Origin of the sequence: Chryseobacterium tongliaonense (genome assembly GCF_041224435.1) — a bacterium.
In the GTDB taxonomy this organism is placed as follows: domain Bacteria; phylum Bacteroidota; class Bacteroidia; order Flavobacteriales; family Weeksellaceae; genus Chryseobacterium; species Chryseobacterium tongliaoense.
On sequence record NZ_JBGFFD010000007.1, the window covers coordinates 173,015 to 261,814 of the forward strand.

Annotated in this window: 75 protein-coding genes and 1 pseudogene (1 of these 76 running past the window's edge); 37 read left to right on the top strand and 39 right to left on the bottom strand. The window is 37.1% G+C overall.

What is annotated here, in order from left to right:
- The 8 genes from AB8P06_RS15400 to AB8P06_RS15435 form a co-directional block, all read right to left on the bottom strand.
- Positions 1 to 692 carry the 5' portion of a recombinase zinc beta ribbon domain-containing protein gene (locus tag AB8P06_RS15400; protein WP_369843077.1) on the bottom strand. 1 nt of this gene lie to the left of the window's left edge, so the window shows 692 of its 693 coding nt (coding positions 1–692); the start codon lies at positions 690 to 692; its stop codon straddles the left edge of the window (only 2 of its three bases are visible, at positions 1 to 2).
- Positions 693 to 1,249: 557 nt separating this feature from the next.
- Entirely contained in the window at positions 1,250 to 2,074 is an 825-nt protein-coding gene (locus AB8P06_RS15405) for a helix-turn-helix domain-containing protein (RefSeq protein ID WP_369843079.1), read from the bottom strand.
- Positions 2,075 to 2,144: 70 nt separating this feature from the next.
- The gene (locus tag AB8P06_RS15410) at positions 2,145 to 3,188 is read right to left on the bottom strand and encodes an SDR family oxidoreductase (protein WP_369843081.1); all 1,044 of its coding nucleotides are present in this window, start codon (positions 3,186 to 3,188) and stop codon (positions 2,145 to 2,147) included.
- A gap of 422 nt (positions 3,189 to 3,610) precedes the next feature.
- Positions 3,611 to 4,714, bottom strand: coding sequence for a calcium:cation antiporter (locus AB8P06_RS15415; protein WP_369843083.1), 1,104 nt, complete (start codon positions 4,712 to 4,714; stop codon positions 3,611 to 3,613).
- A gap of 43 nt (positions 4,715 to 4,757) precedes the next feature.
- Complete coding sequence (locus AB8P06_RS15420; RefSeq protein WP_369843085.1) at positions 4,758 to 5,027, bottom strand: heme oxygenase; 270 nt, start codon at positions 5,025 to 5,027, stop codon at positions 4,758 to 4,760.
- Entirely contained in the window at positions 5,024 to 5,242 is a 219-nt protein-coding gene (locus tag AB8P06_RS15425) for a hypothetical protein (protein ID WP_089859432.1), read from the bottom strand. Before AB8P06_RS15425 ends, AB8P06_RS15420 begins: the two co-directional genes overlap by 4 nt.
- Positions 5,243 to 5,379: 137 nt before the next feature.
- Positions 5,380 to 5,598: a CsbD family protein gene (locus AB8P06_RS15430; protein WP_233111410.1), complete on the bottom strand. Its 219-nt coding sequence runs from the start codon at positions 5,596 to 5,598 to the stop codon at positions 5,380 to 5,382.
- A 103-nt stretch (positions 5,599 to 5,701) separates the two neighbouring features.
- Positions 5,702 to 6,262 carry a helix-turn-helix domain-containing protein gene (locus tag AB8P06_RS15435; protein WP_369843087.1) on the bottom strand — a complete coding sequence of 187 codons (561 nt, stop codon included), beginning with the start codon at positions 6,260 to 6,262 and terminating at the stop codon, positions 5,702 to 5,704.
- A gap of 166 nt (positions 6,263 to 6,428) precedes the next feature.
- Here AB8P06_RS15435 and AB8P06_RS15440 point away from each other — a divergent pair, with 166 nt between their 5' ends.
- From AB8P06_RS15440 to AB8P06_RS15455, 4 genes are read left to right on the top strand one after another with little or no spacing between them, the layout of a single operon-like run.
- Entirely contained in the window at positions 6,429 to 6,560 is a 132-nt protein-coding gene (locus AB8P06_RS15440) for a hypothetical protein (protein WP_369843089.1), read from the top strand.
- Complete coding sequence (locus AB8P06_RS15445; RefSeq protein WP_369843091.1) at positions 6,561 to 7,589, top strand: glycoside hydrolase family 130 protein; 1,029 nt, start codon at positions 6,561 to 6,563, stop codon at positions 7,587 to 7,589. It abuts the gene before it with no gap.
- A gap of 37 nt (positions 7,590 to 7,626) precedes the next feature.
- Positions 7,627 to 9,897, top strand: coding sequence for a glycosyltransferase (locus AB8P06_RS15450; RefSeq protein ID WP_369843093.1), 2,271 nt, complete (start codon positions 7,627 to 7,629; stop codon positions 9,895 to 9,897).
- 27 nt (positions 9,898 to 9,924) lie between these two features.
- Positions 9,925 to 10,728, top strand: a complete 804-nt coding sequence (locus AB8P06_RS15455) for a hypothetical protein (protein WP_369843095.1) — start codon at positions 9,925 to 9,927, stop codon at positions 10,726 to 10,728.
- A 695-nt stretch (positions 10,729 to 11,423) separates the two neighbouring features.
- Here AB8P06_RS15455 and AB8P06_RS15460 read toward each other — a convergent pair.
- The 3 genes from AB8P06_RS15460 to AB8P06_RS15470 form a co-directional block, all read right to left on the bottom strand.
- Positions 11,424 to 11,732, bottom strand: coding sequence for a hypothetical protein (locus tag AB8P06_RS15460; protein ID WP_369843097.1), 309 nt, complete (start codon positions 11,730 to 11,732; stop codon positions 11,424 to 11,426).
- A 599-nt stretch (positions 11,733 to 12,331) separates the two neighbouring features.
- Positions 12,332 to 12,613, bottom strand: coding sequence for a hypothetical protein (locus tag AB8P06_RS15465; RefSeq protein WP_369843099.1), 282 nt, complete (start codon positions 12,611 to 12,613; stop codon positions 12,332 to 12,334).
- A 42-nt stretch (positions 12,614 to 12,655) separates the two neighbouring features.
- A complete protein-coding gene (locus AB8P06_RS15470; RefSeq protein WP_369843101.1) occupies positions 12,656 to 13,744 on the bottom strand; it encodes a fatty acid desaturase family protein in 1,089 nt (362 codons plus the stop codon).
- Positions 13,745 to 14,058: 314 nt separating this feature from the next.
- Between AB8P06_RS15470 and AB8P06_RS15475 the strand changes: the two are divergent.
- Positions 14,059 to 14,400: pseudogene (locus AB8P06_RS15475) on the top strand (hypothetical protein); the annotation flags it as partial.
- Here AB8P06_RS15475 and AB8P06_RS15480 read toward each other — a convergent pair.
- Positions 14,351 to 14,653: a hypothetical protein gene (locus tag AB8P06_RS15480; protein WP_369843075.1), complete on the bottom strand. Its 303-nt coding sequence runs from the start codon at positions 14,651 to 14,653 to the stop codon at positions 14,351 to 14,353. The pseudogene AB8P06_RS15475 and the gene AB8P06_RS15480 overlap by 50 nt on opposite strands.
- A 12-nt stretch (positions 14,654 to 14,665) precedes the next feature.
- Entirely contained in the window at positions 14,666 to 15,928 is a 1,263-nt protein-coding gene (locus AB8P06_RS15485) for a recombinase family protein (RefSeq protein ID WP_369843102.1), read from the bottom strand.
- A gap of 339 nt (positions 15,929 to 16,267) precedes the next feature.
- On the opposite strand from AB8P06_RS15485, the gene AB8P06_RS15490 reads away from it, so the two are divergent.
- The 10 genes from AB8P06_RS15490 (at position 16,268) to AB8P06_RS15530 (ending at position 25,014) form a co-directional block, all read left to right on the top strand.
- Positions 16,268 to 16,858: a TetR/AcrR family transcriptional regulator gene (locus AB8P06_RS15490; protein ID WP_369843104.1), complete on the top strand. Its 591-nt coding sequence runs from the start codon at positions 16,268 to 16,270 to the stop codon at positions 16,856 to 16,858.
- A gap of 84 nt (positions 16,859 to 16,942) precedes the next feature.
- A complete protein-coding gene (locus AB8P06_RS15495) occupies positions 16,943 to 17,779 on the top strand; it encodes an alpha/beta fold hydrolase (protein ID WP_369843106.1) in 837 nt (278 codons plus the stop codon).
- A 24-nt stretch (positions 17,780 to 17,803) separates the two neighbouring features.
- Entirely contained in the window at positions 17,804 to 18,901 is a 1,098-nt protein-coding gene (locus AB8P06_RS15500) for an alkene reductase (RefSeq protein ID WP_369843107.1), read from the top strand.
- A 5-nt stretch (positions 18,902 to 18,906) separates the two neighbouring features.
- A complete protein-coding gene (locus AB8P06_RS15505; protein WP_369843108.1) occupies positions 18,907 to 19,872 on the top strand; it encodes an alpha/beta fold hydrolase in 966 nt (321 codons plus the stop codon).
- 41 nt (positions 19,873 to 19,913) lie between these two features.
- Complete coding sequence (locus AB8P06_RS15510) at positions 19,914 to 20,648, top strand: SDR family NAD(P)-dependent oxidoreductase (protein ID WP_369843109.1); 735 nt, start codon at positions 19,914 to 19,916, stop codon at positions 20,646 to 20,648.
- Between the two features lie 39 nt (positions 20,649 to 20,687).
- Complete coding sequence (locus AB8P06_RS15515) at positions 20,688 to 21,482, top strand: SDR family oxidoreductase (RefSeq protein ID WP_369843111.1); 795 nt, start codon at positions 20,688 to 20,690, stop codon at positions 21,480 to 21,482.
- 262 nt (positions 21,483 to 21,744) lie between these two features.
- On the top strand, positions 21,745 to 22,623 hold the full coding sequence (locus tag AB8P06_RS15520; protein ID WP_369843113.1) for a hypothetical protein: 879 nt from the start codon (positions 21,745 to 21,747) through the stop codon (positions 22,621 to 22,623).
- 192 nt (positions 22,624 to 22,815) lie between these two features.
- On the top strand, positions 22,816 to 23,817 hold the full coding sequence (locus tag AB8P06_RS15525) for an NADP-dependent oxidoreductase (RefSeq protein ID WP_369843114.1): 1,002 nt from the start codon (positions 22,816 to 22,818) through the stop codon (positions 23,815 to 23,817).
- Positions 23,818 to 23,890: 73 nt separating this feature from the next.
- On the top strand, positions 23,891 to 24,019 hold the full coding sequence (locus tag AB8P06_RS20695) for an RteC domain-containing protein (protein ID WP_502064276.1): 129 nt from the start codon (positions 23,891 to 23,893) through the stop codon (positions 24,017 to 24,019).
- Entirely contained in the window at positions 24,019 to 25,014 is a 996-nt protein-coding gene (locus AB8P06_RS15530) for a hypothetical protein (RefSeq protein ID WP_369843116.1), read from the top strand. The genes AB8P06_RS20695 and AB8P06_RS15530 overlap by 1 nt, the downstream gene beginning before the upstream one ends.
- Positions 25,015 to 25,918: 904 nt before the next feature.
- Here the strand turns inward: AB8P06_RS15530 and AB8P06_RS15535 are convergent.
- The 9 genes from AB8P06_RS15535 to AB8P06_RS15575 all read right to left on the bottom strand — a co-directional run bounded on the left by AB8P06_RS15535 (position 25,919) and on the right by AB8P06_RS15575 (position 39,875).
- Positions 25,919 to 26,602, bottom strand: a complete 684-nt coding sequence (locus AB8P06_RS15535; protein WP_369843117.1) for an MBL fold metallo-hydrolase — start codon at positions 26,600 to 26,602, stop codon at positions 25,919 to 25,921.
- A gap of 64 nt (positions 26,603 to 26,666) precedes the next feature.
- Positions 26,667 to 27,248, bottom strand: a complete 582-nt coding sequence (locus AB8P06_RS15540) for a Crp/Fnr family transcriptional regulator (RefSeq protein ID WP_369843118.1) — start codon at positions 27,246 to 27,248, stop codon at positions 26,667 to 26,669.
- A 55-nt stretch (positions 27,249 to 27,303) separates the two neighbouring features.
- Entirely contained in the window at positions 27,304 to 28,131 is an 828-nt protein-coding gene (gene prmA / locus AB8P06_RS15545; protein ID WP_369843120.1) for a 50S ribosomal protein L11 methyltransferase, read from the bottom strand.
- A 478-nt stretch (positions 28,132 to 28,609) separates the two neighbouring features.
- Positions 28,610 to 29,323 (bottom strand): 3-ketoacyl-ACP reductase, encoded by a 714-nt coding sequence (locus tag AB8P06_RS15550; RefSeq protein WP_369843121.1) that lies wholly within the window; start codon positions 29,321 to 29,323, stop codon positions 28,610 to 28,612.
- 290 nt (positions 29,324 to 29,613) lie between these two features.
- Positions 29,614 to 31,179 (bottom strand): calcineurin-like phosphoesterase C-terminal domain-containing protein, encoded by a 1,566-nt coding sequence (locus AB8P06_RS15555; RefSeq protein WP_369843123.1) that lies wholly within the window; start codon positions 31,177 to 31,179, stop codon positions 29,614 to 29,616.
- A 51-nt stretch (positions 31,180 to 31,230) separates the two neighbouring features.
- Positions 31,231 to 32,682 carry a SusD/RagB family nutrient-binding outer membrane lipoprotein gene (locus AB8P06_RS15560; RefSeq protein ID WP_369843124.1) on the bottom strand — a complete coding sequence of 484 codons (1,452 nt, stop codon included), beginning with the start codon at positions 32,680 to 32,682 and terminating at the stop codon, positions 31,231 to 31,233.
- A gap of 11 nt (positions 32,683 to 32,693) precedes the next feature.
- Positions 32,694 to 35,666 (bottom strand): SusC/RagA family TonB-linked outer membrane protein, encoded by a 2,973-nt coding sequence (locus tag AB8P06_RS15565; RefSeq protein WP_369843126.1) that lies wholly within the window; start codon positions 35,664 to 35,666, stop codon positions 32,694 to 32,696.
- A gap of 314 nt (positions 35,667 to 35,980) precedes the next feature.
- On the bottom strand, positions 35,981 to 36,724 hold the full coding sequence (locus AB8P06_RS15570; protein ID WP_369843128.1) for a glycerophosphodiester phosphodiesterase family protein: 744 nt from the start codon (positions 36,722 to 36,724) through the stop codon (positions 35,981 to 35,983).
- Positions 36,725 to 36,791: 67 nt separating this feature from the next.
- Positions 36,792 to 39,875, bottom strand: coding sequence for a TonB-dependent receptor (locus AB8P06_RS15575; protein ID WP_369843130.1), 3,084 nt, complete (start codon positions 39,873 to 39,875; stop codon positions 36,792 to 36,794).
- Positions 39,876 to 40,119: 244 nt separating this feature from the next.
- Here AB8P06_RS15575 and ligA point away from each other — a divergent pair, with 244 nt between their 5' ends.
- The 3 genes from ligA (at position 40,120) to AB8P06_RS15590 (ending at position 45,280) form a co-directional block, all read left to right on the top strand.
- Positions 40,120 to 42,123 (top strand): NAD-dependent DNA ligase LigA, encoded by a 2,004-nt coding sequence (gene ligA, locus AB8P06_RS15580; protein WP_369843132.1) that lies wholly within the window; start codon positions 40,120 to 40,122, stop codon positions 42,121 to 42,123.
- 107 nt (positions 42,124 to 42,230) lie between these two features.
- Positions 42,231 to 44,516: a DUF7619 domain-containing protein gene (locus AB8P06_RS15585; protein ID WP_369843134.1), complete on the top strand. Its 2,286-nt coding sequence runs from the start codon at positions 42,231 to 42,233 to the stop codon at positions 44,514 to 44,516.
- A 119-nt stretch (positions 44,517 to 44,635) separates the two neighbouring features.
- On the top strand, positions 44,636 to 45,280 hold the full coding sequence (locus AB8P06_RS15590) for an MgtC/SapB family protein (protein ID WP_369843136.1): 645 nt from the start codon (positions 44,636 to 44,638) through the stop codon (positions 45,278 to 45,280).
- A 30-nt stretch (positions 45,281 to 45,310) separates the two neighbouring features.
- Here AB8P06_RS15590 and AB8P06_RS15595 read toward each other — a convergent pair whose 3' ends face one another.
- A complete protein-coding gene (locus AB8P06_RS15595; protein WP_369843137.1) occupies positions 45,311 to 45,793 on the bottom strand; it encodes a copper resistance protein NlpE in 483 nt (160 codons plus the stop codon).
- Between the two features lie 260 nt (positions 45,794 to 46,053).
- Here AB8P06_RS15595 and AB8P06_RS15600 point away from each other — a divergent pair, with 260 nt between their 5' ends.
- The 3 genes from AB8P06_RS15600 to AB8P06_RS15610 all read left to right on the top strand — a co-directional run bounded on the left by AB8P06_RS15600 (position 46,054) and on the right by AB8P06_RS15610 (position 50,345).
- The gene (locus AB8P06_RS15600) at positions 46,054 to 48,192 is read left to right on the top strand and encodes a S46 family peptidase (RefSeq protein ID WP_369843138.1); all 2,139 of its coding nucleotides are present in this window, start codon (positions 46,054 to 46,056) and stop codon (positions 48,190 to 48,192) included.
- A gap of 78 nt (positions 48,193 to 48,270) precedes the next feature.
- A complete protein-coding gene (locus AB8P06_RS15605) occupies positions 48,271 to 49,269 on the top strand; it encodes a polysaccharide deacetylase family protein (RefSeq protein WP_369843139.1) in 999 nt (332 codons plus the stop codon).
- Between the two features lie 14 nt (positions 49,270 to 49,283).
- Positions 49,284 to 50,345 (top strand): GNAT family N-acetyltransferase, encoded by a 1,062-nt coding sequence (locus AB8P06_RS15610; protein WP_369843141.1) that lies wholly within the window; start codon positions 49,284 to 49,286, stop codon positions 50,343 to 50,345.
- A 47-nt stretch (positions 50,346 to 50,392) separates the two neighbouring features.
- Here AB8P06_RS15610 and AB8P06_RS15615 read toward each other — a convergent pair whose 3' ends face one another.
- The 3 genes from AB8P06_RS15615 to AB8P06_RS15625 form a co-directional block, all read right to left on the bottom strand.
- The gene (locus AB8P06_RS15615) at positions 50,393 to 50,548 is read right to left on the bottom strand and encodes a hypothetical protein (protein WP_007841243.1); all 156 of its coding nucleotides are present in this window, start codon (positions 50,546 to 50,548) and stop codon (positions 50,393 to 50,395) included.
- 69 nt (positions 50,549 to 50,617) lie between these two features.
- Positions 50,618 to 53,485 carry a M16 family metallopeptidase gene (locus AB8P06_RS15620; RefSeq protein ID WP_369843143.1) on the bottom strand — a complete coding sequence of 956 codons (2,868 nt, stop codon included), beginning with the start codon at positions 53,483 to 53,485 and terminating at the stop codon, positions 50,618 to 50,620.
- Positions 53,486 to 53,601: 116 nt separating this feature from the next.
- Positions 53,602 to 54,054, bottom strand: a complete 453-nt coding sequence (locus AB8P06_RS15625; RefSeq protein ID WP_369843144.1) for a carboxymuconolactone decarboxylase family protein — start codon at positions 54,052 to 54,054, stop codon at positions 53,602 to 53,604.
- Between the two features lie 114 nt (positions 54,055 to 54,168).
- On the opposite strand from AB8P06_RS15625, the gene AB8P06_RS15630 reads away from it, so the two are divergent.
- From AB8P06_RS15630 to AB8P06_RS15690, 13 genes are all read left to right on the top strand, one after another.
- Positions 54,169 to 54,618, top strand: coding sequence for an Lrp/AsnC family transcriptional regulator (locus AB8P06_RS15630; protein WP_369843145.1), 450 nt, complete (start codon positions 54,169 to 54,171; stop codon positions 54,616 to 54,618).
- Positions 54,619 to 55,077: 459 nt separating this feature from the next.
- On the top strand, positions 55,078 to 56,403 hold the full coding sequence (locus tag AB8P06_RS15635) for a sigma-54-dependent transcriptional regulator (protein ID WP_369843146.1): 1,326 nt from the start codon (positions 55,078 to 55,080) through the stop codon (positions 56,401 to 56,403).
- 644 nt (positions 56,404 to 57,047) lie between these two features.
- A complete protein-coding gene (kdpA, locus tag AB8P06_RS15640) occupies positions 57,048 to 58,742 on the top strand; it encodes a potassium-transporting ATPase subunit KdpA (RefSeq protein ID WP_369843148.1) in 1,695 nt (564 codons plus the stop codon).
- Between the two features lie 42 nt (positions 58,743 to 58,784).
- A complete protein-coding gene (kdpB, locus tag AB8P06_RS15645) occupies positions 58,785 to 60,824 on the top strand; it encodes a potassium-transporting ATPase subunit KdpB (protein ID WP_369843149.1) in 2,040 nt (679 codons plus the stop codon).
- 9 nt (positions 60,825 to 60,833) lie between these two features.
- Positions 60,834 to 61,391, top strand: coding sequence for a potassium-transporting ATPase subunit KdpC (gene kdpC / locus AB8P06_RS15650; protein WP_369843151.1), 558 nt, complete (start codon positions 60,834 to 60,836; stop codon positions 61,389 to 61,391).
- 13 nt (positions 61,392 to 61,404) lie between these two features.
- Positions 61,405 to 62,490, top strand: a complete 1,086-nt coding sequence (locus AB8P06_RS15655) for a porin (RefSeq protein ID WP_369843153.1) — start codon at positions 61,405 to 61,407, stop codon at positions 62,488 to 62,490.
- 73 nt (positions 62,491 to 62,563) lie between these two features.
- On the top strand, positions 62,564 to 63,673 hold the full coding sequence (locus AB8P06_RS15660) for a sensor protein KdpD (protein WP_369843155.1): 1,110 nt from the start codon (positions 62,564 to 62,566) through the stop codon (positions 63,671 to 63,673).
- Positions 63,674 to 63,678: 5 nt separating this feature from the next.
- A complete protein-coding gene (locus tag AB8P06_RS15665; RefSeq protein WP_369843157.1) occupies positions 63,679 to 65,394 on the top strand; it encodes an ATP-binding protein in 1,716 nt (571 codons plus the stop codon).
- 47 nt (positions 65,395 to 65,441) lie between these two features.
- On the top strand, positions 65,442 to 65,678 hold the full coding sequence (locus tag AB8P06_RS15670; protein ID WP_369843159.1) for a hypothetical protein: 237 nt from the start codon (positions 65,442 to 65,444) through the stop codon (positions 65,676 to 65,678).
- Positions 65,660 to 65,977 carry a type II toxin-antitoxin system RelE/ParE family toxin gene (locus AB8P06_RS15675; RefSeq protein WP_369843160.1) on the top strand — a complete coding sequence of 106 codons (318 nt, stop codon included), beginning with the start codon at positions 65,660 to 65,662 and terminating at the stop codon, positions 65,975 to 65,977. Before AB8P06_RS15670 ends, AB8P06_RS15675 begins: the two co-directional genes overlap by 19 nt.
- Positions 65,978 to 66,080: 103 nt before the next feature.
- Complete coding sequence (locus AB8P06_RS15680) at positions 66,081 to 66,929, top strand: hypothetical protein (RefSeq protein ID WP_369843162.1); 849 nt, start codon at positions 66,081 to 66,083, stop codon at positions 66,927 to 66,929.
- Positions 66,930 to 66,938: 9 nt separating this feature from the next.
- A complete protein-coding gene (locus tag AB8P06_RS15685) occupies positions 66,939 to 67,496 on the top strand; it encodes a YdeI/OmpD-associated family protein (protein WP_369843164.1) in 558 nt (185 codons plus the stop codon).
- A 51-nt stretch (positions 67,497 to 67,547) separates the two neighbouring features.
- Entirely contained in the window at positions 67,548 to 67,889 is a 342-nt protein-coding gene (locus tag AB8P06_RS15690; RefSeq protein WP_369843166.1) for a hypothetical protein, read from the top strand.
- A 66-nt stretch (positions 67,890 to 67,955) separates the two neighbouring features.
- Here AB8P06_RS15690 and AB8P06_RS15695 read toward each other — a convergent pair whose 3' ends face one another.
- The 3 genes from AB8P06_RS15695 to AB8P06_RS15705 all read right to left on the bottom strand — a co-directional run bounded on the left by AB8P06_RS15695 (position 67,956) and on the right by AB8P06_RS15705 (position 70,750).
- Positions 67,956 to 68,525, bottom strand: a complete 570-nt coding sequence (locus tag AB8P06_RS15695) for a cysteine hydrolase family protein (RefSeq protein ID WP_369843167.1) — start codon at positions 68,523 to 68,525, stop codon at positions 67,956 to 67,958.
- Positions 68,526 to 68,787: 262 nt separating this feature from the next.
- The gene (locus tag AB8P06_RS15700; RefSeq protein WP_369843168.1) at positions 68,788 to 70,053 is read right to left on the bottom strand and encodes an MFS transporter; all 1,266 of its coding nucleotides are present in this window, start codon (positions 70,051 to 70,053) and stop codon (positions 68,788 to 68,790) included.
- An 82-nt stretch (positions 70,054 to 70,135) separates the two neighbouring features.
- Positions 70,136 to 70,750 carry a TetR/AcrR family transcriptional regulator gene (locus AB8P06_RS15705; protein ID WP_369843169.1) on the bottom strand — a complete coding sequence of 205 codons (615 nt, stop codon included), beginning with the start codon at positions 70,748 to 70,750 and terminating at the stop codon, positions 70,136 to 70,138.
- A gap of 145 nt (positions 70,751 to 70,895) precedes the next feature.
- On the opposite strand from AB8P06_RS15705, the gene AB8P06_RS15710 reads away from it, so the two are divergent.
- The 3 genes from AB8P06_RS15710 (at position 70,896) to AB8P06_RS15720 (ending at position 72,342) form a co-directional block, all read left to right on the top strand.
- Positions 70,896 to 71,303 (top strand): hypothetical protein, encoded by a 408-nt coding sequence (locus tag AB8P06_RS15710; protein ID WP_369843170.1) that lies wholly within the window; start codon positions 70,896 to 70,898, stop codon positions 71,301 to 71,303.
- Positions 71,303 to 71,626: a hypothetical protein gene (locus AB8P06_RS15715; RefSeq protein WP_369843171.1), complete on the top strand. Its 324-nt coding sequence runs from the start codon at positions 71,303 to 71,305 to the stop codon at positions 71,624 to 71,626. Before AB8P06_RS15710 ends, AB8P06_RS15715 begins: the two co-directional genes overlap by 1 nt.
- A gap of 80 nt (positions 71,627 to 71,706) precedes the next feature.
- Positions 71,707 to 72,342 (top strand): LysE family translocator, encoded by a 636-nt coding sequence (locus tag AB8P06_RS15720; protein ID WP_369843172.1) that lies wholly within the window; start codon positions 71,707 to 71,709, stop codon positions 72,340 to 72,342.
- Positions 72,343 to 72,381: 39 nt separating this feature from the next.
- Here AB8P06_RS15720 and AB8P06_RS15725 read toward each other — a convergent pair whose 3' ends face one another.
- The 10 genes from AB8P06_RS15725 to AB8P06_RS15770 form a co-directional block, all read right to left on the bottom strand.
- Positions 72,382 to 73,128 (bottom strand): hypothetical protein, encoded by a 747-nt coding sequence (locus AB8P06_RS15725; protein WP_369843173.1) that lies wholly within the window; start codon positions 73,126 to 73,128, stop codon positions 72,382 to 72,384.
- A 49-nt stretch (positions 73,129 to 73,177) separates the two neighbouring features.
- Positions 73,178 to 76,003, bottom strand: a complete 2,826-nt coding sequence (polA, locus tag AB8P06_RS15730; RefSeq protein ID WP_369843174.1) for a DNA polymerase I — start codon at positions 76,001 to 76,003, stop codon at positions 73,178 to 73,180.
- Between the two features lie 136 nt (positions 76,004 to 76,139).
- Positions 76,140 to 76,490, bottom strand: a complete 351-nt coding sequence (locus AB8P06_RS15735; RefSeq protein ID WP_369843175.1) for an immunity 51 family protein — start codon at positions 76,488 to 76,490, stop codon at positions 76,140 to 76,142.
- Between the two features lie 180 nt (positions 76,491 to 76,670).
- Positions 76,671 to 77,273 carry a DUF8184 family protein gene (locus AB8P06_RS15740; protein ID WP_369843177.1) on the bottom strand — a complete coding sequence of 201 codons (603 nt, stop codon included), beginning with the start codon at positions 77,271 to 77,273 and terminating at the stop codon, positions 76,671 to 76,673.
- A 14-nt stretch (positions 77,274 to 77,287) separates the two neighbouring features.
- On the bottom strand, positions 77,288 to 82,078 hold the full coding sequence (locus AB8P06_RS15745) for an RHS repeat-associated core domain-containing protein (RefSeq protein WP_369843179.1): 4,791 nt from the start codon (positions 82,076 to 82,078) through the stop codon (positions 77,288 to 77,290).
- A gap of 195 nt (positions 82,079 to 82,273) precedes the next feature.
- A complete protein-coding gene (locus tag AB8P06_RS15750; protein ID WP_369843181.1) occupies positions 82,274 to 83,533 on the bottom strand; it encodes a tetratricopeptide repeat protein in 1,260 nt (419 codons plus the stop codon).
- A 5-nt stretch (positions 83,534 to 83,538) separates the two neighbouring features.
- On the bottom strand, positions 83,539 to 85,701 hold the full coding sequence (locus tag AB8P06_RS15755; protein ID WP_369843183.1) for a type VI secretion system Vgr family protein: 2,163 nt from the start codon (positions 85,699 to 85,701) through the stop codon (positions 83,539 to 83,541).
- A 230-nt stretch (positions 85,702 to 85,931) separates the two neighbouring features.
- A complete protein-coding gene (tssD, locus tag AB8P06_RS15760; protein ID WP_369843185.1) occupies positions 85,932 to 86,351 on the bottom strand; it encodes a type VI secretion system tube protein TssD in 420 nt (139 codons plus the stop codon).
- Between the two features lie 397 nt (positions 86,352 to 86,748).
- Positions 86,749 to 87,084, bottom strand: coding sequence for a hypothetical protein (locus tag AB8P06_RS15765; protein WP_369843187.1), 336 nt, complete (start codon positions 87,082 to 87,084; stop codon positions 86,749 to 86,751).
- Positions 87,085 to 87,087: 3 nt separating this feature from the next.
- Positions 87,088 to 88,776 carry a lipase family protein gene (locus AB8P06_RS15770; protein WP_369843189.1) on the bottom strand — a complete coding sequence of 563 codons (1,689 nt, stop codon included), beginning with the start codon at positions 88,774 to 88,776 and terminating at the stop codon, positions 87,088 to 87,090.
- Between the last annotated feature and the right edge of the window lie 24 nt (positions 88,777 to 88,800).

The following is an 88,800-nucleotide window of genomic DNA, read 5'->3' on the forward strand; positions in this document are numbered from 1 at the left end:
TACTGTCTCAATTTATCAGTATTATCTTTTAAAGATTCCTGACAACGACTTCTTATTAGTATATAATCATCATAGTCAATATTCCCATTTGAAAATAGCTTTTGTGCATTGAATCCCCTATCAATCAATTTTTCCATTTCTTTCTTTATCTCCTCTTTTTTCTGAACATAATCATGATGTTCTTCACCGTAAATTTCCTTTGAGATACTATTGGCAAGTTCTAAAAATGGTTCTACCACTCTATTATTCTTAAGAAATGAGAGAAAACTCAAATTGATAACGTCAGCTCTTACCCGGTATGAACAACGTCCCATACAATGGTAATAATAATATTTTTTAGTATGTCCCTGCGATCCACTTCCTGTAAGCGTATTTCCACAATTAGGACATTGTAGGACACCTCTAAAAATTAAATTTTCATTGACTATCCTTTTTGAAGTTAGTTTCTTAGGATGGTTTAAATCTGCGTCTTTTATTATTCTTTGAACATGATCAAATAAAACTACAGGTATAAGACGCTCATGAGTACTCTCAACAATTCTTTCAGCTTTATCTTCGAATGCCGGAATTTTTATTTTACCACAATAAATAGGATTTCTTACCAGCCGGTAAAAAGCACTTCTACTGCAATTAAGCCCATTTGATACCGCATCCTTGTATATTTCAGTTAAACAATATTTATTTTGTCTCACTATAGCTGTAAAAGCCTTACTGAACTCCTTGCGGTACCGAGAAGTAAGTTCGAGACAATCCTAGAGATCCCCGCTTTTAAGGAAATGTTCTGGCATATTAATCAGAACCATCATATTGCCGCACAAAGGCGCAGGGCTCATGCTATACATCTCAGTGCACAAAACGGTATGAAATCTTTTCGTTTTTGTATCCTCAGCTTGTTGAAAGATTTCCCACTAGCCAAATTGCCTCATACCTTGGCATCACCCGCGAAACATTGACCCGGGTGCGGAAAGGATTGTGAACTTAATATAAACCTGTTAATGAATCGACATTAAACCGCGTCCTCCTCTCGTCTGGGAAGTGAGGGTTGGTGTTAAATTAATGTTTTTTTTAAAATTTCTTTCTTGTCTGTCGGTAATCTAATCGTTTTCTGATTTAATCAACTATTTACATAAAGGGAAAAATTCTTGTTAAGATCGATGCCTTTCCGTAAATCAAGTTTTACAACGGATACCTAACTCTACCCCTCTTTCGTCGCTTTTGTTTTGACTAAATTATTATATAAACATCAGAATTAAGCTTCATCTTTTTTGGATTCTTCATGTATTTTCCTTCTTCCGATCAATTGGGTTGGCGGATGTCCAAACAGTTTTTTAAATGCAAAGGAGAAATGGGAGAAATTTTCAAAACCAAGATCGAGATAAATCTCAGAAGGTTTTTTGCCATTTTTATCGATAAGATGATACGCTTCTTCCAATCGTTTCTGTACAAGCCAATGCCTTGGAGTAGTATGGAATATCTTTTCAAAATCACGTTTGAAAGCGGATAGGCTTCTGTCTGTCAGATAGGCAAAACGCTCGATACTCACATTGAACCGGTAATTGCGGTTCATAAACTCCTCAAGATTTATTTTCTCAGGACTGGTAAAGTCAAAAAAAACATTGGCAAGTTCAGGATTTACCTTGAGGAGCACCAGTAAAAGTTCGGTCCTCTTGATATCCAAAAACTGTTCTTCCATAACTCCGTCCTCATTAAAATAGGGAATTATCGATTCCATAAAATTTTTGACCAGCCTATCTTTACCTAAGGGAATAATCGCACCTACTGTTTTACTACCTTCAGCTGTGAATCCATAGGTATCCTTAAAAGTCTTTAAAAAATCCTGTTGGAATAAAATGAATATCTTTTTGAAGGCTCCATCCTCCGGCTGTTTAATATATTTTGCCAGATGGTTCCTTCTAGCTATACCATAATCACCGGACTGGATTTTATATTCCTTATGTCCATCATAAACAAGCATCGAGCCCGAAACCAGGTACATAAAACAATGGTCCGGGATAAACTGCTCTGCACCGAGAGAAGGACTCATATAACAGGAAGCAATACTTGATTCTTTCATAGTATAAATTTAACAATTATTGCTTTACCTGTGGTCCCTTCAAAATAAGATTACCGCGATGCATAACTTTTTATTTTTTTATCAGACCTAGCTCCAACATAGAATTTGCCGTGGCCATTACCGCTTCCTCACTGGAGCGAGGCGACCAGTTTAGTAATTGCTTTGCTTTGTCACCGCTCGTTTCCGCATATTTACCAAGTAATGTGGCCAGCATCCTTAACGATGGATTGAATATTGCCGCTGTTCTGACAATCCAATTGGGCATTTCTTTGGTAGGAACCTTTGCTGCTACCTCCCCTAGATTTCTCTTCAATATTTTAGCAATATCAAGCATTGAAAGTGCATTACCCGTGGTAGCAAGATACCTCTCCCCTGCTGCTTTCGGATGGGTCATGGCAAGGAGATGCAGATCAGCAACATCACGCACATCCACATGGCAGCAATATACTTTTGGACATGCTTTTATCTCACCTTCCAGCATTTTCTTCACTACCTGATTGGAATGGGAGTAATCTGTACCGAGAACAGGTCCCATTACTGCCACCGGATTGACCGTTGAAAGTTCAAGACCGCCTCCTTCATTACTGATAAATTCCCACGCGGTTTTTTCTGCAATTGTTTTTGATTTTTGATAAGGATGAAGATTTGCCTTAAGATTCGACCAGTCTTTTTCAGTGTACGGCGTTGTACGGTTTATATTTCCCATAGCTACTGCTCCATAGGCCGATGTTAGCACTACCCGTTTAACACGGGCTGCCCTCGCTGCTTTCAGTACCCTTAACACGCCTTCTTTTGCCGGGATGATCATTTCATTCTCATGGTTAAAGTTAACAATTGGTGTCGGGGATGCTATATGCAGCACATAGGTGCAGCCTTGTACAGCCTCATTCCAGTTGCTATCCTTCGAAAGGTCAGCCTCAATAAAAGTAAGCTCTTCAAAAGAGCTTATACCCCCTTTTTTCAGCATATCCTTCACTTCATTCTGCCTGTTAAGCGAACGCAGTGTTGTTCTGACTTTATACCCTTGTTCAAGTAATTTTATTATACAATGAACAGCAATGAAACCGGAGCCGCCTGTTACTAGCACTCGTACTCCACGATTTGTATCTGACATCTTCTTTGAATTTATAATACAAAGATCGCCCGTAAAACCCCTAACCAGTTTTGCTGTAAAGTCCAAATTTATTGTGCTAGGAAGTCCAATTTAATAATTCCGTGGTTTGTCTAAATAAATGTGGATTTATAACTAAAGGCCTGACAAGGATTTACCGGCAGTAGCTTCTTAACTAATTTTAATCTTTCATACTTACATTTTTTGTCAGAATCCTGGCAGGAAATTTCACATGGCTAAAAAAAGAGTCTAACGGTAAATTTAAATATGGCAGTTCGAGAAAAAGTAGATATCAACACCTAAGAAAAATTTAGCCGCATTAATGACCGTACTAAAATATAAGCTCCTTCTCACATTGATTTTAAAATAATAACCACTTGCATTTTTTTTATTTGACACATCAAAAAATATAGTTATCTAAATTTTTAAGGAACAAGTGTCGTAAAAAGATAAAGGAGAAAAATCGAAATCAAAACTAATCCCTGCATAATATTTGTACGTCCTGTTGCCAGCGAAATCGTAATGATAAATAAAGATAATCCTAACAAAAGCATCGATTTTAAATCTATACCTAGTGTCATCCTGAAATCACCAATTACTGAAGCTAAAGCTACAGCCGGAATACTGAGACCAATACTTGCCAATGCAGATCCAAAAGCCAGATTAAGGCTCGTTTGTAGGCGATTATTATATGCAGCACGGATTGCGGCAACTCCTTCCGGTAATAAAACAATTCCGGCTATAATAATTCCAACGATAGATTTTGGAGCTCCGACTTTGAATACAAGATTATCAACATCTTTTGAAAGATATTTAGCTAAGAGAACGACAATTCCCAGACATAAAATCAAAAATATAATGCTGTAAAACATCATCTTTCGAGTGGGTTTTTCAGGAAGGATCTCATTCTCTTCATTCTCTTCATCATTATTTTTAGGAATGGGCGCAATGAAAAAAGCACGGTGTCTGATGGTCTGAACCATTGTAAAACCTATATATAATAGCAGACAGATAACAGAAATAAAGATTAACTGCAATGAAGTATATTCTCCTTCACTGTGACTTGTCGTGTAATTTGGAAGAATAAGTATAAATACAACAATCACAACAAGTGTAATCATTGCAGTACTTACACCCTGCAGCGTAAAAACCTGTTGTTTATAACGGATTGATCCAACAACAATACACATACCGATAATCCCTGTAAGAATAATCATCACAGCGGCAAATACCGTATCTCTCGCAAGGCTGATTGTTTCCAAACCTTTTGCACTCAGCATTATCGAAATAATAAGAGAAACTTCTATCACGGTTATCGCAAAAGCCAAAAGTAAAGTTCCATAAGGCTCACCTACCCGATAAGCAATGATTTCCGAATGATAAACCGCTGCTAAAACGGCTCCTATAAGAAAGAAAGTGAGGATTAAAGAATATAAATGTCCCGTTAGCGAATAATGCAGCAAATAAGCAATCCAAGCCAATATGGGAGCAATTATCGTCCAGCCTAAAAGGTAGATCTTTTTTTTCATATAATTTTAATTATCTGATGATTGAAAACTTCGATTCGTAAAATCAGATGACATCATAGTCGTTCAAAGTTGTTACAAAATGATAATCAATAAAACTTTTAGAAGTCTTGCATAATTCTAACAATTCTTCATCGGTTTGGTATTCAAAATTAAAATCGTCAGGAACATCCATTGTATATTCCGTTATTATTTCTGTATCCAGAAGCTCAATTGCCATCAGATCATTAAGTGAACTAAGCAGACTTTTTTCTTTCAGAAGAGGCATTTTCTGCATAACAGAGTTTTTAAATTTATATAATATAATTGTTTTCATTTTTTTATTTTTTCTTTCTCAAAGGTAACAAGCTGCATTCTAATAGACGAAAGATATTGCTTTAGATCCTGAACCGTAATATCTTCCTGATTTATAGACATAAACAGAGGCGTTTCATTCAACAGGAAATACAATTCTGGATGTGAAGACTGAATTTTACCCGTCACTTTAAAAATCTTTCTTGTAAGATTCTGCAAATTATCCGGTGGTCTCATATTTTTTTATTTAAATGGAGCATAACATAGTAGGATATTTTCAAATAAAAAAGGACAGGGGCTTTAAAAGCACCTGCCCCTTTTTCTATTAAATCCATCAAAACATATGTACTATTTCTCTGGATTTAATATGCTTATTATGAAAGTTGAGTATTATTAAGAATCTTAATAACCTCTTCACGGCTTTTGCTTAGTTTATTTTCTAATCTTCCCAGCAATTCATTTTCTTTTCCTTTTTCAAGCACTAAATCTGAATCTTTAAGCTGTGAAAATTTTTCTTTTAATTGTTTCGATTGTTCTTTCCAATCTCCTGTAATTTTAAAAGCCTCATGAGCTTTATTGTGACTTGTATTCATAATTCGAATTTATATGTAACAGAATTATTACAATCCAAAGGTGATCTATTTTAGTCTTATCCTATTATACATTTTGAAAGTAGATTTGCATATATCACACTTTTTATAAGTCTTCTAAATTTTTCAGCCGTTTTTGCTTCAGCTGTTTGTAGAAAGAAGGAGAAAGTCCTGTTATTTTTTTAAACTGATTGGAAAGATGCGCAACACTGCTGTAATTGAGTTTATAAGAGATTTCAGTAAAATTGAGTTCATCATACAAAAGGAGCTCTTTTACCCTTTCCACTTTATTGATAATGATAAAGTGCTGCAAAGTCATACCTTTTACTTCAGAAAATGTATTGGCAAGGTAAGTGTAATCGTAGCCAAGCTTTTCACTGATATAATCTGAGAAATTTTCTTTAGGAAGAGATTCGGAATAATGGATCATTTCTGTGACTGCATTTTTTATTTTTTCGATCAGAATGCTTTTTTTATTATCCAATAACTCAAGTCCGGTTTTAAGGAGATTTTCTTTTAACAGCTGTCGCTGCTCATCCGTAATATCATCCAATATTTCTACAAATCCTAGATCTACTACGGCATTTCTTATATTCAGTTTTTCAAGCTCCTGATGAACCACCATTTTGCAGCGCAGGCTTACCATATATTTTATATATAACTTCATAATCCTTACCGTATTTCGAGTTTGTCAATCTATATGTTGACAGCCACTCTTTCAAAGTTAGTCCTTTAAATTTTAATATCTATGATTTATGTAACAAATTGAAAGACTATTACAAACCTTTCCTTTTTTAATAGATGACCTTTACATAGAATAAAAATATTTTGAAATGTCAAAAGAAAAGGATACAAAGAAAAAAACAGATAAAACACCTGCTGCCAAATCACTAAAAGAGAAGCGGGAAGACAAACAAAACAAAAGGAAAGATAAAGAAAGCGAAAGTCGCAACGCAACAACCTAAATGGTAGAAATAAAAAAAGAAGGAATTATACTCAGAAAAACCGACTTAAATTTTGAAAACGAAGGAGTTCTGAATCCTGCTGTTATTAAGGAAAATGGCAAAATACATTTATTTTACAGAGCTGTTGCCAAAGGTAATTTTTCAACTGTCGGGCATTGTGTATTATCAGATCCGCTTACGGTAGAAAAACGGTCAGATTCACCCATCATTGTTCCTGAATCTGAATATGAAAAACACGGTGTAGAAGATCCCCGAATTGTAAAAATAGATGATGTATTTTATCTGACCTATACAAGTTATGACGGCATCAATGCCTTAGGAACATTAACGACTTCAAACGATCTTAAATACTTTAAAAACAAAAAAATTATTGTTCCGAAAATTTCTTATAAAGAGTTTAAGCTTTTATCGGAATCAGAGGGTTTAATCCCGGATAAGTATAGAAGATACAATGAATTTCAAATCAATCATCCTGACAGTGACCCCATCTTTTTATGGGATAAAAATCTGATTTTCTTCCCCAGAAAAATAAACGATAAATTTTATTTCATTCACAGGATAAGACCTGAAATTCAGATCGTCAGCGTAAAAAATATCGAAGATCTGAATTCTGATTTCTGGCAGGATTACTTTTCACATTTTAAAGCTCACATTCTTTTATCTCCGAAATATGATCACGAATCAAGTTATATCGGAGGCGGATGTCCGCCAATAGAAACAGAATACGGCTGGCTAATGATTTATCACGGTGTTTATGATACCATTAACGGTTATGTTTACAACGCCTGTGCAGCTTTATTGGATCTTGAAAACCCGGAAAAAGAAATTTCCCGACTTCCCTATCCGCTTTTCAAACCCGAAGAAGAATGGGAACTGAAGGGTGAAGTCAACAATGTGTGTTTCCCGACAGGAACCATTGTAGAGAATGACAGACTGTATATCTATTATGGAGCTGCAGACGAAAGGATAGCTGTTGCATCACTCAATATTTCAAAACTATTGAAAGAGTTAATGATGTACGCTGTATAAAGATGATTAGGCAGAATACGGTTAAAAGAAATTAAAAATGAATAAAAATATTAATTCAGACGTGGAGGATAAAGCAATTAGACAAACTTATAATGACAAAAAACACGAAATCTATAATAAAACCAACATTGTCTTTGTAAGCACTTTTCCTCCAAAGGTATGCGGAATTGCCACTTATACACAGGATCTTATAAAATCTCTTCATTCGAAATTCGGAGAATCTTTCAATGCGATGATTTGCCCGATAGAAACAGAAGAGGAAAACTATGAGTATAACCAATATACCGAGTATAAATTAAATATCTCAGATGCCGTTTCTTATTTGGAATTGGCTGCAAAGATCAATAAAAACGACACAATTGAGTTGGTAATGCTCCAGCACGAATTCGGCTTTTTTAATGAAACCCGAAATGGTTTGTTTCTTTTTCTTAAGAACTTAAAAAAAGATGTTATCATCACTTTTCACACTGTTTTGCCAAAACCTGATAAAGAGCTAAAGGAAAAGGTGAAAGAAATTGCCGATTTTGCAAAATCTCTTGTTGTAATGACTAGTATTTCTGCAGACATTCTCTCGAATGATTATGAAATTCCTTCCGATAAAATTACGGTAATCCCTCACGGAACGCATCTTCTGCCATTCACAGACAAAATTGCGTTGAAAGAAAAGTATAATCTTAAAAATAAAAAAGTTCTTTCTACTTTCGGATTATTAGGTTCCGGAAAAAATATTGAAACTACACTGAAAGCCTTGCCGGAAATCATTGCTAAAAATCCTGATGTTATTTTTTTAATTCTGGGCAAAACACATCCTGCAATAGTAAGGCACGAAGGCGAAAAATACCGTGATTTTTTAGAAGATCTCACTTGTAAACTTCATCTGGAAAACAACATCCGCTTTATCAATGATTATCTGCCACTCCCGGAATTACTAGAATATCTTCAGCTTACCGATGTTTATCTTTTCACGTCAAAAGACAGAAATCAGGCAGTGAGCGGCACATTTTCCTATGCAATCAGCTGCGGATGCGCCATTGTTTCCACTCCAATTCCACATGCTTTGGAAGTTTTAAAGGAAGATACCGGAATTATTATTGATTTTGAAGCTCCGGAGCAGTTGTCTGTTGCAGTAAACACATTATTAGAAAATGAAAGCAAACGGGAGGATTTACGTTCAAAATCATTGGAAAAAATGGCTCCGACAGCTTGGGAAAATTCATCAATTCTGCACGCTTTATTATTTCAGGAGTTTGGAAGTAATAAAACAGAACTCAATTATACTCTACCGGAAATCAATCTTGGGCACATTCAAAATATGACAACCGATTTCGGGATGATTCAGTTTTCAAAGATCAGTAAACCAGATATCAATTCAGGATATACGCTGGATGATAATGCAAGGGCGATGATTGCTATTTGCAAGCATTTTCAAAGCAGTAAAGACAAAGCAGATCTGCAATTGATTTCAATTTATTTAAACTTTATTAAATTTTGCCAGCATAATGACGGAAGTTTCTTGAATTACGTTGACGAGCACAAACAGTTTACACAGCAGAACTACGAAACTAATCTGGATGATTCCAACGGAAGAGCAATCTGGGCTTTAGGTTATTTAATTTCATTAAAACAAATTTTACCACAGGAGTTTTCTGAAACTGCAGAGAAAATCATTCAAAAAAATCTTATTTGGGCAGAAAAAATCCATTCTACAAGAGCAATGGCTTTTATTATTAAAGGATTGCATTATCAAAACTCAGAAAAAAACCTTCCATTGTTAAAACAATTTGCGAATCGTTTAGTGAAGATGTATCAACACGAAGCAAAAGACGATTGGCATTGGTTTGAGAATTATCTGACTTACGGAAACAGCGTATTACCGGAAGCTTTACTCTGTGCGTGGATTTCAACCAAAGACGAGCTTTACAAACAAATTGCGGAAGAATCTTTCCAGTTTTTGTTATCTAAAATTATGATTGACAATAATATAAAAGTAATATCAAACAAAGGCTGGATGCAAAAAGAAAACACTGAAAATAACACTCCAATTGGTGGAGAACAGCCTATTGATGTCGCCTATACGGTTTTGGCATTATCTGCATTTTACAAAGTTTTCTATGATGAAAAATATTTACAAATGATGAATAACTCATTCAATTGGTTTTTAGGAAAAAATCATTTGAATCAAATCGTTTATAACCCTGCAACAGGAGGTTGCTATGATGGGCTTGAGGAAAAAAATGTAAATCTCAATCAGGGTGCAGAATCTACCGTCAGTTATCTGATGGCAAGGCTTAGTCTGGAATTTCAATAGAATAAATAACTTCCTTTGATGATTAAAATGAAACATACACTTAATAAAAGAAAAACTAAATTCCGTCTACTCAATAAAAAAAACAGCTTGAATAAAACCTCTCACGCTGAATTTGCCTCATTGCTTTATATCAGAAATACTAATATTGCCTTAAATAAAGACCTGGAAGAAATTCTTCGCATACTAAAAGAACTGCAAAAAATAAATAAAAAATCCCGATTGGTTTTTAAGACCAACTGTACATTGACTCAACATATTCTTTGGGAAACCATTATCAATGAGATAAATCAAAATCTTATGTATATCAAACTCCAAATTGAATACATAAAGGAAAATACTGTACAAGCAAACCACTTTAATTTTTCTTTGTTTTGGCAGCAGAATAAAATTTTCGTAAAAACCATTGAAGACAATTACGAAAAACTGGAGCTATTAGGACATCAAATTCTCCCCAACGAAGAATTACTATATTGGAGAGCAAACATTTGTAATATGTATGATGAGTTTTTTCATATTATGATTTCACTTTTAAATATTTGCAAAATAGAGCTAAACTTTATCAAAACCCATTCTCCTCATAGTCTATCAGAGATCATGCAGAACATTATTATAAACATTCCAAAAATCAAAAATAGTGATAAACTTAAAAGGTATGAACGAATATATATTGAGGCTTTAAAAAACTATAAAGAGGAATTCAGCGAAAGACTTAGTTTTTGGAATGTAGTATTAAAAGCTTTGAGCATGAATAAAGATAAATCTCCCTCAGAACAAATAATGCTAGGAAGATGGATTGATGGTAAGGATAGAAGAAAGATTAATAGCATTTAAAAACAATTTTAACCTCATAAATTAATAGCATGAAACTGTTCACCCGGGAGTGTAACACCAACTGTGTCATAGGATTAAAACTTAAAAACCTCTTTCGAGTTTGAGCCTATCCCCAAATCTAATATAAAGTTGGGATATGGTCAAGCCCCAGTTATGCATTGGCATCGTGCATTTTTTTGCGATATCCTTTTCTGAATGAACTTAAAAATGTCTTGTGTATCGATAGAATCATCTACAAGCTTGTTGCCAAGACTATCACACCATTGGCAGAAATCGGGAATACTTTTCACCAATTTAGTCCAAACTCTACCCTTCGAAGAGCAACCAATTGTGACTTTATCTCCATTCTCATAACCGACTCCGAAAAGATTTGAACTGGATTTAGTATCCTTGTTTAATTCATCAAGACCACTCACTATAGAATTCCCTGTATACATAGTGAAACTGATGGGACCATCTAAAGTAGATTTTAAACCTAAATTAAATAACTCTAACTGGAAATACTCCATCCAGACACTTAGAAATACCAGCCTCATTAAACAAACTTTTATTGGCGCCTACAATGGCTTCGGCAAGTTTATCATGTGTTGTTCCATTATTTGTACTGTTTATATAGAGTAGTTTCTGTTCTTCGTTCAGATATATTATATAGAGATCATATTGACAGTTTAGCAAATCGTCTATTTTCCCCCATTTTACAGGATCAACTTTTTTTGCAACAATGGAGCATCAATTAAAGTATACCTGTTCAAATTAGCTGCGGTGGTAACTATATGCATCTTAGTGGTAGGAACAGTAATACCTACACCTAAGGATCCAGTGTTGGTTACAACTATATCATTAGCCTGTTGCGTAACTGAAAGGAATCCCACAGCAGGGTTATCCTTAGCTCCATCAATATGGAAGGTACCTTGTGGGTTTGAAGTACTTACGCCAACCTGAGCATTGCCAAATGATAAGAAACCTGACAGTACAAGTATCAGTGGCGAAACATTTTTCTTCATAATCTTTTGCTTTTTTTATTATTTTATTGTGTTTAATCATTAAAATCGCCTATACATTAAAAGCATCTTTTGATTTTCACCCCTCAAATGGCTGCTTAGTCTGTGACTCGTTCTCTTCTTCTGTTGAGAAGAAGAGCCCAAAGTCAAGGAAACTAATCAGAATTTTGTGCTTTTAGAAGCGATATAAAAATTCTATTAACGTAGGGAATCCGAGAATAAAACTCTAAGACAAAGATATTTTATTTATGTAACTAGCTGATATATAATACGTACGATTTACTCTTGCCTGTTGTAGAAGTAATTCTATACTTCTGCTGTTATATATATTATTCTACTTTAAAAAGTCATTGACCGCCTTATAGAATACTTGAATATTCCCAATAAAATAAAACATTATAAATCAACAAAATACCCGTGAAATCCAATTAAGATCAGCAGCCAAAGAGTTCGGGGATAATCCTATCAAGGCACTAAAAGAGACAACTATTTGATAGTTGTCTCTTTTTTATACCCATAAAAATCTGTGGCCCAAACTTTTACTATGGGGACATTGGGTGTTCGATTTTTGAAGCTAGAATTCTTCTATTACTGATTTGAAATCATATAGAAACGCTCAATATATTTCCTACAGGCCTTTCTCGCAAATTCGAAATCTCCCGGATGTCTTTTTTTTGTAATTTTTGAGATGGATAAAGCAAATCCAATATAGCTGTGATTTCCTCATCATCTACCTTAATACCATTTTTGCTAATATAGCAATTGCCTTCTGAACTGATATTTTTATTAATGAAATTCATTTTTCTTATTTTCTTTCTTTTTTTTGATAACACCTTTAATAATTCAGCAATATTTAGGCGTAAGTAGTTGAATACTAAATACATTCAATTTGCCAGGGATAAAACATCATTATAGGCATAGCTTGGTTAATTGACAGCCGCCTCTTTGCCAAATTTTTTCAGTGTTAGAAAATGCGAACGCAGCGCAGATAAAAAACTCTTATTTTCAATGTAAGGCAAATTAAACTCAATTGCCGCCTGCTTCACAATGACGGAGATCTCCCCATAATGTATGTGGCAGACTTTAGGAAACAGGTGATGTTCGATCTGCCTGTTAAGTCCACCAAGGAAAAACGCCGCGAGCCTATTGTGCGTTGCAAAGTTAGCTGTTGTACGCATCTGATGCTCTGCCCAGGCTTCTTCCATCTGCCCCGTTTCATTAGGAACCGGGAAATTAGTGCCTTCAACAACGTGAGCCAACTGAAACACCAGTCCCATCGTCAAGCCTTCGGCAATATGTAAAAGCAGAAAGCCGATCAGAAACTGCCACCAGCTTACATCTAGTACCAATAGCGGCAATACAATAAACAGGAAGTAATAGAGTGCTTTATAGAAAAATAAATTGAAATACTCCAGTTTAGGGTGTCTGCTCTGATGTGTCCCAATTCTTTTCTGGAAAAATTTCACAAAATCCTTACGGAACACCCATGACAGGGAAGCCAGGCTGTAGAGGGGAAATGCATACCAATGCTGGTATCGCTGAATACGATTCACTTTATCTTCTTCAGCAATCCGGATCAATCCCGGTGCTACCTCAATGTCTTCATCGTGCCCAGGGATATTCGTATAGGTGTGGTGAACCACATTGTGAGTGATGCTCCAAATGTATGGATTGGCACCGATCAGATTAAAAATAAACCCAAACAGTTTATTCACTTTTTTATTATCAGAGAGCGCACCATGTATAGCATCGTGGCATACATTGAAGCCTACAAAGGCACTAAACATACCTAAAACCACTGCAAGTGGCAAGAGCACCCAGGTAGACAACAGGCCCGAAATGATTACAAGGTAAATTCCGATGAACCCTGCAAGGAAAAACACAGTCTTGCCCCACATGTGGGCATTGGCATGCTGACTTAATTGATGCTGACTGAAAAACTGATCTACTCTGTTTCTGATGGTTGCATAAAAACGAGAACCAGAAGATGTTGAGAATTTTACTTTTTGTGACATGAGATATCTTGTTTGATCTACCTAACGCGAACAAACAGATGTGCTAAAATCGGGTGTTGGAATAAGGAGGGTATTGAGTTTTTCCGGCACATTACCGGATTGTATACTTATATAACGCATTAATTGTTAATTTATTATATTGTATCATTACAATCTTTACATTATATTCCCCAGAAAAAGACCCATTTTCCTTCTACTCCGTCAAAAGTGGTTTGTTGTTGCATAGTTTTTGATACATCAAGCCATATTATTATCAATTAATATTTACCATATGTCCGACACCACTATATTATCTGAAGGAGTAGAATTTGATCATGTTATACAAGAGGTTTCAAAGTATATACATCTTATTCCATATGGATGCTGATGTAATTATCATAGAATGTTCCCGTTCATAAATGGAACTTTTGAATGCTTTTGCAGATTTTAAATATCCGAACGAGATTGGTCCGGGTGTTTAGGATATTCATTCACCAAGAGCTCCATCAAAAGAAGAAATGGTTGAACTCTCACGAAAGGCTCCAAATGTAATTCCGGCTAATCAATATAAATACAATTTAAAATATCAGCTTTACTCTGAAAAATCAAAAACTAATCAATCAATTTTTAGATATTTTTTAAGTTTTGTTCATACCCTAAAAAATATAATTCTTTAAAAAATTCAACTATTGCTTGCTCTGTCTGCTGACCATGGATTTCTTTTATTCTAGAAAATGAAGGAGTTAATCCAAATATGTTCTTAACACTTTCTGATAACATTTTTTCAATATTCCCTTTTATTACTTTTACTTTCTCCGGAAAAAACAACCTGATAATTCTCTGTTTGGTTATAGTATCTGAATTTTCATAAAACTCCCCTAAGTGGTTAATTATGTAATCAGTCCCCTTTTCTATATGTTTTTCAGCCACTATTTTTAAAGCCTACTGTCTCAATTTATCAGTATTATCTTTTAAAGATTCCTGACAACGACTTCTTATTAGTATATAATCATCATAGTCAATATTCCCATTTGAAAATAGCTTTTGTGCATTGAATCCCCTATCAATCAATTTTTCCATTTCTTTCTTTATCTCCTCTTTTTTCTGAACATAATCATGATGTTCTTCACCGTAAATTTCCTTTGAGATACTATTGGCAAGTTCTAAAAATGGTTCTACCACTCTATTATTCTTAAGAAATGAGAGAAAACTCAAATTGATAACGTCAGCTCTTACCCGGTATGAACAACGTCCCATACAATGGTAATAATAATATTTTTTAGTATGTCCCTGCGATCCACTTCCTGTAAGCGTATTTCCACAATTAGGACATTGTAGGACACCTCTAAAAATTAAATTTTCATTGACTATCCTTTTTGAAGTTAGTTTCTTAGGATGGTTTAAATCTGCGTCTTTTATTATTCTTTGAACATGATCAAATAAAACTACAGGTATAAGACGCTCATGAGTACTCTCAACAATTCTTTCAGCTTTATCTTCGAATGCCGGAATTTTTATTTTACCACAATAAATAGGATTTCTTACCAGCCGGTAAAAAGCACTTCTACTGCAATTAAGCCCATTTGATACCGCATCCTTGTATATTTCAGTTAAACAATATTTATTTTGTCTCACTATAGCTGTAAAAGCCTCACGGATAATATATGCTTCCGGTTCGTAGATGGCTATATATTTTTTTCCATCAGATGTGATTTTATTTCTATATCCTAGAGGAGCTTTGTTGATCCATCTTCCTTCCAGTCTTGCTTTTTGCATTCCCAAACGTACATTACGGCTTCTTTTATCGTTTTCTACTTCAGAAGTAGCCCAGTACATTGCCAACATAATTTTGCTTTCCGGGATTGAGAAGTCTATCTGCTGTTCAATTGCCTGAATGGAGACTTTAATATTCTGCAATCTTTCTAACATCTTGTAAGCGTCCATAATATTGCGGCTGAATCGATCCCAATAAGTAAAGAGAATAAGTGAAGATTGGTTCTTAGTGAGCTTAAGTTCAGCGAACAGCTTGTTCCACTCCGGTCGGTTAAATGTTTTTGCAGAATAGTCTTCGAAAATAGTTTTGGCAACAATGAGATTGTGATCTTTACAATAGTGCACAAGTCGATCCAACTGGCTGCGTTGGGAATATCCTTTTACAGCCTGTTCATCAGTACTGACTCGTATATACAGATAAACGGCTTGCATGGCGTGGTATTAATTAAAGTCCTTTAGTTAAAACTCCTATATATTAAACGAAAAACAGAACAACTTATTTGAATAATTTATATACAAGTTTTTACAAAATGGCTTTTATGCTTCGGTCATATTCTGTTTTACTGGATAATAGCATGATTTATATTTATTGCAGAATCATGGCAGTAATTTGAAAAGGATTAAAATAGTGGAATTTTATGCTATTCTGAAGAGGATGGTTCGGATCTGTGTAGATATTTATTCAATTCCAATAATTATGTCAGAAAAATACTAAAAAGTATATTTTTAAAAATACTTTTTAGTATATTTGCAACGTTATAGAGAAAGATCATGTTGACGAAAGCAGAAAAAACAAAGCAATTTATACTTCATACAGCGGCGCCGATATACAATCAGAAAGGTATTTCCGGAGTCAGCATTGATGATGTCCTTGCAGCTACAAAGCTCACAAAAGGCTGTCTTTATAGTCATTTTGAAAACAAGGAGGATCTTACAAACCAGGTGGTCGATCTGTTGCTAAAAAAGATATCAGACCAGATGAGACTGGAAGTTGCTAAGGGAAAAACAGTAAAAGGAAAACTGTTCAATTTTTTAGATTTTTACAAAGATCCCATCCAGACATTTGTCCCGGGAGGCTGTCCCATCATTAATACTGCAGCTGAAGTGGACGATAATTTCCCACTGATCAAAGAGAAGGTAGCATCCGTATTCCGTGCAGGGCAGGAAGATCTTACGAACCTGTTGAAACAAGGCATAGAAGATGGAGAGTTTTCAAAAGAACTTGAACCTTCTGTCATTGCATTTAAGATTGTGGCTGCTGTGGAAGGAGGCATTGTCATGTGTAGGGTAATGAATTCTGCAAAGCCTATGGTCTCTCTGATAAAAAACCTGAAAGCCGAACTCGATCAGTATAGCAACTAATTTTTTTGGACTAAAATAGACCAAAAAGTATATTATTCTTTTAAAATAGACTAAAAAGTATAATACATAACACATACATTCATTATGGGTAAAACAGCGTTAACATCAGAAACCAAATTTGTAGGCATCGAAAACAGGAATATAGCCTATCGTCAGATCGGAAACGGATCTCCGATCATACTTGCCAATCGCTTCAGGGGAACCCTGGATACCTGGGACCCATTATTTCTGGATCTATTAGCGGAAAAGAACACCGTGATCACTTTTGATTACCCTGGTATCGGTTATTCAGAGGGAGAACTGCCAACCGATATTAAGGAAGTTGCCAGTGAGATCATTAAGTTGGCCGACAGCCTGGGTATTGATAAATTCCATGTCTTGGGATGGTCTTACGGTACGTTTGTAACCCAATATGCTACGTGGTTGGCACAGGACCGTATATTGAGCAATACCGTAATCGGAGGAAATCCAATAGGGAAAAACGAAGTTCCGCTTGAGCCTCTTTTTCTAGAGCTGGCCCCTAAGCCTGCTTACGATTTTGAAGATTGGGTCACTCTATTCTTCGAACCTACATCGGAAAAAAGCAGATCAGCAGCCAAAGCTTCAACAGACAGAATCCATGAACGTCTGGACTGGAGTAAAGTACCTTCTACTGAAGAATTGATCGGTCGGTACATTGCCGGCATTGCGAGTGCAACCGAGGATGCCCTCAATGTTAGGGAAGGTTATAAAACCTTACAGGTACCTGTTTTTGCTATTTCGGGAGACCACGACATATCTCTTGCAGTAGAGAATTGGTTCCCATTGTTAAAAAATGCACCTACCCTACAGCATTTTATCCTTAATGACGCAGACCACGCTCCCCATTACCAAAGTCCTGAACTTATTGTGGGTTATATTCATAATTTCCTTTTAAAATAAAAATCATTTACCAAAATAAAAAAAATGAGTACAGAAAACATTTTCAAACCCTACACTCTAGGGAGTGTAGAATTGTCGAATAAGATCGTTATGGCTCCAATGACCAGAAGCCGATCGGATAATGCAGATAATGCCCCAACATTATTAAATGCTGAATATTACGGACAAAGAGCGTCTGCTGGTCTTATTATTACAGAAGGCACTGTTATTAGTAGAGATGGCGTGGGTGTTCCGAATGTGCCAGGCATTTATTCTGAAAAGCAAATAGAAGGATGGAAACTAACTACAAATGCTGTGCATGAAAAAGGTGGGAAAATTTTTGTCCAGCTTTGGCATACAGGAGCATATTCGCATCCTGACCATCACAATGGAAACGCACCGCTAGCTCCATCAAGCTATAATCCAGATCTGGATATATTCACGCCTACCGGTTTCAAGAAAAGTGAAACTTCCAGAGCAATGAGCCTGGAGGATATCAAGCAAACCATAGCAGATTTCAGACAGGCAGCTGTCAATGCATTCAAAGCAGGTTTTGATGGTATAGAGTTGCATGGAGCAAACGGTTATCTTTTACAGCAGTTTTTCAGTAAGAACAGCAACCAAAGAAATGATCAATATGGTGGTTCCATAGAAAACCGTGCACGTATTCTCTTTGAAATCCTCGATGAACTTAAAAAAGCTGTGGACATTTCCCGTGTCGGTGTACGCTTTAATCCTTCATTAAATAATCTTATGGGTATTTCTGTTGACGATGAGACGATCGCCATCTATGATTATATTGTTGATAGGCTTAACGGCTATGGATTGGCTTACATTCATCTAACCGAACCATTTACAGATGTTACAGGAAACCCATTCGCTATCCAGGAGGTGGCCAAACACTTCCGCAGCATTTATAATGGCACTATCATCATCAACCGTGGTTTCACGAAAGAAACGGCCAATGCCGTACTGGAAGCCGGTGATGCTGATCTGGTATCATTCGGAACTCCATTTATCGCTAATCCGGACCTGGTTGAGAGATTCCGTACCGATGCGGAGCTTGCCATTCCAGATCAAAATACATTCTATACACCGGGAGCAGAAGGATATACAGACTATCCGGCACTCCAAAAGAACTAATAATAATGCAGAGGAAAATAACAATTATCCGTAAAATCGGGATTGCTTCCCTATTGGTCTGTATGACAGTCAATACAGCATTTTCCCAATCAAAAAAAAATAAAACGATGGACAGTAAAAACGAAAAAGTTACCGTGTATACACAGGAAACTGCACCTACCCAATATATTGAGGTAAAGGGTACTAAATATGCTTACCGTTCTTTCGGTCAGAAAGAAGGTATTCCCCTGGTATTTTTTATCCATTTTGTAGCAACTATGGATGATTGGGATCCTGCGGTTATTAACCCCCTTGCTGAAAAACACCCTATCATACTTCTGGATAACAAAGGTGTGGGAGGTTCAGCAGGCACTACCCCGGAGACAATTGAAGGCATGGCTGCGGATGCCGCAGATGTAATCAGAGCCCTGGGGCATAAAAAGGTTAACCTGCTAGGGTTTTCCATAGGTGGGTTTGTGGCACAGGTCGTATCAGCAGAGAATCCCGATCTTGTTAACAAAGTTATCCTGGCCGGTACAGGTCATAAAGGAGGTAAGTATACAGCCAACATACTTAAGCATGTGGAAGCTGCCCGAAAAGCGGAGCCGGAAAATCCCCGTCTATATCTTTTTTTCTCTCCCTCAGCGACAAGCCAAAAAGCAGGACTTGACTATACGGAAAGGTTGCAGAAAAGAATAAAAGAAGACCGTGTTCCAGCCTTTACCCAAACAGCTATTCAGAATCAGGCAGCAGCAATTATCCGTTGGGGAAGTGAACAGGATGAAGAGTTTACCCTGCTAAAAAAAATCAGACAGCCTGCACTTATTGTTAATGGTAATAATGATATCATGGTTGCCACGCAGGACTCATATAATATGGTCCAGAATATCCCCAATGCCAAATTGGTGATCTGGAGCGATTCAGGGCATGGAGCTTTGTACCAGTACCATAATGATTTTACATCTGAGGTAAACAGCTTTTTGAAAGACTAACCATCACGACAGTCACATCATTTAATTTTAGAATTTATAAAGTGAAAACAACAGGAAATACAGTATTCATAAGCGGCGGAAGTGCCGGTATCGGCCTCGCTATCGCAAAAAATCTAAGTGCAGCCGGAAATAAGGTGATTATTAACGGACGTAATGAAGAACGTCTTACCAATGCACTGCAGCAACTTGACAACGCTACTGCTATCCAGGGTGATCTCTCGATAGAAGCTGATCGATTACGAATCGCTGAAGAATTGAAAACAAAGCATTCAGATGTGAACATTATCATTAATAACGCAGGAGCAGCATTCGGATATCTGTTGAGTGAAACAACCAATGCCCACGAAAAGGCACAGATCGAAATGAATACCAATTATTTTTCGGTAATCCATTTTACAGAACTGTTATTGCCCCTCTTATTAGAGAAAGAGTCGGCATCGGTAGTGAATATATCATCAATCGCTGTTTATGGAAGCCACAAATTCCTTCCGACTTACGGAGCGACAAAAGCAGCATTGCACAGCTATACAGTTGCGTTGAGACAAACCTACGAGGAATCCAAAAACCTTCAAGTATACGAGGTTTATCCACCGCTGGTAAACACAGAATTCTCTGCTGAAATTGGAGGAGCGAACGGAATACCGCCTTCGGAAGTGGCAGATGAACTTTTCATCGCCCTTGAAAAAGATCAGTTTGAAGTACCTGTTGGTGAAACAAAGGCCTATGCAGCCGCTACCCGGGAAGCGTTCGCCAGCCTTTCACGCAACAGAGGATAAACAGCCGTAATTAAAGCAGTTCATGGGATGTGCTCTTAGATGGGCACATCCCTGTTAAAAAGAAATTATATGGAATTAAAAGGAAAAACAATTTTGATAACAGGTGGAGGTTCGGGTATAGGACTGGAAGCTGCAAAACAGTTTCTTGAAATTGGAGCAAAGGTTATCATAACAGGCAGAAACCAGCAGAAACTAGATGAAGCAAGGAACAGGTATCCGTCACTTATTGCAATACAGAGCGATGCAGGAAACGAACAAGATGCCAGAGCTCTCTACCTTCAGGTGTCTGCTTTGAGTGGTATAGATATCCTTTATAATAACGCCGGGGTTGGCGTCCCGCCATTAAATCTTGGCATGGCTGATGATAGGCATCTTAATGGAGCAGCCTACGAAATGGAGGTTAATTATCTTGGTGTTATCCGTCTGAACAACCTGTTTATGGATATGCTCAAATCAAGAAAAGAAGCCGCCATAATCAATACGACATCCATACTCAGTATCGTACCCTCTGTCATGGAAGCAACCTATTCTGCATCCAAAGCCGCTTTGGCATTTTACACCAGGTCATTAAGAGAGCATCTGCATATTATTGGCAGTAATGTAAAAGTCTTTGAATTGCTGCCTCCGCTGGTTGATACCGAGATGACAGCAGACAGAAAAGACAAAAAACTATCTCCGGAGCAGTTCGTAAAAGGGCTTATCAGTGGATTGCATAAAAACCAGTTAACGATACGTGTGGGGGATACAAAACTTGTGTACCTATTAAACCGTCTTGTACCAAAATTTACCTATGGACTGGTTAACCCGGCTAAAGATAAAAAATCATTGAAATAGAAAATTTACTAAAAATAAGACCTTGTGAGCAGCAAATTTGAAGCACGAATCCAACGTGAAAGTGAAAGCGGCTATTTTATCAATGGTGACAGGATGGTACCAATTCCTAACTCATACGACCTCACAAAGCGTTTCCCAGATGCTACCATACATATTTACTACGAACCGCGGCACGGAGGCGTGTTTCAGCAGTACTGGGATTTTGTAAAAAGAGCACTGGCATTTTGTGCATCATAATTTTCAACAATTATATAATTTAGCAATGAAAAAATTAGCAGCAATATTTTTATTAGCATTATCTGTACCTACGCACAGCTATGCCCAGAACATAGAGGCAAAAGCTGAAAATGTGCGCACCTCCATAAAATCGGAAAATCACACTTCATCTTCCATTTTGTTATGGATGCGCACCGATAAACCTCGCCAGGCAGGAATGGAACGTTGGAAATATCCACACTCGCAGATCATTTCGGCAAATAAGGGACTTGAAGAATACCGTCAGATACACTTTACCGAAGAAAACAATGGGCTTTGGCCTTTAATCAATGGTGTAGAAACATCTATCCCATCTGACCGTAAGATTGACGGTGTAGCAGATGTTACGCTCAAAAATATCTTCTCAGTCTTTAGAGGAAAAAAACAGAACAAACTGGCGTACGAGGACGAAGTAAACCTTTTCAAACGTACTTTACTTTACGCGGCATTGGGAAATGCTTCCAAGTCGTATAGCTTGAATGATTCTGATGAAAAAATTCAAGCAAGAAGTATGGTTTTCTTTAGGATTAAAGAAGGTGTAGATAAAAAGGAATTTAAAAAATTTATCAATAATGAACTTACTCCCGCCTTGGCAAATTTGCGTGTTTTGAAAGAGTTGAGGAACAAGGTATACATGCCCTGGAACCAAAAGCAATGGAATACACCAAACGTACAACACGACAATGCGGAAGAAGTACAATTCCAAGCTTCGCTAATTCTTGGCTTCAGCGACAAAAATGCCCAAGACACCTTTTTCAGAAGCGATGAAGTAAAAAAGTTATCCGACAGAATTGCACTTTTTTGTTCCGCAGCACATGCCTATGAAATACAGGAAACATTCACCTTTGTAAAAGGTGGTAAGAAGCTCGCTGAATATCAAAAATAGCTATTGCCGTTTTGCAATTAATGAAATAAACCTGATTAAATAAAGATCACTTCCGTAAAAGCCTGTTTCCTAACAAGTGAAATGATACTTGGGAAAAAGCTGCGGAAAAAGAAAGTAATTTCTATTTACTTTGCATAGCTATTCTAAAATCATATTAATAAATTAGTGAATAATAATTTAACCCTCTGAAATATGAAAGCATACAGTATTTCTAGATACAGTAAAACGGACAGGTTGAAACTTGTCGATTTACCGGTTCCCAACCTAAAGCAAGATGAGGTCTTGGTTGAGATTTACGCCGCAAGCGTTAACCAACTCGACCTAAAAATAAAAAGTGGCGAGTTCAAATTGATCCTGCCTTATAAACTACCGCTTGTGTTAGGGCACGATGTATCAGGAGTAGTAATCAAGGTTGGTTCAAAAGTAACAAAATTCAAAGTCGGTGATGAGGTGTATGCCCGTCCAGCGGATTTCAATATTGGGGCCTTTGCAGAATATATTGCAATAAATGAGAAGGATTTAGCACTAAAACCGACTAATATCAGCTTCGAAGAAGCTGCATCTATTCCATTGGTCTCTTTAACGGTCTGGCAGGCACTCATAGAAAAATCCAATTTAAAAAAAGGACAAAAAGTTTTTATACAGGCAGGTTCGGGAGGTGTGGGAACAATAGCCATTCAATTGGCAAAGCATCTGGGATTAAAAACCGCAACCACAACCAGTGCAGCCAATACTGACCTGGTAAAAAGTCTCGGAGCGGATGTAGTTATTGATTACAGAAAAGAAGATTTTGAAGCTGTTTTAAAAGATTATGACTTTGTATTGAACAGCCAAGATACTAAAACTCTTGAAAAGTCTTTAAACGTGTTGAAGGATGGTGGTAAAGTCATATCTATTTCAGGTCCTCCAACACCAGTATTTGCAAACCAGTTCAAACTTCCATGGTACGTAAAATTCGCTACAAAACTATTAAGTAGTAAGATCCGAGGCAAAGCAAAGAAATTGAATGTTTATTATGAATTTCTTTTTATGACGGCTAATGGAAAGCAATTACAAGAAATCACAAAATTGATTGAAAATGGAATAATAAAACCGATTCTTGATAGAACATTTCTTTTTAATCAAACCAATGAAGCCCTGGAATATATCGCCAGTGGAAGAGCAAAAGGGAAAGTTGTGATTAAAGTGAAATAAAATAGTTTACAGGATAAATGCCAGTCAAATTAATTTCTGTCTTGGGAGATATCTGCTGATTGGAAACATTCCTATAAATTGGACTGAAAATAAAACATCCCTAATAAAATTTATTCATTCTCTAAAGGCTCAAACTGTTCTAAATAAAGGTAAAATTGATGTTAATATCTATATTTCAAACTTATATTTCCTTTTTTACTAATGATCGAAACACAAATAAATATTACAGTAAATAGAAAAGCTGATATCGACATAATCAAAAGTATTTTGATTAGAAACAAAATAGAATTTCCTGTTTATTTAACGGAATTTGGAGAATATTTTGGAATAAATTTCACCAGTAATTATGAAGAATGGGAACTTGACAAATTGATAAGCGATGCGTTTCCTGGTTATGAATTCACGACCGATCTGCACCGAGGAAGAAAAGAAATACGAGTAGAAATTTCAAGGCATCAATCTGAATTGTGTACAACTGATTGGGGAAACCCTATCGAAAATCCCTTAAACGAAACCAAATACCTGATAAAGAAAGACGTAGAAATTCCCATTCAGTTTAATCCGGCAATTAAAGTCCTTTTTGGGCCAGATGAGCAAACTTATCATATAAATATCATTCCTGGTATTAATAATTCTACTCAAGAAAAAGGATTCCTTCTCGTAGATGAATTTAAGCATGAGGCAGATCCTGAAACAGCTGATTTTTTTACAGATAAACTTTATAAAACTCAGCTTGATGCCTTTTATAGAGGTAAGGACAAATTGGAAAATATTGTAAACCGAGATTTCAAGGACTATTTGGAGATCAAAAAGAAAGAAAAACAACAGCGTGAAAAAATTCCTAGGAAGATAGTCCGTGAGTTTATAAAAGCTTGTAATAACTTTGATGAGGAATCTATTTTAAAGGATTTATCTGAGAACCTAAATTTTGAAATAAGGATCAATTGGAAGCAAACACTTATTACTGACGGTTTAGAAGAGTTTAAAAATTATATTGATTCTTCTTATCAAGAAATATGTGGGAGAGATTTTAAAATAAAATCGTCATGGTCATTTATTGAAAAGGATATAAAAATTTCTTTAGAAACATTTACACCACCTTCTGAACCGGAAGAAGCTGCAAAGAGTTTTTATAGAATTCGATTAAATATCAGACTGGACGAAGGTAAAATAACTCAGATAATTTTAGAAAAATAAGAGTATGATTCACGCCATAACATCTCAAGTTATAGTGTTGTCATAAGTATTAAAATGGAAATTATATTTGGCAAAATAAATTAGTTGTTATTTAGAGTCGTTGACAAATATTTATTTCAAAACATCTACCAAAATAATTATTGGCAAATTCGTGGCAGTAATTAAAAATATCCTTAAAAATTAGGTTTAAAGTGCAATGAAAGTATTGGTTAGAATCCTTACCTTTCATTTCATTTGAAAAAGAAATTTCAATACTGAATCAACGCCATAATTAAAAGTTATAAAAGTTCATAGCTTTTTATAAACGAGCTTTGAGCTGATAATAAATCAACTCAAAGCTGAAAATTATGTATTTTAGTTATTATAATAGTCCCAAAAACTTAATAAAATCAATATGGCAAGAGGATTCGAACTTGAATTATTAATCCTAAAACATTAAAAACCAATCTATTGAAAAATAGATTCCTTAAAATATTAGAACAAAGGTTCGAAAAATTGCTCCCGTCAAGATATCTCAAAAGGATCCGAACTCTCCGAACACTCACACAAACAACTAATAATCAAATATTTAACTTCAAAATCCAATTCAAATCTTGTATCAGAAGGTTCGAAGATAATCCTTCCAAGTTCACTTAAAGAGACAACTATTTGATAGCTGTCTCTTTTTTTACCCATAAAAATCCGTGACCCAAACTTTTACCATTAGCACATTTGGTGTTCGATTTTTGAAGCCAGAATTCTTCTATTATTTGTATGAAATTTTATAGAGGGGGCCTCAATATATTTTCTACAGGACTTTCTCGCAAATTCGAAATCCTCTTAAGGTTATAGTGTCTTTTTTTCTGGTTTTTGTAATTTTTTGGGATGAGATAAAGCAAGTCCAATATAACAGCACGATCTATCTTTAAATAGCCGCGCTGCATTTAGTTACAAATTCCTCAAACTTCCGATCTGTATTTCGCATGATAGGTCCATGACCGAAGCAGATAATAGAAGGGTTCAGTTTTGCTAATTTCTGGAGCGATTTGATATTTCGCTGCTGATCCGAGGTGAATATGTTTGGTGGAAGCCGCAGACCAGTCGCTGTCGTGAGCAGGTTCATATTTGTCGCCACATCTCCGATTATGAGTACACCATCCCGCTCACGGAATAAAGAAATATGACCGGCCGAATGTCCGGGTGTCTCTATTACCCGAAAGTTTCCGATCCTGTCATTTTCAACGATTGTCCGTTCGACTTGATGTCCCTGACCTGCCCAGTACTTTTGTTGAAGCTTTGCTATCCAATGTTGTGGAGTTGGATAGTCGTTGGTGACCATACCCGTTTCGGTTCTAAAAACTTCGTCGGAATGGCAAAGTAAGGGTATCGCAAACTCAGCGCATATCTGATCACTACAGCCCTGATGATCTGCATGCGCATGCGTCAGAATATGTTGATAAACAGGAATTTTCTGGAGAGCTTTCCTTACAGTGGTATACGAACTCCGTATTCCGGAGTCTACCAATACACCTTCGATAATATAGCAGTTTATGCTGTTCCGTGGCATTAGTGAAATCTGAAATACTTCGGGAGCAATTTGACGTAACATAGTTTTTTTGTGCAAATCTACATCTCTGATCAGGACCGCATAAGGACATTTGTCCTATAATACGTTAGGTCTGTCTATGTATTTGTCTTTTCGCGCGTGTAAGCGATCGCTGCGTGATGCCCAGGTACGATGCCAGATCCTGAGTTGCTACACGCTGGACCAGCATCGGTTCGCCAGACAGAATATGACGATATTTATCCACAGCCGACCTATTATTGTAACTCAGCAGATAACTTTCCTTTTGTTTATACTCCTGCTCCATCACTGATTTTACAACTCCGTTCCAAGCAGTCACCTGACCCAGGAGATGATGATACTCCGGGTAGCTAATTCTATAGATCAGGCTATCTTCTATAGCTCTGATACTCCTTCTGGATTTTCCCTGCGTCACAAACTCCGGAAACGAGGTGACAAATTCATTTTCAAACTTGAAGCAGGTTATATTTTCCTTTCCCTCTTTGTCGATAGCATATGCTTTTAAAGCACCATCAGCGATAAATCCAATATAACGGCAGGGTTCATCCTCACGAATAAAAAAATCACCTTTTTTTAAGCGGATCGGTTTGAAGAACTGCGCAGAAAAGTTAATTTCCTTAGCTGATAGTCCTCCTGTTGAAGATAGATAAGTTTCAAAAACGTCAGTCATTTCGTCTTTTTATTTTCTTCTTAACTGTTTAGTCAGTAAAGATCTCATATTTCTATTATTTCTCGAGCAACAGACTTACCCATTCTTCACGCTGCAACTGCTTTTTCAACTCAAGGTTGTTTTCTTTACAAACCTCCAGAATATCGTCTACATCAAAGAAACATAATCCTGAAAGCAATAATTTTCCACCTTCATTCAAAACAGATACATACGTCGGAATATCTGAAATCAGAATATTACGGTTAATATTAGCCAGAATAATATCAAAGTTTTCTTTTCCTAAATTTTCGGCAGTTCCCTGTTCAATATCCAGCTCAACACTGTTTCTTGCTGCATTTTCTTTTGAGTTTTCTACCGACCATTCATCAATATCAATTGCTTTTACATCACCTGCACCTTTCTGTTTGGCATAAATTGCCAGCACGGAAGTTCCGCACCCCATATCCAGTACCTTTTTACCGTTTAAATCCATATCCATCATCTGCTGGATCATCAGGTGGGTTGTAGGGTGATGACCGGTACCGAAAGACATTTTAGGCTGGATGACAATTTCATGCATTCCGGATACAGATTCATGGAATTCTGCTCTGATCAAAACTTTATCATCAATATTTATCGGTGAAAAATTCTTTTCCCATTCTTCATTCCAGTTGATATTCGGCATTTCCTGGAAAGAATATTCAATTTTCACATTTTCATTCTCAAAAAGCGGAAGTGTTTTAAGCTCGTTTTCATTGAATAAATCTTTCTGAATATATCCTAAAATACCATCGATTTCTTCCGTGAAACTGTCAAAACCTATTTCGATAAGCTCTGCCATTAATATCTCGTTCCAGGGTTGGAGTGGGGAAATTTTGAAATTAAATTCTAAATAATTTTGCATGTGATAAATTTGGTACAAAAATAATGAATTAATAAGGTTAGAATTTCCGGAAATAATGATTTTTTTAATGTAAAGAGCGGAATGTTTTTTCATGCCGAACTTTTTAAACTTTAAATCTGAACCATTAAGATTGATGAAGGTAGTAAGGGTATTAAGTGTGACTGCGTTTTTAAGTTTCGGCTAAAGCCAAATATTATTACGTAATAGAAAAGCGGGCTAAAGCCCGCTCCTATTGATAATAATTTAACCTAAATTTAAACCTTAAACCTGAACTGAACCATTAAGATTGATGAAGATATTAAGGATATTAAGCCTTACTGCGTTTTTAAGTTTCGGCTAAAGCCAAATGTCATTATGTTAAAGAGAAGCGGGCTAAAGCCCGCTCCTAATTGATAATAATTTTATTGAAATTATTTTCTTATTTGGATGAATGGTTATATTTTAACCGTATTAACCATTGACTCTCAACTCTCAGCCATTATGGATTCGTAGAGAAGATAGAACCGTTTGCGATTAACGCTCTTCTGTTCATTTTCAGGATATCTCTTACCCATTCTGCAAAATCTTCCGGTTGTAGTACTTTGTCGGGGTTCCCGTCAGTTAGTCCGCCCTGGATGCTCATATCTGAAGCAATTGTACTCGGGGTCAGTGTAATCACACGAATGTTTTGCTTTCTCCATTCCGCCATCATTGATTGTGATAAAGAAACCACGGCTGCTTTGGATGCTGCATAAGCCGACATATTCGGTCCGCCTTTCAAACCGGCTGTTGATGCTACGTTGACGATATCGCCTTCACCTTTTGCTTTTAAGAAGGGATAAACCGCTTTTGCCGCATAATACACTCCAAAAAGGTTGGTTTTTATTACCTGTTCCCAGGTCTCGGATGGCATTTCCTCAATGGTTCCAAAGTCACCTATTCCAGCGTTGTTGATTAAAATATCAATAACTCCAAGTTGCTCAGCCAAAGATTCAATACCTGTTTTTACTTCAGATTCGTTATCAACACTAAAAACCGCGTAAGCTGCATTTACTCCGGTATTTTTGATTTCTTCAACCGTATTTTTAAGGTTTTCTTCGTTTCTTCCGGTAACGGCTACATTTACTCCTTCATTAGCCAGTGCTAAGGCAACTGCTTTACCAAGACCTCTTCCACCACCTGTTACAATGGCATTTTTTCCTTTTATATTCATAGTGATATACTTTTCGTGATACAAATTTACGAAACGACATTTTTAAAAACCTATAATATTTGTGTTTAAACCTTTTTCTTTTGTTTTGAAAAATTCTAAATTGATTACTTCATTTGTCGACTCACTTCGTTAAGTTTCGTGCGGGTTAACTGTTATTGAAAGCTTAAAGGTTTTAAAAACCTTTAAGCTTTTATTCGCCAGGTAAGCAAAAGTTTTGTAATAAAAAAAATAAAACCGGCTTTTGTAAGCCGGTTTCCTGAAATTGAAAGTATAGTAAAAAAAATGAAAAACTAAGGGATAAGAACAGGTTCTTTAACCTCAAATTCTTCTGAAGCGGTAAACTGATTTCCATACATGTCGATCGCTTTCACTTCAACCTTATGTTTTCCCTGTGTTAGTTTATTGGTAAACCCACCCGTCCAGATGTGTTTTGACATTTCAGGGTTTGAAGGTCTTCTGCCCGGAAATAGATTTTGTGTAGTATCCCATTTGAATACTGACATTGCGAAATTCGGGTCAATTGTTTCATCATATTCCATCTCTTTCCAGTCGCCATTATCAATTCTATATTCTACCTTGTCTTTTTTGCTTCCCATAAAGAAGTTAGCAAGCACTTTTGCAGAGGTTTTTGAAGGGAACGGAATAACTTTCGGAACGTATAATTTGATCTGATAATCTTCCGGTTTTCCGGCTGTTTTGTATTTAATTTTATACTGATTGTCTGTAAAGCTGATGAATGAATATCCTTTTGCCGTTCCGTCTCTCATGGTAGAAGTCGGTAAGCCTGCTTCATCAGGAGTTCCTGAATACCAATCGCCACAAGTGGTTCCCACGTTATATTCGTGTAGGTCTTTTGAACCGTTCCAGCCAGCCTGTTTTCCGTAGAAAATCTGCTGCTGAATATGAGTATGCGCTGATAAAATCAATGCATTCTGAAAAGGAGTCAGATAATCAAATAATTTCTGACGGTCTGCATTCCTGAAATTATCTTCATCTTTATGATCCAGCGGAATATGGAAAGAAACAACAACCAATTTGTTCTTATCTACCAGCTTCAGATCATTTTCAACAAACTTCAGCTGATCTTCACGGAAGCCACCCCAATATCCTTTCCCATCTCTCGGATCCGGATATAAAATATCATCTAAAATAATGAAGTGTACGTTTCCATAATTGAATGAATAGTTGGCAGGCCCGAAATTGGATTCAAATGTTTCGTCTGAAAACTGATCTTCTTTGGCATCGTAATTCATATCATGATTTCCCATTACATTGTACCATGGTAAACCGATTTCTTTCATTACGTCTGCATAAGGCTTCTGTAAGCTTAAGTTGTCGCCTACCAGATCACCCAGACTGATTCCCAGTACTGCATTTTTTCTGGTATTTTTAACTTCATTTACAATTCCTCTTTTGAAATAATCCAGTTCTTTTTCTGTATAAGGCTGCGGATCACCGAAAACCAGAATATCAAAATCTTTATTCTCCGTTTGCTTATACAACGGGAAATTCAATTCTTTAGGAAGCTCTCCTGTAGGTGCACTCCCTTTGTATTTAAAATCAGCAGGAGAACCTTTTGGTTTGTATTGATAGTAATACTGAGGCAGGTTATTGCCGTTTAAAGCGGTCTGATATCCTGAAGGCTTGATGACAAAAATCGTCTGATTTTCCTGAACCGGAAGGCTGTATCTTCCGTTTTTATCTGTTAAAACCACCTGAACTCCATTGGAAACCGGTACTCCTTCAATTCCTTTTTCTCGGTTTTCTTTTTTCAGATTTTTATTGCTATCCTCATAAACATATCCTGAAACGGAAGTTTGAGAAAATGCCATTGCAGAAATTAATAAACATGGCATTAAAAATTTTATAGTCATTGTATGATCGTATTTTAAATTATTTGTGATTGATTATTGATTCCACCATGTTTTGATATTGATATTATCTCCACCCATCTGCTGAACGGCAGCCTGGTAATTTGCCGTATTTAAAACCTTTGGATTGGGAGGATACATCAATCGTTGCGGAAGATTTCCGTTGTTTAAAAGTCCGCCGTTGTTTGGAAGTACCGGGAATCCGGTTCTTCTTTTTTCAAACCACTGCTGCTGATCTACAAAGAACAAAGCAACATATTTCTGGAGCATAATCCTGTCTAATGTTCCGTTGTAAGCTACATTCGGGTTAGCAAAATAATTGGCAGGAACTGTAGCTCCCCATTGCTCGATTGCCGCTTTAACCCCGTTTTCATAATAAGTCTGCGCGCTTCCGGGAATGATTCCTTTATTGGCCAATTCGGAAAGGGTGAACTGTAATTCTGCATAAGGATAAATCAGAATATTCAATGGTGCTTTTGCTAAATTCTGGTTCATATTGGAAGGCTGATATGTAAATACTGTTCCGAATGCATAACCTGAAGGTGCTCCTTTATAGCCAATATTCTGCTGGGTAGGGATATCTTTGGCCTGGCCAAAAAACATCGACAAACGCGGGTCATTATTGGCTTTTAAAGTTTCAACAAAAAATTCAGAAGCCGCTCTGCTCGTTGTAAAATCCTGAGGTCTTGCAATTGGTGGAAGAAGTGGTGAAACCCCTGTAATATTCAGTTTTGCTGTTTCTGCATTACTCTGGAACACGGGATATGTTGTAGGATTATTTACGATTTCCTGGATTCTTTCGTAAACATTCACTTCCCCGTTTTTCTTTAAAATCCTTGTTAGTAATCTTAATGAAAGTGAGTTACAGAATTTTTTCCAGTTGGTAATTCCGTTGGCATCTGCTTCCGCTTTGTAGAAAAGATCGCTACCGGTAAGAGGCTTATTGGTAACAAAAAGAGTATTGGCTGCTTTTAAATCGTCCAATAACTGAACATAAATATCTTTCTGCTTATCAAATTTCGGCTGAGTAATTCCTTCATCAAGTTTTCCTGCCTGTGAAAACGGAACATCTCCGTAAGTATCTGTAAGATTGGAATAAATCCAGGCGTTTAAAACCATTGCAATTGCCTGATAATTTGCATCTTTTTCTCCAATAGCCGCTTCTTTAAGGTCTTTCACCTGTTTCAGCCATTTGTATGAGTTATTCCAGAAACCTGCTCCTGTATTTTCGGTAAGGTAATAACGGCTCAGTGAGTTTCCTTCGTTGGGAAAATCAAGAGAAACCTGCATGATATCGAATGTAAAATCATTGGCTCTCATATAATTCACTGAAGCCATATTGTACTGGATAGGCACCAGTAATTTAGCGGCTACCGGATCGCTTATCCTGCTTTCGTCAATGTTTACTTCATCAAGGCTTCTGTCACAAGAAACCGAAACCAGGCCGATACCTGAAATTAATAATATATTGAATAGTAATTTTTTCATGATTTCAAATTTTAAAATTTAACATTAAGTTGGATTCCCACTGTTCTGGCTGTTGGCAATTGTCCCATTTCAACTCCCGGAGTGATCTGACTGTCATTAAGGGTAGCAGCTTCCGGATCGAATAGCGGGAACTTCGTCCACATCCAAAGGTTTCTTCCGAATAATGCTAAAGACAGATCCGTTAGTTTTAATTGTTCCGTTACACTTTTCGGGAAAGAATAAGATATTCTGGCATCTCTAAGCTTGATGAAAGAGGTGTCAAATGAATTGGTTTCCACGTTGGCTCTTCTGTAATAATCTGCGTAGTAAGCTGAAACAGCAACTCCTTTTGTATTGGGAGAATAAGACCCGTCAGGATTTTGCACCACACCTTCTCCTACGATCAAACCGTTAGGATTATCTCTTCCGATCAGGGTATGCTCAAGCTTCCCCTGTTCCGTCATTTTGTGATGCGACTGGGAATAGGCCATTCCTTTGTACTGTCCGTCGAATGAGAAACTCACTGTAAAGTTTTTATATCTGAATTCGTTTTGAAGGCCTGCTCTCCATTTCGGGTAGGCGTTTCCTATTTTCTTCATTTCAGTAGGTTTGGCCGTTAATCCGTCAGTTCCGTAAACTACCTGCCCATCCGGCGAATACATTAATCCGTAACCGTACATATCTCCAAGTGAGCCCCCAACAACAGCGTTATAATATACGACTCCGCCTACACTTCCTAAAGTATAAGGCTGTCCCTGGAATTCATCCGGAAGAGAAAGGATTTTATTCCTGTTCATCGACCAGTTTGCATTGACACTCCATGAGAAGTTTTTATTTTTGACAGGGAAAGTATTTAAGGTCATTTCAAGGCCACGGTTTCTGATTTCCCCTGCATTGATCGTTCTTTTGCTGTAACCTGTTTCATACAGGGCAGGAATATCCACGATCTGATCTTTGGAGTTGTTCTGATAGGCAGTAATGGAATAACTGATCCTGTTTTTAATGATGCTGAAATCCATACCTGCTTCTATATTGGTAAGCATTTCAGGTCTAAGATTCGGGTTCGGATATAATGACGGCGCTTCAACGGATCCTGAGAAAACACTGTTGTTATAGTATTTAATAAGCTTATATGGACTTGTATCGTTTCCTACTTTTGACCAGGAAGCTCTTAGCTTCCAATAATTAAACTGGTTTGAATTGAGTTTGAATATTTCTGAAAGAATGAAAGACATTCCCGCAGACGGATAAAAATAAGAACGGTTATCTTTCGGAAGGGTGCTGCTCCAGTCATTTCTGGTGGTAAGGTCTAAGAAAATTTTATTCTGATAGCCTAATGTCACCAAACCGTATGCACTGTTTACCTGCTTGTCACTTGGCGTTGCAAATTTTGTGATATTGGCAATACCGTTCGGAAGGGTGTAAACGCCCGGCTTAAGAAGCCCGTCTGCCATGTAATCATACATCGTGTATTCTGAGTAACGGATATTTCCCCCGGCTGATGCACTGAAATCAAAATCTTTAAAGGTATTTTTATACGTGAATAACAAGTCATTATTCAAATCCATCTGCTTAATGTGCTGTTCCCTGTACATCCCCTGAAGATAGTTCGCAGAGCTCCATGGTCTTTGCTGGGTACGTTCTTCATTTGTAAGCTCCATTCCTGATCTGAACATCACTTCAAAGTTTTTCGCAATCTTATAATTAAGGTTTACATTTCCCGTAATGAAATTCTTATCTACTCCGTTCAGCATTTCATAGGCAATCATGTAAGGGTTATCGATATATGAGCTGAACGGGTGAATCTGATCAACCTGGTATTTATCTTTCTTCCAGATCGGCTGATACCATGCGAGATCCACATTCGGATTCTGGAAAATCATGAAATAAGAGATGGACTGATTACTGTATCCTGTTGCAGGAAGGTTATCACTCTTGGTTTTGTTATAATTGAATTTAACACCTACTTTTAATCTTTCACTGATCTTATGGTCAAATGAAAGTGCGGCATTAAACCTGTCAAAACCTGTATTCGGCATCATCCATTCATTTTTCAGATACGTTAATGATGATCTGAAAGATGTGTTTTCATTGGAAGTTTCTACAGCGATATTATTGGAGAATGTGGTCCCCGTTTGCCAGAAACCTTTGATATTGTCTTTGTAAGGCCTCCACAGTTTTCTTTCGGCACTTTGCCCTTCCAATGTCGGGTCATACTGGAAATAGTACTGGCCCGCGAATTTGGGTCCGAAAGCACTACTTGTTCCGCCTGTACTTATCCCATCTGCTGAAGCTCCGTAAGAATAGAAGTAATTCCCGTTGGTATCTTTCTGCATGGTCCCCTGCCCGTACTCATACTGGTAATCCGGCCATTTCAGTACGGTATCGTAGCTTGAATAGGAGTTTAGGGTAACCTGTATCTTTCCTTTTTTAGTTTTCCCGGATTTTGTGGTGATCATTACTGCACCGCCCGCTCCTCTGGAACCATACAAAGCTGCAGCAGTAGATCCTTTCAGAATGGTTATCGTTTCAATGTCATCGGGATTGATGCTGTTGATTCCGTTTCCGTAATCAATCGGTAAATCGGCTTTGGCACCTGCTCCATATGCAGAAAAACCGGTTCCTGTTGTTGAATTGCTTAAAGGAACTCCATCTACTACGATCAGAGCATTATTCTGATCCATATTCATGGAAATATCTCCTCTCAGCTTGATCAGTGAACTTCCCAAAGGCCCGGCACCGGCAGTCTGTATTTTAAGACCTGCCACTTTTCCTTCCAAAGCCTGAGACCAGTTGTTATTCTGGGTTTTTAAAATCTCTTCAGATTTTATGGTTTCCGCAACATATCCTAAAGACTTGTCCTGTCTTTTGATTCCTAAAGCCGTTACTACAACCTCATCGATGTTTTTAATAGTGTCTTTCTTAGCTGTTTGCTGAGCCGCCAAATTGACGCTTACTAATCCCAACAGTGACAAAACCATCAGTTTCTGTGTCTCTTTACGCATATCCTTTTTTGTTTGTGCAAAATTAAAGCGACATTACGAGGACGGCTTTAACACGGTTTTAACATTTATTAAATAATTATTAAACACAATATGAATTTAGTATGAACGATAATTGATAGAGGTTTGATAAACAAGTGTTTAAAAAAATTAAGTATTTTTAATATGAGTAGCATAATATATTAATCTATCTTTATTGTCTTTTTCTGATAAAATAATTGGCTAATCTTTGTTTGCATGCACATTGCATAAAAAAAGCCTGCCCTTAAAAGGCAAGCTTTAGAAATGATAAGTTGTAAGAAAAAATTTAAACTTATTTATTTTTTTAGCTGATCCGGAATATTGGTAGTAATGAATCCTATTCCCTGAGCTTTTAATTCATCGGAAACGGCTACATCATTTACCGTCCATGCATTGGTAATTAAACCTAAAGCTTTGGCTTCAGAAATCCAGGTTGGATTTTTCTGGAAAATGCTGTAATGATAATCGATACCGTCCAAGCCTTCATTTTTGATCTGTTCCGGAGATAATTCTCCTTTCAGGTACTGAACTTTAAATGTCGGTTCAAGCTTCTTGATTTCCTTACAGATATTTAAACTGAAAGAAATAAACTCACTTTGAGATTCAAGCTTCATGTCTTTAATCATTTTGATCGTTTTTGCGGTCAATTCATCTTCTTTTTCCTTCGTTTTGTCAGGCTTAATCTCAACAATCAGTTTCAGTGATTTATCTTTCTTTCCCTGCTTCAGATAGTCTTTTAAAGTGGGAAAATCTTCACCGTTTGATAATTTCAGCTTTTTCAGTTCTTTGAAATCGGTTTCTGAAATTTCCATTTTTCCGTGATGCTCATCATGGTTCACCACTAAAACTCCGTCTTTCGTCATTCTCACATCAAATTCAGATCCGTAGATCTTCAGGTTCTGTGCGTTTTCCAATGACTTCAGTGAATTCTCCGTTGTGGCCGGCTGTGTCTGCCAATAGCCTCTGTGTGCGATAATCTGGGTTTGTGCCTTCATTAAAACTGTACTTAAAACTGCTAACCCTAAGATAAAATTTTTCATAATATAATCTGATATTAAAAATGTAAAAGCCTTTAACAGACTTTTACATAAAGGTAATGTTTAATTTTTAAAAAGTATATTTTGCCCCCAGCTGAATCTGGTAAGGATTCCCTGATAAAGGCTCTAAACCACTGGTATTCAAACTGTATTTAAATTCTTTGGTTGCCTGATCAAATCCTGTAATTCTGTATAATGCGGTATTTCCGTAAGATTTATTCACACCCCATTCTTTATTAAGCATATTCGCTACGTTGAAAATATCTACAGACAGTTCAAATGCACCGATCTTCTGGAACTTTAATTTTTTAGCAATACGAATGTCCCAAACTCCGTAGAATCCGTTTTTACCACCGTTACGTTCTGCAATTTTGTTGTTATAGTCGGTAATATATTCTTTCAATGCTTTTCCTACTTCAGGATTATCAATTAAGGTCTGGGTAAGATTCGGGAAGATGTATGCAAGGTCGTTGGAATCTACGAAATCTCCGTTAACGTTACCTCCCGTTGTCATTGAGAAACGCGTTCCTCCGATTCCTGAATACCTGATCCCCACGATAAATCCGGCAATAGTTGGTGAGTTTCCATATAACACTACTTTATTTCTGAACTGGTTATCCGAATAGCTCATTCTCAAATTTCTCGGGTCACTCTGAATCATCGTCGATAAAGTAGCAGAGTTGGCCACATTTCCATTATATGAAGTATTGTCTTTAATATCAGACCATGTATAACTTGCCGTGATCTCACCGTCTTTGTAATAACGGTAACTTGTATCAAATACGAATGAGAACTGATTGACTTTACCATCACTTACAAGCTCCAATACTCTTCCGAAATTCTTGTTGATTCTTCCAGCTTTCCAGTCTACGGTTCCGTTGGCATTAACTGTATTTAAAGGCACAAAAACGCCCCTTCCCCCTTCTTTGTCCAATGTAAAGTAAGGATTTGCCACCATGTTTCTGTCATAGTAGAAATAGTTGTTTCTTCCCAAAGCTGCATATGCCGCCACACCCGCTCTGAATCTCTCGTTAAAGAAGTGCGTATATGAAATGTTTGCTTTATAAACGATCGGAATTTTTGCATCTTTACCAGTATAATTGATGGTAGGAAGCTGGTATTGCGAAAGTGTAGGAACCGTTCCATAATCATTTCTATAGCTTGCAAAATCCGGAGTAAGGCCAATGGCTGTAGGATTAACATCTACTGTTGCCAGATGTCTACCGTCAAAAACAAGGTTGTTGATGACCATATAATTATTGATATCGGAAGAGAAAATTCCGGCACCGAATTTCACGAAATCTTTATTTCCTTCATTGATATTCCAGTCAAACTGAAATCTCGGCTGGATGATGAAAGATTTAATATTATTATCCGTTCTGATTCCCATTTCGTCATACAACTTCTGATTAAATTCAGCTTTCGGATAACCGCCGTAATCTAATCTTAAACCGGCCATCAAATCAAGTCCTTTTGCAATTTTAGCCTGAACCTGACCGTAAACTCCGATATTCCAGATGCTGGATTTCACGGAAGGATCCTCTACCAAAGGTACTTCCCTGTAAAATCTGTAAGGGGTAAGGTTGCTAAAATTATCAATTCCCAGGAACTGGAATCTACCGTTTACTTCACTTCCATAGATCGATTTGGCGTGCGTATACATCAGATCTGCCCCGAAAGTATATTTAATTTTGTCTGTATTGTAATATAAGTTATCAACGATCTGGAAGACATTATTTCTAAAGCTCTCCTGCCCGAAACGGTGACCTCCCATCTGAATATTGGTTGCAAGGTTGATGCCTTCAATGGTAGACGGCACACGTTCTACAATAGCTCTCGGAACCGGACGCCCCAGCTCATCATTCTGGAAGCTGTTCTGGTAGGTATATAAATACTGCCCTTTTAATTCGTTGGTAAGATTAGGCTTTAAATTGGATCTCAGCGTTAATAATAAGCTGTTATCAAGGTTTCTGTCGTTTCCGTAAGATTCGAAGAAATTGATTGCAGTATTATCTGTTAAACCGTTTTTATTGAAATCGTAAGTAAAATTGTTTCTTAAAGTCAATAAGTTTTTAGGGTTGATCTGCCAGTCTAAACGTAAGAATCCCGCGTCAGAGTTTCTCACTTTATCAAAGCTCCCGAACTGCGGTGTGTTTCCTACTCCGTATTTTGCCCTTCCGATGCTTAAAACCTGGTTAAGCGTTTCGTTGGTTACATTGAATCTCAATGCATCGTCTTTCGTTCTTACATCTGCAATAATCAATGGTCTTGAATCCAATTGATGATCCCATGCCGCAAAAAAATGTAATTTGTTTTTAATGATCGGCCCGCCTAATGAAAACCCGAACTGAGATGTAGAGAAATCATTGACTCTCTCATTTCCCCTGATATCATATTTACTGGATAGCCAACCTGTTCTCAGGTATTCCCATGCACTTCCTGAAAATTTATTGGTTCCGGATTTTGTTACCGCACTTATGGTTCCACCACCGCTTCTTCCCAACGTCACATCATATTGATTGGTGGTAATTTTAAATTCACGAACCGCTTCAATTGAAATGGAAAAAGGGGCACCACTACGGCTTGTTGTAGATCCTGCTGAAGTAGGGTTTTTGGCATTCATTCCGTCAATTGTAAAATTGGTGGAAGATCCCAATTGCCCGGATAAATTCCCGCCTTTTCCGCTTAAAGGAGATAAATCGGTAAGACTGGTGAAATTTCTTCCGTTTACCGGTAAAACCCCGATGTTTTTAGCAGAAATAGCAGTTGCTGCTCCCAAATTTCCGATCTTATTTTTAAGATTTCCTACAACTACTACTTCTTCGATAACTTTTTCACTTCCGCCCAGACTCATGTTTACCGTTACCTGGTCACCAAAGTTCACCGTATAGCCTTCCTTTTTCTCATCATTTACAATCACCGTATAAGGCCCTCCCAGAGGAATCTCTTTGAAGATATATTCCCCTTTTGAATTGGTTTCTGTTTCAGTTCTGAAACCTGTTGACTCATTAACAATCGTTACTTTCATTTTTTCCTGGACTGTATTACCGGTACCGGTAACCTTACCCAAAATAGAAGCCTGCGTAGTCTGCGCATAAGCCAGTGTTCCAAAACTTAAGAACAATAATCCCAAGACAATCTTTACTTTTCTCATTTTTTCAAATTAGCTAGATGCAAAGGTATCCTGACTTTTACCGTCCGGTGTTTAAGGGAATTTTAACATTTATTCAATTAAATCATAACACTATGTTAACTCATTTTTAAACATTCAACTTATTGCTAATACAATCAGTTTATTATATCATATTACACAATTTTAATTTTCTCAGACTATTTAATTATCTTATTTTTTAGATGTCGTTACTTTAGCTATTTTTGCCTAAAAGAAAGAAACAGCAATGTCCGAAAATATTCAACAAAAGATAGAGCAGCTTCGCAGGGAGCTTCATCAGCATAATGAAAATTATTATTTACTGGATGAGCCCACCATCTCAGATTTTGAATTCGATCTGCTACTGAAAGATCTTCAGGATCTTGAAGCCCAGTATCCGGAGTTTCATGATGACAATTCTCCTACTGTACGTGTAGGCGGAGGAATCACAAAAGTTTTTCCTACCATCCAGCATAAATTCAGAATGTATTCTCTGGATAATTCCTATGATTTTGGTGACCTTGAAGATTGGGAAAAACGGATTATCAAGACCATCGATGATCCTGTAGAATTCGTTGCTGAATTAAAATATGACGGAGCTTCCATTTCAATTCTTTACGAAAACGGAAAACTGGTACAGGCAGTTACCCGCGGAGACGGATTTCAGGGAGATGAAATCACAGCCAACGTCCGTACAATTTCCGACATCCCTTTAACTTTAAAAGGTGACTTCCCGAATCATTTTTTTATGCGTGGCGAGATCTATCTTACCAGAAAAAACTTTGATAAAATCAATAAGTTTCGTGAAGAAGAAGGCCTTGATCCGTTTATGAATCCGAGAAATACGGCAAGCGGAAGTTTAAAAATGCAGGACAGCGGCGAGGTAAGAAAACGCGGACTTTCATCTGTTTTGTATCAATATATTTCAGAAGAAGTTCCTGCAGAAACCCATTGGGAGCTGCTCCAGAAAGCCAACGGCTGGGGATTCAAAACCTCACAGCAGGCCAAACTTTGCAGCACAATGGATGAGGTAAAGGCATTTATTAATTTCTGGGACACGGAACGTCATCATCTTCCTTTTGAAATTGACGGTATTGTATTGAAGGTTAATTCTCTGAAACAGCAACGTCAGCTTGGCTATACCGCAAAATCCCCACGCTGGGCAATGGCTTATAAATTTAAAGCTGAAAAAGTAGAAACCGACCTTCAAAGCGTTTCTTACCAGGTGGGAAGAACCGGAGCCATTACTCCTGTGGCCAACCTGAAGCCTGTATTATTGGCGGGAACCATTGTAAAAAGAGCTTCTCTCCATAATGAAGATATTATTAAAAAGCTGGATCTGCATGAGCATGATTCCGTGTATGTGGAAAAAGGCGGTGAGATTATCCCGAAGATTGTCGGCATCAATACGGAAAAAAGAACTCCTGAAAGTAAAGAAATCGAATACATTAAACACTGTCCCGAATGTGGCACTGAGCTGGTAAAAATAGAAGACCAGGCCATCCACTTCTGCCCGAATGAGCTTCATTGCCCGCCACAGGTAGTCGGAAGAATGATCCACTATGTTTCCCGGAAAGCCCTGAATATTGAAAATCTCGGAAGCGAAACAATCGAGCAGCTATACAGGGAACGACTGATCGAAAACCCTGCAGATTTCTATGCATTAACAAAAGAGCAGCTTCTCCCATTAGAAAGAATGGCAGAAAAATCAGCACAAAACATTATTTCAGGAATCGAAAAATCCAAGGAAATCGCATTTGAAAAAGTGCTTTACGGGATCGGAATAAAACACGTAGGAGAAACCGTTGCCAAGAAACTGGTTAAAAACTTCCCTACGATTGAGGAACTGAAAAATGCCACGGTAGAAGAGCTTTGCCAGGTAGAAGATATCGGAACTAAAATCGCTGTAAGCATTGTTGATTTCTTTGCCAATTCCGAGAATATTTTAATGATCGAAAGGTTAAAATCTTACGGCGTTCAGCTTGAAAAAGGAGAAAGCACCAATGAGGTTTTATCGAATGTTTTAGAAGGAAAAACATTTCTCTTTACCGGTAAACTGTCTTTATTTACAAGAGAATCAGCTGAAGAAATGGTAGAAAAACATGGCGGGAAAAATATTTCTGCGGTTTCAAAAAATCTGAATTTTCTGGTTGTTGGAGAAAAAGCCGGCAGCAAGTTAAAGAAAGCTCAGGATATCGGGACCATTGAAATATTAGATGAGCAACAGTTTCTCGATCTGATTGAAAAATAATGAAATCATTAACATAAACTTTAAAACAAACCATTGAGATACTAACTTAATGGTTTATTTTTGCTTTTTTCATTTAAGAAAGAATTTAAATAATAAACTAAACATCCATGAAGAAAATCTACTTAATCATTTTTATGATTTTGTTTTCTGCATTTAATGCACAAATCGTAAACATTCCGGATCCGCTCTTTAAAGCAAAACTTCTATCGGCAAACACAACAAATGGTATTGCCATGAACAGTACCAACCAAAGCATTGTAATTGATACAAATGGGGATAATGAAATTCAGGTTTCAGAAGCATTGAATGTATATAAACTAAACATTTCCAGCCAGGCGGGTAGCATGATTACCGATCTTACAGGTATTAATGAGTTCACTAATCTTACAATGCTAAATGCTTTTAATAATGGTTTGACAAATCTTCAAATAACAGGATTACCCAATATCCAATCTATACATGTAGCCGACAACAATCTTACGGCTCTTTCTCTTAGTAATTTAAGCAGCCTGCAGGCTTTATCTCTCAATAATAATCAACTTACCGGTTTCTCAATTATCAACACTCCAAATTTACAGAGTCTCTCATGTAGCGGAAATCAGTTAGCATCAGTTGATATTTCTAATTTCCCCAATCTGGTCACTTTAGAATGTAATAATAATTTAATTACAACATTAATTTTAAATAACAATAATAACCTGCTAAATATTTCTGCTTCAAATAATAAGCTTACTACAATTCCTTTTGGGGAGGCTCCCAGCCTGATAAATTTATATATTGACCATAATCTCTTCACTACAATCGATGCCGGACAGCTCACACAGCTTGGTAATTTTAATTTCTCTTATAATCCTAATCTTATAAACTTTAATATTAAGAACGGAAAACATAACTATACCCAGGGAGCAATTCCATATTTTTCAAACACACCGAATTTAACTTATATATGTGTCGATGATTTTGAGCTGGGAATGATAAATGCTCTGTTATATTCTTACAATCAGCTTAATGTTGTACTAAACTCATACTGCTCTTTCACTCCCGGAGGAAATTTTTACACAATTCAGGGAAGCACAAAATATGATTCTGATAACAATGGTTGTGACATTAATGATCTTGCAAAAGCGTTTCAAAAATTCTCAATAACAAATAGCATTAATTCCGGAAATATGATCGCTAACGCTTCAGGAAATTATTCAATTCCTGTTCAATCCGGTAATCATACCATTACACCTGTATTAGAAAACCCTACTTATTTTAATATTTCTCCAACAAGTATAACCGCAAGTTTTCCTGCTCAAACAAGCCCTCTTACCCAAAACTTCTGTATATCTGCAAACGGAACGCACAATGATCTTGAAGTTCTGATTATCCCAATCACTGTGGCAAGACCAGGTTTTAATGCAAAATATAAGATCATTTACAAAAATAAAGGAACAGAAGTACAGTCCGGAACTTTATCGCTCAATTATAATGATAATCTAATGGATTATTTAACCGCAACAGTAAATCCAAACTCGCAATCAACCGGAGTTCTGAACTGGAATTTCACCAACCTCCTACCCTTTGAGACCAAAGAAATAACAGTATCATTTACATTAAATACTCCAACCCAAACTCCGGCTTTAAACAGCGGAGATATCCTTCACTATACAATCCAAATCACCGGAGCAGCGGATGAAACCCCTGCAGATAATACATTTACATTAAATCAAACTGTTGTAAATTCTTTTGATCCTAATGATAAAACCTGTCTGGAAGGCGCTTCCATCACTCAGGCTCAGGTTGGGGATTATGTTCATTATCTGATCAGATTTGAAAATACAGGAACGGCAAATGCCCAAAACATTGTGGTAAAAGATATTATTGATACTTCAAAATTTGATATTGCTACCCTGAGACCTTTATCTGGAAGCCATAACTTTATGACAAGAATTACTAATCCGAATGTGGTGGAATTTATTTTTGAAAGTATCCAGCTTCCTTTTGATAATGCCAATAATGACGGCTATATTTCTTTCAAGATCAAAACAAAATCTACACTGACCATCGGTGACAGCTTCAGTAATAAAGCTGATATCTATTTTGATTACAATGCGCCTATTATTACAAATACGTATACAACAAGCGTACAGAATGTTTTGGCGACTTCAGAAGTAAACAATGTACATAATACCGTTTCAATTTATCCGAACCCTGCAAAAGACGAACTGTCTTTCCAATCGAAAAGCGAAATTCTGAAAGCTGATATTTATGATGCTTCCGGAAGAATTATCATGACAGCAGGAGTAAAAAATAATTCAATTCAGGTTTCCGGGCTTACTAAAGGAAACTATATAATCAAATTATTTACAAAAGATGAAATCATTACACAGAAATTCATTAAGAATTAAAAACCTGTCGTATACAATTAAAAGACTGCCTTTTTGGGCGGTCTTTTTTTATCAAATACAACCCGATATATTGATGATAAAAGATTTTATCGTAATTTTATTCTAAGTAAATTTAAAAGATGGAATTTTTAAAGGACCATTCTATACAAAATGAATTACTGCTGATATTTATTTCCGTTTTTCTCGGCATTTTAATAGGTGCAGAACGTGAATACCGGAACAAATCTGCAGGGTTGCGTACCTTTATTCTGGTATGCTTCGGGGCCTGCTTATTTACCATTCTTTCCATAAAAATCGGAGTGGGAAATCCGGACCGCCTTGCCGCCAATATCATTACCGGAATCGGGTTTCTGGGAGCAGGCGTTATTTTTAAAGGCGATAATAAAATCGATGGCATTACCACTGCAACTACGATCTGGGCAACCGCATCGATAGGAATGGCAGTAGGTTCAGGCTATGTTTATCTGTTACTTTTGGGAACTGCTCTTATATTACTTATTTTAAGTTCTCTTAACTATCTTCAAAATTTTATCGATAACAATCATAAGATCAGGGAATATAAAATTTCCGTTTCAGATTCAGAATCTATTGAATACTGCGAAAGCCTGTTCAGACAGCATCATTTAAAACATGTGATGATGAGGCAGCAATATTCTGAAGGAAACCTGGCGACAATATGGCGGCTGACAGGAAAAAACAGCCATCATGAAAAGCTTATTAAAAGTCTGATGGGAGATAAGAAAATAATCGCGTATCAATTTTAAAAAAGACAAAAAAATAAAGGCCGGCAGCCTTTATTTTTTCTTGAAAACATATAAATCTTTGTTGGGCCCGTCAATCGGTTTACCACTAAGATCCAGTTGAGTGAGTGTATTCTCGCCCACTTTATATTTATAATTCGCGTTTTTCCCTTTTAAAGTGATGATGCTTCCCGTAGAATCCCACTCGAAGCTTCCTTTATCTTCGTTTTTAGATTTTCTTTCCAGGTATTCTTCGGTAATACTGAAAGTGTTGTCCTTATTTAAGGTCAGAGTCGTTTTTATTCCGGGGCAGTCCGCACATGGTACTACTGCTTCATAAGTTCCGTTCCAGTCTAGGGAGTTCTGAGAATTATGTGCATCATCTGCAACCGCTATAGAAGTAGTATCCATCGGTGTCTGGATCGCCATAGGATCTGTTTTCGGATTGGGAATTACTTCCTGAGGCTTTTCTTTAGGTGAGCACGAAGCCATAAAAGCCATTGCTGCTATTCCTAAAATTTGAATTGAATGTTTCATATTAAGTAATTAAGTGGGTTGGGTTTTAGGAAACAAAAATTAAGCCAGTGGAGGATATTGGTTGAGAGTGTATAGTTCAGGGTTTAAGGTTTAGGGTTTAGGGTTTAGGCTTTAAAGTTAGATAATATCCTATTATAGCGGATACAGTACTTCCATCCTCCAGCTTCTAACCTCCGGCCTCTCTCTCAACTATACACTCTCAACCAAACTTGTCACCGATCATTAAATTTTTCTTCGTAAATTGGGGCAAAATTTTGATTATGACAAAAAAGATACTTTTATCTGTATTTCTTTTGCCGGCTGCGATGGCGTTTGCACAGCAATATGGAGGAATGTGGATCCCTACAGAGCTTAATGAAAAGGAAATGAAAGATCTGGGAATGAAAATCTCTGCAAAAGACATCTTCAACCCTCAGAAAGCAAGCATAAAAGATGCTGTAGTACAATTCAACGGCGGCTGTACTGCCGAAATCATTTCACCGAAAGGTTTGGTATTAACCAACCATCACTGCGGCTTCGGACAGATCCAGGCGCATTCAACGGTTGAAAATGATCTTTTATCTAATGGATTCTGGGCCAAAAACATGGGACAGGAACTTCCGAATCCGGGCGTAACAGTAGATTTTATCGCAGATATCAAAGAGGTTAGCAATCAAATTTTAGAAGGGACAGACAACCTTACGGAACCTGAGCTTTCAAAAAAAATAAACAACAATATTGAGATCTATAAAAATGCTCAGAAAATTGAGCCGTATCAGTCTATCTCTGTAAAACCGGTCTATTACGGAAATAAGTACTATGCTTATACGATCGAAACCTATAAAGACGTACGTTTAGTTGGCGCACCACCGCAAAGCATCGGAAAATTCGGAAGCGATACCGATAACTGGGTTTGGCCAAGGCATACCGGAGATTTTTCCATGTTCAGAATTTATGCAGATAAAAATAATAAGCCTGCAGAATATTCCAAAGATAATATCCCATACGTACCGAAGCACTACCTTCCGGTTTCCGTGAAAGATAAAAATGAAAATGATTTTACTTTTGTATTCGGATTCCCGGGAAGAACTACGGAATACCTTCCTGCCATCGCTGTGGAAAAGATCATGAAGGAAATTGATCCTGCAAGAATCGCCGTACGTGATGTCGCTTTAAAAACGTTAGACGAAAGAATGCGTGCAGACGACGCAACGCGTATCAAATATGCTTCAAAATATGCATCGGTAGCCAATTACTGGAAAAAATGGATCGGTGAGGTAGAAGGCCTTAAAAAATCGAATGCCGTTGAGAAAAAAGTAATGTATGAAAGTTCTCTGGTATCTAAAAACCCTGAGATTAAAACGACTATAGACCAGCTGAACAAGCTTTATAACGATCAGGCTCCTTTTGCATTAAACAACGCTTATTATTCTGAGGTGATCAGAAATGCAGAAACGTTGATGCTTGCTAATCTTTATTCCAACTACATCACTGCTGTGGAAGCGGGAAGAATGGATGAAAAAGGAACGACTGCTTTTAAAAACAGATTAACTTCTTTCTACAAAGACTACAGCGCAGAACTGGATGCTAAGGTAACAGCCAAATTGCTGGCTTTATATGCCAATAAAACAGCACCACAATTCTTACCTGCAGGATTTGACAAATACAAAAACGAAACGCAGAATATCCCGACGATAGAAGAAATTTCTAAAAACTCCCTCATTACAGGTAGAACTGCAGTAAACGGAGCTTCTTTAAGTACAGATATTGATAAGGCATTTTCTAATCAGGACAAATTAATCAAAACACTGAAAAAAGATCCTGTTTACCAGCTATTCACTAATATCAAGGAAACGTATATGAAAACTGCCGATCCTCAGTTTACGTCGATTCAGACGAAGATTGATGCAATGCAGAAAACCTTTATGGCTCAGCAGATGGCAACGGATAAAGACAGAAAATTCTTCCCGGATGCCAACTCCACGCTTCGTGTAACTTACGGAAAAGTAAAAGGTTCAAGTCCGAGAGATGCGGTTTCTTATGATTATCAAACACATCTGGCGGGAGTAATTGAAAAATATATCCCCGGAGATTATGAATTTGATGTTCCTAAAAAACTGATTGATCTTTACAACAAAAAAGATTACGGAATTTATAAAGATAAAACAGGTGATGTTCCGGTAGGATTTACAGCAACCAACCATACAACGGGAGGAAACTCGGGAAGTCCGGCTCTTGATGCCTACGGAAACCTTGTAGGATTAAATTTCGACAGACAATGGGAAGGAACGATGAGTGATATCAATTATGACCCACGTTTCAGCAGAAATATTATGGTAGATACGAAATATATCCTTTTCATCATCGATAAATTTGCCGATTCTAAATGGCTGATCGATGAAATGAAAGTGGTAAAATAATTTCCTTAACGATACCCTTTTAGAATCTATTTAGATAATCATTTGAGAATTTAAATAGATTCTTTTTTATTAAAAACGATGAAAGACAGCATAATCAGTTTATTAGCAGCACTTGAAGGAGAAAATATTGAAAATTCTTTTCCTTTAGACTATTGCCTGCCTGTCTATCATTGTGTTTCTGATGAAAACCTGCCCCACCTCAACCACATCATCCGGTACAAAAATATAAAGCAGTTTGAAGAAGACCTGGATTATCTTTTACGCTATTTCCAATTTGTAGACTGGGATGAATTTAAAGAATACAGTAAGGGAAATTTTAACGCCCGGAAAAAAATTGCTTTACTCACTTTTGACGATGGATTAAGGGAATTCTATGATATTGTCGCCCCTGTTTTAGAGAGAAAAGGAATTTACGCCATCAATTTTATCAATCCTTCTTTCATCGATAATAAAGATCTGATGTTCCGCTGTAAAGCAAGCCTGATTTGCAATGCTGTTGAATCTGCAAAAATTTTACCGCCGGAAATAAAGGCCATCCTTCAGACTGATCATCTTTTAAAAGAAAACATTCAGCAAAAGATATTAAAAATCAGCTATCATCAAAGGGAAATCCTTAATCAGGTCTCTGAAAAGCTTGAGCTCGATTTTACTGATTTTTTAAAGGAACAACAACCTTATTTAAGCTTTGGGCAGTTAAAAAGCCTGGACCAAAAAGGATTCGGGATTTCTTCTCACAGCTGGGATCATCCGCTTTATCATGAGCTGAATTTGGACGAACAACTGGAAGCCACAGAAAAAAGTTTTGATTATTTAAAGGAAAATAATTTTCTTTATGAAAGTTTTGCCTTCCCTTTTACCGATTTTGGAGTGAAAAAGTCCTTTTTTGATCAGCTGTTTAAGAATAAAGACCTTATCTGCAGCTTTGGAAGTGCAGGTATAAAACTTGACAGTGTTACAAAAAACTTTCACAGAATACCGATGGAAATGGGTGAGAATGCAGAAAAAATCATTAAAAAGGAAATTGCTTATTTCAGATTAAAGAAGTTGCTTAACAAAAATACCATTATAAGGAAATGATCCATTTGAAAACATTGAATAAACAACAACTTTCAGAATTTGTATCATCCGGTGATTTCAAAAAATACGATTTTCTGCCCATTACAGAGCACAGGGCAAAATCCCATATTGCCAATCCTAAGGCTACTGATGAGCAGACATTACTGATTCTGGCGTATGCTGATGAGCAGCTCGCAGGTTATCTGGGCTGTTTTCCCGATCACTTTACAATTGATGGAATCCGGTTTAATTATGCATGGCTGAGCACCTTATACATCAGTGACAGGTTTCGTGGAAAAAGGATCGCACAGGCACTTCTCAGCAAAGCATTTGAGGTATATGACGGAAATATCGCCCTGACAGAATTCACTAAAGAGGCTGAAAGTTTATACAATAAAGTCGGTGTTTTTCAATACATTCAGCCTAAAATCGGGAAAAGATATTATTTCCGGACTGATTTTCGAACTATAATTCCCACTAAAAAACCTGATACAAAATCTTTAAAACCTCTTTTCGGAATTGCGGATGAGATGATCAATTCACTGATTTCTTTAAAAAACAGTTTTAAAAATCAACCTGGTTTTAAATTTGAAATAATCAGTAAAATAGATTCGGAAAGTGCAAGTTTCATTTCAAAATTTCAAAGCAACCGGAATGCTGATGAGATTAATTCCCTTATAGAAAATCCGTGGGTTTTGGAGCGTGAGACGGAAGAAAAAGAATATCTGTTTTCAAGTTATGCTAAGGTTTTCCGGTATTTCTGGGTAAAAATTTATGATGAGAATAACAATTTAACAACCTGCTCACTTTTGCTTTTACGCGACGGACATCTGAAAGTTTCTTATCTTTTCAGTGATTCAGATCTAAACAATTTTGTTGAGTTTTTAAGCTATTTCATTATTAAAAATAAGGTTAAAATCCTGACAAGCTATCAGACTGAGCTCAATAAAAAAATAGAAGGGACAAAAAGCTTTCCTAAAATTCATGAACGTGATCTTGAAAGAAGGTATTTGCTTCACCAACAGTTCCTCAGAAACCTTCCTGAAAACTTTAGCCCTAACTTCCAGGACGGTGACGGCGATTGTGTCATGACATAAAAAAGCATCCAATGGATGCTTTTTATTTAATATATTGAAGATTTATTTTAAAAACCTCCGATAAGAACAGGAGCTACTTCAGTTATTCTTTTAGGTTCTTCTTTCGGTACGACAGGAGTATTCCCGTCTCCACCTACAATAGCTTTCATATTTTTGCTGTTCAGAACTGTAAATTGTTTCTTGTTTTCTGTGATCTTTTTCATAATTAATATTGCTTTAAAATTTCAATGACTAATATAAACAAAATCCGCTGTAAAACATTATCAATCTGATCAATGCCCAAAAATATCTTTTAAATCCAGTTCTTTAAAGGTACCCATCTGATGTACCGCATCCATATTGAGATTTTCTTTTTTCCCGATGATTGCCGTATTAAAATGGATCGGCTTAATTTCCGTCTGATAAAACATCTTCACATCTTCAAATGTAAGATCCTGGATCTGCTGATAAATATCTTTCCTGAAATCATAGGCAATCCCCAGCTTTTTAAGCTTTAGCGTATTGAAGAATATATTCGTCCGGGTAATTCTTGCTGAAGCAATTTGTTTCAAAGCAGCATTTTTAGCATTTTCAAACTGAATCGGTACTTCCGGAAGCTCATTCATCAGGTCGGCCATTGTATCTACGGCAATCTGCAGTTTGTCCGGCTGTGTTCCGATATAGGTAGTGACATAATCAGGATGCCCCAATTCTGAATTGGCAGCATAAGAAACATAAGCGGAATACGCTAAACTCTTACTTTCACGGATTTCCTGGAAAACAATTGATGACAGGCCTCTTCCAAAATACTCGTTGAAGACATTGATCTTTCCAAAATTGGAAGTATTCACGTCATGCCCCTTTCCTACCTTGCTCATTTCCATCTGTACCATATCGTAATCTGTAAAATAAACGTTTCCGTTAGTTTCAGGCTCAGGGTATTTTTTAGGTGCAGGAATACTCAGATCGGCTACTTCAACATACTGGTCGATATAGCTTTTAAAACGTTCAAAATCCTTTCCGTAGAAAAACAACTGATACGGGTATCTGAACAGTTTTTTCATTCTGTCCGCAAATACTTCCACTTTGCTGTTTTCAAGCTCATCTTTAGAAATAATATCGGTGAAGCGGGAAAAGCTTCCCAGTTTGGTATAGTTCGTTAAAGCCGTCATAATACGGTTTTTATCCTTTTTTACGGCTGCACGGTTTTCAAGAACGGTGTCTACAAACTGATTGTAAATTTCCTGATCCGGTTTTACATTATACATCCAGTGCTGGAGCAATTCTATTCCTTTCTCTATATTTTCTTCCAGTCCGCTTAATGAGATCTGAAGCTGATCGGCTGTGGTTTTAAAATCATTGCTTACCCCGATTTTAAAGAACTCTTTTTTCAGATCTTCCGGTGAATATTTTTCAGTTCCCAGATACTGGAGCACCTGTGTTGAAATCCCTAGATCCCTGTCATGATCACTTCCAAACGGAAAGATAAAATGTAACTGGGCAATCTCGTTGTATTTATTTTTAACGAAGCTCAGCTTTTTGTCTTTAACCGTATCTGTTTTTATTTCTTTGTCATAATCAATAAATTCCGGTTGAATGTCATCTGTTTTGTCCCCCAAAATCTGTTTTAAAAATTCAGACTGGGCCTCACGGTTGATTTTTACAGGAGTAATTCCCGGATTATCAACTCTTAAAAGCTTATCATTAATCCCTTTTTCTTTATTGATCACCACGTAATTTTCTCTGAAAAAATCGTTGGCAAAATCTACAATATCCTGTTTTGTGAATGCTTCATACTGATCCATTTCGTTCAGTTCCTCTTCCCAGGTTCTTCCTTTGATATAGGTGTCGTAAAGGTTGGTAGCAAGCCCTTCTGCCGTTTCCAGACCTTTCTGCCGCTGAAGTTTAAAATCCTTAACAATTGCAGGCAGGATCCAGTCAGGGAACTCGCCTTTTTTCACCAATTCAATTTCCTCTAAAACCATTTTTTTTGCTTCATCCAATGTCTGTGTTTCTTTCGGAACAGCCACTATTGAAAAGTATCCGTACTGTTTTAATCCTACAGAAAAAGCCTGTGCCCAAAGCATTTTTTGAGTCTGATTGATATGAAGGTCCAATAATCCCGCTTCTCCCCTGTTGCTCAAAATATTGGCTACAACATCTGCGAGCATTGCCTCTTTTGTTCCATAGCTTTCAGTTCTCCAGGCTAGCTGAACCCGTGGAGTTGTAGGGCTTTTCACCGTTCTTTCCACAATTGCTGTAATCGGCTGCTCGATAACCGGAGTTTTCTTCGGAAGCTCCCTGTAAGGAATTGTTCCAAAATACTGATCGATCAATGAAATTGTTTCTTCAAAATCCAGGTCTCCTACCAATACCATTGCATAATTGTTGGGAACATAATATTCGTCAAAATACTTATGAATTGCCTTCATAGAAGGATTCTTAAGATGTTCTGCTTTTCCCAGTGTGGTCTGTTGCCCGTTCGGATGGGTAGGAAATAAGGCATCCATCAGCTCATAGTTTACCAGCCTTGTGTCATTATCCTGCGCCCTGTTGAATTCTTCATACACAGATTCCAGCTCGGTATGAAAAAGACGCAGCGCAATTTCTGAAAATCTTTCTTTTTCTACTTTAAGCCATTTTTCAAGTTCGTTATTCGGAATATTATTTTTATAAACCGTTTCATCAAACCAGGTATGGGCGTTCGTTCCGGTAGCTCCCAATGAGGAAATTATCTTATCATACTCGTTCGCAATAGCATACTGGCTAGCTTCCTGAGAAATTTCATCTATTTTTTTATAAATTTCTTTCTTTTTATCAGCATCCGGTTCTGCTTTGTGCTGTTCGTACAGTTCAGAAATCTGATCCAGTAAGGCTTTTTCTTTTTCCCAGTTGTGAGTCCCGATTTTTGAAGTTCCTTTGAACATCATATGCTCAAGGTAATGCGCTAAACCTGTATTATCAGCAGGATCATTATTGCTTCCGGTTCTCACGGGAATAAAAGTCTGAATTTTCGGTGCATCAAAATTCTGCGCCAGAAAAACTTTAAGTCCGTTTTTCAGGGTATAAATTCTTACCTTATTTTCGTCGTTGGTGATGGTGATGTACTCGTAATTGTTTGTATCTGTATGAATCGTCTCCTTATATCTTTTGTCAGTCATATATAAACTCATTTTCATTCTTTACATCAGAATGTATTACAAATGTAAGGAATAGAAAGAGATGCGATGTATTTTTATTTACTTCTTGTATCTATAATGACATTTGAAAAAGTGAATTACTTAATATCCTTTAGCTTTACAACTGCTTGAGCCTGAAAATCTTCTGTCAGGTTAAAAATTTTACCCAGTTTTTGAGAAGCATTGATAAACGCAATAAAAGCACATAATTCTGAAATCTGGCCATCGGTAAAATATTCTTTCAATAAATCAAAATGACCGTTTACAATAGAATGATGGTCTTTACAAAATAATTCTGCAAACGATGCAGCTATGGAAATTTTCATTTCAGATGGATCAAAATCGGGTTTTCCGCCTTTTACCATACAGTATTCACAGCCGTTTTCAAACGCCATTGTTCTGCGGACCTGCTCCAGCAAACTTTTATCTAAAGAAGAATTTTGCCAGAATACCTCTTCCAGTTGATTCCAGTTGCGTAGAATTTCAATGTTATATCCAATCAGCTTTTCAAATGCCGTATTTCCATTTTCAGAGAGAGTTATTCTTGTCATTTTTATAATTTTTAACTCCCTCAAAGTTCGTTTTTATCAGATTTTCAACAAAATGAAATTAACTGTAAAAATGATTACATTTACCTGATTTAATCTTTTAATTTTCAAATCACAATGAAAATCACTTTAGATGAATATGATTACAAAATCCTTCAGATCCTGAATGAAAATTCAAGATTGAGCTATGCCGAAATCGGAAGAAAGATTTCTTTATCACAATCTGCAACCAAAGAACGTGTATTAAACCTGGTTGAAAGCGGAGTGATCAAACAGTTTGGTGTGGATATAGATTTTACAAAGCTGGGTTACGGATTAAAGGTTATTATGAATTTAAAATTCAAAAATGATGAGTTTAAAACCTTCATCAATAATTTATCCAAATTCCCTGAAATTCTGAGTTGTAAACGCATCACCGGTGAATACTGCCTGGTTGCAGAATGTATTTTGTCTGACAGTTCACATCTTGAAAACCTGATTGACCGCCTGATTCCTTATGGTGTCCCCACAACATCCGTTCAGCTCTCAGAGGTAAAAGTTGATCATTTTTTTAAACATAAGATGTAACCTTGTTCTGCGGTTGTAGGATCAATGGTGGCTACCTCATTGACTGAATATTCACAGATGAATGATTTCATTACCCATTGGTAGAAAATCCATAGCCAGATCATCTCATTTTTCCAGCCGGGAGAAAGTTTATTCCATACAGCTTATTGCTGTTCGTGAATTTTTTCTAATTGTGGTTGCATTCTAGTTTAAAATTTTCGCCCTTTAACCCGGGAATTCGACAATCTCTGGTTATTCTAGTTAATCCAGAACTCAATATTGAAGAATATTTCAAACTGCTGTGCTATCGTGTGTTTTTTCGGAAAATGATATTAGACGGCATAGAACCGATGTTTTTCAGGAGGACTAAGCTAATCAAAAAATTAAAATCGGAAGCTCATTTCAATAAAAACTCAACAATATTTATCTTGTTTATGGAAGTTTACTTAAGTTTGCAATAGTTTTCCAAAAATTCACATCATGCACGGAAACATTCTGATCATCGATGACGAGATCAAGCTCCTGAAATTATTAGGAATGATTCTTTCCCAAGAATATTTTAACGTAAAAGAAGCTTCAACAGCACGTTCGGCGATGACAATGCTTGAGCAATATGATTTTGATGTTGTATTAAGTGATGTGCGTCTTCCGGATGCCTTCGGAGTTGAGCTTATAAAATCTATAAAAACCAAATATCCACATCTGGAAATCGTTTTAATGACGGCCTTCGGAAATATCACCGATGCTGTTCAGGCCATGAAAAACGGAGCTTACGATTATCTGGTGAAGGGTGACGACAATGAGAAGATCATTCCTTTGGTGTATAAAGCCTTGGAAAAAGTAAAGGACAATAAGTCTAAAATTGTTCAGAAAAGCACCGCTCTAAAGGGATTCAATCAAATTGTAGGAAATGCTCCTTTAATTCTTCAGGCTAAAAAATTAGCAGAAAAAGTTGCCATGACCGATGCTACGGTTCTTCTTACCGGGGAAACCGGAACCGGGAAAGAAGTTTTTGCGAATGCCATTCATGAAGGAAGTGACAGAAAGAAAAATAATTTTGTTGCAATCAACTGTTCTGCATTCAGTAAGGAAATTCTTGAAAGTGAACTTTTCGGGCATAAACAAGGAGCTTTTACCGGAGCTGTAAAGGATAAAAAAGGATTGGTAGAGGAAGCTAACGGCGGAACTTTATTTTTGGATGAAATCGGAGAAATGCCTATTGAACTTCAGGCCAAATTACTCCGCGTTCTGGAAACAAAAGAGTTTATCAAAATGGGTGAGACAAAGGTTTCAAAATCGGATTTCAGACTGATAGCCGCTACCAATAGAAACCTGGAAGATGAGATAAGAGAAGGCCATTTCAGGGAAGACCTGTATTTCCGGCTAAATGTCTTTGAAATTAACTTGCCACCTCTTCGTGAAAGGAAAGAAGATTTAAAAATACTGGCTAAAAACTTTATCGATACTTTTTCACATAAGCTGCATCTGACATCAGTTCAGATTTCCCCGGACTATTATAAAACATTGGAAAAAAACGACTGGAAAGGAAATATCCGCGAGCTGAGAAATACCATAGAAAGAAGTTTAATTCTAATGAATGACAATACTTTAGATACAGAAAGCCTTCCCCATTACATAGAAAAAACAGGAACAGAAAAGGATTCTTTAAGTATAAAATCTTTGGAAAAAGAACATATTCAGAAAGTCCTCGAATACACGAAAGGAAATAAAGCCGAAGCAGCAAGACTTCTGGAAATTGGTATCGCAACACTCTACCGTAAGCTGGAGGAATATGATTTGAGATAAAAATCTTGAACCTTAAAGCTTATAAGTTTTAAAAACCTATAAGCTTTAAACTACTTTACCGTCACGAATTTTCACAAATTGACAGATATTGTTGTGTATACGTTATGCAACACTAAATTCTAAGATCAGTATTCCGCCACTTCGAGCATATGGAATAGAATTAGAATGTTAAATATTAATTTCTAACTACTAACCTCTAACCTCTCATCCTATCATTTTAATAACACCCCTATCAAAATGATAGGCTTTTTTATTTTCCGGCACGACTCCAGAAACCTGCAATAGACTACTATCAAGTCATTTACCATAAAAAATATTCGAATGGACCTTTATTTGGCATCAATGGTCTAGAATAAAATATTTTAAAAATGACAATTTCAAGAAAAACGCTCAAAAAACGGGAGCAGTCAAAATTCAGTTTGCTGATTGTATCGTATGTAATCTTTACCCTGTTAACCTTAATTGTAGTCATATGATGCTTATAAGTTTGGTCCTGCTGGCGGCGGTGATGTTCTGGCTTTTGTATAAATCAGTTGAATTTTTTGATAAAATATAAAATTATGTGGAGTTTATTTTTTCTCTCAATACTTGCCTTTGTGTATATCTGCTATGTTTTAATAAAACCTGAAAAATTTTAATCTATCATGAATACCGAAATTACAGGCATCATAGCGATGTTTCTCATCACATTAGTTTCAGGAATATTTTTAGGTAAATATATTGCTAATGTATATGGCTATAAAAAGACTTTTCTGGATGGAATCTTCCAGCCTGCTGAAAAATTAATTTTCAGAATCTCAGGGATTGATCCTGGCCGGCAGATGAACTGGAAACAGAATATGTTTGCGATGCTGACCATTAATTTAGTCTGGGGCATTATTGCTTTCCTTATATTATTGAATCAATCCTGGTTACCCCTGAATCCCGACGGAAATCCCAATATGTCTCCGGATCTGGCTTTTAATACTGCGATCTCATTTTTAGTCAACTGTAATCTTCAGCATTATTCAGGTGAGACGGGAGTCAGTTATTTAAGCCAGCTATACTTAATGTTTCTTCAGTTTGTCTCTGCTGCAACCGGAATGGCTGCAATGGCGGTGCTTTTTAAAGCATTCAAAGATAAAACAACTACCGAACTAGGAAATTTTTATAGCTTTTTCACCAGATCTATCACAAGAATTCTCATTCCTTTAAGTATTGTTGTTGCGTTTATCCTTGCTGCCAACGGAACTCCTATGACTTTCGAAGGAAAAGACCATATCACAACACTGGAAGGACAGAAAATTGATGTTTCCAGAGGTCCGGCTGCCGCTTTTGTAGCGATTAAGCATTTAGGAACCAATGGCGGCGGTTTTTTCGGAGCCAATTCCGCACACCCGCTTGAAAACCCGAATTATCTTACCAATATGACAGAAATGGTTGCCCAGATGATCATCCCTTTCGCTTTGGTTTTTGCTCTGGGATTTTATTTAAAGAAGAGAAAGCTTTCATGGGTTATTTTCTCTGTAATGACCATTGGATTTTTAGCTCTGGCAATTCCGAATATTATTAATGAGATGAATGGAAACCCATTAATTACCCAGATGGGAGCCGATCATCTTCTCGGAGCCATCGAAGGTAAAGAAATCCGTTTCGGAAGTGCGGCTTCAGGATACTGGAGCATTGCAACTACTGTTATTTCCACGGGATCTGTAAATGCTATGCATGACAGCACAATGCCACTTTCAGGAATGAATCAGCTTCTTGCGATGATGATCAACTGCTTCTACGGAGGTTGTGGTGTCGGAATTCTAAACTATTTCATATTCATTATTCTTGCTGTATTTATCAGTGGACTGATGGTGGGAAGAACGCCTGAATTTATGGGTAAAAAAATTGAAGCAAAAGAAATGAAAATCGCAATGATTGTAGCTTTGTTTCACCCTTTTCTGATTCTTGCAGGAACAGCTTTAACCGCTTATTTACCTGAGTTTGGGGCTAAGACCTTAAATAATCCCGGTTTCCACGGATTCAGTGAAATGCTGTATGAATTTACCTCTTCATCTGCCAATAACGGTTCAGGGTTTGAAGGACTGGGCGACAATACACCATGGTGGAATATTTCTACAGGAATCGTACTGCTATTATCAAGATTTATCCCAATCATCGGACCTATCGCCATTGCCGGTCTTCTGGCACAGAAAAAATATATCCCGGAAAGTGCAGGAACATTAAAAACAGATACGTTAACTTTTGGATTTATGACTTTAGCCGTGATCCTTCTTATCGCTGCGTTATCTTTCTTCCCTGCTCTTACCCTCGGTCCGATTGCAGAACAGATTCAATATTTCTCTAAATAGCATTTAAAGATTTAAACATTAAATAATTAAACTCATTTAAAAATGAAAAATCAATCACAGACATTATTTCAGAAAGATTTGGTCAACGAAGCTGTTAAACAGTCTTTCGTCAAGCTGAATCCGAAAATTATGTTTAAAAATCCTGTCATGTTTCTTGTTGAGATCGGTACGGTTGTCATGTTGGTCGTGAGCCTCTTCAGCTTAACAGGAGAACGTACACAAGGCAGTTTTTCCTATAACTTTTTAGTATTCATCATATTATTTTTCACTGTTTTATTTGCCAATTTTGCCGAGGCCATCGCCGAAGCAAGAGGAAAAGCCCAGGCAGACACCTTAAGAAAAACACGTGAAGAAACTCCGGCCAGATTAATCATTGAAAATACACAGGGATTTCAGGTTGAAACCACTTTAAAAATGTCAGCCGAAATGAAACTCGGTGATGTTTTTCTCTGTGAAGCCGGCGATCAGATTCCAATGGACGGTGAGATTATCGAAGGCCTGGCAACGATTGATGAGTCTGCCATCACCGGAGAAAGCGCTCCTGTAATCAGGGAAGCAGGAGGAGATAAAAGCTCCGTAACCGGCGGTACAAAAGTACTTTCAGACAGAATTAAAGTGAAAGTAACGACAAAACCCGGAGAATCTTTTTTAGATAAAATGATTGCCCTTGTTGAAGGTGCATCAAGACAGAAAACTCCTAATGAAATCACATTAACGATACTTTTGGCAGGATTTACCCTCACCTTCATTATCGTTACAGTTACTTTAAAACCTTTTGCAGATTATGCGCAGACCCCGATTACGATTGCGGCATTTATTTCACTTTTCGTTTGTTTGATCCCGACAACCATCGGAGGTTTGCTTTCTGCAATCGGAATTGCAGGAATGGACAGAGCCTTAAGAGCCAATGTGATCACCAAAAGCGGTAAAGCCGTGGAAACAGCAGGAGACATTGATGTTTTGCTGCTTGATAAGACAGGAACAATTACCATCGGAAACCGTAAGGCAACGCAGTTTCATCCTTCAGATAATGTGGAAATGAATTATTTCATCAAAGCTTCCGCTCTAAGTTCGGTGGCCGATGAAACCCCGGAAGGAAAATCAATTATCGAATTAAGCCAATTAAAATCCGAAGACTTGCTTGTTCCTCACCCTGTGTATATTGATTTTACAGCTGAAACAAGAACTTCGGGAATCGATTTTGAAGAAACAAGAATCAGAAAAGGAGCTTATGACACAATTAAAAAGCTGACTGAGAAAGCAGGAAATACTTTTCCAAAAGAAACTGAAGACGCTGTAAAAGCAATCGCAGAAAATGGCGGAACACCTTTAGTGGTTTCATTAAATGAAAAAGTTTTGGGTGTAATTGAACTTCAGGATATTATTAAAACCGGAATCCAGGAGCGTTTTCAACGTCTGAGAAAAATGGGTGTAAAAACCGTGATGGTAACCGGTGATAATCCTTTAACGGCAAAATTTATCGCAGAAAAGGCCGGAGTTGATGATTTCATTGCTGAAGCCAAACCTGAAGATAAAATGAATTACATCAAAAAAGAACAGCAGGAAGGAAAGCTTGTCGCCATGATGGGAGACGGAACCAATGATGCTCCCGCCCTGGCCCAGGCAGATGTAGGTGTAGCGATGAACAGCGGAACCCAGGCCGCAAAGGAAGCAGGAAATATGGTCGATCTGGATAATGATCCTACAAAGCTGATTGAGATTGTAGAGATCGGGAAACAACTGCTGATGACCCGTGGAACATTAACAACTTTCAGTATTGCCAATGATGTGGCCAAATATTTTGCCATCATTCCGGCTTTGTTTATCACTTTTATCCCTGCACTGCAGAAGCTTAATATTATGAATCTTCACAGCCCTGAAACTGCTATTTTATCAGCGATTATTTTCAATGCGATTATCATTCCTATTCTGATTCCGTTGGCATTGAAAGGGGTAGCATATAAGCCGATCGGCGCCAGCGCATTATTAAGAAGAAATCTATTGATCTACGGTTTGGGAGGAATTATCGCTCCGTTTATCGGCATCAAGATTATCGATTTATTCATCAGTTTATTCTTTTAAATTTAAAAAATGAAAAATTATATTTCATCAGCATTCAGACTTACTGTGGTCATGCTGATCCTTGTGGGAGCTTATTCCATTTTTGTATACGCGGGATCAAAAATACTTCCGAATCATGGAAACGGAGAAATCATTATTCATAACGGACAAAAGTTTTATGCGAATATCGGACAGGATTTTAAATCGGCAAAATATTTTCACGGGCGCCCGTCTGCAGTTGATTACAATGCTGCAGGAAGTGCGGGAAGCAATAAAGGGCCAAGCAATAAAGAATACCTGGAAACCGTACAAAAGAGAATGGATACTTTAAAAATGCAAAACCCGGAAATGAGTAACGCCAAAGTTCCTGTAGAGCTGATCACAGCCAGCGGAAGTGGCCTGGATCCCGATATTTCCCGGGAAGGAGCATTGTATCAGATAAAAAGAATTGCAAAAGAGAGAAATATCTCAGAAACAGTTCTTGAGAATTTAATTACAGCCCATGTAAGTTCTCCGTTGATGGGTCTTTTCGGGCCTTCAAAAGTGAATGTATTACAATTAAACATCGCTTTAGATCAATTAAAATAACTTTAAAATCATTATGAAAAAATATCTTATTGCGGGTGTGATATTCGCATCTCTTACCGCAAAAGCTCAAACTGCTGATTCTTTACAGGCAGAAAAAAAATTAACTTTTTCCGCCTATGCGGAATTGTTTTACACTTATGATTTTAATGAACCTGTCAATCATCTTCGCCAAAACTTTTTATATTCATACAACAGGCATAATGAATTGAACCTTAATCTGGGTCTTATAAAAGCAGCTTACCAGACTGAAAACCTACGCGCCAATATCGCTTTAATGGCCGGAACCTATGCCCAGGACAATATGGCTGCTGAACAGGATGCTCTCCGGTACATCAATGAAGCCAATATCGGAATTAAAATTTCTAAAAATAAAAACCTGTGGATTGATGCAGGAATAATACCTTCTCATATCGGTTGGGAAAGTGCCATCGGAAAAGATAATATCAACCTTACAAGAAGTTTTGCCGCAGAAAACTCGCCTTATTTTGAAACCGGAGCTAAAATTTCTTATACTTCAGACAACGGGAAATGGTTTTTGAGCGGATTGGTCTTAAACGGATGGCAACGTATTGCAAAACCTGAAGGCAATCAGAGCATCTCTTTCGGGCATCAGGTGACTTATAAACCGACCGAAAAAATTACATTGAACAGCAGCTCTTTTATTGGAAATGATAAAACAAAAGACGAAAAACGGATGCGCTATTTCCATGATCTGTACGGAAGTTTCCAGCTTACGGAGCAGTTTTCTGCTGTTCTGGGGTTTGATATCGGAGCCGAACAGAAATTAAAGGGAAGCGATCAATATAACATCTGGTATTCCCCGAATATTCTGATGAAATATCAGATCAATCCCAAATGGGCTTTAGCCGGCAGAGCCGAATATTATAATGACAAAAACGGAGTTATTATCAATACGGGAACACCAAACGGTTTCCAGACTTTCGGGTATTCTGTGAATATTGATTACGCAATTCTTAAAAACGTGGTATTCCGTACAGAAGCAAGAAGCTTTACCTCCAAAGATGCCATTTTCACGAAAAATGACGAACTTAAACAAGGGAATTTTTTCATTACAACAAGTCTTGCAGCCTGGTTTTAATAAGAAAATGTAAGCTAAAAGTTTATTCCTCCTATGCTGCAGGAAAAAATTAAAACTAAAAAGAATAAAATCAATGTCATCAGCCAAACATTTTTTAGAACTCATTCAGAAATCCCGGAAAGGGAAATTCAAAATCTATATCGGAATGAGTGCCGGCGTGGGAAAAACCTTCCGTATGCTTCAGGAAGCCCATGCTCTTTTACGAAACGGCATTGATGTAAAAATAGGATACATAGAAACTCACGGAAGGGAGGAAACTCAGGAACTTGTAGAAGGTATTCCGGAAATCTCAAGACGTTCTGTTTTCTACAAAGGAAAAAACCTTGAAGAAATGGATCTTCAGTCGATCATCAACGAACATCCTGAAGTGGTTTTGGTTGACGAACTGGCCCACACCAATGTAGAAGGTTCAAAAAATAAAAAAAGATGGCAGGACGTTCTTGAAATTCTGGACAACGGGATCAATGTGATCAGCGCTATGAATATTCAGCATATCGAGAGCCTGAATGAAGAGGTTAAAAAAATCACCGGAGTTGAGGTTTCGGAGCGTGTTCCGGATAAAATTCTTGCCCTTGCTGATGAGGTGGTGAATATCGATTTAACAGCTGATGAACTTCTGACCAGGCTTAAAGAAGGGAAAATTTATAAAAAAGAAAAAATTCAGACCGCTTTAAATAATTTTTTCCAAAGCGGGCATATCTTACAGCTTCGGGAACTGGCTTTGAAAGAAGTGGCCACTCATGTTGAAAGAAAGGTGGAAACCGAGATCAAAACTGAAAATTTTAAACCTATAAAATTCCTTGCCTGTATCAGCAGCAATGAGAAAATCGCTAAAAACATCATCCGGAAAACTGCCCGTCTGGCAAGCTATTACAACAGTCCATGGACGGTTTTGTATATTCAAAGGCCTGCTGAAAATCCTGAAAAAATAGCCCTGGATAAGCAACGATATTTGATTAATAATTTTAATTTAGCACAGGAATTGGGTGCGAAAGTAATCCGTGTAAAAGAAAACAGTGTTCACAAAGGTATTCTTGACTACGTGATCCAGCATAATATTACAACAGTCTGTATCGGGAAACCCCATCCGAAGTTCTGGCAGCGGCTTTCCGGTTACAGTTGGATTTATACCCTGATGAACCGTTTGAATGAAAGGCAGATTGATATTATTATTTTATCTTAAAAGTAATGAAACTTAAAACGAAACTCACTTTAGGCGTAGGTCTTTTATTCATACTGATCGTTTTACTGTCGGTCATCGGATCCGTGTATATCAATAAACTTAAATCGGATACCGAAAAGATCCTTATTGCCAACTACAACAGTCTGGAGTTTTCTCAAAATATGATTCTGGCCCTGGATAAAATCAATACCGACAGTGCAATTGCCATTAAAAATTTTCAGAAAAACAATATTCTACAGGAAAAAAACCTTACCGAATTTGGCGAAAAAGAAGCTACACAAAACCTGAATCTTCATTTTAAAAGCTATTTGAAGGATCGTACCTATGAAAAAGAAAAACTGATCCGCGAAGATCTGGTGAAAATCATGGCTTTGAATATGAAAGGTATCGAGCGTAAAAGTGATATTGCCATTATCACCGCTGAGAATGCAACATTCTGGATTGTAAGCCTGGGTACGGTTTGTTTTCTGATTGCCTTTGTTCTTCTTTTTAATTTACCGCAAACCATTGCGGAACCTATCAATCAGCTTACCTTCAGTATCAAACAGATCGCAAATAAAAATTATAATGAAAGAGTACATTTTAAAGGAAGCGAAGAGTTTAATGACCTAGCCAACTCTTTCAATATTATGGCGGAAAAGCTTCAGGAATATGAAAGCAGCACGCTCTCCACGCAGCTGATGGACAAAAAACGGATTGAAACGCTGGTCAACAATATGCACGATGCCGTGATCGGGCTTGATGAAAATAATTTCATCTACATGATCAATGATGAAGCCCTGAAAATCACCAATCTCCGTAAGGAAGAAATTATCGGAAAGACCGCTCATGAAGTCGCAGTCAATAATGATCTTATGCGGGAGCTTCTTAAAAATATCGAGCATCCCGTAAATGAACCTATAAAGATTGTTTCGGATCATAAAGAAAATTATTTTGAACAGGAAATAGTACCCATCAATATTGTAAAAACAGGCGAGAAAGAAAAGAAATACATTGGAAAGGTAATTCTTCTCCGGAATATCACTCCTTTTAAAGAGCTTGATTTTGCAAAAACCAATTTCATAGCCACCATTTCTCATGAGCTGAAAACACCGATTGCCGCTATTAAAATGGGCGTTCAATTATTGGGAAATCAAAAATTCGGGGAACTGAATGCCCAACAACAGGAGCTTCTGAAAAGCATCAATGAAGATGGCCAGCGACTGCTTGATATTACAGGGGAGCTTCTGAATCTTTCGCAGGTAGAAACCGGAAACATCCGGCTTCAAATTGAAAGCTGTGCGCCGAAAGAAATCGTTCAGACCGCCATTAAAAATGTTGAAAAACTGGCAGAACAAAAGAATATTTCCATTACCGCCAAATACCTATTGGAAGACAATGACTTTATTTCGGCAGATTTTGATAAAACAGTCTGGGTTATGAATAATTTTCTGAGTAATGCCATCAAACATTCTTTCCAGGATGAAAGCATTGAAATTGTGGTGGAAAAATCAGGTGAATCCGTTCAGTTCAGCATCACAGATACCGGAAGCGGAATTGATGAGAAATACCACCGCCAGATCTTTGAACGCTATTTCCAGGTGCCGGGAGAACATCAGAACGGTACCGGACTGGGCTTAGCCATTTCGAAAAACTTTATTGAAAAGCAACACGGTGAAATCGGGGTAAAAAGCGCACCAAATCAGGGAAGTACTTTTTATTTCAGGCTGCCTTTGGTTTAAATTAAGTTTCAATAAAATTGTCTAAATTTGAATTAAATTCACATCCGATGAATACCTCAGATTTAAAACTAGAATTAATCAGCAAAATTGCTCAATTAAAAGAAGCCCGGATTATAGAGGAAATTCAAAAATTTTTAGATTTTAAATTGAATAATGACGAATATATTCTCAATGAATCTCAAAAAACCAGAATTGCTGAAGCCAGAGAAGAGTATAAAAATTCAGAATATATTACTGAAGATAAAGCCAATCAGGACATTGAAAAATGGCTAAAAGAAAAGTAATCTGGACATTCCAAGCCAATACCGAACGAAAAGAAATTCTTGAATATTGGATCCTCAGAAATAAATTTAAAACATTCAGTATAAAACTCAACAAACTAATAATCAGCACAATTCAGTTATTGACAGAACATCCCACTATTGGAAGAAGAACAACTATTGAAAATGTCAGGGTAAAAATTGTCCGTGATTATTTAATTTTCTACGAGTTTTCAAAATCTGAACTGATTATTCTTTATTTCTTTATAGCTGGGAATTGTTTTAGGACTGGATGGAACATTATGGAATTAATCAAAGGCTAACTTAACTACATTATAATGGTAACAGCGAAGGAAAAGGATTTTTCATCGCTGTTTTTATTTTCTTAATAATTTGAGTATTTTCAGTTCATAATTTCAATATATTATGAAAATACAACGGAATAAATATCTTCTGCTCAATTATGTATTCATTTTTTGCATCTTTATTTTGTTTCTGAATGATCATTTTCTGAAATATGAATTTTCAAATCTGCTGACCGGTAAGCTTTCTGACATCGCAGGAATCATTATCCTTCCCTTGCTTTTAACCTATATTTTCCCAAGGCTTAAACTGCATTCAGTATGGCTGAGTGCCGTATTTTTCATATTCTGGAAATCCGGTTATTCCGAAGGACTGATCCGTTTTTACAACCAATATGCATTAATTCCTATTACCCGGACCGTTGATTATTCCGATGTATGGGTATTGTTGCTTTTACCTGTTCCTTATCTGATGATCAAAGGAATCGATCAGTGGAAAAGCATCAGAATAAAAAAAATTCATCCTGCTCTTGTATTGCTGCCTGCCCTTTTCACTTTAATGGCAACTTCGCCACCGCCCAGTTTTTATTATACCCGAAGCAATGGGAATTTCAACTGTGCTAAATGTTCATTTACTGTGAATTATACCCAAAATGAAATTATTGAAAAGCTCAGGAAAGAAAATATTGTTTTTGACACGATCTATCCTATCAGCAAGCGTGCTCTTGAAAGGATTCCGGGTTTTGAGAAAAATGACATTCATTTTTATAAATTAAATCAGTTGATCATTGATCAGGATACGCTAAGAAATCTCAATTTTTCTATGCTGAGCCTGAAAAACGGCACGACAAAAGTATATTTCAATGGCATGAATGTAAAAGAAGACATTTCCACCAATAAGCTGAAAAGGAAAGTAAGAAAATATTACAATAAAATACTTTTCGAAGAATTAAAAGAATCTTTAAAAAAATAAAGCTCAACAATGGCTGCAAGATTTTTCACAACCCAGGAAGAATTTAGAGAATGGCTGGTTCAATATCACCAAACAGAAAATGAACTGTTAGTAGGTTTTTACAAAGTAGGAACTAAAAAACCCTCTATGACCTGGTCTGAATCGGTAGATCAAGCATTATGTTTCGGCTGGATAGACGGAGTAAGAAAATCCATAGATAAAGAAAGCTACAGCATCCGTTTTACGCCCAGAAAGCCTACAAGCATCTGGAGTGCGATCAATATCAAAAAAATGGAAGATCTCACTAAGGCCGGTCTGATGACAACAGCAGGACAGAAAGCATTTTCACTGAGAAAAGAGGAAAAATCAGGAATCTATTCTCATGAAAAAGAACCGGCTACCCTTGATCCTGCCTATGAAAAACAATTTAAAACGAATAAAAAAGCCTGGAAATTTTTCAGTGATCAGGCTCCGTCGTATAAAAAAGTAATGCTTCACTGGATCATGAGCGCCAAACAGGAAAAAACGAGACAATCCCGGCTTGAAAAAACAATCCGGGAAAGTGAACAACAGAAAAGAGTGTTATAAAAATTCTGGATTTTTAACCCCTAAATTATTAAATTGTAAAAAAATAATCAATTGAAGCCAACAATTTTTGATCAGGATCAATACAGAATTTATATTCCTTACAGAAAGTATATTGCTTTTGAAGGAAAGCTTCTGGACTCGGAAATTGAATATTGGATAGATTTTCAAATGCCCGGAAGCTTAGATCCGGTAAGGTTTTATTTCAACAAAAAAGATTCTGATCGTGTTGAAAAAATTTTAAAAGAAAATCACTTTCTGACAACCGATGATTTTAGCAGCACTTTTGATTATCGTCAAAGCAGAAAATTTTATCTTCTTTATATTATTTCGTTTGTGGCTTTATTCATTCTTGGTTTTATTCTCATAGAGGCTTATAAGATGTTCTTTAAATGAACAAGCTTTACATTTCATTATCCTATCTAAGACACATTGAATATTGTTTCAGATAACCCGATGGTTTTAAACCAAACCTATCCATGCATCAACATCGATCACTTCTGCCTGCATCGGAAATATTTTTGCCTTCAATACCTGATGAACTTCTGCGTCTCTGTCTGCACAGCAGTCGGAAAGAACCGTCAGCTCAAAATCTTTGTCTGCAGCTTCACGAAGGGTAGATAAAACCACCCCTGAAGTACTGACACCGGAAAGTACCAGGTGTTCAATATTCAATCCTCTCAAAACGATTTCCAGGTCGCTTCCTGCAAAAGCACTGATCCTGCGTTTTGTTACCATAATATCATTATTCTGAGGCTTTACATCTGCATGAATCTCTTCCCATTGTTTTACAAATTCAGGAGTCCACATTTCTTTATTTCCAATTCCGGAAAAAATTTTGTTCCGATTACTGATTTCAGGAACTCCGGCCCTGAAAGAAACGATGACATAAATAACAGGAATTTCTTTTGCTCTTGCATGAGCAATGGCTTTTGATACATTATCCAGCAATGGTTTGGTATCTTCGATATTCTGTAAAATGGAATTCTGTAAATCCATTACCAATAAGGCGGTTTTCTTTGAATCTTGCATTTTTAAAATTTTAATTATGGCAAGTATATACTATTTTACACTCATCATTTTTTAATTAACGCAAAGCTTTTTAAATCCGATTGCTATATTTTAAAAAAAGCAAAGAAAAGCAGCAAAGCTGCTATGAAGCATTCTTTTAAAAATCTATTTTAATAGATTAAAAAACTTTGCTCATCTTAATAAGTCTGATTCATAATTTTCTTTGCGATAAAAACGATCAAAGAAGCAAGAAAAAATAAGTGTAAAATAGTATATAGTTACCTTAATTATTATCAGTTGACTCCTCCGTTTTATCAACCGGAAGATTATTTTTCTTAGATGAATTAAACAGCCTGTAAAAACAAGCAGCGATAAGAATAGCCAGAATCCCCTGTATTAAAAGCGTATTACTACTTCCAATATGCTCAGAAGCATAGCCGGTAAGCAAACTTCCCAATGGCAGCATCCCGAAAATGGCGGTCAGAAGAATACTTACAGCCCTTCCGCGCATATGAGGAGCCGCTTCGGACTGAACGATGATATTACAGCTTGTAAACTGCATTACACTTCCAAAACCCGTAAATACCACAAACAGCATGGCCCAATAAAAGCTTGTAGTCTGTGAAAAAAAGATCAGACCTAAGCCAAGGACGACCGTACTTAAAATCAGGTAGAATCTAAGTTTATCATTTCTTTTCAGTGAAGCTAATAAAATAGTCCCGGAAACCGCACCTAGCCCAATAAATCCTGAAATATATCCGAAAGTAGCTGCACCACCTTTAAAAGTAACTTTTGCCACTTCCGGAATCAAGGTATCATAAGGCAATACCAGCAAACCGATCAGGCAAAGCATCAGAATGACTAAACCAATTCTGGGTTCATTTTTGAGATAGAGGATCCCTTCTTTAAACTCAGAAACAATTTTTTTATCAGTCACTCTTTTTTCATACGGCGGAAGTTTCATCATGGCAAAGCATCCGATAACTGCAATGAAGCCAACCGCATTAAGGACAAAACAAAAGCCTACATTCCAGTGTTCCAATACAAAGCCGGCTACTGCAGGTCCCAATACTTTACTTACACTTGCCATGGCAGCACTTAATGAAAGAGCACTCGGAACATCACTTTCTTCCATCACTACCTGACTGATCATTGTCTGGCGGGCCGGAACATCAAATGCATTGATAATTCCCAGGACAACACTTAAGCCCAGAATTTCCCAAACTACAATGTGGTTGGTCAATAGCAGAATAGCCAGTAAAGAGGTTTGTACAACCGCTCCTATCTGTGTCCATCGGATTATGGTGCTGCGGTTGTAACGGTCGGCTGCTACTCCACCGATAAAAGAGAATAAAAAAGACGGAAACTGTTCCGCAAAAACAGTAACTCCCAACATAAAAGTAGAATGGGTTAATGAATAAATCAGCCATACCACAGCTGTCCTTTGCATCCACGTCCCGAACTGGGAGATGGAACGCCCTGCAAAATAGTATTTAAAATTATCGCTTTTAAAAGCCCTGAATGTACTTACATTGGTTATACTCATCATTTCCTAAGTCAATTCTATTATAGTATTAAATCTAACTATTTGACAAAAACCATCAAAACGTCAAATTTTAATTAAAAAAAATTTAATTCTTTATCTTCCCGACAAACAGGTCAGCCAGCATTGTGGCTCCTGCTTCCCACTGATTTTTAAAGGTTTCAATCGCAGATTCACGACGGATTCCACGAATGCTGCTGATCAGCATGAATAACAAAGTATCGAGCATACCGGGATCCGGTTTGGAGATTTCTTTAAGATCAACCGCCTTTTGAATTGTTTTTTTCAGTAAAACAGTTTCCGCCTGCATCATTCTCTGATGTACCTCGTTCATAATATCGGCATACTTTGATCGCTCTTCATTATCCATTCTGGCCTCTACAGCTGCAATAAAACTTCTGGTATTTTCAAAACCTTTAACTTTAGCAAAACAGAAAGCTTTAATTTTAGATTCAAAAGTTTTTTCTTTGTTCATAACAGCCTCCAGATCATTTTTAATTTCTTCAACCTGGGAAATCATCACCGCTTCAAAAAGCTCATCCCGGTTTTTAAAATAATAGTACAGGGCACTTCTCGTTTTCCCTACTGCCTTCGCCACATCATCCATTGTCACTTTTTTAATTCCGTGACGCTGATACAATTGCTGTGCAGTCTGTAAGATCTGGCTTTTTAAAATTTCTTCCTGAGAAAGTGGCTGATTCATGTATTGCTTCGTTTTAAGAATAGGTTTCTGAAAACGCTTGACAAATTTACGAATTTTGTCGAAACGAAAAAAATATTTTAAAATTATTTAATCGAAATTAATATCTTAGGTTTGTAAATAATATTATGAAAACCATCATACATTAATGCTTTGTTTTAAATCAATTTCAAATTTCCCGGTTAAATACTATATTCTATTTATATTTTTCATTTCGTGTAAAACCGCTCTGCCATTAGATACAACTACGGGAATTACTCAACTTGAAAGCTGCAATGAAATGGTTTATGACCCGAAGTATGACAATCGTGGCGAAGATCTGGCTGCAACATCAGAATTCATAACCCGGCAATATTTCGACACCGGTACTATTTATAGTAATGAATATGGGATTTATGATCCTGTAGACATACGGTTTTTAACCAATAATGAAATTAATACGGAAATTGATAAAGAGCTAACAAAAATAGAAGCAATTCATCTGATAGAGGAAATCAACGGCATCAAGGACTTTAAAACAAAAAAGATAAAATCTCTACAAATAAACGTGATTTAATGATTCTGATTAAAGAGTCATTCAAAAATCCGGAAATATTAAAATCAAACGAACTCACCAAAAACGAAGCGAACCTAAATCTTATCTTTGAAAAAGACAAAAAAAAATTCAATAAAAACTTTTCGGAATATTTCATCCGGTATGGAGATTATGGAAAAATTTATCTGAAGAAAATAAAAAGAGATAAAGCAATTAATAAGGTAAATGAGCTGATTGTTTTCAGTATACTTCACCCAAAATTAAATGAGCTTTCTGAAAAAGAAAGAGAGATTAATTATGCAATGTATCAGGAATATAAAAAGCTTTATCATTGTAAGGAATAAGCTCCAATAGTTTCTGGTAAAAAAATGATATGGATTTCGCCTATATCATGACAACATAATCTTTATCTTTGCGAAAAATTATGATCCCCATTCACGATCTTTTTTTCTTTGCTTTAGCTGCATTGGTCTTGGTGATCAGTCCGGGACCTAATATGATCTATCTAATTTCCAGATCCATTACACAGGGAAGAAGAGCAGGTTTAACTTCTCTTGCAGGGGTGGTTTGCGGTTTTCTGTTTCACATTGTGATGGTCTCTTTTGGCCTTACTGCTGTATTATTTGCAGTCCCTTTTGCCTATATGATTTTAAAATCTCTGGGAACAGTATATCTATTGTATCTTGCTTACCAGGCGATTAAACCAAACAGTAAAAACATTTTTGAAGTAGATAAAAACATTCCGGCAGACAAGCCCGGAAAATTATTTGCAGTAGGCTTTTTCACCAATGTGCTCAACCCTAAAGTTGCTATCTTCTATCTGTCGTTTTTCCCTCAGTTTATAAAGCCTGAATACGGTTCTGTTTTTACCCAGAGCTTAGAACTCGGAATCACGCAGACTTTTATAAGCTTTACAATAAATTTCATCATTGTATTGACGGCAGCAAAGGCAGCTTCCTTTTTCGCTAAAAATCCGGTCTGGATAAGAATTCAGAAATGGTTTATGGCAAGTATACTGACTGCGCTTGCAGTGAAAATGACATTGACAAAGGCAAAGTAGAGTTAATAAATTTACTTAATCAATTAAATTAATTTCCCTCTAAAACTTTGAGTAATTATATTCCACAAAATCCCTGATCACAGAAGCGGTTTCCGGATAAATATTAAAATTTTCTCCGGTATCTTTTAAGCTGCTGCCTGAAAACATTTTATAGAAAATGCAGGCATTGAAATAGGAACCGATTTTTGAAGGATGGGAATCATCATCCCACATATTGAAGTAGGGGTAATTTTTTTCAAACTCATATTCCAATGCTGAATGTTTTGTATGGGTAATATTTGTTTCTTTTGCAATCAGAGCGTACTGATTTTCCAGATAATCTTTCTGCTCATTACGGTTTTGAAATTCTTTGGAGCAAAACTTTTCATCCGTATGGCTTCCGTTGCTGGTATAAAGAAATTTGGGATAGCAATTTTTAAAAGGATATTTTTGTTTATCAACCCAGGTTGAAAAGAGGTAGAATTTTGCCTTTCCACCGGTATCATAGGTTTGGAATGTTTTTATGCTAGGCAGAATATGTTTTTCAACTTCCTCAGGGACATAATATCCCAAAGTTCCATGCTGCAAAACGACATCGTCCCAAACGGTTTCATCAAACCTGAATTTTGCAACCCCGTTTATGATATGTTGTTCCAACTGTATTCCCGGAAAAGTTACCTGGGTAACTTTATACGTTTTATCACCCTTTTCATTCAACATTTTTTCCAGCATTTTCGGCATATCATAATAATAAGTAAGGCTATTCCCGATGAATAATATTTTCTTTTCCTGTGAAAATAAACTCATTCCAAGCCATAGAAAAATGCAGAGAAAAAATTTCTTTTTAAACATCTTTTTAATGCGCTTCCAGCCAGTTGTTTCCTACCCCAACCTCAACCAGTAACGGAACCTGTGTTTCAATGGCACTTTCCATTTCGGTTTTGATCAGTTTGGATGCTGCTTCAATCTCATCAATAGGAGACTCAAACACCAATTCGTCATGAACCTGTAATAACATTTTGGTCTGCAGTTTTTGCTCATCGAGTTGCTGATCAATTTTGATCATTGCCATTTTCACGACATCTGCTGCGCTTCCCTGTACAGGAGCGTTTACCGCATTTCTTTCAGCATGGCCTCTTACTACAAAATTTCCGGAATTGATATCTTTTAAATGGCGTTTTCTTCCTAAAATGGTTTCTACATAGCCTAACTGACGGGCTTTATTGACCTGTTCCGCCATATATGCCTTTAATTTCGGATAGGTTTCAAAATAAGCTTCGATCATTTGCTTGGCTTCGGTTCTTGATAAACCGGTTTGCTCTGCCAATGCAAAGGCACCCTGACCGTAAATAATTCCGAAGTTAACGGTTTTAGCCTGGCTTCTCTGGGTTTTGGAAACTTCTTCCAAAGGTATTTTAAACAGTTTTGCAGCAGTCGACGCGTGGATATCTTCTCCGTTCTGGAATGCTTTGATCATATTGTCTTCTCCTGAAATCTCAGCAATCAGACGAAGCTCAATCTGCGAATAATCGGCAGAGATAATTTTCTTTCCTTCTCCTGAAACAAATGCACCACGAATCTGCTGCCCTCTCAATGTTCTGATCGGAATGTTCTGTAAATTCGGGTTAACACTTGCTAAACGGCCTGTCGCCGCTGTGGTTTGTGAGAAATTGGTATGTACACGCTCGTCTCTGTCAATCTGCGACGGTAAAGCATCTACATAGGTTGATTTCAGCTTCTGGTAGGTTCTGTATTCGAGGATATGCTTGATGATCTCATGCTTTGAAGACAGTTTCTGTAATACATCTTCCGAAGTTGCGTACTGTCCGGTTTTGGTTTTTTTGGCCTTCGGATCGAGCTGCATTTTTTCAAACAGGATTTCACCCAATTGCCTTGGTGAATTCATATTGAATTCTTCTCCTGAAATCTCAAATATCTTGGATTCCAATTGTCTTAAATCGTTTTCGAGATCGATGCTTTCCTGAGCCAGCCATTTTTCATCAAGGGAAATTCCGGCCAGTTCCATTTTTGCCAGCACTTCCATCAACGGCATTTCTATTTTAAAGAAGAGATCTTCTAAGTTTTCTTTTTTTAATTGTGGAGCAAACAATTCATACAACTGGAACGTTACGTCTGCATCTTCTGCAGCATAATCGGTTTGTGTCCTGAGGTCGGCATCTCTGAAAGTTCCCTGGTTTTTCCCTTTTTTACCGATAATGGTTTCAATTGAAACAGGCTTATAATTCAGATATACTTCGGAAAGATAATCCATTCCGTGTCTTCCGTCCGGATTTAACAGGTAATGGGCAATCATGGTATCAAACATTGCTCCTTTGACTGTAATATCGTACTGTTTCAGGATTTTATAATCGAATTTCAGATTGTGGGCAATTTTCAGAAGGTCTTCTTTTTCAAAAAACGGCCTGAAAATTTCCAGGGTCTGCAGTACTTCACCTTTATCTTCTGACAAAGGAATATAGTAAGCCAAACCTTTTTTATATGAAAAACTCATTCCTACCAGTTCTGCTTCCAGCTCATTCAGGGAAGTGGTTTCGGTATCAAAACAAACTGCTCTTTGCTTCAGCAGGTTGTTAACAAGAATTTTCTGGGCTTTTGGGTTATTGACGAACTGATATAAATGTTCGTTGTGTTCGATGGTTGATTTTGTAGACGTAGCCTGATCCAGTTCTTCAAAATTGGCAAATAAATCAAGCTGGGTAACCTGGCCTTTTACCTGGGTAACCTGTGCTGTCTGAGTCACTTCAACCTCAGCAACCACAACGGTTTCTGCAGGAGCAAAAGCACGGTAAAGATTTTCGTACAGCCTTCTGAATTCTATTTCATCAAAAACTTCCTTTACTTTTTCAAAATCCGGTGTCTCAAGATCATACTGCTCCTGATGGAATTCGATCGGGGCATCACAGATAATGGTGGCTAATTTTTTGGAAAGGATTCCGCGTTCTGCCGAAGCTTCCACTTTTTCTTTTAACTTTCCTTTTAACTGATCGGTATTGGCTAAAAGATTTTCAATGCTTCCGAATTCTTTAAGAAATTTCATGGCCGTTTTTTCTCCGACACCATCCAGTCCGGGGATATTATCTACTGCATCGCCCATCATGGCCAGGAAATCGATCACCTGTTTCGGATCTTCAATTTCGTATTTGGCTTTGACTTCTTCCACTCCAAGAATTTCAATATCACCACCTTTTAAACCGGGTTTGTAGATTTTAATTTTATCAGTCACAAGCTGGGCAAAGTCTTTATCCGGTGTTACCATAAAAGTGGTATAGCCTTCTTTTTCTGCTTTGCAGGCGATAGTTCCGATCACATCATCCGCTTCATAGCCTTCCACCCCTAAATTGGGGATATGCATCGCTTCCAGGATCCTGTGAATGTAAGGGACCGCAATTTTAATGGCTTCCGGAGTTTCACTTCGATTGGCTTTGTAATCTGAATAGTCATCCGTTCTCACACTTGCCTGTCCCACATCAAAAACAACAGCCAGATGGGTTGGTTTTTCTCTTCTGATCAATTCGATCAGAGAGTTGGTAAAACCAAAAATAGCAGATGTGTCGATTCCTGTGCTCGTTAACCTCGGATTCCTGATCAATGCGTAATATCCTCTGAAAATCATTGCATAAGCATCGATAAGAAACAGCCTTTTATCTTGTGTTGCGTCCATATTTTGTATAATGAACAAATATAAGAAAATAGGAATATTTTTAGTCTACATTTTGGGCTGAGATTTTAATTTTTAAGATCCGATGCCATAAAAAAAGACCTCTTCACGAAGTCTTTTATATATTTTAATGAATAGGCTAATCTAATTTTGCTTTTGAAAACAAATCCTGTATTACGGCATCGTCTTCACAGGCTTTCTTAAATTCTGAAATAAATTCTTTTAAGCTTTCTGCGTTTGAGGAATAGGCACAGAACATTCCGGCTTCGGGATCGAATTTAATATCTTCACTTAAATCCGGCTTTTTCTCATCCAGAAAGCCCTGTGCTAAGGAAGCCCAGTCGTAACCATTTCCTTCGAAACCTTCTTCTGCCCTTGTTTCGAAAATTTCAGGTTTGTAATCTCCTGCGTTTAAGCAAACGGAAAAGCTGTTATTATGCTCTACCCAGAAAAAGGGTTTGATCATTGCTTTAAAATCATTAATGTCCATATTGTTCTAATTCTTTAAAAAGTTGATCTCTATTCTCTTTTATTCTTCATCTTCGCATTAACCTAAGGCTTCAATAAAATTATCGAACGTACGTACCAAAAATCATACGATTCTGAATATACTACGTGATTTTTTCTTTAAATTTTTCGTAATCTCCCACAAGCCTTTTCTAAACACATTTTAAATGATGGAAAAAATACCCGAAATAATTTCTAAAACGGTGCCATTAACATCGAGAGTAAAATCATATCTTTCTGATTCATCACTTTCACAGACAATCATTTTATTTTCAAAGTATATTTTTGAAAGTTTAATTTTTCTAAATGGTTTTTGCTTAATCAAGAAAAGACCTTCTGGTTCTTTAATAATGCGTAAAGAATCAAGAAGCTGATATTCATCGTCATTAAGAATATTTTTATAAATGTAAAAGGCTGATATAAGTCCGTTTTTAAAGATTAGTTCAATTCTGTCCAGATCAGTAGAAGATTCATCTATTGTTTTATTGAAATCAGCAATAATATCAAAAAAAAGATTGTCTAATACTGTTTTACTGATTAGTTCAAAATTAATTTCCTCTCCTTCTGATTCAGCAGAGAATTCAAGCTTATTTTCTCCTTTTTTAATATTTTTAAGTGGTATTAAGTTTTCTTCTCCATGTTGATTTGAGTCTAGTTTAAATGAGTTTGAACGATATACAAATCTCAAGTCTGTTATTAAAGAAATTTCACTTAAAACCGGATCATATTTAAAAGCTGATTCTTTTACTTCTATTTTTTCTGTCATACTGGTATCTATCGTTATTTATATTTATTATATTTTTCCAGTGCATCCCAAGCTGCATTAGATCTTTCAGTCTTTTCGACTATAGTTGTATTAGGCATTCTTTTTACTTTTGTTAATTCTGCCTGTACTTTTCCAAAATCCTGAGAATCTATTTTTACTGTGCCCTTTACTTCATTTCCAATAGTTTTTGGAAAGGTGACACTTTTAGCACCACCATCTTTAAGAACATCAAATATATCTGTTCTACAATTTACACATACTCCAACAGGCACATCTCCTGTCCTAAACTTTCCAAGCACATCTTTAATGATAACATCTTGATCTTCCATTAGCCCATTGTTAGCGAAATGATTAAGCCCGTTCATTTCTGCGTGTCCTGCTGAAGAACTATGAAAAGTTTCGGTTCCCAAATTCGTAGAAATTGTAGCATAGGCTCCATTCATTCCCCAAGGCATTAAACCGAGAGGATCAAACATTCCATTTGAATTTTCTACATAACTATAAAGATTTAGCTCTCCTGAACCTGTTTTTATTGGATCCTGGCTAATGTAGTATCCTATTTCATTATCATAATATCTAAATCTATTGTAATATAAACCTCCCAATTCTTCATCTTCATACTGTCCAAGTTGTCTGAAAGGAATAAAATTTTGCTCTCCTTTTAGATTTATTAACTTTCCATACATATCATAATCAGCAGACCAAACTAACTTCCCTTCTTCATTATAAGACTGTATTGGCCGTCTGATATAATCTGAAATAATACTATATGACCTACCATTTATGGTTTTTCCGCAAGGAACGTAAGACCCTCTCTCATAAATCCAAGTCACGAGATCAGTAATTGGTTCTTTTTCTAAAATTAAATTCCCTTCTTCTCCAATGGTTGTTTTAGGTTCGTTTTCAACATCGTATATCCATTCATGTAAAATAACATGCCCATACCAAATATACCGAGTTATTTTCTTATTCCCAATTTTCGAAATCCTTCTTCCCAACGCATCATATTCAAAGCTCACTTCCTTGCCATCCGGTCGTTTTACTTTGGCCAGCATTCCGTTGGCATTCCAGGAATATGCCCAGTCTCCGGATTCCCATTCCGGATTTTGGATTTCTTCGGGAGAATTTTCGTTGACGTTGGGCAGAATATTTCCATCCTGTAATTTCGGTTCATTCAGCCAGTCTGCAGCGATAGATTTATAATAAGGATGATGATTTTCTTCTTCTTTCTGATCTGATTTGACGTTATTAATCGGCCGTTTACTTTTTAACAATAAATTTCCTTCTTCATCATAATGATAAAACCAATTTTTATCGCGCATCAGTTTCCCGCCTTTGTCATAAACGCGGTCGGTTCTTCTTGCACTTTCATATAAGCAGCCTGTCTCATCAGGGTTTTTGTACTGAATCTCGCCATTAGGATATTCTGCAGCAACAAGACTTCCGAAAGCATCATAATCGAATCTTGTTCGTCCGCCTGTTACACGGTCTAAAACCTGCAGCAACCGGCTTCCCGGTCCCCAATGGTAATCTTTGTGAAAGGCAGTATTGGTTTTATTGACCATTACTTTCTGGCTTACCGGCATTCCGGTATGATCAAATTCGAAAACACTTTCAACTCCGCCTGTCATTTCACGGGAAAATAATTGCCCGTTTCGGCTGATATTCAGGTTCATTTGCCAGGGCTGATGTACATCTTTTGTGGCAGCCGTTACATTTTTAAGCTGACCGAGATCATTGTAAGCATAATCGATTTCTGCTCCTAAGCTGCTTTTTAAGCCCGTCAGATTTCCCTGATCGTCATATTCGTAATTGATGGAATGTTCGCCTTGCTTTTCACTGGTTACCAATCCTAATTTATTCCTATCGAAAGCCACGCTGCTGTTTTCATTATCAGCTTTGATCAACATTCCTGAGGTATCGTATTGATAGGCTTCCCAGGTTCCGTCGGGATAATGGGTCTGCGTTAATCTTCCTCCTAAATCATATTCGTAAAAAATATTTTTCCCGTTCGGGTTCCGGGTTTGGGTAACCAGTCCGTCTTTATCCCTAATGAAGAATTTTTGTTGCCCGTCAAAACCGGTTTCTCCGATAATTTCGTTGTTATTATTTCTTTCAAACCGATAAACCTCGCCCTTCTCATTGGTAATGCTCATCAAATTTTCATAAGCATTGTAACCAAAAACCAGGGTTTCTTCTTTTTTTAAAGTTAAGGCGTTTCTGCGAACCTGGCGTTTCAGGCTTCCCATCGGTGTGTAGCTCATGAGCCATTCAGCTTTTCCGTCAGTTGCATAAATTGGTAAATCGTAAGCATCGTAACGAAGTTTCAAAGGTAATTGTCCCTGTTCATTAACTTCCACAACACGACCCATTTTATCCCGGTTCCAAAGAGTTCTGTTTAGAGGTCGCGGGCTAAACATCAATAATCTTCCGTATTCATCATACTTCCAGTATTGCTCACCACCTATATTGTTGGTTAATTTGGTGATCTGATTTCTGTTGTTGTATTCGTAATGCGTTTCAATTTCCTGCTTTATACTGCTTTCAGGAAGCTTTTCGTCATTTAAATATTGATAGTTAACCGTTTCTTCCGTTGGATCAGTATAGCTTATTAATCTTCCCTCTTCATCATAATTCCATGTTTCAGAAGTTCCGGAAGGTGAAAAACGGGCAATAATCTGTCCGAACTCATTATATTGATAATGGTATTCTTCTCCATCCGGGGTGTGAAAAATTTTAATGTTTCCTAATTCATCATACGTGTATCCCTGAACTCTTCCTTCAGGAGTTCCCATCATTTTTAATTCATTGTGAGGAGTGTAATCATACCAGGTTTCACCGCCTTCACCATCAACCTGCTTGTACACCAAAAGATCCTCATCGTAATAATTTTTTTCGGTTTTATTGTTCTGTTTCGGATAAATAACCTCGGTATAACCTTCTTCTTCATTGTAATTTAAAAGTCCTTCCATAAAACCTTCCAGACCTTTTGTATGAATTACCCTGCTTTTTTTATCATACTCCCAGTGGTAACTCATTTCGTTTCTATTGGTTCTCCGGATCACCCGGTTTTCTCCATCATACTCAAATACGATGGCTTTTTTATGAATATCCCAGACATGGGTAAGATTTCCGTGCTCATCATAATCATACCGAACCTGCAGATCTCTTTGGTTTTTATAGCAGTAATAAACTTCCGAAACTTTTTTGAGCTCGGGATGAAGAACCGTTTCTATCCTGAAACCGCTTTTAACATCTTTAATGCTTTTTAAAACAATATTTTCCTCCTGATAGTCATATTCCCGGATTGTTCCGTCACCGTATTCGATATGAATTACTTTAAAAATACTTCCTTCCGTAATATGACGGAAACGTTTATAGGTGTAAATATCAGTACCCTTTCTTATGATCCAGACAGAACTGTTGGGTCTGTACTGCCAGATTTTCTGACTTCTGTAATAGGTCAGTTCCTCTCCAACCGGTGGAACCGGAATTGGCATCGGCTGCAGTTCTTCGGGGTGAACCCATGCTGCAACCTCATCTTCTTCATCGGGAACAATATACAGATCATGAGCATTGAAAATACCATTTCCTAACATTCCTTTGGTGTAAGGTCTGTCACTGTACCAGATATTTGTCCATTGTAAAGGTGTTCCCGCTTCAATATTGAAGTCATCCCATTCAAATAACATGGCACCTGATGCAAAATTGACAGGCTCTAAACCTACTTTACATAAAACTCTGGAAACAGGATTCGTTTTCCCGAATTTTCCTTGTAAAAAGTGATTAAATTTAGTAACTCCTTTTCCTAAACTTTTTGTCAAACCCCGCATTAAAGCCATTCCTGCAAAACGCATCAGCATTTCTCCCGGAGTATACACATGCGGTACAAAAGCTCCACCAACCAGCACAGGTCCGCCTGTATTGATCTGAATATACATACTGGAAAAATTATTATAGAATGCAAAATAAGCCAATGGATTTTTCTTCGGTTTATCCGGCATAGCAGGAAGCATGGTCATCCCAAATGGCAGTCCCATACAGGTTAAAACCTGCTGTGGCTGATTTCCGCTCATTTTACTTCCCTGCGCCAAAACCGTCTGGGCTCCGTAATATACTTCACCTTCATGCGGAGCTTCCTGAGGAAAAGGAATGATGTAAACAGGAATCAGAGAGGTAACGTGCCTGAAAGGAATCACAACACCCATTACACTCGTCGTGGTGGTGGCTTTGTGTCTTCCGTGAACATATATTGAACCTCCCATCGGAATACTCTCGGGAAGGTCCGGTTTTAAATTTCTGATAAATTGCGGAATCGGAATGTTGAATTTAATATAATCCATCACATCAAAAACGATCCCGATAAATGGGTGTGGCAATGGCAAAGGAATAAACATGAATGAAGGTGGTGGCGGAATCAATGTCCAGTGGATATCGATTGCCAGCACAATATCAAAATGTTTACTGGTATGCTGAATTGCCGTCGGGGTAATGGCAGGCGTATTAACCTTAATTAATTTAACTTTACTTTTAGGTGCCGCTTTTTCTGCGGTTACAGAAGTTCCGCCACCGCCACCGCTGCCACCTGACGGTGACTCCCCTTCACCGCCGCCGACTACAGATTTTGCCATAGAAACGGGATTCAGGGATTCAAAATTATTTTTCATTCCGTTTTTCCATCCCTGTGTGGTTTTTTCCATACTGAACGAAGTTGCGTCTGCAGAAACACTCAGAGACCGATCCGGATTCATATCTGGCTTTTTAACCTGTATTTTCTTTATTTTAGATTTATTCTGATCTGCCATGATATTTTAATTTGAGGTTTGGAGTCTATTTAAATTGTCATTTTAAATATTTTATCAATTTTTCAAACCATTAAGTTCATTTTTAAGGAGTTAAGTTTCTTTAAAAACATTATGAATAATCTTAGCTTCTTAATCAAAGTTCTAATAGCTGAAAATTTTGCAATTTTATCTGTTTAATAAAAGTCTAAACAGACTCTAACTATATTTTGGTTTTTCGACACTCACTTTCCAGTCATCACCAAAATAATTTTTCATTTCGTTATCCAACGTTGTTTTTTTGTCTTTGTCACCTTCATATTTTATCATCAGCATGGATGCTACAAATTTCAGACTGCTTTGTTCCAGTGCAGCAGGTTCCATCAGTTTTGCTATTTCAAGACATTTTTCGAAATACCCGATCATTTTATCTTTGGTCAAAATGGTATCATTTAATGTCCCTATAATTCTGTAGCATTCGATTACCATTGCATATTCACCAATAGTCTGAGCAACTTCCGCCGCTTTTTCAAATGCCTGTTCACCTTTTGCTTTTTTTGAGTTTCCCAATAAATAACTTCCGTAGTTCATGTACATCTGAACTTCCAATGGGGAATTGGGTTCAACTTCTTCAAATATGATCCGGTAGGTATCCTCTGCTCTTTCTTTTTTTTTGTCGGCGATATAAGCCTGGGTCAACATAAAGTAAGCAGAAATTTCGCCCTGTTTATTTTTTTGTTCTTTGGCTAATTTTACAGCAGTTCTCAGAGAATGTTCCGCTTCTTTATATCTTCCTTTGCTTAAATGGTTACTTGCTGTAAGAATCTGTTGCTGGAAATCGGTATCTGCACTGTTTTTTTTTCGGTTGGTGTGAGCTGCCGTATTTTGCATTAACTGGTGAATATCAACTTCAACTCTGAAACTGTGTGCCGAAGAATTTTCAGGTAACGTTTTATAGGTATGATGTTCTGCCCAGACAAGCTTGATCTCTTTATTCCCGGAATTTTCACAGATTTTGCACCATTCTTTTACCCATAATGATAATTCTGCAATATCACTTATTCGTACCGGAGCGATGTATAAATAGATCTTGGAATTCTGAATATTGGGAAAGTTTTTCTTTAGCTCCAGTAAAGGGAAAAATGCTTTACAGGCGTCAGTTTTAAATGTCTGATCGGTAACATTTAATTCCCATTGCGGAATATTTTCTTCGCTTTTCTCCAATAATTCATAAAACTCTTTCCATTCATCCAACAACGTCTGTCCAAAAGAATTCATTCCGTTAAATTCCTGATAATGGATTAAAAAAATATCTTCTCCGTCATAGTCTTCAGACAGTCTTGATTTTATAAATCCATCAAAAAGTTCCGTTTCATGTTTCTCTCCTAAACAGATCAGCATTGGTTTTTCATCGTTTTTTGAAACGACGTTCTGCCATTGCCTTTTTAATTTTACCAACTCCAAATCTACCGGATTCATCAGTATTAATTCAGTTTTACGGTTCCACTTACGATATTGGTTTCGCTTCCGCCGCCGATATTGATTTTCGCACTGCTTAAATTAGCTTCAGTTTTTGCTCCCATTGAAAGGGTAGTTGTTCCGACATCCAGGGTAGTTGATTCAATACCGATTCCTGACGTAGGATCGCCGCCTTCAGGCCCAACACCAATTCCGACACTTGCCGTACCACTGACTCCAATGTTATCGCCCTGAACAAGAATTTCTTTTCCTTTGATGATAATATTTCCGGCTTTATCCATAAAAATAGAACTCTCACCACAGGTCAGTGTGATTGATTCTTTGCTTTCGACACTGATCTTTCCGGCTCCGTCCAGAAACATATTATTCTGGTCTTTATCTCTTATGGTAATTCCGCCGCCGTCATCAAGGCTTACGGTATGGCCGCTTTTACTGCTTAAGCTTTTGATATTATTTCCGGCTCCGCCACCGCCGCCAATTCCACCGTGGAACATTCCGCCCATCACAAAAGGACGGTCGGGATGCTGATGTGCAAAATTGACAACTACCTGATCCCCAACTTCCGGAATAGCCATAAACCCACGATTTTTGCCTACTTTTTCGCTACTTCCGGCATCAGGTGTCATTACTCGGATAAATTCCGTCGTGGTTGAACCGTTCTGCCAGTCAAACTGTACCTGTATTCTTCCCTGGTTTAGCGGGTCGGTATTTGAAATTACTTTTGCAAACTGGGCATCTGCTTTAGAGCTCTGAAATTCAGGACGTGGAATGAAACCCGTATCTGAAGCAATAGCTTCAAAAGTTCCTGTATAGTAACCTCTTGCATCCACTTCATGATAGACATCAGTGATCATTAATTTAGTGAAATAGGAAGTTTCATTGGTATCTGTTTTCCGCATTTCGATATCTGCGATACATCCCGGGTATAAAAACGGAACAGTGGTTGTCCCTGAAGTTACAAAGACATCTGAAGCTTTACTCCCTGCCGTTCCTTTTTGGGAAACCTCTACATCCATAAAAGAAGCTGCTTTTATCGGGGCCACTCTTAAGGATGGGGTTGTAAAAGTTTTTTCAGAGATTTCGTAAGCGCGTTTCGCAATATCCGAGGTATGATTTATTTTTGAACTTCCTGTGGTCAGTTTTTCATTTTTACTGCTGTTATAGCCGTAAAATGAAGGGTTTACATGCTGTGCCTTCATCCTTATTTTCACATCCTGCACGCTGCTTCCGTAAGTAAGCTTCACAGGCTGCTCCTGAGGCGGAAGTTTTCCGAAATGAAGAACTTCACCATCATAATAGAATTGTTCTCCATACGCTTCAGCCATTCTTGCAAGATAATTGTAATGGGTTTCTTCGTATTGAGAACTGTAAGACACATTTCCATGCTGACAGTCTACTCTGAAATCAAATTTATCTTGTCCTAAACCTTCTTTTATTACCTGATCGGCAATATTATTCAGGCTTATTTCCTGTGCTCCCCCAAAGCTTTGAATATGAGGGGCTGCATCTAAAAGAGCTGTCGGGCTGTATCCTGTGAGAACAATATTTCCCAGGCTTCCTTTTTCCTGGCTGAATCCAACTTCTGTGATGACTCCGACAAAGTTTCTTTCGGGGCCGTCTTCAATGTCTTTATATTTAAAAACCACAGTGATCCGCTTTCCTAAAAAGCTTTGCGCTTCCTCCAGATTGTGGTTTTCGGCACTTCCAAGGGTATCGTGAGCAAGCATTAAATCAAATTCATGATGTCTTACTGCACTTTGTTTTAATTTGAAATGTTTGAAATGTTTTACGATTTTTCCTTCGATAACAATTTCAAGCTTAACAACGCGGTTAATTCCCATAATCTGACTTTCAGGAATAGCTTTGGCGTTGTGTATTTTGGAAGTAGGCTGTTGAGACCATACTTTATCTTCTACAAAATCAGGGGTATTGGGCTGTAAAACCTGATTCATAAACATATTGGAGGTATTTTGAGCAACTCCTGCATAAGACTGTGCCTGTGCCAGTTTCTGAGTTACTTTCTGAGTCTTCCCCTTTGTTTTTTCCTGAATCTTCTCACCCGTTTTACTGATCGCCTGTGTTTTTGCCACTTCTCCCATTTGTTTGGTTACGGAAGTTTTTCCGATCTTGGGAGCAGGAGTTTTTGGAGCGTTATCATCCTGAAACATAACCTTACTTTTTTAATTGTAAATGGAATTGTGTATGAGGTATTATTATTGGGTAGCACCCGATAATATTTTTATTCTTATCTGAATTTCATGCATAAAAACCTGATCGCCAGGTTTATTCTACAAGATATTTTCAGATATAGGTTTCAAAAAAGAAAAAAACAGAATAGTATACTCTTAATGAGTGCACTATTCTGTACCAATTTATTTTTTACTAAGATGATTTAAGTTTAGCCGTTAGTATTAGTTCCTCCAGGCCAGATACCTGCATAAGAAGCTAAACCGTAGTCGATTGTTTCAGCACTTACTACGAAGCTGATCAACATACTATTTTCATCAACTGCGTCGAAGTCTACTTCATGTTGAATTACATATCCGTTTTCCCATTTAAGCGTAATTAAAGTACCTTCTTCGTGAGATTTGTTGAATGTAATTTCACCTGTTGTAGGCTTGTACTTTCCGTTTAGTAAGCTTTCCAGAATGTCAGATTTTTCTGTAGCTTCCACTGTAATTTTGATTAATGCATTTGACGGATCAGATGCTACTCTACCGGATACGTCCGTAGATCTTGATACACTATAATTAAGTTTTAATAGTTTCTGACCTTCGCCGCCGTTGAATTTTAAGATTCCTCTTGAATTTGCTGCCATGTGCGTAAATTTTAATCGTTAATATTTTGTGATTTGGTGATGATTATGTAGCAAATATAGATCCCTTATTTTTAACCTGAAAGTTTTTAAACGTTAATCTCTGTTTTTGTAGTAGTTCTACGATTTAGTGTCGTAATTCTACTATATTAGAAATAATTTAAAACACAAAATAATGAAAATCAGACATTTAATATACAAAAAAGATAAGGAATGAAAATTGATTTTCACACCAGAAAGGGAAATATTAACAAAACATTAAGGAAAATTTAACAGGAATTAGGAATCTTACTTTTAAAATTTCACGTCATTATTTTTTAAAAGAAAATGAAAGAGCTGTGAAAAACACAACTCTTTATGAATACATTTGATTAAATTTTTTATTCAGTTGATATCATATTTATCCGGCAAAAGGATCTTTAACAAGACTCCGGATACTCATATACCATAGAAACCATAATGAGGAAAGATAGAGTAAAAATCCTAATATGACGATAATGGCTCCCAATAACCAGGGCTTTTTAATTTTTAAAAATGAAATATACCCTGCTGTTAATAATAAGGTACACGGAACAGCTCCGACAACACCGAACCTGAACAGCACATTTTTTACAGATATAAAACCGATATTATCTTCATAAGCACCTATTTCAGCAATATACCAGGTAGTTACTGCTATTGCCGATACAACGAATATGATTATGGCAAATAGAATAATTTTCGGGGTCTGTTTCATAGTTTATTTCTTTTTGTAGCCGGGATTTGCTCCGGAACTGAATGCTCCTTTCAATCCGGCTTCCACTTCCGGCCAAAACTGTGTATGGCTCAGGCTGTGGGAAGCCATTGCCAGATAAGGAACCGTACCCGGTCTTTTGATCATATCCGGAATCTTTTTCTCATCATCCTCCGTTACAAGATTGGCGTGATATTGTTTTACCAGCTCCAGATAAACTCCAAAGCTTTTTCTTAATCTTTTGATCTGGGTATCGGTTTCTCCTGTAAAATACACCTCTGCCCCATGGAATCCCCAATAAATTTTAGTTAAAAGCCCCGGTTTCACAAACTGGCTGAACAGTCTCATCAGAAGCTCTTCCAGGTTTCTGTTTTGCATCGCCCGGATTGTTCCGTTGATGAATGCTTCACAGGCTGCTTTTTTATTGCGTCTGTGGTAAGGGTCGAATTGAGTGATATTGATATCCTGTATGCTTAATCCTTTGGTCTGATGTTTCGGGGACCATGAATTAATTTCAATGGTATCCGTTAATCCTGAGCTTTCCGCAAATATTCTACCCAATAAGGTTAAAATGTAACTGTCCTTCACTCCGGTTTGGGCAGCAAACAATTCATTGAGAATGTTTAATGCAGTGGAAAGCAGGAGATCGCTGAAGTATTCTTTCCTTCCGTAGCCGCCATTTCTTTTGGAGCTGTTTCTCACAAAGATATTGTAGGCATCATGGGTCCATTGTAAAAACCGGTTCAGGATATGAACAAAGCTATCCCTGTCAGTTCTCAGGTTGGGTTTATTTACATCAATCTGTTCGATGTACTTAATAAATTCAACCGTCAACTGGTTAATTCCAAGCAGTCCTTTTGCAGTTTCGCGCCATAAAAACGGACCTTCCGTCTTATCATTGATCCAGACATTGGTAAGGTTATCAAATGCTGAGCTATCAATTGTTTTAAGGGTACGAAGCCCTTTTTCAAAATCATCAAACTTAAAGTTTTTGAGAAAAATCTCCAGATTTACAAGACTGAAATCCGCGATCAGCTGCTGTGTTAAATCATATTCATTGTGAACGTTAATGATTTTACAGTTGGGATGCAGCTTGGCGTGATTCAGTTGGTGCTTTTTATGGAAAAAGGGGGTTGATAGATAGGTTATACTTTTTACTTTCCATGATTTCGGATAATCCGGACTCTTCGAGATAAGCTCTGTAAATTGGTTAATCACGTTTCCACCATGCGAGTGGCCGATGAGATGGATGTGAACTTCCTGATTTTTCCAGAATTTATAAACCCTCAGAAACAAATCAAGCAAACGGTCTGCAGCAAGATTTCTTTCATTGGTATCGTTATCACCAGACCAACTGAAGAAATTACCTTCAATATGTAAATTAAGAAACTGAGGTTTCAGCTCTTTGATTTTGGCCCAGAAATTTTCAGGACCTGCCTGCCAGTATTCTGTATTGGCCTGGTGTTTTTCTCCTTTTATATTAATGGGATCGGTAGTTCCGGCCACAAACATCACCACATCGTAAATCTTCTGATTTTTCGGTGGACTTCCCTGCTTGCCGTAGGTTACTCCGGTATCTTTTCCCTGCTGAATAACCTGGCTTCCTGCATTCTGGATGACATCTTTCGCATACGAAAGGTTATTTCCGCCCGTAGTTTCTATGATATCTCCACCTACATAAGTTTCCTTACCCATGTCTAGTAATTTTTAGATTTCTCT

What these genes read in the sequence shown, in the direction of transcription:
- AB8P06_RS15670 (WP_369843159.1), top strand. Translation starts at nt 65,442, where the DNA reads ATGAATACCTCAGATTTAAAACTAGAATTAATCAGCAAAATTGCTCAA.
- AB8P06_RS15595 (WP_369843137.1), bottom strand. Translation starts at nt 45,793, where the DNA reads ATGAAACATTCAATTCAAATTTTAGGAATAGCAGCAATGGCTTTTATG.
- AB8P06_RS15405 (WP_369843079.1), bottom strand. Translation starts at nt 2,074, where the DNA reads ATGAAAGAATCAAGTATTGCTTCCTGTTATATGAGTCCTTCTCTCGGT.
- AB8P06_RS15755 (WP_369843183.1), bottom strand. Translation starts at nt 85,701, where the DNA reads ATGTTTCAGGATGATAACGCTCCAAAAACTCCTGCTCCCAAGATCGGA.
- AB8P06_RS15440 (WP_369843089.1), top strand. Translation starts at nt 6,429, where the DNA reads ATGTCAAAAGAAAAGGATACAAAGAAAAAAACAGATAAAACACCTGCT.
- AB8P06_RS15615 (WP_007841243.1), bottom strand. Translation starts at nt 50,548, where the DNA reads ATGAAAAAGATCACAGAAAACAAGAAACAATTTACAGTTCTGAACAGC.
- AB8P06_RS15460 (WP_369843097.1), bottom strand. Translation starts at nt 11,732, where the DNA reads ATGAAGAAAAATGTTTCGCCACTGATACTTGTACTGTCAGGTTTCTTA.
- AB8P06_RS15565 (WP_369843126.1), bottom strand. Translation starts at nt 35,666, where the DNA reads ATGCGTAAAGAGACACAGAAACTGATGGTTTTGTCACTGTTGGGATTA.
- AB8P06_RS15665 (WP_369843157.1), top strand. Translation starts at nt 63,679, where the DNA reads ATGAAACTTAAAACGAAACTCACTTTAGGCGTAGGTCTTTTATTCATA.
- AB8P06_RS15550 (WP_369843121.1), bottom strand. Translation starts at nt 29,323, where the DNA reads ATGAATATAAAAGGAAAAAATGCCATTGTAACAGGTGGTGGAAGAGGT.
- AB8P06_RS15520 (WP_369843113.1), top strand. Translation starts at nt 21,745, where the DNA reads ATGAAAAAATTAGCAGCAATATTTTTATTAGCATTATCTGTACCTACG.
- AB8P06_RS15530 (WP_369843116.1), top strand. Translation starts at nt 24,019, where the DNA reads ATGATCGAAACACAAATAAATATTACAGTAAATAGAAAAGCTGATATC.
- AB8P06_RS15415 (WP_369843083.1), bottom strand. Translation starts at nt 4,714, where the DNA reads ATGAAAAAAAAGATCTACCTTTTAGGCTGGACGATAATTGCTCCCATA.
- ligA (WP_369843132.1), top strand. Translation starts at nt 40,120, where the DNA reads ATGTCCGAAAATATTCAACAAAAGATAGAGCAGCTTCGCAGGGAGCTT.
- AB8P06_RS15745 (WP_369843179.1), bottom strand. Translation starts at nt 82,078, where the DNA reads ATGGCAGATCAGAATAAATCTAAAATAAAGAAAATACAGGTTAAAAAG.
- AB8P06_RS15625 (WP_369843144.1), bottom strand. Translation starts at nt 54,054, where the DNA reads ATGACAAGAATAACTCTCTCTGAAAATGGAAATACGGCATTTGAAAAG.
- AB8P06_RS15680 (WP_369843162.1), top strand. Translation starts at nt 66,081, where the DNA reads ATGAAAATACAACGGAATAAATATCTTCTGCTCAATTATGTATTCATT.
- AB8P06_RS15535 (WP_369843117.1), bottom strand. Translation starts at nt 26,602, where the DNA reads ATGTTACGTCAAATTGCTCCCGAAGTATTTCAGATTTCACTAATGCCA.
- AB8P06_RS15515 (WP_369843111.1), top strand. Translation starts at nt 20,688, where the DNA reads ATGGGCACATCCCTGTTAAAAAGAAATTATATGGAATTAAAAGGAAAA.
- AB8P06_RS15600 (WP_369843138.1), top strand. Translation starts at nt 46,054, where the DNA reads ATGACAAAAAAGATACTTTTATCTGTATTTCTTTTGCCGGCTGCGATG.
- AB8P06_RS15740 (WP_369843177.1), bottom strand. Translation starts at nt 77,273, where the DNA reads ATGACAGAAAAAATAGAAGTAAAAGAATCAGCTTTTAAATATGATCCG.
- AB8P06_RS15655 (WP_369843153.1), top strand. Translation starts at nt 61,405, where the DNA reads ATGAAAAAATATCTTATTGCGGGTGTGATATTCGCATCTCTTACCGCA.
- AB8P06_RS15695 (WP_369843167.1), bottom strand. Translation starts at nt 68,525, where the DNA reads ATGCAAGATTCAAAGAAAACCGCCTTATTGGTAATGGATTTACAGAAT.
- AB8P06_RS15470 (WP_369843101.1), bottom strand. Translation starts at nt 13,744, where the DNA reads ATGTCACAAAAAGTAAAATTCTCAACATCTTCTGGTTCTCGTTTTTAT.
- AB8P06_RS15430 (WP_233111410.1), bottom strand. Translation starts at nt 5,598, where the DNA reads ATGAATACAAGTCACAATAAAGCTCATGAGGCTTTTAAAATTACAGGA.
- AB8P06_RS15710 (WP_369843170.1), top strand. Translation starts at nt 70,896, where the DNA reads ATGCTTTGTTTTAAATCAATTTCAAATTTCCCGGTTAAATACTATATT.
- AB8P06_RS15450 (WP_369843093.1), top strand. Translation starts at nt 7,627, where the DNA reads ATGAATAAAAATATTAATTCAGACGTGGAGGATAAAGCAATTAGACAA.
- AB8P06_RS15585 (WP_369843134.1), top strand. Translation starts at nt 42,231, where the DNA reads ATGAAGAAAATCTACTTAATCATTTTTATGATTTTGTTTTCTGCATTT.
- AB8P06_RS15525 (WP_369843114.1), top strand. Translation starts at nt 22,816, where the DNA reads ATGAAAGCATACAGTATTTCTAGATACAGTAAAACGGACAGGTTGAAA.
- AB8P06_RS15720 (WP_369843172.1), top strand. Translation starts at nt 71,707, where the DNA reads ATGATCCCCATTCACGATCTTTTTTTCTTTGCTTTAGCTGCATTGGTC.
- kdpB (WP_369843149.1), top strand. Translation starts at nt 58,785, where the DNA reads ATGAAAAATCAATCACAGACATTATTTCAGAAAGATTTGGTCAACGAA.
- AB8P06_RS15675 (WP_369843160.1), top strand. Translation starts at nt 65,660, where the DNA reads ATGGCTAAAAGAAAAGTAATCTGGACATTCCAAGCCAATACCGAACGA.
- AB8P06_RS15725 (WP_369843173.1), bottom strand. Translation starts at nt 73,128, where the DNA reads ATGAGTTTATTTTCACAGGAAAAGAAAATATTATTCATCGGGAATAGC.
- AB8P06_RS15620 (WP_369843143.1), bottom strand. Translation starts at nt 53,485, where the DNA reads ATGACTGACAAAAGATATAAGGAGACGATTCATACAGATACAAACAAT.
- AB8P06_RS15735 (WP_369843175.1), bottom strand. Translation starts at nt 76,490, where the DNA reads ATGGACATTAATGATTTTAAAGCAATGATCAAACCCTTTTTCTGGGTA.
- AB8P06_RS15715 (WP_369843171.1), top strand. Translation starts at nt 71,303, where the DNA reads ATGATTCTGATTAAAGAGTCATTCAAAAATCCGGAAATATTAAAATCA.
- AB8P06_RS15570 (WP_369843128.1), bottom strand. Translation starts at nt 36,724, where the DNA reads ATGAAAAATTTTATCTTAGGGTTAGCAGTTTTAAGTACAGTTTTAATG.
- AB8P06_RS15500 (WP_369843107.1), top strand. Translation starts at nt 17,804, where the DNA reads ATGAGTACAGAAAACATTTTCAAACCCTACACTCTAGGGAGTGTAGAA.
- AB8P06_RS15425 (WP_089859432.1), bottom strand. Translation starts at nt 5,242, where the DNA reads ATGAGACCACCGGATAATTTGCAGAATCTTACAAGAAAGATTTTTAAA.
- AB8P06_RS15495 (WP_369843106.1), top strand. Translation starts at nt 16,943, where the DNA reads ATGGGTAAAACAGCGTTAACATCAGAAACCAAATTTGTAGGCATCGAA.
- AB8P06_RS15420 (WP_369843085.1), bottom strand. Translation starts at nt 5,027, where the DNA reads ATGAAAACAATTATATTATATAAATTTAAAAACTCTGTTATGCAGAAA.
- AB8P06_RS15555 (WP_369843123.1), bottom strand. Translation starts at nt 31,179, where the DNA reads ATGCCATGTTTATTAATTTCTGCAATGGCATTTTCTCAAACTTCCGTT.
- AB8P06_RS15490 (WP_369843104.1), top strand. Translation starts at nt 16,268, where the DNA reads ATGTTGACGAAAGCAGAAAAAACAAAGCAATTTATACTTCATACAGCG.
- AB8P06_RS15560 (WP_369843124.1), bottom strand. Translation starts at nt 32,682, where the DNA reads ATGAAAAAATTACTATTCAATATATTATTAATTTCAGGTATCGGCCTG.
- AB8P06_RS15750 (WP_369843181.1), bottom strand. Translation starts at nt 83,533, where the DNA reads ATGAATCCGGTAGATTTGGAGTTGGTAAAATTAAAAAGGCAATGGCAG.
- AB8P06_RS15700 (WP_369843168.1), bottom strand. Translation starts at nt 70,053, where the DNA reads ATGATGAGTATAACCAATGTAAGTACATTCAGGGCTTTTAAAAGCGAT.
- AB8P06_RS15445 (WP_369843091.1), top strand. Translation starts at nt 6,561, where the DNA reads ATGGTAGAAATAAAAAAAGAAGGAATTATACTCAGAAAAACCGACTTA.
- AB8P06_RS15485 (WP_369843102.1), bottom strand. Translation starts at nt 15,928, where the DNA reads ATGCAAGCCGTTTATCTGTATATACGAGTCAGTACTGATGAACAGGCT.
- AB8P06_RS15465 (WP_369843099.1), bottom strand. Translation starts at nt 12,613, where the DNA reads ATGTATTTAGTATTCAACTACTTACGCCTAAATATTGCTGAATTATTA.
- AB8P06_RS15590 (WP_369843136.1), top strand. Translation starts at nt 44,636, where the DNA reads ATGGAATTTTTAAAGGACCATTCTATACAAAATGAATTACTGCTGATA.
- tssD (WP_369843185.1), bottom strand. Translation starts at nt 86,351, where the DNA reads ATGGCAGCAAATTCAAGAGGAATCTTAAAATTCAACGGCGGCGAAGGT.
- polA (WP_369843174.1), bottom strand. Translation starts at nt 76,003, where the DNA reads ATGGACGCAACACAAGATAAAAGGCTGTTTCTTATCGATGCTTATGCA.
- AB8P06_RS15765 (WP_369843187.1), bottom strand. Translation starts at nt 87,084, where the DNA reads ATGAAACAGACCCCGAAAATTATTCTATTTGCCATAATCATATTCGTT.
- AB8P06_RS15630 (WP_369843145.1), top strand. Translation starts at nt 54,169, where the DNA reads ATGAAAATCACTTTAGATGAATATGATTACAAAATCCTTCAGATCCTG.
- AB8P06_RS15635 (WP_369843146.1), top strand. Translation starts at nt 55,078, where the DNA reads ATGCACGGAAACATTCTGATCATCGATGACGAGATCAAGCTCCTGAAA.
- AB8P06_RS15455 (WP_369843095.1), top strand. Translation starts at nt 9,925, where the DNA reads ATGAAACATACACTTAATAAAAGAAAAACTAAATTCCGTCTACTCAAT.
- AB8P06_RS15770 (WP_369843189.1), bottom strand. Translation starts at nt 88,776, where the DNA reads ATGGGTAAGGAAACTTATGTAGGTGGAGATATCATAGAAACTACGGGC.
- prmA (WP_369843120.1), bottom strand. Translation starts at nt 28,131, where the DNA reads ATGCAAAATTATTTAGAATTTAATTTCAAAATTTCCCCACTCCAACCC.
- AB8P06_RS15410 (WP_369843081.1), bottom strand. Translation starts at nt 3,188, where the DNA reads ATGTCAGATACAAATCGTGGAGTACGAGTGCTAGTAACAGGCGGCTCC.
- kdpC (WP_369843151.1), top strand. Translation starts at nt 60,834, where the DNA reads ATGAAAAATTATATTTCATCAGCATTCAGACTTACTGTGGTCATGCTG.
- AB8P06_RS15605 (WP_369843139.1), top strand. Translation starts at nt 48,271, where the DNA reads ATGAAAGACAGCATAATCAGTTTATTAGCAGCACTTGAAGGAGAAAAT.
- kdpA (WP_369843148.1), top strand. Translation starts at nt 57,048, where the DNA reads ATGAATACCGAAATTACAGGCATCATAGCGATGTTTCTCATCACATTA.
- AB8P06_RS15705 (WP_369843169.1), bottom strand. Translation starts at nt 70,750, where the DNA reads ATGAATCAGCCACTTTCTCAGGAAGAAATTTTAAAAAGCCAGATCTTA.
- AB8P06_RS15435 (WP_369843087.1), bottom strand. Translation starts at nt 6,262, where the DNA reads ATGAAGTTATATATAAAATATATGGTAAGCCTGCGCTGCAAAATGGTG.
- AB8P06_RS15505 (WP_369843108.1), top strand. Translation starts at nt 18,907, where the DNA reads ATGCAGAGGAAAATAACAATTATCCGTAAAATCGGGATTGCTTCCCTA.
- AB8P06_RS15540 (WP_369843118.1), bottom strand. Translation starts at nt 27,248, where the DNA reads ATGACTGACGTTTTTGAAACTTATCTATCTTCAACAGGAGGACTATCA.
- AB8P06_RS15660 (WP_369843155.1), top strand. Translation starts at nt 62,564, where the DNA reads ATGTCATCAGCCAAACATTTTTTAGAACTCATTCAGAAATCCCGGAAA.
- AB8P06_RS15685 (WP_369843164.1), top strand. Translation starts at nt 66,939, where the DNA reads ATGGCTGCAAGATTTTTCACAACCCAGGAAGAATTTAGAGAATGGCTG.
- AB8P06_RS15575 (WP_369843130.1), bottom strand. Translation starts at nt 39,875, where the DNA reads ATGAGAAAAGTAAAGATTGTCTTGGGATTATTGTTCTTAAGTTTTGGA.